The 115343-nt window shown below is 71.0% G+C and carries 102 protein-coding genes and 4 pseudogenes (2 of these 106 running past the window's edge); 43 read left to right on the top strand and 63 right to left on the bottom strand.

Annotation, left to right across the window (positions count from 1 at the left end; translation table 11 throughout):
- The 6 genes from CLT74_RS01555 to CLT74_RS01530 form a co-directional block, all read left to right on the top strand.
- Window positions 1–211, top strand: partial view of a DUF1707 and DUF2154 domain-containing protein gene (locus CLT74_RS01555; protein WP_158240164.1) — the 3' portion only. It extends 368 nt beyond the left edge of the window; the window shows 211 of its 579 coding nt (coding positions 369–579); its start codon lies off the left edge, out of view; its stop codon occupies window positions 209–211.
- Between the two features lie 233 nt (window positions 212–444).
- Window positions 445–1254, top strand: a complete 810-nt coding sequence (locus tag CLT74_RS01550; protein WP_099844948.1) for a metal-dependent hydrolase — start codon at window positions 445–447, stop codon at window positions 1252–1254.
- A gap of 20 nt (window positions 1255–1274) precedes the next feature.
- Complete coding sequence (locus CLT74_RS01545; RefSeq protein WP_099851096.1) at window positions 1275–2168, top strand: amidohydrolase family protein; 894 nt, start codon at window positions 1275–1277, stop codon at window positions 2166–2168.
- A gap of 129 nt (window positions 2169–2297) precedes the next feature.
- Entirely contained in the window at window positions 2298–3332 is a 1035-nt protein-coding gene (locus CLT74_RS01540) for a LacI family DNA-binding transcriptional regulator (RefSeq protein ID WP_099844947.1), read from the top strand.
- Window positions 3329–5560 (top strand): alpha-xylosidase, encoded by a 2232-nt coding sequence (yicI, locus tag CLT74_RS01535; protein ID WP_099844946.1) that lies wholly within the window; start codon window positions 3329–3331, stop codon window positions 5558–5560. Before CLT74_RS01540 ends, yicI begins: the two co-directional genes overlap by 4 nt.
- Window positions 5557–6954: a GH1 family beta-glucosidase gene (locus tag CLT74_RS01530; RefSeq protein WP_099844945.1), complete on the top strand. Its 1398-nt coding sequence runs from the start codon at window positions 5557–5559 to the stop codon at window positions 6952–6954. Before yicI ends, CLT74_RS01530 begins: the two co-directional genes overlap by 4 nt.
- Before the next feature lie 24 nt (window positions 6955–6978).
- On the opposite strand, the gene CLT74_RS01525 is transcribed toward CLT74_RS01530, so the two are convergent.
- The 4 genes from CLT74_RS01525 to CLT74_RS01510 all read right to left on the bottom strand — a co-directional run bounded on the left by CLT74_RS01525 (window position 6979) and on the right by CLT74_RS01510 (window position 12055).
- Window positions 6979–7572, bottom strand: a complete 594-nt coding sequence (locus CLT74_RS01525; RefSeq protein ID WP_099844944.1) for a nucleotidyltransferase family protein — start codon at window positions 7570–7572, stop codon at window positions 6979–6981.
- A gap of 177 nt (window positions 7573–7749) precedes the next feature.
- Entirely contained in the window at window positions 7750–8709 is a 960-nt protein-coding gene (locus CLT74_RS01520) for an XdhC/CoxI family protein (RefSeq protein ID WP_158240163.1), read from the bottom strand.
- A 305-nt stretch (window positions 8710–9014) separates the two neighbouring features.
- The gene (locus CLT74_RS01515) at window positions 9015–10121 is read right to left on the bottom strand and encodes a hypothetical protein (RefSeq protein WP_099851094.1); all 1107 of its coding nucleotides are present in this window, start codon (window positions 10119–10121) and stop codon (window positions 9015–9017) included.
- 224 nt (window positions 10122–10345) lie between these two features.
- Window positions 10346–12055 (bottom strand): bifunctional 3'-5' exonuclease/DNA polymerase, encoded by a 1710-nt coding sequence (locus tag CLT74_RS01510; protein ID WP_099851093.1) that lies wholly within the window; start codon window positions 12053–12055, stop codon window positions 10346–10348.
- A 47-nt stretch (window positions 12056–12102) separates the two neighbouring features.
- Between CLT74_RS01510 and CLT74_RS01505 the strand changes: the two genes are divergently transcribed.
- The 5 genes from CLT74_RS01505 to CLT74_RS01485 all read left to right on the top strand — a co-directional run bounded on the left by CLT74_RS01505 (window position 12103) and on the right by CLT74_RS01485 (window position 15758).
- Entirely contained in the window at window positions 12103–12726 is a 624-nt protein-coding gene (locus CLT74_RS01505) for an alpha/beta hydrolase (RefSeq protein ID WP_486581890.1), read from the top strand.
- Window positions 12727–12814: 88 nt separating this feature from the next.
- Window positions 12815–13696 carry a fructosamine kinase family protein gene (locus CLT74_RS01500; protein WP_099844942.1) on the top strand — a complete coding sequence of 294 codons (882 nt, stop codon included), beginning with the start codon at window positions 12815–12817 and terminating at the stop codon, window positions 13694–13696.
- A gap of 66 nt (window positions 13697–13762) precedes the next feature.
- The gene (locus CLT74_RS01495; RefSeq protein WP_099844941.1) at window positions 13763–14137 is read left to right on the top strand and encodes a VOC family protein; all 375 of its coding nucleotides are present in this window, start codon (window positions 13763–13765) and stop codon (window positions 14135–14137) included.
- Window positions 14121–14768, top strand: a complete 648-nt coding sequence (locus CLT74_RS01490) for a GyrI-like domain-containing protein (RefSeq protein WP_099844940.1) — start codon at window positions 14121–14123, stop codon at window positions 14766–14768. The genes CLT74_RS01495 and CLT74_RS01490 overlap by 17 nt, the downstream gene beginning before the upstream one ends.
- A 33-nt stretch (window positions 14769–14801) precedes the next feature.
- The gene (locus CLT74_RS01485; protein ID WP_099844939.1) at window positions 14802–15758 is read left to right on the top strand and encodes a GNAT family N-acetyltransferase; all 957 of its coding nucleotides are present in this window, start codon (window positions 14802–14804) and stop codon (window positions 15756–15758) included.
- Here the strand turns inward: CLT74_RS01485 and CLT74_RS01480 are convergent.
- Window positions 15752–16549, bottom strand: a complete 798-nt coding sequence (locus CLT74_RS01480; protein ID WP_099844938.1) for a MerR family transcriptional regulator — start codon at window positions 16547–16549, stop codon at window positions 15752–15754. The two genes, CLT74_RS01485 and CLT74_RS01480, sit on opposite strands and share 7 nt — an antisense overlap.
- A 54-nt stretch (window positions 16550–16603) precedes the next feature.
- On the opposite strand from CLT74_RS01480, the gene CLT74_RS01475 reads away from it, so the two are divergent.
- On the top strand, window positions 16604–18178 hold the full coding sequence (locus CLT74_RS01475; RefSeq protein ID WP_099844937.1) for an erythromycin esterase family protein: 1575 nt from the start codon (window positions 16604–16606) through the stop codon (window positions 18176–18178).
- 18 nt (window positions 18179–18196) lie between these two features.
- Here the strand turns inward: CLT74_RS01475 and CLT74_RS01470 are convergent, their stop codons facing one another.
- Both CLT74_RS01470 and CLT74_RS31010 read right to left on the bottom strand, forming a co-directional pair.
- Window positions 18197–19090, bottom strand: a complete 894-nt coding sequence (locus CLT74_RS01470) for a virginiamycin B lyase family protein (RefSeq protein ID WP_099844936.1) — start codon at window positions 19088–19090, stop codon at window positions 18197–18199.
- Complete coding sequence (locus tag CLT74_RS31010; RefSeq protein ID WP_486581889.1) at window positions 19087–19755, bottom strand: CatB-related O-acetyltransferase; 669 nt, start codon at window positions 19753–19755, stop codon at window positions 19087–19089. Before CLT74_RS31010 ends, CLT74_RS01470 begins: the two co-directional genes overlap by 4 nt.
- Window positions 19756–19887: 132 nt before the next feature.
- Between CLT74_RS31010 and CLT74_RS01460 the strand changes: the two genes are divergently transcribed.
- Window positions 19888–20424, top strand: coding sequence for a TetR/AcrR family transcriptional regulator (locus tag CLT74_RS01460; protein WP_199172298.1), 537 nt, complete (start codon window positions 19888–19890; stop codon window positions 20422–20424).
- 162 nt (window positions 20425–20586) lie between these two features.
- Here the strand turns inward: CLT74_RS01460 and CLT74_RS30335 are convergent, their stop codons facing one another.
- A complete protein-coding gene (locus tag CLT74_RS30335) occupies window positions 20587–20751 on the bottom strand; it encodes a hypothetical protein (protein ID WP_158240162.1) in 165 nt (54 codons plus the stop codon).
- A gap of 91 nt (window positions 20752–20842) precedes the next feature.
- On the opposite strand from CLT74_RS30335, the gene CLT74_RS01455 reads away from it, so the two are divergent.
- The gene (locus CLT74_RS01455) at window positions 20843–21451 is read left to right on the top strand and encodes a class I SAM-dependent DNA methyltransferase (RefSeq protein ID WP_486581888.1); all 609 of its coding nucleotides are present in this window, start codon (window positions 20843–20845) and stop codon (window positions 21449–21451) included.
- Window positions 21452–21496: 45 nt separating this feature from the next.
- On the opposite strand, the gene CLT74_RS01450 is transcribed toward CLT74_RS01455, so the two are convergent.
- Together CLT74_RS01450 and CLT74_RS01445 are read right to left on the bottom strand one after the other, a co-directional pair.
- Window positions 21497–21874 carry a nuclear transport factor 2 family protein gene (locus CLT74_RS01450; RefSeq protein ID WP_099851091.1) on the bottom strand — a complete coding sequence of 126 codons (378 nt, stop codon included), beginning with the start codon at window positions 21872–21874 and terminating at the stop codon, window positions 21497–21499.
- 89 nt (window positions 21875–21963) lie between these two features.
- Window positions 21964–22866: a CPBP family intramembrane glutamic endopeptidase gene (locus tag CLT74_RS01445; RefSeq protein ID WP_099844932.1), complete on the bottom strand. Its 903-nt coding sequence runs from the start codon at window positions 22864–22866 to the stop codon at window positions 21964–21966.
- Window positions 22867–23143: 277 nt separating this feature from the next.
- Between CLT74_RS01445 and CLT74_RS01440 the strand changes: the two genes are divergently transcribed.
- From CLT74_RS01440 to CLT74_RS01425, 4 genes are all read left to right on the top strand, one after another.
- A complete protein-coding gene (locus CLT74_RS01440) occupies window positions 23144–23920 on the top strand; it encodes an arsenate reductase/protein-tyrosine-phosphatase family protein (RefSeq protein ID WP_099844931.1) in 777 nt (258 codons plus the stop codon).
- Window positions 23917–24327, top strand: coding sequence for a VOC family protein (locus CLT74_RS01435; RefSeq protein ID WP_099844930.1), 411 nt, complete (start codon window positions 23917–23919; stop codon window positions 24325–24327). Before CLT74_RS01440 ends, CLT74_RS01435 begins: the two co-directional genes overlap by 4 nt.
- 81 nt (window positions 24328–24408) lie before the next feature.
- Window positions 24409–24957, top strand: a complete 549-nt coding sequence (locus CLT74_RS01430; RefSeq protein ID WP_099844929.1) for a TetR/AcrR family transcriptional regulator — start codon at window positions 24409–24411, stop codon at window positions 24955–24957.
- Entirely contained in the window at window positions 24954–25721 is a 768-nt protein-coding gene (locus tag CLT74_RS01425) for a methyltransferase domain-containing protein (protein WP_099844928.1), read from the top strand. The genes CLT74_RS01430 and CLT74_RS01425 overlap by 4 nt, the downstream gene beginning before the upstream one ends.
- Before the next feature lie 36 nt (window positions 25722–25757).
- On the opposite strand, the gene CLT74_RS01420 is transcribed toward CLT74_RS01425, so the two are convergent.
- Both CLT74_RS01420 and CLT74_RS01415 read right to left on the bottom strand, forming a co-directional pair.
- A complete protein-coding gene (locus tag CLT74_RS01420) occupies window positions 25758–26513 on the bottom strand; it encodes an isocitrate lyase/PEP mutase family protein (protein ID WP_099844927.1) in 756 nt (251 codons plus the stop codon).
- Entirely contained in the window at window positions 26510–27172 is a 663-nt protein-coding gene (locus CLT74_RS01415; RefSeq protein WP_099844926.1) for a hypothetical protein, read from the bottom strand. The genes CLT74_RS01420 and CLT74_RS01415 overlap by 4 nt, the downstream gene beginning before the upstream one ends.
- A 64-nt stretch (window positions 27173–27236) precedes the next feature.
- On the opposite strand from CLT74_RS01415, the gene CLT74_RS01410 reads away from it, so the two are divergent.
- Window positions 27237–27932: a winged helix-turn-helix domain-containing protein gene (locus CLT74_RS01410; protein ID WP_486581887.1), complete on the top strand. Its 696-nt coding sequence runs from the start codon at window positions 27237–27239 to the stop codon at window positions 27930–27932.
- A gap of 90 nt (window positions 27933–28022) precedes the next feature.
- On the opposite strand, the gene CLT74_RS01405 is transcribed toward CLT74_RS01410, so the two are convergent.
- The 6 genes from CLT74_RS01405 to CLT74_RS30075 form a co-directional block, all read right to left on the bottom strand.
- A complete protein-coding gene (locus CLT74_RS01405) occupies window positions 28023–28985 on the bottom strand; it encodes a carbohydrate ABC transporter permease (protein WP_099844924.1) in 963 nt (320 codons plus the stop codon).
- Between the two features lie 13 nt (window positions 28986–28998).
- On the bottom strand, window positions 28999–29940 hold the full coding sequence (locus CLT74_RS01400; RefSeq protein WP_093407322.1) for a carbohydrate ABC transporter permease: 942 nt from the start codon (window positions 29938–29940) through the stop codon (window positions 28999–29001).
- Between the two features lie 23 nt (window positions 29941–29963).
- Window positions 29964–31367, bottom strand: coding sequence for an N-acetylglucosamine/diacetylchitobiose ABC transporter substrate-binding protein (gene ngcE / locus CLT74_RS01395; RefSeq protein WP_099844923.1), 1404 nt, complete (start codon window positions 31365–31367; stop codon window positions 29964–29966).
- Between the two features lie 26 nt (window positions 31368–31393).
- Window positions 31394–32143, bottom strand: coding sequence for a sugar isomerase domain-containing protein (locus CLT74_RS01390; RefSeq protein WP_099844922.1), 750 nt, complete (start codon window positions 32141–32143; stop codon window positions 31394–31396).
- A complete protein-coding gene (locus tag CLT74_RS01385; RefSeq protein WP_099844921.1) occupies window positions 32140–33102 on the bottom strand; it encodes a MurR/RpiR family transcriptional regulator in 963 nt (320 codons plus the stop codon). Before CLT74_RS01385 ends, CLT74_RS01390 begins: the two co-directional genes overlap by 4 nt.
- A 574-nt stretch (window positions 33103–33676) precedes the next feature.
- Window positions 33677–34093, bottom strand: coding sequence for a hypothetical protein (locus CLT74_RS30075; protein ID WP_143697008.1), 417 nt, complete (start codon window positions 34091–34093; stop codon window positions 33677–33679).
- On the opposite strand from CLT74_RS30075, the gene CLT74_RS30600 reads away from it, so the two are divergent.
- The 4 genes from CLT74_RS30600 to CLT74_RS01360 are packed head-to-tail and all read left to right on the top strand — an operon-like array spanning window position 34086 to window position 39911.
- Window positions 34086–34952 carry a pentapeptide repeat-containing protein gene (locus CLT74_RS30600; RefSeq protein WP_199172039.1) on the top strand — a complete coding sequence of 289 codons (867 nt, stop codon included), beginning with the start codon at window positions 34086–34088 and terminating at the stop codon, window positions 34950–34952. The genes CLT74_RS30075 and CLT74_RS30600 overlap by 8 nt on opposite strands.
- Window positions 34953–34987: 35 nt before the next feature.
- On the top strand, window positions 34988–36367 hold the full coding sequence (locus tag CLT74_RS01370; protein WP_143697007.1) for a trypsin-like peptidase domain-containing protein: 1380 nt from the start codon (window positions 34988–34990) through the stop codon (window positions 36365–36367).
- 23 nt (window positions 36368–36390) lie between these two features.
- The gene (locus tag CLT74_RS01365; RefSeq protein ID WP_143697006.1) at window positions 36391–38508 is read left to right on the top strand and encodes a hypothetical protein; all 2118 of its coding nucleotides are present in this window, start codon (window positions 36391–36393) and stop codon (window positions 38506–38508) included.
- Between the two features lie 38 nt (window positions 38509–38546).
- Entirely contained in the window at window positions 38547–39911 is a 1365-nt protein-coding gene (locus CLT74_RS01360; RefSeq protein WP_099844917.1) for an acyltransferase family protein, read from the top strand.
- On the opposite strand, the gene CLT74_RS01355 is transcribed toward CLT74_RS01360, so the two are convergent.
- The 5 genes and pseudogenes from CLT74_RS01355 to murD all read right to left on the bottom strand — a co-directional run.
- A complete protein-coding gene (locus CLT74_RS01355) occupies window positions 39883–41373 on the bottom strand; it encodes a CoA-acylating methylmalonate-semialdehyde dehydrogenase (RefSeq protein ID WP_099844916.1) in 1491 nt (496 codons plus the stop codon). The genes CLT74_RS01360 and CLT74_RS01355 overlap by 29 nt on opposite strands.
- Window positions 41373–42674, bottom strand: a complete 1302-nt coding sequence (locus CLT74_RS01350) for an aspartate aminotransferase family protein (protein WP_099844915.1) — start codon at window positions 42672–42674, stop codon at window positions 41373–41375. The genes CLT74_RS01355 and CLT74_RS01350 overlap by 1 nt, the downstream gene beginning before the upstream one ends.
- Before the next feature lie 99 nt (window positions 42675–42773).
- Window positions 42774–43547 carry a hypothetical protein gene (locus CLT74_RS01345; RefSeq protein ID WP_099844914.1) on the bottom strand — a complete coding sequence of 258 codons (774 nt, stop codon included), beginning with the start codon at window positions 43545–43547 and terminating at the stop codon, window positions 42774–42776.
- Window positions 43548–43554: 7 nt separating this feature from the next.
- On the bottom strand, window positions 43555–44412 hold the full coding sequence (locus CLT74_RS01340) for a hypothetical protein (protein ID WP_143697005.1): 858 nt from the start codon (window positions 44410–44412) through the stop codon (window positions 43555–43557).
- A gap of 173 nt (window positions 44413–44585) precedes the next feature.
- Window positions 44586–45926 (bottom strand): annotated as a pseudogene (gene murD / locus CLT74_RS01335) (UDP-N-acetylmuramoyl-L-alanine--D-glutamate ligase); the annotation flags it as partial.
- Window positions 45927–46033: 107 nt separating this feature from the next.
- On the opposite strand from murD, the pseudogene CLT74_RS01330 reads away from it, so the two are divergent.
- Window positions 46034–47364: pseudogene (locus tag CLT74_RS01330) on the top strand (MurL-like N-terminal domain-containing).
- A 129-nt stretch (window positions 47365–47493) separates the two neighbouring features.
- Here CLT74_RS01330 and CLT74_RS01325 read toward each other — a convergent pair.
- Genes CLT74_RS01325 through CLT74_RS01300 form a run of 6 tightly spaced genes read right to left on the bottom strand, consistent with a single transcriptional unit; the run spans window position 47494 to window position 52455 of the window.
- Window positions 47494–49377: a PucR family transcriptional regulator gene (locus tag CLT74_RS01325; protein WP_486581886.1), complete on the bottom strand. Its 1884-nt coding sequence runs from the start codon at window positions 49375–49377 to the stop codon at window positions 47494–47496.
- Window positions 49378–49424: 47 nt separating this feature from the next.
- Window positions 49425–50306 carry a TrmH family RNA methyltransferase gene (locus tag CLT74_RS01320; protein ID WP_486581885.1) on the bottom strand — a complete coding sequence of 294 codons (882 nt, stop codon included), beginning with the start codon at window positions 50304–50306 and terminating at the stop codon, window positions 49425–49427.
- A 33-nt stretch (window positions 50307–50339) separates the two neighbouring features.
- Entirely contained in the window at window positions 50340–50726 is a 387-nt protein-coding gene (locus CLT74_RS01315) for a VOC family protein (protein ID WP_199172297.1), read from the bottom strand.
- A complete protein-coding gene (locus tag CLT74_RS01310) occupies window positions 50726–51022 on the bottom strand; it encodes a metalloregulator ArsR/SmtB family transcription factor (RefSeq protein WP_099844910.1) in 297 nt (98 codons plus the stop codon). The genes CLT74_RS01315 and CLT74_RS01310 overlap by 1 nt, the downstream gene beginning before the upstream one ends.
- A gap of 33 nt (window positions 51023–51055) precedes the next feature.
- Entirely contained in the window at window positions 51056–51595 is a 540-nt protein-coding gene (locus tag CLT74_RS01305) for an RNA 2'-phosphotransferase (protein ID WP_099844909.1), read from the bottom strand.
- The gene (locus tag CLT74_RS01300) at window positions 51592–52455 is read right to left on the bottom strand and encodes a LysR family transcriptional regulator (RefSeq protein WP_099844908.1); all 864 of its coding nucleotides are present in this window, start codon (window positions 52453–52455) and stop codon (window positions 51592–51594) included. Before CLT74_RS01300 ends, CLT74_RS01305 begins: the two co-directional genes overlap by 4 nt.
- A 70-nt stretch (window positions 52456–52525) precedes the next feature.
- On the opposite strand from CLT74_RS01300, the gene CLT74_RS01295 reads away from it, so the two are divergent.
- Entirely contained in the window at window positions 52526–53050 is a 525-nt protein-coding gene (locus tag CLT74_RS01295; protein WP_099844907.1) for a hypothetical protein, read from the top strand.
- A gap of 15 nt (window positions 53051–53065) precedes the next feature.
- Here the strand turns inward: CLT74_RS01295 and CLT74_RS31005 are convergent, their stop codons facing one another.
- From CLT74_RS31005 to CLT74_RS01260, 8 genes are all read right to left on the bottom strand, one after another.
- Complete coding sequence (locus tag CLT74_RS31005) at window positions 53066–53272, bottom strand: hypothetical protein (protein WP_099844906.1); 207 nt, start codon at window positions 53270–53272, stop codon at window positions 53066–53068.
- 25 nt (window positions 53273–53297) lie between these two features.
- On the bottom strand, window positions 53298–55520 hold the full coding sequence (locus CLT74_RS01285; RefSeq protein WP_486581884.1) for an ATP-binding protein: 2223 nt from the start codon (window positions 55518–55520) through the stop codon (window positions 53298–53300).
- 168 nt (window positions 55521–55688) lie between these two features.
- Window positions 55689–57140, bottom strand: a complete 1452-nt coding sequence (locus CLT74_RS01280; RefSeq protein ID WP_099844904.1) for a hypothetical protein — start codon at window positions 57138–57140, stop codon at window positions 55689–55691.
- Entirely contained in the window at window positions 57137–58501 is a 1365-nt protein-coding gene (locus CLT74_RS01275; protein ID WP_099844903.1) for an MFS transporter, read from the bottom strand. The genes CLT74_RS01280 and CLT74_RS01275 overlap by 4 nt, the downstream gene beginning before the upstream one ends.
- On the bottom strand, window positions 58456–59196 hold the full coding sequence (locus CLT74_RS01270; protein ID WP_099844902.1) for a hypothetical protein: 741 nt from the start codon (window positions 59194–59196) through the stop codon (window positions 58456–58458). The genes CLT74_RS01275 and CLT74_RS01270 overlap by 46 nt, the downstream gene beginning before the upstream one ends.
- A 4-nt stretch (window positions 59197–59200) precedes the next feature.
- The gene (locus tag CLT74_RS01265) at window positions 59201–59677 is read right to left on the bottom strand and encodes a glycine-rich domain-containing protein (RefSeq protein ID WP_143697003.1); all 477 of its coding nucleotides are present in this window, start codon (window positions 59675–59677) and stop codon (window positions 59201–59203) included.
- Window positions 59678–59759: 82 nt separating this feature from the next.
- Window positions 59760–59891 (bottom strand): hypothetical protein, encoded by a 132-nt coding sequence (locus CLT74_RS31000; protein WP_486581883.1) that lies wholly within the window; start codon window positions 59889–59891, stop codon window positions 59760–59762.
- Between the two features lie 183 nt (window positions 59892–60074).
- Window positions 60075–61166, bottom strand: coding sequence for a DNA glycosylase AlkZ-like family protein (locus tag CLT74_RS01260; RefSeq protein WP_099844900.1), 1092 nt, complete (start codon window positions 61164–61166; stop codon window positions 60075–60077).
- Window positions 61167–61337: 171 nt separating this feature from the next.
- Here CLT74_RS01260 and CLT74_RS01255 point away from each other — a divergent pair, with 171 nt between their 5' ends.
- Window positions 61338–61940 (top strand): DUF998 domain-containing protein, encoded by a 603-nt coding sequence (locus tag CLT74_RS01255; protein ID WP_099844899.1) that lies wholly within the window; start codon window positions 61338–61340, stop codon window positions 61938–61940.
- A gap of 91 nt (window positions 61941–62031) precedes the next feature.
- The gene (locus CLT74_RS01250) at window positions 62032–63882 is read left to right on the top strand and encodes a thiamine pyrophosphate-requiring protein (RefSeq protein WP_099844898.1); all 1851 of its coding nucleotides are present in this window, start codon (window positions 62032–62034) and stop codon (window positions 63880–63882) included.
- A 112-nt stretch (window positions 63883–63994) separates the two neighbouring features.
- On the opposite strand, the gene CLT74_RS01245 is transcribed toward CLT74_RS01250, so the two are convergent.
- The 4 genes from CLT74_RS01245 to CLT74_RS01230 all read right to left on the bottom strand — a co-directional run bounded on the left by CLT74_RS01245 (window position 63995) and on the right by CLT74_RS01230 (window position 69263).
- A complete protein-coding gene (locus CLT74_RS01245) occupies window positions 63995–66184 on the bottom strand; it encodes a transglycosylase domain-containing protein (protein ID WP_099844897.1) in 2190 nt (729 codons plus the stop codon).
- A 290-nt stretch (window positions 66185–66474) separates the two neighbouring features.
- Window positions 66475–67281: a hypothetical protein gene (locus tag CLT74_RS01240; protein ID WP_099844896.1), complete on the bottom strand. Its 807-nt coding sequence runs from the start codon at window positions 67279–67281 to the stop codon at window positions 66475–66477.
- A gap of 397 nt (window positions 67282–67678) precedes the next feature.
- Window positions 67679–68788 carry an SPFH domain-containing protein gene (locus CLT74_RS01235; RefSeq protein WP_099844895.1) on the bottom strand — a complete coding sequence of 370 codons (1110 nt, stop codon included), beginning with the start codon at window positions 68786–68788 and terminating at the stop codon, window positions 67679–67681.
- A 4-nt stretch (window positions 68789–68792) separates the two neighbouring features.
- On the bottom strand, window positions 68793–69263 hold the full coding sequence (locus tag CLT74_RS01230) for an NfeD family protein (RefSeq protein ID WP_099844894.1): 471 nt from the start codon (window positions 69261–69263) through the stop codon (window positions 68793–68795).
- A gap of 83 nt (window positions 69264–69346) precedes the next feature.
- Between CLT74_RS01230 and CLT74_RS01225 the strand changes: the two genes are divergently transcribed.
- Window positions 69347–70666: a serine hydrolase domain-containing protein gene (locus CLT74_RS01225; protein ID WP_099844893.1), complete on the top strand. Its 1320-nt coding sequence runs from the start codon at window positions 69347–69349 to the stop codon at window positions 70664–70666.
- 39 nt (window positions 70667–70705) lie between these two features.
- Here the strand turns inward: CLT74_RS01225 and CLT74_RS01220 are convergent, their stop codons facing one another.
- Window positions 70706–72034, bottom strand: coding sequence for an AI-2E family transporter (locus CLT74_RS01220; protein WP_199172036.1), 1329 nt, complete (start codon window positions 72032–72034; stop codon window positions 70706–70708).
- A gap of 75 nt (window positions 72035–72109) precedes the next feature.
- Window positions 72110–72922 (bottom strand): DUF3097 domain-containing protein, encoded by an 813-nt coding sequence (locus CLT74_RS01215; RefSeq protein WP_099844892.1) that lies wholly within the window; start codon window positions 72920–72922, stop codon window positions 72110–72112.
- Between the two features lie 204 nt (window positions 72923–73126).
- Here CLT74_RS01215 and CLT74_RS01210 point away from each other — a divergent pair.
- A pseudogene (locus tag CLT74_RS01210) lies at window positions 73127–73918 on the top strand (hypothetical protein); the annotation flags it as partial.
- 203 nt (window positions 73919–74121) lie between these two features.
- Here CLT74_RS01210 and CLT74_RS01205 read toward each other — a convergent pair.
- On the bottom strand, window positions 74122–74727 hold the full coding sequence (locus CLT74_RS01205) for a TetR/AcrR family transcriptional regulator (RefSeq protein ID WP_099844891.1): 606 nt from the start codon (window positions 74725–74727) through the stop codon (window positions 74122–74124).
- A 28-nt stretch (window positions 74728–74755) separates the two neighbouring features.
- On the opposite strand from CLT74_RS01205, the gene CLT74_RS01200 reads away from it, so the two are divergent.
- The gene (locus tag CLT74_RS01200; protein WP_099844890.1) at window positions 74756–75529 is read left to right on the top strand and encodes an alpha/beta hydrolase; all 774 of its coding nucleotides are present in this window, start codon (window positions 74756–74758) and stop codon (window positions 75527–75529) included.
- 12 nt (window positions 75530–75541) lie between these two features.
- Here the strand turns inward: CLT74_RS01200 and CLT74_RS01195 are convergent, their stop codons facing one another.
- The 4 genes from CLT74_RS01195 to fabG form a co-directional block, all read right to left on the bottom strand.
- Window positions 75542–76399, bottom strand: a complete 858-nt coding sequence (locus CLT74_RS01195) for an HAD-IIA family hydrolase (protein ID WP_199172034.1) — start codon at window positions 76397–76399, stop codon at window positions 75542–75544.
- Entirely contained in the window at window positions 76348–77379 is a 1032-nt protein-coding gene (locus CLT74_RS01190; protein WP_099844889.1) for a ferrochelatase, read from the bottom strand. Before CLT74_RS01190 ends, CLT74_RS01195 begins: the two co-directional genes overlap by 52 nt.
- An 82-nt stretch (window positions 77380–77461) precedes the next feature.
- The gene (gene fabI, locus CLT74_RS01185) at window positions 77462–78229 is read right to left on the bottom strand and encodes an enoyl-ACP reductase FabI (protein WP_099844888.1); all 768 of its coding nucleotides are present in this window, start codon (window positions 78227–78229) and stop codon (window positions 77462–77464) included.
- A 27-nt stretch (window positions 78230–78256) separates the two neighbouring features.
- A complete protein-coding gene (gene fabG, locus CLT74_RS01180) occupies window positions 78257–78961 on the bottom strand; it encodes a 3-oxoacyl-ACP reductase FabG (protein ID WP_099844887.1) in 705 nt (234 codons plus the stop codon).
- A gap of 152 nt (window positions 78962–79113) precedes the next feature.
- Between fabG and CLT74_RS30995 the strand changes: the two genes are divergently transcribed.
- Window positions 79114–79236, top strand: coding sequence for a hypothetical protein (locus tag CLT74_RS30995; RefSeq protein ID WP_486581882.1), 123 nt, complete (start codon window positions 79114–79116; stop codon window positions 79234–79236).
- Window positions 79236–79922, top strand: coding sequence for a hypothetical protein (locus CLT74_RS01175; RefSeq protein ID WP_099844886.1), 687 nt, complete (start codon window positions 79236–79238; stop codon window positions 79920–79922). Before CLT74_RS30995 ends, CLT74_RS01175 begins: the two co-directional genes overlap by 1 nt.
- 479 nt (window positions 79923–80401) lie before the next feature.
- Here CLT74_RS01175 and CLT74_RS01165 read toward each other — a convergent pair whose 3' ends face one another.
- From CLT74_RS01165 to CLT74_RS01155, 3 genes are read right to left on the bottom strand one after another with little or no spacing between them, the layout of a single operon-like run.
- On the bottom strand, window positions 80402–81352 hold the full coding sequence (locus tag CLT74_RS01165) for a VWA domain-containing protein (protein ID WP_099844884.1): 951 nt from the start codon (window positions 81350–81352) through the stop codon (window positions 80402–80404).
- On the bottom strand, window positions 81349–82365 hold the full coding sequence (locus CLT74_RS01160; RefSeq protein ID WP_099844883.1) for a DUF58 domain-containing protein: 1017 nt from the start codon (window positions 82363–82365) through the stop codon (window positions 81349–81351). Before CLT74_RS01160 ends, CLT74_RS01165 begins: the two co-directional genes overlap by 4 nt.
- Window positions 82344–83450: an AAA family ATPase gene (locus CLT74_RS01155; protein WP_099844882.1), complete on the bottom strand. Its 1107-nt coding sequence runs from the start codon at window positions 83448–83450 to the stop codon at window positions 82344–82346. The genes CLT74_RS01160 and CLT74_RS01155 overlap by 22 nt, the downstream gene beginning before the upstream one ends.
- Before the next feature lie 492 nt (window positions 83451–83942).
- On the opposite strand from CLT74_RS01155, the gene CLT74_RS01145 reads away from it, so the two are divergent.
- Window positions 83943–84473 (top strand): PH domain-containing protein, encoded by a 531-nt coding sequence (locus CLT74_RS01145; protein WP_099844880.1) that lies wholly within the window; start codon window positions 83943–83945, stop codon window positions 84471–84473.
- Window positions 84474–84634: 161 nt separating this feature from the next.
- A complete protein-coding gene (locus CLT74_RS01140) occupies window positions 84635–86140 on the top strand; it encodes a PH domain-containing protein (RefSeq protein ID WP_486582683.1) in 1506 nt (501 codons plus the stop codon).
- A 264-nt stretch (window positions 86141–86404) separates the two neighbouring features.
- Here the strand turns inward: CLT74_RS01140 and CLT74_RS01135 are convergent.
- A pseudogene (locus CLT74_RS01135) lies at window positions 86405–87368 on the bottom strand (phosphatase PAP2 family protein); the annotation flags it as partial.
- Between the two features lie 157 nt (window positions 87369–87525).
- Between CLT74_RS01135 and CLT74_RS01130 the strand changes: the two are divergent.
- Together CLT74_RS01130 and CLT74_RS01125 are read left to right on the top strand one after the other, a co-directional pair.
- Entirely contained in the window at window positions 87526–87930 is a 405-nt protein-coding gene (locus tag CLT74_RS01130) for a thioesterase, FlK family (protein WP_099851079.1), read from the top strand.
- 49 nt (window positions 87931–87979) lie between these two features.
- Window positions 87980–88816: an MBL fold metallo-hydrolase gene (locus tag CLT74_RS01125; RefSeq protein WP_099844879.1), complete on the top strand. Its 837-nt coding sequence runs from the start codon at window positions 87980–87982 to the stop codon at window positions 88814–88816.
- A gap of 72 nt (window positions 88817–88888) precedes the next feature.
- Here the strand turns inward: CLT74_RS01125 and CLT74_RS01120 are convergent, their stop codons facing one another.
- Entirely contained in the window at window positions 88889–89824 is a 936-nt protein-coding gene (locus CLT74_RS01120) for a PfkB family carbohydrate kinase (protein ID WP_099844878.1), read from the bottom strand.
- Between the two features lie 400 nt (window positions 89825–90224).
- Here CLT74_RS01120 and CLT74_RS01115 point away from each other — a divergent pair, with 400 nt between their 5' ends.
- Window positions 90225–91340 carry a lytic polysaccharide monooxygenase gene (locus CLT74_RS01115; protein ID WP_099844877.1) on the top strand — a complete coding sequence of 372 codons (1116 nt, stop codon included), beginning with the start codon at window positions 90225–90227 and terminating at the stop codon, window positions 91338–91340.
- A gap of 59 nt (window positions 91341–91399) precedes the next feature.
- Here the strand turns inward: CLT74_RS01115 and asnB are convergent, their stop codons facing one another.
- Window positions 91400–93361 carry an asparagine synthase (glutamine-hydrolyzing) gene (gene asnB, locus CLT74_RS01110; RefSeq protein WP_099844876.1) on the bottom strand — a complete coding sequence of 654 codons (1962 nt, stop codon included), beginning with the start codon at window positions 93359–93361 and terminating at the stop codon, window positions 91400–91402.
- 133 nt (window positions 93362–93494) lie between these two features.
- Between asnB and CLT74_RS01105 the strand changes: the two genes are divergently transcribed.
- The 3 genes from CLT74_RS01105 to CLT74_RS01095 all read left to right on the top strand — a co-directional run bounded on the left by CLT74_RS01105 (window position 93495) and on the right by CLT74_RS01095 (window position 99128).
- Entirely contained in the window at window positions 93495–94982 is a 1488-nt protein-coding gene (locus tag CLT74_RS01105; RefSeq protein ID WP_099844875.1) for an aminopeptidase P family protein, read from the top strand.
- Window positions 94983–95341: 359 nt separating this feature from the next.
- Window positions 95342–97108 (top strand): hypothetical protein, encoded by a 1767-nt coding sequence (locus CLT74_RS01100; RefSeq protein WP_099844874.1) that lies wholly within the window; start codon window positions 95342–95344, stop codon window positions 97106–97108.
- Between the two features lie 349 nt (window positions 97109–97457).
- Entirely contained in the window at window positions 97458–99128 is a 1671-nt protein-coding gene (locus CLT74_RS01095) for a hypothetical protein (RefSeq protein WP_099844873.1), read from the top strand.
- Between the two features lie 118 nt (window positions 99129–99246).
- On the opposite strand, the gene pulA is transcribed toward CLT74_RS01095, so the two are convergent.
- From pulA to CLT74_RS01070, 5 genes are all read right to left on the bottom strand, one after another.
- Entirely contained in the window at window positions 99247–104739 is a 5493-nt protein-coding gene (gene pulA / locus CLT74_RS01090; protein WP_099844872.1) for a pullulanase-type alpha-1,6-glucosidase, read from the bottom strand.
- Window positions 104740–104852: 113 nt separating this feature from the next.
- Window positions 104853–105542 (bottom strand): cellulose binding domain-containing protein, encoded by a 690-nt coding sequence (locus CLT74_RS01085; RefSeq protein WP_486581881.1) that lies wholly within the window; start codon window positions 105540–105542, stop codon window positions 104853–104855.
- Window positions 105543–105633: 91 nt separating this feature from the next.
- Entirely contained in the window at window positions 105634–106506 is an 873-nt protein-coding gene (locus CLT74_RS01080) for a hypothetical protein (RefSeq protein ID WP_143697001.1), read from the bottom strand.
- A 155-nt stretch (window positions 106507–106661) separates the two neighbouring features.
- Window positions 106662–107051 carry a hypothetical protein gene (locus CLT74_RS01075; RefSeq protein WP_099844870.1) on the bottom strand — a complete coding sequence of 130 codons (390 nt, stop codon included), beginning with the start codon at window positions 107049–107051 and terminating at the stop codon, window positions 106662–106664.
- Window positions 107052–107088: 37 nt separating this feature from the next.
- Window positions 107089–107748 carry a hypothetical protein gene (locus tag CLT74_RS01070; protein ID WP_099844869.1) on the bottom strand — a complete coding sequence of 220 codons (660 nt, stop codon included), beginning with the start codon at window positions 107746–107748 and terminating at the stop codon, window positions 107089–107091.
- 19 nt (window positions 107749–107767) lie between these two features.
- Here CLT74_RS01070 and CLT74_RS01065 point away from each other — a divergent pair, with 19 nt between their 5' ends.
- On the top strand, window positions 107768–107956 hold the full coding sequence (locus CLT74_RS01065) for a hypothetical protein (RefSeq protein WP_199172444.1): 189 nt from the start codon (window positions 107768–107770) through the stop codon (window positions 107954–107956).
- Window positions 107957–107964: 8 nt separating this feature from the next.
- Here the strand turns inward: CLT74_RS01065 and CLT74_RS01060 are convergent, their stop codons facing one another.
- Window positions 107965–109752 (bottom strand): right-handed parallel beta-helix repeat-containing protein, encoded by a 1788-nt coding sequence (locus CLT74_RS01060; RefSeq protein ID WP_099844867.1) that lies wholly within the window; start codon window positions 109750–109752, stop codon window positions 107965–107967.
- A 349-nt stretch (window positions 109753–110101) separates the two neighbouring features.
- Between CLT74_RS01060 and CLT74_RS01055 the strand changes: the two genes are divergently transcribed.
- Window positions 110102–110755, top strand: coding sequence for a C39 family peptidase (locus CLT74_RS01055; RefSeq protein ID WP_099844866.1), 654 nt, complete (start codon window positions 110102–110104; stop codon window positions 110753–110755).
- A gap of 97 nt (window positions 110756–110852) precedes the next feature.
- On the opposite strand, the gene CLT74_RS01050 is transcribed toward CLT74_RS01055, so the two are convergent.
- A complete protein-coding gene (locus tag CLT74_RS01050; RefSeq protein WP_099844865.1) occupies window positions 110853–111212 on the bottom strand; it encodes a VOC family protein in 360 nt (119 codons plus the stop codon).
- A 158-nt stretch (window positions 111213–111370) separates the two neighbouring features.
- Between CLT74_RS01050 and CLT74_RS01045 the strand changes: the two genes are divergently transcribed.
- Window positions 111371–114226: an aconitate hydratase gene (locus CLT74_RS01045; RefSeq protein WP_099844864.1), complete on the top strand. Its 2856-nt coding sequence runs from the start codon at window positions 111371–111373 to the stop codon at window positions 114224–114226.
- A gap of 65 nt (window positions 114227–114291) precedes the next feature.
- Here the strand turns inward: CLT74_RS01045 and CLT74_RS01040 are convergent, their stop codons facing one another.
- Complete coding sequence (locus CLT74_RS01040) at window positions 114292–114888, bottom strand: ATP/GTP-binding protein (RefSeq protein ID WP_099844863.1); 597 nt, start codon at window positions 114886–114888, stop codon at window positions 114292–114294.
- A 53-nt stretch (window positions 114889–114941) separates the two neighbouring features.
- Window positions 114942–115343: the 3' portion of a roadblock/LC7 domain-containing protein gene (locus tag CLT74_RS01035; protein ID WP_099844862.1), read on the bottom strand. It continues 30 nt past the right edge of the window; the window shows 402 of its 432 coding nt (coding positions 31–432); its start codon lies beyond the right edge, outside the window; it ends in the stop codon at window positions 114942–114944.

Raw genomic sequence — 115343 nt, 5'->3', positions numbered from 1 at the left:
GACCCGGATCGACGCGGAGGCGATCCTCGGCAACGTCACGATCGTCGTGGCGGAGGGCACCGATGTCCGGCTCACCGGCAGCGCGGTCTTCGGTAACAAGAAGTCCAAGCTGAGCGGGCCGGTCGCGGCGGGCGCACCGGTGGTGGAGGTGCACTGCCGGGCGATCTTCGGCGACGTGACAGTCCGCGCGCCCCGCAAACGCTTGTGGTGACCCCGGTTCCGCCGACAGCCACGCGCACCCCGGGCGGCACCGCCGTCCCATGGCCGACAGATCGGGCCGGTCGACCCTCACGCGCTGCCATACTCCCTGGTGGTCGGGCCGGTCCACCGACCGGCTCCGATCGCTGTCCGAAGTGGACACTGTGGGTGGTCCCCCTGCGGCGTCGGCACGAACTACAGTGGCGTAGTTTTGGCGCTCAAGATCCCTGGGGAGGGCGAGCCGAGATGATGGGACCGTCGCACGCGCTGTCTGGCGCGGCGGTATGGCTGAGCGGGTCCTGGGCGCTACAGCACTTCTACGACTACGAGCAGTCGCCGTTGGCGTTGGCCGTCGGCACCGCCGTCTGTGCCGGAGGGGCGCTGCTGCCCGATCTCGATTTGTCCGGCAAGGTCACCCGCAATCAGGGTGGCGCGACAGTGGCCCGTACGTTCGGCGTCTTCTCGCTGTTCGTCGCCGAGGTGGTGGAGAAGGTCTCGCTGGGCGTCTACTACGCCACGAAGCTCAGCCGCGATCCCAAGCGCAGCAACGGTCACCGCACGCTCACCCACACCATTCCGTTCACCGTGCTTGTGGGTTGGGGCACCACCACCCTCTGCGCCCGGTACGGCAAGTGGGCCGTCATCGGCATCCTGTTCTTCATGATCGGCCTCGCCCTGCGCGGCCTGTTCGACGAGTGGGCCGAACGGGCCGGCTGGCTCATCGTCACCCTGGTCTCCGCCGGTGCCGCCGTGTTCACCGCCGCGAACCTTCCCGGCGACCGGGGTTATCCGATGATCGGGTTGGCCGTCGGCGTGGGCTGTTTCGTGCACATCATCGGTGACATGATCACCCGGGCCGGGGTACCGATTCTCTGGCCGATCCCGATCAAACGCCGGATGTGGACACCGATCAGCCTGCCCGACAAGATCGCGCTGCGAGCCGGCGGCAAGACCGAGATCGTCGTGGTCCGCACCGCGCTGACCATCGTGTCGGTGCTGGCCACGCTCGGACTTGTCGCTCCCTCGGTGCTGCAGAAGTTCAACCTCGACCTGTGAGCGTCGAGGCCGTCGACCCGGTGATCGTGGCCGCCGACGCGGCCGTGCCACGGTTCTGGCAGCAGCTCGGCCTGCCCGGCCTGGCCGACGTGCACGTGCACTTCCTGCCACCGAGACTGCGCCGTCGGGTGTGGGACTACTTCGACTCGGCCGGCCCGCTTGTGGGGTTGGAGTGGCCGATCCGGTACCGGTGGAGCGACGCGGAACGCGTCGATCATCTCCGCCGGCTGGGGGTACGGGCGTTCAGCGCGCTCGCGTACGCCCACCGGCCCGGCATGGCCGAGGAGCTGAACCGGTGGACGCTCGACTTCGCGCGCGACACCCCCGGATGCCTGCCCTCGGCCACCTTCTTCCCGGAGCCGGCGGCGGCACGCTACGTCGCCGAGGCGATCGACGCCGGTGCCCGGGTGTTCAAGGTGCACCTCCAGGTGGGTGGTTTCGCGCCCACCGACCCGGCGTTGGAGCCGGCGTGGGGCCTGCTCACCGAGGCCGGTGTGCCGGTGGTCGTGCATGCCGGGCACGCTCCGGTGGGCACCGCCCACACCGGGCCGGAGCCGTTCACCGCACTGCTCGCCCGGCACCCCCGACTGCCGGCGATCGTCGCCCACCTGGGCGCACCGGACTACTCCGCCTTCCTGGATCTCGCCGAGCGTCACGAGCGGGTACGGCTGGACACCACAATGGCGTTCACCCCGTTTCTCGACCAGTTCGTGCCCTTTCCCGGCGACGAGCTGTCGCGGCTGCATGAGCTGGGGCTGGCCGGCAAGGTGCTGCTGGGCAGCGACTTTCCGAACATCCCCTACCCGTACGCCGACCAGTTGACCGGTCTGGCCCGGCTCGACCTGGGCGACGACTGGCTGCGGATGGTCTGCTGGCGGGCCGCCGCCGACCTGTTCGGCCTGCCCGCCCGCTGACCGAGCGGGCTCCGACGTCTGTTCGTCATTGCCTGTTGACGTGGTCGTGACACCTGACCTACGTTCTGTCGAACCGCTTAGTCGAAGCGCTTCGACGACGCCGCGGGGCGTACCGCGAGGAGGTGCCGGATGGCCACCATGCAGGACGTCGCGCGGCGCGCCCAGGTCTCGGTCAGCACCGTGTCGTACGTGCTCACCGGTGCCCGTCCGATCTCCCAGGCGACCCGGGACAAGGTTCTCGCCGCCATGACCGAGCTGGACTACCAACCCAACGCCCTGGCACGGGGACTGGCCAGCCGGCGCAGCCGGATCCTCGGGCTGCTGCTGCCGATGGACGAACGTGGCATCGGCGCCACCGAGACCGCCTTCGTCACCGGCGCGACCGCCGCCGCCGTGGCCGCCGGCTACCACCTGGTGCTGTCCCCGATCGGCGTCGGCGACCTCGACGAGCTGCGCCGGCTGGCCAGCCAGCGGATCCTCGACGGCGCCCTGCTGATGGAGGTCCAGCTGCACGACCCCCGGGTGGACGTGCTGCGCGAGGCGGGCGTGCCGACGGTACTCATCGGACGCACCGAGGACCCGACCGGCCTGTCGTACGTCGACATCGACTTCGACCGGACCGTCCGCGACGCCGTCGAGCATCTGGTCGGCCTGGGCCACCGTCGCATCGTCTACGTCAACCACTCGGCCGCCACCATCGCCGAGGGTTACGGCCCGGCGCTGCGAACCCGTGACTCGTTCGCCGCCGCGATGACCGAGCACCGCCTGACACCGCTGATGATCCCCGCCGAGGCCAGCGCCGCCAGTGGTCGAGCCGCGCTGGCCACCGCACTACGGCAGACCCCCGATCTCACCGCTGTGCTGGCGATGAACGAGAGCGCCGTCTTCGGGCTGCTCGGCGAGCTGTCCGCCCGAGGACTGACGGTGCCCGGCGACGTCTCCGTCGTCTCGATGGTCACCTCACCCCAGGTCGCCGAGCTGACCACCCCCGCACTGACCGCGATGACCTCGCCCGGTTCGGCGCTGGGCCGGATCGCGGTGCGGACGCTGCTGCGGCACGTCGAGACCGGCGACGGTGAGATCCACCAGGAACTGCTGCCGTGCGTGCTGGAGGTCCGCGGTTCCAGTGGCCCACCGCGTACGGCGGCAGGAGCCGACAAGTGAAGTTCACCGACGGGTACTGGCACCTGCGTCCCGGGGTCAGCGTGCTGCGCCCCGGCACCGTGGAGTCGGTGGAGCCGGACGAGCGCTCCTTCACCGTCTTCGCACCCATCGGACGGATCACCGGGCGCGGGGACACCCTCAACCGGCCGGTGATCACCGTACGGTTCTTCTCCCTCGCGCCCGGCGTGGTCGGGGTGACCATCGGCCACCACACCGGCGGGCTGCCCAAGCAGCCCCGGTTCACCCTCACCGAGGACACCACACACCCGGTGCAGGTGGAGGTCACCGGGCTCAGCGCGCGGCTGACCACCGGCGAGCTGACCGTCCGGGTCGCGCTGACCGGGCCGTGGCGGGTGGACTTCCTGCGCGGCGACCGGCTGGTCACCTCCTCCACCGAGCGCAGCATCGGGGCGGTCACCGACGTCGACGGCCACAAGTACGTGCACGAACGGTTGACCCTCGGCGTCGGCGAGACCATCTACGGGCTGGGCGAACGCTTCGGCGCGTACGTCAAGAACGGCCAGACCGTCGACATCTGGAACGCCGACGGCGGCACCGCCAGCGAGCAGGCGTACAAGAACGTGCCGTTCTATCTCAGCAGCGCCGGCTACGGGGTCTTCGTGGACCACCCGGAGCACGTGTCGTTCGAGGTCGGCTCCGAGGTGGTGTCGCAGACCCAGTTCAGCGTGCCCGGGCAGTCGCTGACGTACCACCTGATCGACGGACCCACCCCGAAGGACGTGCTGCGGCGGTACACCGCGCTCACCGGCCGGCCGGCGCGGGTGCCGGCCTGGTCGTACGGGCTGTGGCTGTCCACCTCGTTCACCACCGCCTACGACGAGAAGACGGTCACCGAGTTCATCGACGGGATGGCCGAACGGGACCTGCCGCTGTCGGTGTTCCACTTCGACTGCTTCTGGATGCGGCAGTTCCACTGGGTCGACTTCATCTGGGACCCGGCGACCTTCCCGGACCCGGAGGGGATGCTGCGCCGGCTGCACGAGCGTGGCCTGAAGGTGTGCGTCTGGATCAACCCGTACATCGCCCAGCGGTCGTACCTGTTCGAGGAGGGCCGGCAGGCCGGCTACCTGGTCCGCAATCCGGACGGCTCGGTCTGGCAGTGGGACAAGTGGCAGGCCGGCATGGCCCTCGTCGACTTCACCAACCCGGACGCGGTCGACTGGTTCGCCGGCAAACTCAAGGTGCTGCTGGACATGGGCGTCGACTGCTTCAAGACCGACTTCGGCGAGCGCATCCCCACCGACGTGCTCTGGCACGACGGCTCGGACCCGCAGCGGATGCACAACTACTACGCCTACCTCTACAACAAGACCGTCTTCGAGCTGCTGGCGGCCGAACGCGGGGAAGGCGAGGCTGTCGTCTTCGCCCGTTCGGCAACCGCCGGCGGGCAGCAGTTCCCGGTGCACTGGGGTGGCGACTGCGAGTCGACGTTCGTGGCGATGGCCGAGTCGCTGCGCGGCGGGCTGTCGCTGGCCGCCTCCGGGTTCGGCTACTGGAGCCACGACATCGGCGGTTTCGAGGGCACCCCCGACCCGGCGGTGTTCAAACGCTGGATCGCCTTCGGCCTGCTCTCCTCGCACTCGCGGCTGCACGGCTCCGGCTCGTACCGGGTGCCGTGGGCGTACGACGACGAGGCCGTGGACGTGCTGCGCCACTTCACCCGGCTCAAACTCAGTCTGATGCCGTACCTGGCGGCGGCGGCCGAGGAGGCCCACCGCGAGGGTGTACCGGTGATGCGGCCGATGATCCTGGAGTTCCCGGACGATCCGACCGCCGCCCACCTCGACCGGCAGTACATGCTCGGTCCGGACCTGCTCGTCGCACCGGTGATGAGCGCCGACGGTCAGGTGACCTACTACCTGCCCGCCGGCACCTGGACCCACCTGCTCAGCGGTGCCCAGGTCACCGGACCCGGCTGGATGACCGAGAAGCACGACTTCGACAGCGTTCCGGTGCTCGCCCGGCCCGGGTCGGTCATCCCGTTCGGCTCGGTCACCGACCGACCCGACTACGCCTGGGCCGACGGAGTCCGGCTGCGCCTGTTCGCCCCGGTGGCGGGGCAGCGGACCCGGGTCCGGGTGCCGGCACCCGATGGTGGGCCGGCTACCGAGTTCGAGGTGTGCTACCAGGACGGAACGGCCAGCGCCGAGCTGGTGGCGGGCGCGTCGTCCGGGTACGCGTGCGAGGTGACGGAGGTGGCGAGATGAGCGACGTCGTGTTTCCTGAGGGATTCGTCTGGGGTTCGGCGACGGCGGCGTACCAGATCGAGGGCGCGGCGAAGGAGGACGGACGGGGGCCGTCGATCTGGGACACCTACAGTCACACCCCGGGCCGCACCCTGAACGGGGACACCGGCGACGTGGCCGCCGACCACTACCACCGCTGGGCCGACGACCTCGACCAGCTCGCCGCGCTCGGGCTCGGGGCGTACCGGTTCTCCATCGCCTGGCCCCGGGTGCAGCCCGGCGGCTCGGGCGCGCTCAACCAGGCCGGGGTGGACTTCTACTCCCGCCTGGTGGACCGGCTGCTCGACCTGGGCATCCGCCCGGTGGCGACGCTGTACCACTGGGACCTGCCGCAGGAACTGGAGGACGCCGGCGGCTGGCCGGCCCGGGACACCGCCGCCCGCTTCGCCGACTACGCCACGAAGATCGTCGGTGCGCTCGGCGACCGGGTGCACACCTGGACCACCTTCAACGAGCCGTGGTGCTCGGCCTATCTCGGGTACGCCTCCGGAGTGCACGCGCCGGGGCGGACGGAACCGGCCTCGGCGCTGGCCGCCGTACACCATCTGAACCTGGCGCACGGCCTGGCCGGCCGGGTGATCCGCGACCTGGCACCGGCGGCGCAGCTGTCGGTCACACTGAACCTGCACGTCATCCGACCGGCCTCGGACTCGGCCGCCGACGCCGACGCGGCACGTCGGATCGACGCCCTGGCCAACCGGGCGTTCCTCGGCCCGATGCTCGACGGGGCGTACCCGGCGGACCTGCTCGCCGACACCGCCGCCGTGACCGACTGGTCGTTCGTCCGCGACGGCGACGAGCGCATCGCCGCGGTCCCGTTGGACGTGCTCGGGGTCAACTACTACTCGACCACGCTGGTCCGTGCCTGGGACGGTGTGTCGCCCAAGTCGGACTCCGACGGGCACGGTCGCTCGGCGCACTCGGCCTGGGTCGGCTCCGAGTCTGTCGAGTTCCTGCCGCAGCCCGGCCCGTACACCGCGATGGGCTGGAACATCGAGCCGGCCGGTCTGACCGAGCTGCTGCTGCGCCTGCACCGCGAGTATCCCGAGCTGCCGCTGATGATCACCGAGAACGGCGCCGCCTTCGACGACGCCGTGTCGCCGGACGGCGCGATCCACGACGACCGCCGGATCGACTACCTCCACCGGCACATCGCCGCCACACACGAGGCGATGGCCGCCGGCGCCGACGTACGCGGCTACTTCGTCTGGTCCCTGCTGGACAACTTCGAGTGGGCGTACGGCTACGACCGCCGCTTCGGCATCATCCACGTCGACTACGGCACCCAACAGCGCACCTGGAAGGACTCCGCCCACTGGTACCGCCACCTGACCACCACCAACCGCCTCCCCTAACCCGCTCCCCACCCCCGCAAGGAGTCAGACGCCCACGCGTTGTTCCGGGACGGAGAGGCCGTAGAGGGCCATGAGTTCGGGGGTGTCGACCCGGCTGCCGTCGGCCACCGCGTCACAGGCGATGTCGACGATCTGGTCCTTGTGCGCCAGCAGGTACGGGCGGGCACCGACGTCGGCACTGGCCAGGGTCGCGATACCGGGCCAGTGCCGGCGGCCGAAGAGCATCGGGTACCCGCGCAGGCCGTTGTAGGTGGCACAGACAAGCACGTCGGGAAAGGGCAGCGCGGTGACCCGGCGGACCGCCGCGGCGGTGAGCCCCGGCATGTCCACCGGCACCACCACCGCCGCCTCGACCCGGTCGTCGTCGATGCCGGCGAGGCCGGCCCGGATGGACGAGCCGACGCCGGTACCCCAGGCGCGGTTGACCACCACCGTGGCGCGACTCAGGTCGGCGGTCTCGCGGACCTGGTCGGCCGCGGCACCCAGGACGACCACGATCTGCCCGCAGCCCGCCTCCGTCAGCGTGTCGATCATCTGGTCGACAAGTGGCTTGCCGCCCTGGTGCAGCAGGGCTTCCGGCCCGCCGATGCGGCGGCCACCCCCCGCAGCGATGATCATTCCTGCGATCCGGTTCAGAGCTGCGCTCCCTCCAGCGTGGGAGCGGTCGGGGCCGCGTGACCCCGACCCTCCCGTCCTACGCACACCGTTTGCAACGACGGCGGTCGGACGAGAGTGGCGGGGCATTTGGTGTAAATTGGGTATCTATAGGTCAACAGGAGACCCTCGGGTGTCCGCTCACCCGCCGACGGGCGCCTCGCCCAGCACCAGTTCGCCGGCCGTCATCCGGTCTACCGACCGGATCGCGCCCTGCGCGTCACGCAGCCGGCCGCCGCCGCGTCGGTGCCCGACCGCGATGACCTCGGCGAGCATCGACAGCGCGGTCTCGGTGAGGGAAACCCCGCCGAGGTCCAGCCCCGCCGGGCCGGCAAGCCGGCTGAGACCCGGCGTACCGGCCAGCCGGGCCAGCCGCCGGGCGTGCGTGGCCCGGCTGCCCAGAGCACCGACGTAGCCGGCCGGTCCGGCCAGTGCGGCGCGCAGCGCCCGGTCGTCGATGCGTGGGTCGTGGGCCAGTACCAGCACCGCGTCGCGCGGGCCGAGGCGACCCGCTGCCAACCACTCGTCCGGCCAGACGCAGATCACGTCGTCGGCTGCCGGCACCCGGTCCCGTTGGGCGTACGCCGGTCGCGGATCGACCACGACGACCCGGCGTCCCGTCGGGACCGCCAGGGCGGCCAGCGCGGCGGCCAGGTCGGTGGCGCCGACCAGCAGCAACAGTGGACCGGGAACCAGTTCTTCGACGAACCGGTCGTCGCCGTCGGGCAGCCCGTACCGGTTCGCCGCGGTCGACCAGCGAAACGGTTCCCGAAGCTCGACGCTGAGCGCGAGCGGGCGGCGGGTGGCCAGCGCCGCGCCGATGGCCGCGTACACCGGGCCGGTCGGCACGGGACAGAGCAGCACGCCCAGCTCGCCGCAGCAGGCCGGGGTGGGTTCCCACGGCATCAGGTCGGCACCGATGCTGACCGAGGTGAGCCGGGCGCCGGCACCGTCGAGGACCGCACGGGCCTCGTCGAGCAGGGTCGCCTCCACACAGCCGCCGGAGACCGAACCGGTCCAACCGCCGTCCGAGGCGACGGCCATGGTGGCGCCCAGCGGACGCGAGCCGGGGCCGGAACGTCGCACCAGTCGGGCCAGCACCACCCCCTAGCCGACGCCGTGGCGCTGCTGGACGAACGGCCACACCTCCGCCAACACGTCGACGCCCTTCAGCCGGCAACCATTGCGTCCCTTTTTATCGCTTTTACCGGCCCCATGGTGGGAAAGATCCCTTTAATAAGTTGGCGTCGCCGACACGCCACGACCACGTGCGGCTCCTGCACTCCCGGCAGATCGTCTCCGCCGTCGCACGCTGGCGCGGCCACGGCCCCGGACGGGCGGCCCCGGGGCTGGCCTGCGAACGGCCGGCACCGCCCCCAGTGGACGTGACGACGGTGCCGGCCGGGCTACGGCTCGCGTCGGGTGGCCAGGCGTAACCGGCGTTTGACGCCGCCGGCCGCCCGGGTCCTCAGCCGGGAGAGGACGTTCACGTTGTCGTGGTCGCCGGGAGGCGGATGGCTGAGCGCATCGGCGTGCGCCAGCATGCCGACGATCGTCTCGACAGCTACCTGGAGCAGCTGCTCCTCGCCCAGGTCGTCGGGGCTGATGCTCTGCCGCATCACGGTCGGCCGCAACTCGTCGAGGTCACCGACGATCCGGCACGGGTAGTCCTGAAGTTCCTTGATCTGCTGCTCCGCCAGCTCGCGCACCCAGTCGGCCCGGTCCAGGCCGACGCCGAAGGTCACCCCCTCGCGGCGTTTGAGCACCGCGTCGACAAGGTGCCGGTGTACCACCTTCTGGTACGGCGTACGCAGCGGGTACCTGTCGCCCAACGCCAGGTTCACCCGGCGCAGCAGCTCGATCTCGGCTGCGCCGAGCGACGGGTTCGAGGTGGGTTCCGCCAGCTCGCACAGCCCGTCCGGGATCCCGAGGATCCCGGCGAACCGGTGCCACAGCAGGTCCCGTGGGGCGCCGGGCGCAGGAACCGTCACCAGGTACCGGTGTTCCGCGGGGACCAGGTCACCCCACCGACGCAGCATGCGCGGCGCGGTGTGGTTGTTCCAGAAAGCCTCCGCCCGGCCCTCCTCCACCGCACGCATGAAGGCACCGAACCGCCAACCACTGCGGGCCCGGACGCTCTGCTGCCAGAACGACGGGAAGGTACGCCACAGGTCACGACCGGCCGCGATGACGTGCACCTCGGCACCATCCAGGCTCTCCACAGCCCGGGCGGCCTGCGCACCGGTCGCCGCGCCCAGCCCCTCGTTGCTGATGATCACATCGCCGGCCCAGCCACGGGCCTTCTCGGCCAACCGGTCCCAGGTCCAGTAGACGTCGGTGTCCCGCCAGGGTGCCGCGCGCAGGTCGGCCATCGCCTGGTCGTGCGCCACCGGACTACCCGGCAACAGAATGCCCGCCTCCTGCAAGGCGGCGCAATTGTTCCAGAGCACGTTCTGCACATAGGTGCTTCCCGTTTTCGGCGCACCGATATGCAGATACACGCGTCTGGCCATGCCGCCTCCCGGTACCGACACCATGTCGATCGAAGTGGTCACGTTTGCGGAGCCAGGGTGACATACGGCAGGGGTACGCGGGAACAGCGGGCGACCCGGCCTCAGGCGGACGAATTCCCCGCTTTCTCGGCATGTATCTGCCGAGAAATTCGGGTGAACATTTGTCCGCCGGTTCAGGTGGTCAGCAGTTTGTCCAAGGTGATCGGAAGTTCGTCTACCCGCACTCAGAGGGCGTCGGCGTAGCACTCCACGACGGACAGATCCAACGGGAAGCGGACCGGAGTGTCCCCGAACAGCAGCGCGGTCGCTCGCCGGCCGGCCTGCTCCACCACCTCGGCGACCTGCTCGGCCTGCCCCGCCGGGCAGTGCACGATCACCTCGTCGTGTTGAAAGAAGACCAGCTCCGCCCGGGTGTCGGCCAGCTCACCGCGGAGCACCGCGAGCAGGGTGGACGCCCATTCGGCCGCGGTGGCCTGGATGACGAAGTTACGGGTGAACCGGCCCCGGGAGCGGGCCGCCCGGGCCCGGGGCGACTGCACCTCACCGGTCACCTCCGGGTCTGCCGGGCCGTCGTCGTCGGCGCCGAATCCCGCCGTACCGGGCGGGCAGGTCCGCCCCAACCAGGACCGCACCAACCCACCCGTCTCACCGGTCCGCGCCGCGGCCTCGACATGCCCGAACGCTGTCGGATAGCTGCGCCGCAGCACCGCCAGGGCGGGCACCGCCGATCCACCGGTCTGCCCGTACATCGCGCCGAGCAGCGCCAGCTTGGCGCGACCACGGTCACCGCCGAACGCGTCCCGGGCCAGCGCGGCGTACAGGTCACCCGTCGCCCCGGCGGCGGCGAGCCGGGCGTCACCGGAGACGGCCGCCAGCACCCGTGGCTCCAGCTGCCCGGCGTCGGCCACCACGAACCGCCATCCCGGGTCGGCCACCGCCGCCCGGCGGATCACCTTGGGGATCTGCAACGCGCCGCCGCCCCGGGTGGCCCAACGCCCCGACACCACCCCGCCGGGCACGTACTCCGGCCGGAACCGGCCGTCGCGCACCCAGGCGTCCCGCCAGGCCCGGCCGTGCGCCGTCCAGATCCGGTAGAGCTCCTTGTACTCCAGGACCAGCGGCACCGCGGGATGATCAACCCCGCGCAGCACCCAGGCCCGGGTGTTCGGCAGCTCCACGCCGGCTCGCGCGAACGCCTTCAGCAGCTCGGCCGGGCTGTCCGCGTGCACCTGCCGCACCCCGAACGCCTCGGCGATCCGCCCGGCCAGCTCCGCCAGCCGGCGCGGCGGCCCGCCCACCGGAGACGGCTCACCCAGCAGCTCGGCCAGGACCGCGTCGTGCACGTCGGCCCGCCAGGGCAGCCCGGCCGCCCCCATCTCGGCCGCGATCAGCGCACCTGCCGACTCGGCCGCCACCAGCAGGCGGAACCGCCAGGGGTCGTCGGTCGCCGCGACCCGGTCGAGCTGGTCTGTGTACACCCGGGTCAACGCGGTGATGCCCGGACCCGGCGGCCCGGGCACGGCGTCGAAGAGCGCGGCCTGACCGGCACCGGGCGGCGTGGCGACCCGAGGCGGCGGATCAGCCGGAACTGGCGCGCCGGTCAGCCGTGCCCACGCCGCCGCCAGCGCACGCGGCTCACCCCACCGGCCGGCGTACCCGAGCAGCAGCGCCTCGGTCAGCTCCACGTCGTGACACCGCCGCACCGTCACCCCGGCGCGCAGCAGCGCCGGGTAGAGCGCCGCACCGGACGCCCAGACCCAGCGCGGCTGGTCGGTGCGCTCCCGCGCGGCCACTGCGGCGGGCAGGTCGACGACCGCCTCGGGCCCGGACAGCGGCGCGCCCGCCGGGTCGAGGGGTTGCAGCACTCCCCCGCCCCGCTCGTCAGACACCACCGCCACCAGCACGAACGCGATTCTGCCCGGACCCTGCGACACACCCACGCCGGCCCTTGCCGTCGTACCCGCGTGGCAGGCTCCGGGACATGGCGACTTTCGTTTTGATCCACGGCGGCGGCGGCAGCGCCTGGGACTGGCATCGGCTGGTCCCGGAGCTGACCGGCCGTGGCCACGACGTGGTGGTGCCGGAGCTGCCGATCGAGGACCGTTCGGCGGGGTTCGCCGAGTTCCGCGACACGGTGGTCGACGCGATCGGCGAGCGAAGCGATCTGGTGGTCGTCGGCCAGTCTTACGGGGCGTTCACCGCACCGCTGCTTGCCGACAAGCTGCCGGTGCGGCTGATCGTGCTGCTCACGCCGATGATCCCGCGCCCGGGCGAACCGCCCGAGGACTGGTGGGACAACACCGGTTACCGCGGCACCGAAAGTCTCACCGAGGAGCAGCAGTTCTACGACGGCGTGCCGGCCGAGGTCGTCGCGGAGGCTGGGGCACACGTACGGGAGCAGGCCAGCACCGAGTGGCACGAGCCGTGGCCGCTGGAGGCCTGGCCGGACGTGCCGACGAAGGTGCTCATCGCGCGCGATGACCGGTTCTTCCCGGTGGACTTCCAACGCGGGTGGCCGCCGACCGACTCGGTGTCGTCCCGGACGAGATCGACGGCTGCCACGCCGTGGCACTCAGCCATCCCAGGCAACTCGCCGACCGACTGACGGCATACCTGGAGCGCTGACGTCACCGGCAGCCCGCCGCAATACGATCTGTCGGCCAGAGCGTCTCGCCCGGGAGGAGTCCGTCGCGATGTCCCTGACGACCTTCCTGCTGGACCAGCTGCGCCGGGCCGGGATTCGGGACGTCGTCACGGTGCAGCCGACGACAGGTGGAGTCGCCGCGCTCGCGGGCATCGCCACCCGTCGAGACGCGCCACCGGTGTTCGTCAAGGCCCTCGCCGACGCGCCGGCCGACGACGTCTTCGTCGCGGAGGCCGAAGGGCTCGTCGCCCTGCGCGACCTCGGCGGTGTGGCCACCCCCGAGGTGATCCTGGCGGGCCGGGAGCTGCTCGTGCTGTCGGTGCTGCGGCCGAGGCCACCCAGCCGGAGCTTCTGGGAGCGGTTCGCGCACACCCTCGCCCGCCTGCACCTGGGCACCACCCACCCGCGCTTCGGGTGGCACCGTGACAACTGGCTGGGCCGCTGCCGGCAGGTCAACACCTGGGCGGACGACGGCTTCACGTTCTTCGCGCAGCACCGGCTGCTGCGCTGGCTCGGGGAGCCCCGCGTCGACGCGGCACTCGACCCCACGGACCGGGCGGCACTGGAGCGGCTGTGTCACAGGTTGCCCGACCTGCTGCCGGACCGGCCGGCCTGCCTGACACACGGCGACCTGTGGGCCCACAACGTGCTGGCCACCCCGGACGGGCAGCCCGCGCTCATCGACCCGGCCGTGTCCTACATGTGGGCCGAGGTCGACCTCGCCCACGTGTGGTCCACCTCGCCCCCACCCGAGGCACAACGGTTCTTCGACGTCTACGCGGAGCTGACCTCCCTCGACGACGATTGGCGGGATCGCATGCCGATCGTCCAACTACGACAGCACCTCGCCGTGCTGGCCCAGTTCGACGACGTCTGGGGCGCGGGCGACCAGATCCGTGCCACCCTGGCCCCCTTCCGGGCCCGGTCCTGATGCCACCGGCGAGGCCGGCGGCGTCGGTTCTTCGGGTGTGTCGGTAGGGCGGGTTAGCGTGACCGCGTGACTGTAGACCTCTTCGCCGGGATCCCCGTGAGCGACTATCAACGTGCCCTCACCTGGTACGAGCGGCTGCTGGGCTCCGCACCCACATTCGTGCCGAATGACACGGAGGCGGTGTGGGAGCTTGCCGAGCACCGTTACCTCTACATCGAGGAACTGCCCGAGCGGGCCGGCCACGCCCTGCAGACCGTGTTCGTCGACGACCTCGACAGGCGGGTGGCAGACATGGCCGCCCGGGGAATCCAACCTGCCTCGCGAGAGACGTACGAGAACGGCGTGCGCAAGGTGATCTACCGCGACCCCGACGGCAACGAGGTCGGCTTCGGCGGTGCCCCGCTCGACCCGGTCCAGGAAACCGATGACAGCCAAGATTGACTTCAAGAAGACAGTCGACGCCTACCAGGCGCCACGGGGACGGTTCCGGATCGTGGACGTACCCGACATGCGCTACCTCATGATCGACGGTCAGGGCGACCCCAACACCTCACCGACCTTCACCACCGCTGTCGAAGCGCTCTACCCGGTGGCGTACAAACTCAAGTTCGCCAGCAAACGCGACCTCGGGCGTGACTACGTCGTCCCACCCCTGGAGGGCCTGTGGTGGGCCGACGACATGGCCGCCTTCACCACGTCACGGGACAAGTCACTGTGGAGCTGGACCCTGCTGCTCATGGTCCCCGACTGGATCGACACGGCATTTGTCGACACCGCCGCCGAGCAGGCCGGGGCCAAGAACAAGCCCGCACGCCTCGATGACATCCGGCTGGAGACCCTGTCCGAAGGGCGGTGCTTGCAGACCCTGCACGTCGGCTCCTTCGATGACGAGGCAGCCGTGCTCGCCCACCTGCACGACGAGTTCATCCCCGCCCAGGGGCTACGGATGACCGGTAAGCACCACGAGATCTATCTCAGTGACTTCCGACGGGTAGCACCCGAAAAACAGCGCACCATCCTGCGGCAGCCGGTTCTCGCCGAGGCCCCGCCCGCACCGCCGAAACCAGGATGACCTCGACGCCGGTGGCCCCGTAGGGTGCCGGCCATGTCCCCGACCGAGTTACGGCCGTTCACGGCTGTCGACCTGGCTGCCTGCGCCCCGTTGCTCGCCGACCGGCACCGCCGGCACCGCGGCGCACAGCCACTGCTGTCCGCCCGGTTCGAGGACGCCACCGCGACCCTGGCGGAGCTGACCGCCGCGTACGAGACGCCTGACGCGTCGGGAGCTGTCGCGTACCGCGCCGGTGTCCCGGTGGGCTTCGTTCTCGGCGCCCCGAAGCCGTCACCGCTGTGGGGGCCGAACATCTGGGTGGAGGCCGCCGGGCTGGCGGTCAACGACCCCGAGCTGATGCGCGACCTGTACGCGGCAGCCGCCGCCCGCTGGGTCGACGAGGGCCGCACGGCGCACTACGTGGTCGTGCCGGCGCACGACGCGGAACTGGTGCGGGCCTGGTTCCGGCTGGGCTTCGGCCAGCAGCACGCGCACGCCATCCGGCCGGCAACGGCCATGCCGACCGGGCCGTCGGTGCGCCGCGCGACCCGGGCCGACATCCCGGCACTCGCCCAGCTCGATCTTGAGTTGCCGCGGCACCAGGGACAGTCGCCGACCTTCTCCGCCGGCCCAATGGGCACGCTTGAGGAAGCCGTCGCCGAATGGACCGCCGACATCGACAACCCGGCGTACGCCACATTCGTGGCCGAAACCGACGGCCAGGTCATCGGTTCGGCGGTCGGCTGCGCCCTGGAACAGTCGAGCGCACACCTGAGCCTGGCCCGCCCGGAGCGCGCCGGGTTCCTCGGGTTCGCGGCGGTCCTCCCGCACGCCCGTGGCGTCGGCGCCGGCCGGGCCCTCGGCGCAGCCGTCATCGACTGGGCGGCGTCGGCCGGGTTCGACAGCGTGGTCACGGACTGGCGGGTGACAAATCTGCTCTCCTCGCGAGCATGGCCGAAGCTCGGCTTCACCGAGACGTTCCTCCGGCTGCACCGGTTGATCCGCTACTGACCGCCGTAGCCACCACGAAGACGCCAGGGCTCCACATCGAGCCGGCGTGGTTCAGCGCCGACGGCGGACCCGGTGTCGGCGTCGAGGTACTCGGCGAGCCGGGCGGCCCCGACGAGCATGGCTCGGCCACGGGTGGTGAGTTGCTCCCGCCACTGGCGCAGCGACGCGACGAGCGGTTCGGTGCCACCGGCTTCGCGCACCCGACGCAGCACACCGGCGATGTGGTCGAGCCGGTATCCGCCGCGGCGCAGCAGGTGAGCGAGTTCGGCGTCGCGGACGTCGTCCGGTGAGTAGCGGCGGTAGCCGGTCGCCGGCTCACGTGCCGGCTGCAGGATGCCAGCCCGTTCCCACTTGCGCAGGGTCGCCGGTCGTACGCCGAGGCGGTGGGCCAGCACGCTGATCGGCACGGCTCTCCGGCTCTGCGGTTGCCGCTGCGAACCGGTGAGGATGGCGACCGCCGCCTCGACCGCGTCCAGGGTCTCTCGGTCACGCTGAAGCAGGACGTGACTGCCGTCGATCGTGCGTAGCGCGGCGTCGATGTCGCCCCGGTTGACGGCACGCATGATCTCGCCGCTGGCCGGGTAGCCGTGGCCCGCGATCAGCGCGAGGTAGGCGCTCAGCGCCTTGGCGTGCACTTCGGTGAACCGGCGGTAGCCGGTGGGGCTGCGCTGGGCCGTCGGCAGGACGCCATCTCGTTCGTAGTTACGCACGGCCTGCGGGGAGAGGCCGTGCCGGCGCGCGAGGTCGACTGGTCGGCGTACCCCTGGGTTGGAGGGTTTGGTGGCCTTCACCGTGCTCCGTCGCTCTCAAGTCTCAACCGGAGGTTCAACGATACGGTTGATGAAATGACCTCCCTTCTCGACCTGTTTGCCGTACCGCCGACGCTGCTCGCACTCGGCGAGCCGACGCACGGTGAGTCCGCCTTCCTCCAGATCCGCAACGAGACCTTCATGTCCCTGGCCGAGCAGGGCTACCGGTCGATCGCATTGGAGAGCGACCGGGCGGCGGGGCTTGTCGCAGACGAGTTCGTCCAGGGCAGCACCGCCGTCACCCTCGACCGGGCGCTCGCCGAAGGGTTCAGCCACGGGCTCGGCGCCGCCCCGGCCAACCGTGACCTGCTGCTGCGCATGCGCGAGTGGAACGTCGGGCGGTCGGCCGCCGAGCGCCTGACGTTCCACGGCTTCGACGCCCCGCTGGAGATCGAGGGCGCCCCGAGCCCTCGGCGCTACCTCATTCGGGTCTGCGACTTCCTCGGCCTCGACCGATCAGCGGAGATCGACGGCCTGGTCGGGGATGAGGCTCGGTGGAGCGACACGGCAGCGGTCTGGGAGCCCGGTAGGTCGGTCGGGCGCTCGGCCGACGCCCAGCGCCTGCGGGTGATCGCCGACGACCTGCTGACCGAGCTGTACCTGAACGCACCCCGACTGGCCGAGGGCTGGCAGACAGCGTTCGTGCACGCCACGTCCGCTGTCGCGGTGCTGCGCTACCACGCAGCGGCTGCCGCGCCGCTGGAGCAGGACGAACGCTTCGCCCGCCTGGCCGGGGTCCGGGACGCGCTGATGGCCGAGAACCTGCTCGCGATCCGCTCGGCCGAGGCACACCGCGGGCCCACACTGGTGTTCGCGCACAACACTCACCTCCAGCGTCAATCGAGCACGATGACCATGGCCGGAACGGACGTCTCGTGGGCCGGTGCGGGCGCCATCGTCGCCTCGTTGCTCACCGACCGGTACGCGGTGATCGTCGGCAGCCTCGGCGCCTCCCCCGCGCTCGGCATCGAGGCCCCCGCCCGGTCAACCTACGAAGGCAGACTCCAGCAGGACACCACGCTCCCGCGGTACGTCCGGGCAGCCGAGATAGCAGCGGCCGAACGGAGAACGCACGACTACCGCTACTTCCCGCTGGATCAGGCCACCATCGACCACGCCGACGCGGTGCTGCACATCCCGACCGGTGTCGATGCGGCAGTGCTCGCCGAGCGGATTCTCACACTGCCCGGCGTCGAGCAGGTCGTGGCGAGCGAGGAGAACGGGTCGCCCGAGGGAGCCTGGGGCGACCGGTTCTTCTACGTCGGCCCCGACCGCCGCCAGCCGTTCGCCACTCTCGTCGAGCACGACGTGCCCGGTTTCGACGACGCCTCCCAACTCGACCGTCCCGGCGTCTTCCGCCTCAACCTGGACCTGGGCCGAACCGAGTTCGAGAGCCTGTTCGGCTTTTCACCGAAGGCTTTCGAGGACCACCGGCACGAATTCGACTTCGCCCGGTTGGACACGCCCGTACCGCACCCGGGCTACGCGCGGTACGGCTTCGGCAGCATCGTCATGCCCGGCCCGCACATGCTGCCCGAGGTCGACCGACTCCTCGCCATCGCCCACGCCCGAGCAGTCGACCGCCACGAACGCGCCGCGCGGTTGCCGTGAGGGCAGGAGGGTGGGTGCTCAGCTTCCAGCGGTGACGATGCGGGCCAGGGCACCGGTTTCCAGCGCCGCCCACAGGGCGCCGTCTGGTCCGATGGTGATGCCGTGCGGCTCGGAGCGCGGGGTCGGCAGGTCATGAACCTCGACCTTCCCGTCCGCGGTGATGGAGCCGATCCGGTTGCCTCCCCATTCGGTGAACCACAGGTCGCCGCTGTCAGCGCTGGTGATGGCGTGGGGCCGGCCGGCGCGGTCCGGTAGCGGAAACTCGTCGATAGTGCCGTCGGGGGTGATCCGTCCGATCTGGCCGGCAGCGATCTCGACGAACCAGACGGCACCGTCCGGGCCGGCGGTGATGCCTACCGGGGCGGCGGCCTTCGTCGGCAGCGGGTACGTGGTGATGGTGCCGTCCGTGTCGATCCGGCCGATCGCGTTCGCCTGGTTCATCGTGAACCACATTGCGCCGTCAGCGCCGGCGGTGATGGCCGACGGGTACGCGCCGGTGACCGGCAACGGGAAATCGGTGAATCTGCCGCCGGTGGTGATCCGGCCGATGCGATCGGCGTTCATCTCGGTGAACCACAGTGCGCCGTCGGGCCCGGGGGCGATGCCGTACGGCCCGCCGTCGCGGCTGGGTACGGGGAATCGGGTGGTCACACCGTCGGTGGTGATTCTGCCGATGCGGTGGGCCCGAGACTCGCTGAACCACAGCGCGCCGTCGGGGCCGGTGACGATGATCGTGGGCTGCCCGGCAGGGTCGAGTTGGTACGTGGTGGGCGCCTCGCCGGGGACCATGCGTCCGATCTGGCCGCTGTGGGCGAGCGTGAACCACAGGGCGCCGTCGGGTCCGGTGGTGACGGCGTACAGGCCACGGCCGGTGTCGGTCACTGCGTGTTCCTCGATGACTACGGATGTCACAGGGCTCGCTCCAGTCCGTTCTCGATGGCGACGCGTTCGATCTCGGCGGGTGTGCCGGTCATCAGGGTGCGGCAGTGCTGGTTGACCAGATCGGCAGGCCAGTCCCACCACGCGGCCCGCCGCAGCCGGTGGATGTCCTGGTCGCTGAAGCGGCGCCGGACCGGTCGCGCCGGATTCCCGCCGACGATCGTGTAGGCCGGGACGTCGGAGGTGACCACCGCGCCGGCCGCGATGATCGCACCGTCGCCGATGCGTACGCCCGGCATGACGGTGGCCCGGTAGCCGAACCACACATCGTTGCCGACGATGGTGTCACCTCGGCTGGGCATGGCGCGCACGACGTCGAGGGTCCGCTCGGCCCATTCGCCGCCGAAGAGGGTGAAGGGGAAGGTGGACGGGCCCAGGACCGGGTGGTCGCCGCCGGCCATCAGGAACCGGGTTCCTGCCGCTATCGCGCAGAACCTGCCGATGATCAGCTTTTCCGGTCCGTAGCCGTAGAGCACGTTGTGCCGCTCGAAGCCGGTCGCGTCATCGGGATCGTCGTAGTACGTGTAGTCCCCGACGACGATCTTGGGGGACGCGACCAACGCCTTGAGGAACACCACGCGTGGATGCGTCGCCACCGGGTGAAGGGCCGTCGGGTCAGGTGCCAAGAGAATCCTCACTCGTTAAAACTACGGTTGTCGCGATAACATCGTGGCATGGCATCGCCGCGACCGACAAGCGAAGTTCCCGACGTGTCCGTGACCCGCCGCGCGCGCCGGCCCGGTGGGCGCAGCGCGGCGGTCCGTCACCGCGTGCTCGACGCCACGCTCGCCCAGTTGGTGCAGCACGGCTACGACTCCCTGAGCATCGACACGGTGGCCGAGCGCTCGGGGGTGCACCGCACGACGGTGTACCGGCGCTGGCGGGATGTCGGTGGCCTGCTGGCGGACGTCCTGCACGAGGCGAGCGTCGACGCGTGGCGCCCGCCCGACACCGGTTCCCTCGAAGGCGACCTGGTCGCGGTCAACCACGAGGTTCACGCAGCGCTGACCGCCGACCCGGTGACCGTCGCTCTCATCGCCGCCTCGTTCCGGTCCGCGCAGGCCGCCGAGGCCCTGCGCGACTTCTGGACCGACCGGTACGACCGCTGCGCCGACATCGCGCGGCGCGCCGTCGAACGCGGTGAGATACCGGCGGGCACCGATGCGCGCCGGCTGCTCATCGCCGCGACCGCTCCGCTGTATCACGAGCTGGTGCTTCTGCGAACGGCGGCCGACGCACACCTTCCCGAACTTGTCGCCCGCAGCACGGCCACCGCCGCCCGCGCAGGCGCGTTCACCGACCAGTAGAACAACGCCACTCCCCTGGGCTCGGCGGCGCATGGCGATGCCGGGTCCGCCGGGCGCGAGCAGAGTCGGTCCTGGTTGACCGCAATGCATGCATTTGCCTGCGCATTCGCGCCAATCGGGCTCTGCACTCATCGGCTGGATGCTTGAGCAGAGGCCGGCGGATCAACGCGACCGGCGCTCGCGGTTCTGCTCCTCGCGTACGCCCTCGGGGACATCGTCGTGCGCGGGCCGCGCGCCGGCGGCGAGGACGGCCTGCTGCATCCGCCTGGCGAGGCCGTGCAGGTCTGACGTCCGGACGAGGCGCTCAAGTTCGATGGTCGGGGTCATGGGTGCCAACATATGAACCGGCCGCCGCGCTCCGCCTGAGCCGCCGTACTCAGCCGCGCCTGAGCACCTCGCGACGGGCTACCGTGTCGCGGTGAGCGACCAGCCGGTACGGGATGCCTACTCGTCAATGTCAGCGCAGTACATCGCACTGTTCGACGGTGACTGGCAGGCCCACGTCGACGACCTCGCCCTCATCCGGGGCCACCTCGCCGGGCTGGACGGACCGGTGCTCGATCTCGGTTGCGGCCCCGGTCACTGGAGCGGCTACCTGCATTCACTCGGTGCCGACGTGACCGGCGTCGACCTGGTCGGTGAGTTCATCGATCATGCCCGGGCGAACTTTCCCGGGCCGGTCTTCCGGCTCGGTTCGATGACCGACCTGGACGTCCCCGACCACTCGGTGGCCGGCATCCTCTCCTGGTACTCGACAATTCACCTGCCGCCAGCGGAACTGGACCTCGCGCTCGCCGAGTTCCGCCGGCTGCTGGCGCCTGCCGGGAGGCTGGTGATCGGCTTCTTCGACAGCGACGACGAGGTGGCCGAGTTCGACCACAAGGTCCGCACCGCGTACCGCTGGCCCGCCGACGAGTTCTCCGCCCGCCTGGCCCGCGCCGGTTTCACCGAACGTCAGCGCCTGCAACAGCAGTTTCCGGAACGCCCGGACCGCAGGTACGCGGCCATCGCCGCGAGCGCCACCTGAGTCCGTCCAGCATCTGGCTGAGGCCGGTGGTCCGGCCGCTCCTGATCAGGTGGCCGGCTGCTGTCCCGGCCAGAACGGCCACTCCTCGAACGACCGGCAACGTCCGTCGTCGGCGAATCGCATGACCCAGAGGTCGCGGTACTCCTGGTCGACCGGGTCGCCGTAGCGGACCTCCTGGCGCGCCACAGCGGTGTCACCGTCGACGGCGACGATCTCACCGGTCATCTGGAACACCTCGTCGGGGCCCTTACGCTGCTGTTCCCACATCTGGGCGATGGCCGGCAGGCCGACAACCGGGGTCCAGTACGGCCCCTGCTGGTAGCTCGCGTCCTCGGTGAAGAGCGTGCCGAGCGCCTCCGTGCCCGGCGTCCGCCACACCCGCTCATAGCCGGCGATCCAGTCGGCGACCTGCTTCCTGTCCATGGACACCACCTTGCCATTCCGAGGCAGGGCCTGGCTGCGGGTCGGTCCACACAAAACGGCTCACCCGATGTTGCGCGAAGCGACGGGGGTCAACTCCGGGCCCGGATGCGCCGCTCGCGCAGCCAGACGAGCACCACCATGGCGAGGTTGACGACGGCGAGGATCAGCAGGGACGCGTCGCCGGTGTCGGTGGACCTGTCGATCGCGAAGCCCTCGCCGCCCGCCATCACCGTGTTGACGGCCGTGAACAGGACGTTGTTGGCGATGTGGAACGCGACAGGTGCCTCGATACCCCGGCTGATGATGGCCATGAGTCCGGTGGCGAAGCCGAACACGGTGTAGTAACCGAACAGCCAGGGATCGGTTGAGCCGTGGACCACGGCGAAGCCGAGGCCGGAGATCACGAGCCCGACGACCAGGGCCGGCTTCACCGCACGCACCCAGGACGCGGCGGCGGGCAGCACCGCGCTTCGGAACATCAACTCCTCGCCGGTGGCCTGGACCGGCGTGCTCAGCACGATGATCACCAGCATGGCGACAGTCGTGCCGGTGACCCCGAAGGTGGTCCAGCCGGGCGCTTCGGGTGCGACAAGCGCCACCACCCCGATCCCGGCACCGACCAGCAGCGCCGCGCCGACCAGGTACCGCGCCAGGCGGTGGGCGTCGAATGCTCGCGGTGAGCTGATCAGACTGCGCCACGGCACCTTCGCGAGCCAGGCGAGGAGCAGAAGCGCCAGTACGCCGGCCAGGCCCACGCTGACGTTGACGGCTAGGAACTTCAGCGGCGTGAAGGTGGCTGCCATCGGGTCGTCGCTGCCCTCGACGACGCCGACCGCCAGGTAGAACAGCACCTGCAAGATCAGCATGGCCAGCGGCGGCACGATGATGACCACGAGCGGCTTCCACCAGCTCATCCGCAGGTGGGCACCGAAGGGTCGGGATCTGTCGACCGCCGGTCGATGACGCGCCTGAGGCAACGGTGTGGTGGACATGTCATCAATCTCAGCCCGTACCGGGTCCTGCTGAAAGGGCCGCCACGTCACCACCGCACCATGACATCCGGCAGGCACACACATGACGCGATGTCACTGGTGGCCCGCCACCGGCGCCGCCATGGAACAACACGGATGGCACGGCCCCACCGGACCAGGCGAGGCCATCAGCCGAGTGGATCAACGTTGCTGGAACGCGGCCCGGTAGGCGAGCGGGGTGGTGGCGTAGGCCGGGATAGGTACGACTCATCAAGCTGATTTGATGTAATGTCAGGTCGTGGCGTCATCGAGCCGTACCACTCCGTCGTTCCTGCGCCTGGCCGCCCATCCGCTGCGCTGGCGGCTGTTGACCGAGCTGACGACCGGCGATCTCCGGGTCCGGGAGTTGGTGGCGATGGTCGGCGAGCCGCAGAACCTGGTCTCCTACCACCTTCGGCTGCTGCGTGACGGCGGGCTCGTCAACGCCTCACGCAGCAGCTTCGACGGCCGTGACAGCTACTACCACCTGGATCTGGACGCCTGCGCGCGGGCGCTGGCCGACACCGGCCGGGCCCTGCACCCCGCGTTGCTCGCCGCGACAGCACCTCCCCCGGCGGATCGGCGGCGCTCGCGGAAGCTCGACGTGCTCTTCGTGTGCACCGGCAACAGCGCCCGCTCACCGATCGCCGAGGCGCTGCTGCACCGCTACGCCGACGACCGGGTCAGGGTTGTCAGTGCCGGCACCCGACCCAGGCCGAGCCTGCATCCGCAGGCCGTACGCGTACTGCACGACAGCTTCGGCGTCGACGTCGCCGGGCAGCGGCCCCGGCACCTCGACACGGTCACCCGTCACCGGTACGACTACGTCATCACCCTGTGCGACAAGGCCCGGGAGGTCTGCCCCGACTTCGCCCACGAGCCCCGTCGGGTCCACTGGAGCGTCCCCGATCCCACCACGACGGCCGACGCCGACTATCCCGCCTTCCAACGCGCCGCCGACGACATCGACACCCGGGTCAGACATCTGCTGCCCGTGCTCACCGCCGCCCCACCCACGAAGGAGATCCGGCCATGACAGCACCCACCCAGTACGCGAGCGTCCGCTACCTGGTCGACGACGTCAGCACCGCAGTCGACTTCTACACCGCTTATCTCGGCTTCACCCTGCACACAAGTGCCGCCCCCGCCTTCGCCGACGTGGTGCGCGGCCCACTACGGCTGCTGCTGTCCGGGCCGACCAGCTCCGGCGCCCGCGCCACCCCCACCGACACCGCCGCCGCTGGGCGCAACCGCATCCACCTCGTCGTCGACGACCTGGATGCCGAGATCGCTCGACTGCGCCGCAGTGGAGTGTCGTTCCGCAGCGAGCTGGTCACCGGCCCGGGTGGACGGCAGATCCTGCTCACCGACCCCGCCGGCAACCTGATCGAACTGTTCCAACCCGCGCCGCGACCCACCACCGGCGCAACGACCACGTCCTGAGCGGAACCACTGTCACGGACGGGCCGGCCGGCGGATGCCACGGTCTTGTTTGTAAGTGCTTACTAGTGACAGGCTCCGGGTGTGGTGGAACAACGCAGCACGGCCCGACAGCGACGTGCGGACGCGATCGACATCGGCATGCGGGTCTTCGCCGACCACGGGCTGACGACGGCGTCGATACAGCAGGTGGCCGACCGGATGGGCGTGTCACAGCCGTACGTCTTCCGGCTTTTCGGCAGTAAGCGCAACCTCTTCCTGGCCTGCCTGGACGAGCTGGAGGCCCGGATCGGGCAGGTGCTCGACCAGACGGCCGCCCAGCACCCGGACGACCCGCTGCCGGCGATGCGTGCCGGCTTCCGGACGCTGATCGCCGACGGCGTCGTCACCGGCCTGTGGTTGCAGGCGTGCGCGGCGGCCCGCTCCGACGACGTGGTCGCGGCACACTGCCGGGCCGTGATCGGCCGGACCCTGAACCATGCCGGGCGGCTGTCCAGCGCCGGACCGCAGGAGTTGCGGGGCACCCTCGCGCTCGGCGCGTTGGTGGTGATGCTTCAGGCGTTGGGCATGGACCTGAGCGAGGGCAGCCAGGCCGCGATCGATTCCCTACCCGACGCGAATGCGACGCGGTGACCGAAAGGAGTGCGGTGGTGGACGTCTTCGGCTCGACAGCCGACCTGTACCAGAGCGTCCGGCCGGGCTATCCGCCCGAGATCGCCGACCGACTCGTCGCCTACCACGGCGGCACGCCGGCTTCGGTGGTCGAGATCGGTGCCGGCACCGGCAAGGGCACCGAGGTACTCGCCCGGATCGGCGCGCCCCTGATCTGCCTCGAACCCGATCCGCGAATGGCGGCACTGCTGGCCACGCGGTTTCCCCACGCTCGTGTCCACGGCGACACCTTCGAACAATGGGTGCCGCCCGCCGATGGGGTCGACGTGCTGGCCTGCGCCATGGCCTGGCACTGGCTGGATCCCGCCACCCGCAACCCGCGCGCCCGGCAGGCACTCACGCCGGGTGGCACCTTGGCGATCTTCGGGCATCGTTACGACTACGCCGATCCCGAGCAGCGAGCGGCGATCCGAGCCGCGCTGCGCGCGATCGATCCGACGGTACGGGAACGGCCCGCGGACTGGTTCCATCAGGACGTCGTCGAACACGGGCAGTTCCTCGACGTCCACAAGGAGGTCTTCCGTCGCGAACTGCCACTGGACAGGCAGCGCTACCTCGACCTGGTACGGACCTTCGGGCCGTTCCTGACCCGGCCACCGGAGCAGCAGCAACGCGGCCTGGCCGCGCTCGGCCGACTTGTCGACGACCTCGGCGGCACCGTGACACTCGACCTGCGCACCACGCTGGTGCTGGGCCGGGCCGGCCGGCGGACCGATGCTCGCTGACCGGTGGGGAGTGACCGAGCACGACGTCCGGCGCGCCTACCCGGGCGCCCGGGCGACGCGCTCACCGGACCCGACGTTGACCCGGGCGTACGCCGGGAGGTCGGGGCGTACGGTGCCCCCGTCGCGTACCGCTGTCGCGGTGTCCACGACGGCGGCCAAGGCCGCCCGGAACAGCAGAGAGCCGGTGCTGATCCGCCGCACACCCAGCTCGGCCAGGGCGGCCACGGTGTGCCGGTCCGGCAGGAACAGGACGTTCACCGGTACGTCTACGGCGGCGACGACCGCCGCGATGTCGGCGGGCTCGGCCAGACCGGGGACGAAGACGCCGTCCGCACCGGCGTCCGCGTAGCGTCGGATCCGACTCACCGCCTCCGTCAGGTCACCGTTTCGCTGCCAGTGCGTGTCGGTCCGGGCGTTGACGAACAGCCCCGGCGCTTCCCGCTTCACCGACCGGATCAGTGCCGCGTGCTCGGGTGCCGGGCCCATCGCGTCCTCCACGTTGACGCCCACCGCGCCGGCCTCGGCCACCGCGACCGCCGTGGCGACCGATCCGGTCTCGATGTCGACAGTGAGGTGTACCGGCAGTACCGCCAGCCGGCGCACGAGCGTCAGGGTCTCGGCCCCGGTGGCACCCGCGCCGTCGGGCAGGCCATTGGTGGCCGCGACGCCGAGGCTTGTGGTGCCGAGTGCGGCGAATCCGGCCTCGACCAGGAACCGGGCCGACGCGACGTCCCAGACGTTCGGTAGAACCAGCGGCTCACCGGTGCGGTGCAGCGCCGCGAAACCGCTCATTCGTGTGCTCCAGCCACCAGCGCCAGGGCGTGGGCGCGGCCGGGGCAGCGCCGAGGTCCCGCGCCGAACGCCAGGTCACCGGCCAGGGGTACCCGCACGACCGCGCCGGCCTCGACGGTCATGCCGGCCACGGTGACGGTGACCGTCGCCTGCCGCCTGGTCGCCGGCACCGGCGGATCGTCGCGCAGCACATCGTCGACGCGACGGTACCGGGTCCGGTCGATCAGGGCGGCCGTCGCTTCGCACGCCTGGACGAGCACGCCGATGCGGGCCGCGGTCGGCTCGTCGAACCTGCCGCCGAACAGCGCTACCAGCCGGTGCACGGCGGTGTCGGCTCGCGATTCGTCGCCGGTGCCGGGCTGGTACGCCTGCGCCACGTCGCGGATCAACTCCACCACGGGATGGGTCACTCCCAGCCGGTGAGCCAGGACCGCCACCGGGTGGGAGTCACCGGCATGGCGTAGCGAGTCCGGCGGGATCGCGTCCAGGATCGCGACGGACAACCCGCGCCGCCGCTCGTACCCGCTGCCCGAACTGAACCGGCTCACCGTGGCGCGCAGCCAGGCGACGCCGGTGGACGCGGGTGGGACGGGCGGCACGACGAACGTCGGGTCGGTAAGCACCGCGAGGGCCGCCGCGCGGCCGTGGATCTCCTGCATGCGGCGAAGGCTACGGCCACGATCCTTCGGCCAACGCCGAACCGTCGTACCCGACAATGGGCCGGTGACCTCCGCTGCTGACCTCGCCGCGCTCGCGGCGTTGCTGGCCGACGAGACCCGCGCGGGGATCTGCCTCGCCCTGCTCGACGGCCGGGCGTGGACCGCGAGCGAACTCGCCGCACACGCGGGTGTCGCGCCCTCCACCGCCACCGCGCACCTGCACCGGCTCGTCGAGGGCGGCCTGCTCGTCGAGCGGCGCCAGGGCCGGCACCGGTACGTGCAGCTCGCCGACCCGTCGGTGGCGCAACTGCTGGAGGACCTGTCGGCCCGGTTCGAACCGCGTCCCGTCCGGACCGGTGGGTTGCGGGCGGCCACCGCCAGCGCGGCCCTGCGCCGGGGCCGTACCTGCTACGACCACCTGGCCGGACGGCTCGGCGTGACGGTGACCGAGGCGATGATCGGGCGGGGGCTGCTGGACTGCGGCGGCGGCTTCGCGCTCACCCCGGCCGGCCGGTCCTGGCTGATCGACCTGATCGGCTGGGATCCGGCGCAGTCCCGGCCGGGCCGCCGGCCGCTGGTCCGGGGTTGCCTCGACTGGACGGAACGCCGGGAGCACCTCGGCGGGTTGGTCGGCGCGAAGCTGTGCGAGCTGTTTCTCGGCAACGGGTGGGTGGTACGCATCGGGTCCGGCCGCGCCGTACGCCTCACCGCCGCCGGGCGTGCGGCCCTGCGCGACCAGTTGGGGATCACCCTCGACTGATGTGTCGCGCGCTCGGTCCGGGACCTGTCGGACTCACGGGGAGGCCGTTGGTTCCCGGACCGAGCGCGCCCTGCACGGCGGTGTGCGGGGCTACTTGCTGACGCCTGCGGTGAGGCCGGACTGCACCTGACGCTGGAAGACGATGTAGACGATGAGCACCGGCAGCATCGCCATGGTGACCCCGGCGAACAGGCCGGACCAGTCGGAGCGGTAGCCCTGGTTGACCGACAGCTCGATCAGGCCCTGGGAGATGACCTGGTTCTTCGGTTCGCCGGCCACCGACTGCATGAGCAGGGTCGGCAGGTACCACTGGTTCCACTGGCCGAGGACGTTGAAGATGCCGATGCTGATCAGGCCCGGTTTGGCCATCGGCAGCATCACGCTGAAGAACAACCGGCTGTGCGACGCGCCGTCGACCATGCCCGCCTCGGCGATCGCGGTCGGCAGGGTACGGAAGAACGAGTGCATGAAGAAGACGGTGAACGACAGCGACCAGGCCACGTAGACCAGGATCAGCATGAGGTGGCTGTTCGGGCCGAGGAACGGCAGCACCACGCCGGTGTTGTAGACGCCCTTGAACAGCGGCACCGCGGCGAGGTAGATCGGCAGCGTCAGTCCGGACAGGAACATGTAGTAGATCAGCCGGTTGCCGCGGAACTCGTAGCGGGCGAGCACGTAGGCGGCCATCGAGCCGAGCAGCATGGTGAGGAAGACGCTGCCGGTCAGCACCAGGATGGTGTTGAGGAAGAACGACCCGATGTGCCCCTCGGTCCAGGCCCGGGCGAAGTTGTCCCACTGCAACCGCTCGGGGATCAGCGACAGCGGCTTGCGGATGACCTCCGAGTCGGTCTTGAGCGCCGACATCACCACCCACAGCAGCGGGTAGACCACCATGATCGCCCAGACGGCGAGGAACAGGTGCGAGAAGCCGTTGAAGAATCGCGCCCCGGCCCGGCCGCCACCGACGGCGGCGCGCTGCGGCGGCGTACGGGCCGGTGGTGGAGTCTGGTCGGGGCCGGCCAGGCCACCCGGGGTGTGGGTCACCGTGCTCATCGTCCAGGTCTCCTCAGTACTCGATCCGCTCACGACGGGTGATCCTCAGCTGGAGGGCGGCCAGCAGGATCGTGAAGATGGCCAGTGCCACGCCCATCGCGCAGGCGTAGCCGAACTGGCCCTTCTGGAAGGCGGTGAAGTTCAGCACCGACGCGAAGATCTCACTTGCGTGGTTGGGGCCGCCCTGGCTGGGCGTCATGACGAACACCAGGGCGTACATGTCCAGGGCGATGAAGCCCAGGTAGACCCAGGCCACCGAGACGGTGTCCCGCAGCAGCGGCAGGGTGATCCGGAAGAACGTGTGGAACCGGCCGGCGCCGTCGAGGATGGCCGCCTCGTAGACGTCCTTCGGGATGGACTGCATGGCCGCGGAGAACAGCACCATGTAGAAGCCGGCCCCGCTCCAGACCGCGATCAGCAGCAGCCACCACAGCACCGCCGGTACGCCGAGGAACGGCTCCGGGTCGTACATGAAGGTGATCGGGTCGTCCTCGCTGACCAGTCCGATCTTCATCAACATGCCGTTGATCAGGCCCTGGCCGTCAGCGCGGTAGATCTGCTGCCACATCACCGCGATGACGACCAGGGACAACACCTGCGGGAAGAAGAAGATCACCTTGTACAGGCCGGAGCCGAACACTCCCCGGATGCCGGCCTTGTCCTCGCGTCCGCCCACATTGAGCAGGAACGCGAGGAACAGGGCCAGTGCGATGGTGAACAGCGGCACGGTGATCAGGAAGAAGACGTTGTGCCAGAACGCCTTCCTGATCAGCTCGTCGGAGAAGAGCCGGAGGTAGTTGTCCAGCCCGACGAACTGCTGCCTGTCGGAGTAACCTCCCCAGTCGGTCAGCGAGTACCCGGCGGCCTGGAGGAAGGGCCACACCACGTAGAAGAGGTACAGCCCGACCGGCAGGGCCAGGAAACCCGTGACGAAACGCGCAACACCGTGCCGCATGGGACTCACTCTTTCCGTTCGGATCAGGCGTCGCGGGTCTGCTTGGTGATCGACGAGTCCTTGGCGACCTTGTCGGCGGCGGCCTGCATCTTGTCGACGAACTGCGCGGCGGTCAACCGGCCGGCCATCAACTCGGCGGACAGGTTCTGGCTCTCCTTGTCCAGGTCGGCGTAGAAGTTCCAGAGCTTGATCGAGATCAGGTCCGAGCTGGCGTTCTTCATCAGCTCGTTGGCGCTGGCGAGGGCGGCGTCCTGGACGTTGTCGCCGGAGCCCTTGGTGGACGCCAGGGACTTGGTCAGCTCGGCGAACTTCGCCGAGCCGGCCTTGGACAGCACCGCGCGCAGGAACTCCTTGGCGGCGGCCTTGTTCGGCGCCTTGGCCGGGACGACGATGCCCTCGCCGGCACCGGCGTAGACGTCGTTGGGTGCCTTGTCGGTGGCACCCAGGCCCCAGTAGTCGGAGATCTTCATCTCGAAGCCCGGCGGGATGGTCTCCGCCATCTCGTTCTTCAGCCAGGTGCCGACCTGGATGAAGGCCGCCTTGCCGTCGAGCCACGCCTGCTGCGACTGGGTGTGGTCGAGCTTGCCGGGCAGCAGCAGCTTGTCCTTGACCAGCTTCTCCCACGCCTCCAGCGCCGGCAGGACGCCCTCGGCCCGCCAGGCGTTCTCCTTCAGGTTGTCGATGTCGATGACGGCCTGCTTGCCGGCGGACTTCCAGACCGTCGCCATCAGCGCCCAGCGCGGGTAGTAGCCGTGCACGGCGTCGTACACGTACGGGGCCATGCCCTTGGCCTTGATCTTCGGGGCGAGGGCGAAGAAGTCGTCGAAGGTCTTCGGCGGGGTCCAGCCCTCCTTGTCGAACAGCACCGAGTTGTACCAGTTGCCCCAGACCGTGTAGGCCACGTTCACCACGAAGAACTTGCCCTGGTAGGTGCCGTCGCCGACGGTGCCCGGCAACAGGCTGTCGGCGACGGTGCCGCCACCCTCCCAGGCCGGGGCGGCGAGCAGGTCGTCAAGCGGCTCGATGGCACCCTCGTTGACCAGGGTGCTGATGTCCATCATGTCGGCGCCGGAGTTCATCACGACGTCGCTGGGCTGCGTCGCCATCTTCGGCTGCTCTTCGGTCTTGATCTTCTGGGTGGAACTCATGTTGACGGTGACGTTCGGGTACTTGGCGTTGAAGATCGCCTGGTCCTCCTTGGCCCAGGCGTCACCGAGCCCACCGTTGAAGATGACCACCTTCACGGCGCTGCCGTCCTGCACGCCGAAGGGGTTGTCGTTGCTCTTCTCCCCGGCGCTGTCGTTGTTCTGGTCGGGTGTGCTGCCGGCGCAGGCGCTGAGCAGACCGGCGGCCGGGGTCACCAGGAGGCCCGCGGCCGCCGCGCGGCGCAGCAGGGTCCGGCGGTCGAGATCGGGGGTAACGGACATCGTGTGACTCTCCTTGTGATGTCGGGTCAGGCGGTGCGCCGGAGACGCCCGGCGTACCGCGACTCGAGGGCGAGGTTGTGCTCGTCCCCACCGGGGACGTTGGCGGAGAGGTAGATAGGGGGTACCTCTCCGGCCTGGTGGAACCGTCGTACGACCTCCGCGGTCAGCAGCTGCGCCAGCAGCGCCGAGGTGACCGAGGAGACCGCACAGACCGCGCCGCCGCCCTCGAGCGGCAGCAGTGCGTCGCCGTACGGCGCGCCGTTGTCCAGCACGACGTCGGCGAGATCGACGAGCCGGTGGCCGGAAGGATGCCGCGGCGCCACCCGTCCGGTGTGCTCGACCGAGGTGACCGCGATCAACGGGTGACCGCGCCCGGTGACCAGCAGGGCCAGTTCGACCACCGAGCCGTTGATGCCCGACTGGGACGCCACCACGAAAACGTCGTGCGGCTGGGGTGCGGCGATCGCGTAGAGCTGGTGGGCGATGGCCGGGTCGCGTTCCAGCTTCGGATCGGCGAGCACGTCACGCGGAGCGTCGCCGTGCAGCACCAGGTCGTGCAGGGAGATCCGGTTGGTGGGCACCAGCCCGCCGGCCCGGGCAACGAGTTCGGCGGCGAACGCCTCCGAGTGCCCGGCACCGAACGCCTGGAGCACCCCGCCGTCGCGCAGGCTGCCGGCGATCAGGTCGGCGGCGCGGTGCAGCGACTCCGATCCCCGCTCGACAAGCCGGTCGAGGACCGGCCGGACGGCGTCCGCGTACCCCTGGGCGCTGATCATGCGCTGGCCTCCCTCGCGGCCTTGTGCCCGTCGACGGCCTGGGCGGTACGCCGGAAGGCCGCGTGGGCGCGGTCGTGGGTGCGCTGGGCGACGGCGATGTAGAGCAGGTCGAGGACGACAAGTTGGGGGTGTCGGGCCGACAGCGCGTCCGGCCGGAACGTGGTGGCCTGGCTGGCGGTGAGCAGCACGATGTCGGCCAGCTCGGCGAGCGGCGACCGGCGGAATCCGGTGAGCGCGATGGTGGTGGCGCCCCGACTGCCGCCCTCGGCGAGCATCTCGATGGCCTCGCGGGTCTGCCCGCTGTGCGAGATGCCCAACGCGACGTCGCCGGGACGCAGCAGCGCGGCGGAGGCCAACCCGGAGTGCACGTCGTTCCAGGCCCACGCGGCCACGCCGATGCGGTGCAGGCTGAACTGCATCTCCTCGCCGACGAGCGCGCTGCCGCTGGCACCGAAGATGTTCACCCGTTCGGCCCCGGCGATCGCCACCGCCGCCCGTTCCACCTCGGCCAGGTCGAGCAGGGCGGCGGTGTCGTGCATGGCCCGGGTGTCGGCGGCCATGATCTGCTCCAGCACGCGTTCCAGCGGGTCGCTGGGCTGGATCTCGCGTCCGATGTCGACGGTCCAGCCGGCCGAGCGCGCCCGGCCGGTCTCGGCGGCGATGCCCAGCCGCAGGTCGGCGTAGCCGTCGAAGCCCATCGCCCGGCAGAACCGGGTGACCGTGGCCGGCGAGGTGCCGCTGCGTTCGGCCAGTTCCACGATTGTCGCGCGGGCCGCCGCCTCCGGGTCGCTGAGCACGTGCTCGGCGACCCGGCGCAGCGCGCCGGTCAGTTCGGCGGCACCGGTGCGGACCCGGGCCAGCGTCCCGTCGGAGGCGACGCCGAGGGCACCCCGCCGGTCGACCCCGTCGACGTCGGCCACCGCGGTGCCCGCGGAGGTGTCCGCCTCGTGATCAACCATGGGACGCCTTTCGGAAAAGACTGTTAACTGTTAGTGGTAAAAGTTCTTACTGAAGGCCCCTCCGTGTCAAGACCGTGGGCGAAGTTTTCAAACTGTTACCTGGGACACCGGTGCTGCCGAGACCGCGAACGCGGCTCCCGGAAGCCGCCGCGACCAGCATGAACACACCTCGGCCAAGAAGCTGGGGGCGGCGTCCGACACCCCGCCGGGGGCGGCGTCCGACACCCCGCTGGCGGCTCCGGACATGCGAAGACCCGCCGATGGTGGTCGGCGGCACCACCCTTCCGACCGGCGGCACCGCCAGCGCGGCGCGGCCTCCCGCCCGCGACCTGCCCGTGCCGCCGGCCCGGCCGGCGCGCATGCCCGCTGGGTCGCACTGGCGCATCGGGTGATCGCCATTAATCGATACTTGCTCGTCGATTGGGTCGTCAATGGCTAGCAGAATCCGCCTGATCCGTCTCAGGGGAGTCGCATTCCCGACTCACCGATTCGTTCCCTTCATAAGGTCACCGCCGATACCCCTACCGGTGGATTCGTTGCCCTGGCCGGTCCGTTAACGTGCAGTCGTAGGTAGCTACCGGTCGAAGTCCATGTTGGAGGCGTAGTGCCGGATATCCCACTGACCGACGCACTGGCCGCGCTCATTCGGGACCTGCAACGATCGACAGCCGGTGCCGCCAACGACGGTGTCGAGGTGGAACTGAACCTGGCCATCCGAGAAAATGACAGCGAAGTAGCGTGGCATCTCGCGCCCGTCCAGGACTCCCACGCACATCGCATCCGATTGACCGTCTATCCATGGCGGCAGCCACGGCACCCTTCCCTTCCCCAGCACCGGCAGCCCAGCGACCTCGCGCCCGGAACCACCGACCGGATAACGCGTGGCGTGGACGAGACCGAGGTGGGCCTCGATCCGAGTCGGATCGGCAGCGCCCAACTGCCGCCGATCGTCCGCCCGAAGCCCGGCGTGGACATCGAACGCGATGATCACTGACGCGGAAGCCACCGGCAGCACCGACGCCCTCGAGAGGGGCAACGACCGCATCCGTGACGCGGCCAAGTGGCTGGTCGCCAGCGCCGCCGCGGTGGGTGCGGCAATGCTGGCCGGCAGCCAACTATCAAGCATCGGCGAACTTCCGCTCGGCGTACCCGACTCCGTCGACAACGCCCGGTTGTGGGTCGCGGTGACGGGCGCGGTCGCCGGTCTATCCACTGTGGTGTACGCCATCTGGACCGCCGTGCAGATTCTGCTCCCGAAACTGGTGCTGGTCAGCGACCTGAACGAGGCGTGGACGCAGCGAAGGTCCGAGTTGACGACGGTCGTGGAGCACTTCCGGCGCAACCCCAAGTACCTCCAGGGCTTCGTCACGCCGGCCGACATCATCGCCGCCCGCGAGGACCTTGTCGCTGCGCAGCGCGAGCCGGCGACCGGTGACGAGGTACGGACGCGACTGGCGGCCGGGATCGCCGACCTCGACGAACGAATCACCGCGATCGAGGACACCGCCACCCACGAGGCGCTCAAGAGCCAGTTCCGGCACGCCCTGCGCAAACTGATGCTGGCCACCGCCGTCGCCGCCGTCGGCATCGTCGCCTTCGCCTGGGCCGCCAACCCGCCGGCCGCCCAGTCCACCGCCGATCTGCGCAACGCCCGTTTCGTCGATGCGTACCTGCGGGACGCCGATCTGCGCCACGCCAAGCTCGACAACGCCGACTTCAGCAACGCGGACCTGACCGGCGCGGACCTGACCGGCGCGTCGATCGGCGGGGTCGTCTGGCGGAACACGATCTGCCCCGACGGCACCAACAGCGACGACAACCGTCACACCTGCGCCGGCCACCTCTCGTGACGGGACTGGAGCCGCACGTCCAACAGGTGGTGAAGGTGCGCGGCAGGCTGCTCGGCTCCGGGTACGCCGTCGGGGAGGACCTGGTGCTCACCGCCGGTCACGTCGTGGGTGCACGCGGGGAGGCGACCTGGGTGTCCCGCAGCGACAGCCCCAGTGAGCCGGAGCACCGGGCGACCGTGATCTGGCGCGGCGACGACCTCGACGCCGACGCGGCCCTGATCCGGATGGATGTATCACTGTGGTCCCGCGAGCAGACTCGCGTCCGCTACGGCGAGCTGCGCGGACATCGGCCGGTGCCCTGTCTCACCGTCGGTTATCCCTGGGTCCAGGTCGGGCACGACGGCCGCCACCTCGACGAGCTGCCCGGGCAGGTCATGCCCAGCCTCGGCTTCGAGGACCACCGGTATGCCCTGGACTCCACCCGGATCGCGCCGCAGCCGCCGCAGCCGCAGCGCGACGACACCGGCGCGGTGGTACGGGACGACTCCGGCACGCCGGTGTTGGAGCCGCATCCGCACAGCGGTTACTCGGGTGCCCCGTTGCTGACCGCGGGCGATCGGCAACTCCTGCTGGGTGTCATGGTGACGGTGCCGTCCCGGTACGGTGCTGGCCGGCTGGACGCGGTACGTATCACCCGGCTGCTCGCCGACCCCGCCTTCGCCGGCCTGGTCGGTGCTTCACTCGACCAGGTCGAACGGGAACCACCGCAGCTGCTGCCGACCGGGATCGTCGAACACGCGGAGGCGTTGACCGAACTGGCCGACAACCTGCGCGACGACCGGTTGCCCTACGTGTCGCCCACCGACAGCGACGCCGCCGCCCATCCCGTACGGCTGCTGAGGCGCCTCCACGAGCAGGCCGGCCAGTCCGGGCTGCTGCTGGTCGGTCAGGCCGGAATCGGCAAGACCCGCACCTGTCTGGAGGTCGCCGGCCGTGCGGTCGACGAGGGTTGGCGGGTGCTGCACGTACGCCCGGGTGAACCGTTGGTCACCACCGAGCAGCTGATCGAGGTGGTGACCGGTTGCGCCGACGAACGCCTGCTGATCATCATCGATTACCTGAACCTCAGCGCCCTGGACTATCCGGCGATCCGGTACCGACTGCTGCCTGCCGCGCGAGCCCGTGGCATCCGGCTGGCCCTGCTCGGATCGGCCCGGCCCGGCTGGTTTCACCACAAGGACAACACTCCACTCACCGAGGTGTTCAAACCCGTCGAGTTGCGACCCGACGACGAGCACCTCGACCGGATCCGGCACCAGGTCGTCACCGCACTGGCCCCCAGGGCGCAAACGATCCTCGGTGCGGAACGGTTGTTGCGGTTGTGCGGCCGACGACCGATCATCGCCACTCTGATCGCCGCCGCAGCCGAGGCACAGGCGGATCGGGGCGGCTGTCGTCGGCGATCGGCGACCTGAGGCCGGAAAACCTCCTCGACTGGTTGGTCCGCCGGCTCAACGAAGACGACCTGCTGCATCACGCCGAACGGCTGGACGACGAGCGCGACCCCGACCTGCGACTTCAGGTCTACGCCGCGATGGCCGCCGCCACCCCTCAGCCACGTCAGGCCCTGGTCGCCTGCGGCGGCCGGGTCGAGCACAGCGACGAGTCCCGCGCCGAGCATCTGCTCGACGTCCTGCTCGCGATGGGCTGGCTGGTCCACACGCCGGATGGCCTGGCACCGGTGCACGACATCGTGGTCGACCAGTTGCTGGAGCACACCACCGTGCGGGCTGGCCTCGACACGGTCCGCACGAAGGTCGCCGACCGGATCCTCGACGCGTGCCTGACCAGTGCCCGCACCATCGGCCGGTACGCCATGAACCTGGACCGGCTGCTGCGCGACATGGCCCTCCAGCACCGCGACGGGCCACTCGCCGGGCATTGCACGGCCTGGTTGGCCGCCAACGCGAACGCGGCCGGCGTGCTGCTGGCCAGCCAGCGTGACGTGGGCGCCTACGCCCTGGGCTCGGTGCTGGACAACTCCGCGTGGGCGCCGGCACTGTTCCAGCACTGGCCACAGCTCGGGGAGCCCTGGCTGACCGAGCACGGAAAATCACTGCCGGCGCGCCACATCCTTTACAAAGGGCTGCGCACCGTCGCCACCCCGCAGGCCGCCCTCCTGATCGACGTGGCGGCCGACTGGCTGGCGCTGCATCGAACGGCGCTGGAAGCCAGCTTCGTCATCGCAACCTTGCTGAGCCGTACCGACCTGCGACCGGAGGATGCTCATCACGGTATCGAAGACGCCCTGCGCTGGCTCGACCAACACGGCACCCTCACCGAAGCCCAGTTCGTCCTACATCCATTGCTCAGCCGCAACGACTTGACACCCCACAACGCACCACACGCCATCCAACACGCCCTGCACTTCCTCGACCAACACGGCACCCTCACCCAAGCCCAGTTCGTCCTACAACCGCTGCTCAGCCGCAACGACCTACCAGCGGACGTGGTGCCTCGTGCTGTGGACGCCGCCTTGGCCTGGCTCCAGCACAACGACGACACGGTCGATGCCGGATTCGTCCTACCGCCGCTGCTCAGCCGCAACGACCTACCAGCGGACGTGGTGCCTCGTGCTGTGGACACCGCCTTGGCCTGGCTCGACCAACACGGCACCCTCACCCAAGCCCAGTTCGTCCTACATCCGCTGCTCAGCCGCAACGACCTACCAGCGGACGTGGTGTCTCGTGCTGTGGACACCGCCTTGGCCTGGCTCCAGCACAACGGCGACACGGTCGATGCCGGATTCGTCCTACCGCCGCTGCTCAACCGCAACGACCTACCAGCGGACGTGACAACTCACGCGGTAGACGCCGCCTTGGCCTGGCTCCAGCACAACGACGACACGGTCGATGCCGGATTCGTCCTACCGCCGCTGCTAGCAATGAGGAAGCTGACCGACCTGCCGCAGTGGCTGTCGCCGCTCATCGACCGTTGGGCGGACAAATACCGGTCGACGCCGGACGTCGTCTTCGTCAGCAAGCAGCTCACCCGCCAAAAAGCCCTGACAGAGACCACTGCGGACGTGGTGTTGCAGTGGGCCGCCACGCACCCGGAGGATGTCGACATCCCATGGCGCATGCAAGGCATCGCCACAGGTCTCGACCGCTATCCGGGCTTGGCCGGTCGGCTACTGCGGTCTGTCGAGGCCTACCTGGACGCCGTCGAGCACGCAACGGTGAGGGTGAACGGGCACGGCGAACTGGACAGCCTGATCCAGTCGCTCTGCCGGTGTCATGCGCTGCGCTGCGGGCTCGCCGGAGCCCGCCTCGATGACATCATTCTCCGCTGGCTGGCCCATCCGGCCGGGCTGAACCCGAACTGCCCGAACAGTTTCCATTTCAGCGAGGCGGCGCGTCGCGTCCAGTCGCTGGTCTGGGCCGGACGATTCACCCACCAGGGCGCGGTCGACGTGCTGACCCGACTCCGAATCTGGATTCCCCGGTGGCGTGTCACTGAGCCGCACATCCATCTGCGCGACGCCGCGTTACGGGAGACGGCGGCGCTGCTCGCCGCGCTGACAGCCCCGGCAGCGGCGGAGCAGTTGGTGGAATAGTCCCGACGGTGCGGCGTTCGTCGGCATACTTTCGGACTATGCGCCGCCTGGCCCGTCTCGCCGCCCGCACGCCGCCGGACCGGGAGCGCTACCTCGACCTGCTCCGGGCGCTGGCCATCATCCTGGTGGTCCTCGGGCACTGGGCCATCGCGGCGGTCGAGTACGACGAGAGCGGTCGACCCGACGGGCACTCGGCCCTCACCGCCCTGCCCTGGGCGTACCCGCTGACCTGGGCGGTCCAGGTCATGCCGGTCTTCTTCCTGGTCGGTGGGTACGCCAACGCCGCCTCGCTGGCCGCCCACCGCGGCCGTGGCGGCGACGCGATCGGCTGGCTGCTCGGTCGAAGCGCCCGCCTGCTGCGCCCGACCAGTGCCCTGGTGCTGGTGCTCGCCGGTGGCGCGCTGGTGGCCCGGCTGGGCGGTGCCCAACCGGACGAGGTTCGCCCGGTCGTCTGGTTCGCCACCATCCCACTGTGGTTTCTCGCCGCCTACCTGGCCGTGGTGCCGCTGACCCCGGTCATGTACGCGCTGCACCGGCGCCTCGGGCTGCTGGTGCCGTTGGCGCTGGTGCTGCTGATCGCCGCCGGTGACCTTGGCCGCGCGCTCGGGCCAGCCGACCTGGCCCTGCCCGGTTACCTGCTGGGCTGGCTCGCCGTCCACCAGCTCGGCTTCGCCTGGTACGACGCCCGCCAGGGGCACTGCCACCGGACCGGCCCGCGCACCCGGTGCCTGCCGATGTCCCGCCGGGCCGCGAGCGCGATGCTGCTCGGCGGCCTCGCCGTGGCGATCCTGCTCACCGGCCCCGGCCCGTACCCGGTCAGCATGATCAATCTGCCCGGGCAGCGGCTGGCGAACGCCGCCCCACCCAGCGTGGCCCTGCTCGCGGTCGCCACCGCCCAGCTCGGTCTGATCCTGCTGCTGCGGGATCGGGCGGAACGGTGGCTGCACCGCGACCGCCCCTGGCAGGCGGTGATCGCCGTCAACTCGGTCGTGCTGACGGTCTTCCTGTGGCACCTGAGCGCGGCCGTGCTGCTGGTCGGCGCGTTGCACGGGCTCGGCCTGCTGCCCACGCCGGAGGCCGGTACGGCGGCCTGGCTGGCCTGGCGGCTGCCGTGGGTGCTGATGCTGGCGGTGGTGCTGGCCGTCCTGGTCGCCATCTTCGGCCCGGTCGAGGCCTCCACAGGTCGCCCCCGGCACCTGCGTGCGTCGATCAGGTGGGCGGGCACCCGGGCGGCGCTCACCGTCACCGGATACGCCGCCGTCGTCTACGCCCTGGCGGCCAACGGCGCGGCGGCCAAGACCGCGCCGGAGCCGCTCGGCTGGCCGGTGGCGGCGCTGGTGGCCTACCTGGCCGGCGCGGGCACCCTGCGCCTGCTCAGGTCTGGGTGGGGAAGCCGAGGTTGACCCCGCCGTGGCGCGGGTCCAGCCAGCGGCTGGTGACCACCTTGCCCCGGGTGAAGAAGGCGACGCCGTCGGCGCCGTGGGCGTGCAGGTCGCCGAAGAGGGACGACTTCCAGCCACCGAACGAGTAGTACGCCATCGGCACCGGGATGGGCACGTTGACGCCGACCATGCCGACCTCCACCTCGTGCTGGTAGCGCCGCGCGGCACCACCGTCGTTCGTGAAGATCGCCGTGCCGTTGCCGTACGGGTTGGCGTTGACGAGCGCCACCGCCTCGTCGTACGAGTCGACCCGCAACACCGACAGGACCGGCCCGAAGATCTCGTCGGTGTAGATCGACATCTCCGGGGTGACCCGGTCGAACAGGGTCGGTCCGAGCCAGAAGCCGTTCGGGTCACCGTCGACTGTCACGTCCCGCCCGTCGACCACCGGCACCGCCCCGGCGGCCACACCCGCCTCGACGTAGGCCCGCACCCGGGCCGCGTGTGCGGCCGTGACCAGGGGTCCCATGTCGCAGCCGCGCCGACCGTCCCCGGTCCGCAGCCCGCTCATCCGGCCGGCGATCCGGGCCACCAGCTCGTCGGCCACCGGCTCGACCGCGACCAGCGCGGAGATCGCCATGCACCGCTCCCCCGCCGAGCCGAACCCGGCGTTGACAGCCGCGTCGGCGGCCAGGTCCAGATCGGCGTCGGGCAGCACCACCATGTGGTTCTTCGCCCCGCCGAGCGCCTGCACCCGCTTGCCGTTCGCCGTGCCACGCTGGTACACGTGCCGGGCGACCGGGGTGGAGCCGACGAAGGACACCGCCCGGACCGCCGGGTGGTCCAGCAGCGCGTCGACCGCCTCGGCGTCGCCGTTCACCACGTTGAACACCCCGTCGGGCAGGCCGGCCTCGGCGAACAATTCGGCCAGCAGCAGCGCCGCGCTCGGGTCCTTCTCGCTCGGCTTGAGCACCACGGCGTTGCCGGCGGCCACCGCCACCGGAACGAACCACAGGGGAACCATCACCGGGAAGTTGAACGGGCTGACCACCGCTACCACCCCGAGCGGCTGCCGCAGGCTGTACGAGTCGACCTCGGTGGAGACGTTCTCGCTGAAACCGCCGCGCAGCGCCGAGGGGATGCCGCAGGCGTACTCGATGACCTCCAGGCCGCGCTGCACCTCCCCGGCGGCGTCCGCGAGCACCTTGCCGTGCTCGGCGGTGATCAGCTCGGCCAACTCGTCCCGACGGGCGTTGACCAGCTCGCGGACGGCGAACAGCACAGCCGTCCGCTTCGCCAGCGACGCGTCGCGCCAGGCACGGGCCGCGCGCTCGGCCACCTCGACCGCTGCCGCGACGTCCGCGGCACCGGCCAGCTCCACCTCTGCGGTACGCCGGCCGGTGGCCGGGTCGAACACGTCGCCACGCCGGGTCGAGGTGCCGCCGGTGCGCTTGCCGTCAACGAAATGCCCGATGAGGTTCATCAGCTCACCGCCGCCACGCCGGAGCGGATCGCGTCGACCAGGATGCCCAGGCCCTCCCGGGCCTCCTCCTCGGTGAGGGTCAACGGCGGCCCCATCCGCAGCACGTTGCCGTACAGCCCGCCCTTGCCGGTGAGCAGCCCGCCCTCGCGGCACGCCTCGAAGATCCGCGTGGTCAGCGCCGCGTCGGGTTCACCGGTGCCCGGGTGGACGAACTCGACGCCGAGCATCAGGCCCTTGCCGCGTACCTCTCCGACCCGGTCCAGGTCGGCGACGGCCGCGCGCAGGCCGTCGCCGAGCATCCGGCCGACCCGCGCGGCGTTGGCCTGGAGGTCGTGCGCCAGCAGGTAGTCCAGCACGGCGTTACCGGCGGCGGTGGAGATCGGGTTGCCGCCGAAGGTGGAGAAGCTGATCCCGGACACCGAGTCCAGCACCTCCGCCCGACCGACCACCCCGGCCAACGCGAATCCGTTGCCGATGCCCTTGGCGAAGGTGAGCAGGTCCGGGGTGACGCCGTGGGCCTGGTAGCCCCAGAAGTGCTCGCCGGTCCGCCCCCAGCCGGTCTGCACCTCGTCGGAGATGAGCAGGATGCCGTGCTCGTCGAGGATCTTCTTCCAGGCGGCGAGGAGACCGTCCGGGCCGTGCACGAAGCCACCCACGCCCTGGATCGGCTCGGCGATGAGGCAGGCCACGTCCCCGCTGGTCTGGGTGGCGAGCACCTCGCGCAGGTCCTCCACCGCCGCGTCGACCCGGTCCGCCTCCGGCAGCCGGGCCAGCAGACCACGCAGCCGGTCACCGGAGTGCAACCAGGCCACCTGGAGCGGGTTGAGCGAGGTGGGCGACCAGGTGCGGTTGCCTGTCGCGCCCATCGTCGCGTACGTGCGGCCGTGGTAGCTGTTGCGCACCGCGAGGATCTGGTGCGACCGTCGATGGTTCGTGGCGACAAGCAGCGCCGCCTCGTTGGCCTCGCTGCCGGAGTTGGTGAAGAAGACCCGCGCGTCGGGGATGCCGGACAGTCGCGCCACCTTCTCGGCCAGCTCGACCTGCTGGCGGATCAGGTAGAGCGTCGAGGTGTGCACGATTCCGGTGGCCAGTTGCCGCTGCACCGCCTCGCGCACCTCGGCGATGTCGTAGCCGAGCGAGTTGGTCAGCACGCCGCCGAAGAAGTCCAGGTAGGTGCGGCCCCGCGCGTCGGTGACCCGGCGGCCTGCGCCACTGACGAGTTCGATCGGCTCGGCGTAGTAGAGCGTCATCCAGGACGGGAGCACGGCCCGGTGCCGGGCCAGCAGGTCGTCGGCGGTCATCGTCGCCCCTTCGGTCGCGTTCCCGCACGCTTTCACCACCGTCGCTGCCGGGACAAGTGCCAGACTGTCCGGCGGTGACCCGGGATCGTTGACAACACGTCAACGCTTTCCGTCGCCGTCCCGCCTCTCGGCCGCGTTTCCAGTGGCCGAATGGGCTGCCGGGTGGCGTTTTCCGCGCCAGTACGCGGGAAGGTGCAGCGCCGCCGCGACCAGCGCGAACCCCGCCCATCCGGCGACCAGCGCCACCGTGACCGAGACGTCCTGGCCCAGGCGGACCCCGACCAGGAACCCGAGCAGCGCCAGGCTGTTGCGGGCGAAGTGCCGACAGAAGGCCGGCAGGTCCCGCCGCACCTCGACCGCCACCAGCACCCCGGCGTACGGGAACGTCACCACCAGCCCTCGCAGCACCTGGCCCAGCAGCCCGGTCAGCACCGCACCGCCGAGGATCAGCAGCAACCGCGCCACCGCCGGCACCCGCGTACCCTCTCCCGCCGGTGGGCCGGGTGTGGGGATGCGGCGCAACACCAGCATGGCGAGCAGCCAGAGTGCCACCGTGGCGGCAAGCGTCGGCCCGAACGGCAGCGCGAACGGACGCAGCGCCGCCGCGACCGCCAGGTAGCCGGCGACACCCGCCAGGTCGGCAAGCAGAATCGGCAACCGGAACCGGTGGTACGCCAGTGCCACCACGCCGAAGAACAGGTTGAGCCCGGCCACCCCGACGAGTTGCGCGCCGTCGACGGGGAGGCCGGTGGCCAGCAGCGCGGCGGTCATCGGCAGTGGCAGCGCGGCCACGAAGGCCCGCCACCGGACCGGACGGATCAGGCTCACCGCCCAGACCACAGCGGTCACCAGCAGTACGCCCTGGACGGTCATCCCGTCGTCAGGTGTCGAAGGTGGCCCGGCTCAGGCACGCCTCGAACGTCTCGCCCGTCCGGGCGACGTCGGCGGCGTTCACCGAGAACCGGTTCTCGTTGATCTCGCCGTGCGCGCTCATGCCCGCCGTCCAGCAGGCTGCGCCGTCCCAGCGGATCAGGTTGACGTGCAGGTCGGCCGGGACCGCGACCGTCGACAGCAGACCGACCCGTACGCCCGCCCGGCGCTGCGTCGCCACCAGTTCCGCCAGCTCGTCGGAGAACTCGGTGTAGGTGAAGATCCGGGTGATCTCAACCCCACGGGCCAGCGCGGCGAGGTTCTCCGACCAGTACCGCCGGCCGATGTCGCTGCTCCACCAGGCCAGCCGGGGCAGCACGTTCGTCAGCGCCTCCAACTGCCGTACGCAGTCCCGGGTGGCGGCGAGCATGTCCTGGTAGTCGCTGCCCGGCCGGATGATGCGTCCCTGCCGAAGCTGCCCGAGGTCGGCGTGGAACCGCTCGAACCGGCGCTGGGTCTCCTCGGCGACCCGGGTGCCCGGATGACGGTCCACCGCCTCGGTCGCGGCGGTGGCGAGTTCCGGGACCGCCCGCACCAGCCAGTGCGGGCCGGCCAGCAGCGCCCGCAGGTGGAACCGACGCTCGGCCCGGGCGATGGAGTCCACCAGCAGCGAGATGGTGATGCCCATCAGGCCGGCCAGCAACGACTCCACGCCGGTGGCGGCGCCGGTCAGGTCCAGCGTCACCGAGAGCGAGACCGACAGGGCGATGCCGACAAGTGCGACCGGGTCGGTGTGCGCCATCAGCCGCGCGACGCCCACCGCACGCGCACGGGACCCCGTACGCGGACGCCGCAACAGTTCCCTCACCAACCACCTCCCCCACCAACACCCGCAGCGTAAAACCCCCCAACCACACCCCCACCCCCCGCCTGTCCCCGTCGATCATGAAGTTATTGCCCGAAAATCGGACAAAAGGTGGCAACAACTTCATGATCGACGGGGACAGGCGGGGGGTGAGCAGAGGGGACAGGGTCAGGCGGGGCGGTGGTGTGGATGGCTTCGGCGAAGACCTCGGAGCGGTGTTCGAAGTTGCGGAAGCGGCCGTAGCTGGGCGCGGCGGGCGAGAGCAGCACGACGCCGCCGGCCGGGGTGACCTGGCGCGCCAACTGCACCGCGTCGGCGAGGTCGTCGACGAGTTCGGTACGTACCTTCGGCAGCCCGTCGAGCGCCTCGATGATCCGTGGGCCGCTGTCCGGGATACCGATGACGGTCAGCTCCCGCTCGGCCAGGTGCTCCCGCAGCGGCGTGTAGTCGACGCCCCGGTCGTTGCCGCCGACGATCACCGTCAACGGCCGCCCGTCGTACGCGTCGATGGCGTGGATGGCCGCGTACGGGCTGGTCGCCAAGGTGTCGTCGACGAAGGTCAGGCCGGACGGGTCGGCGATCTCGGTCAGCCGGTGGGCCAGCCCCTGGAACTCCGCGACCGCCACGGCCAGGGCGTCCTTACGCTCGACCAGGTCGATGCCCAACGCGTCGAGCACGGCCAGGGCCACGCAGAGATTGCCCTCGTTGTGCCGCCCGACCAGCGGCAGCACCGCCCGGGGGAAGAGCGGCTGGTCGACCCGGTGGAACCAGGGCGTACCGTCCGGGCCGGCGGCGACGTTCACCGAGTCGGCGGTGCCGGCGCGGACCGCCGCGCGGTCGCCCAGCTCGAACGCCAGCCGTGGGTCCGCGCCGTTGACCACCACCGTGCGCGGCCCGTACGCGAGCAGGTTGAGCTTGTCCCGGTAGTACTCCCGTTCGCCACCGTGCGCGTCGAGATGCTCGGGAAACAGCGCGGTGACCACCGCCACCCGGGGCGAGTCGGTCAGGTCGCTGCACTGGTAGCTGGACAGTTCCAGGACGTAGAGGTCCGCCTCCGGCAGGTCCAGCGTCGGTACGCCGATGTTGCCGCCGAAGACGTTCGGCCGATCCACGGCGGCCAACAGGTGATGAATCAGGCTGGACGTGGTGCTCTTGCCCTTGCTGCCGGTCACCCCGATGGTGCGGTCGCCGTGGTCGGCCATCCAGAGCGAGGTGCCCTGGGTGACGGTCGCGCCCTGGCGGCGCAGCTCCATCAGCCAGGGATGCGTCTGCGGCACACCCGGCGAGCGGACCACCACGTCGGCGGCGGCCAGCCGGGCGAAGCCCTCCTCGCCGGTGACCAGCGGGGCGGCCTCCGCCAGTGGCCCGTCCCAGGGCAGCGAGAGGAAGTTCGCACTGTCGTCGACGGCCACCAGGTCGGCCGGTCCGTGGGCGGCGATGGCCGTCACCGCGGCCCGCCCCTCCCGACCGGCCCCCCAGACGGCGACTTTACGTCCGCGCAGGTCAGACAGGCGCACAGGCTCTCCTCGGGTACGACGGCGGCAGGGCGTGGTCCGCACGAGCCGGGCACGGCCGGACGAACCAGGGCCTAGTATGGCGTGTGCTCAACACGCATCTGGCGCGGATGGACGCGTTCACCTTCCCGTCCTACTCGATCGACCTGTCCACCGGCGAGGCGCTGTTCGACTACGCCCTGACCGGGCCCGACGGCGAGCAGCGGTTCACCGAGGTGATCACGTTGCCGGTGCCGGAGGAGTCTCCGTCGGACGCCGCCGTGGCGGCGCTGGGCCGGGTGCTGGAGCTGTTGCACGTGGTGGCCGGGGTCAGCTACTACAAGACGGCCGCGCCGGGGCAGCTGGTGCTGCCGGCACCGCTCGGCCCGGCCGCCGTCGAGTTCGTCACGGCCGTCTACACCAAGGGCCTCGCCGAGTACGCGTACCGCAACCAACTGCCGCACGTGCTGGAGCTGACCCCGCGCGTGCCCGACGGACGGGTCAAGCCGGCCGCCGAGTACGACAACTCCGACCGACGCCCGCTGTCGGCTGTCGGCGGCGGCAAGGACTCGATCGTCAGCCTGGAGGCGCTGCGCCGGGCCGGCCTCGACCCGGTGCCCTTCTCGGTCAACCCGAACCACGTGATCAAGGCGGTGAACGCGGCCTCGGGGCTGCCCGCTCTCGCGGCCCGGCGACGCATCGACCCGGTGCTGTTCGAGCTGAACGCGGCCGGCGCCCGCAACGGACACATCCCAGTCACCGCGATCAACTCGCTGATCGCGGTCGCCACCGCCGTACTGCACGGGCTGGGCCCGGTGGTGATGTCCAACGAACGCTCGGCGTCGGACCCGAACCTGATCTGGAACGGTCACGAGATCAACCACCAGTGGTCCAAGGGCGTCGAGGCGGAAGGGCTGCTGCGGGCCGCGCTCGCCGAACACGCCGGGCTGGCCGAGCCGTACTTCTCGCTGCTGCGCCCGCTGTCGGAGCTGCACATCGCCCGGCTGTTCGCCACCATCGACCGCTACGACGACGTGGTCACCAGTTGCAACGCCGCGTTCAAGCTCCGCGACGCCAGCGAACGGTGGTGCCGCGACTGCCCCAAGTGCCGGTTCGTCTTCCTGGCCCTGGCTCCGTTCATGCCCCGCGAGCGGATCACCCACATCTTCGGTGGCGACCTGCTCGCCGATGAGGCGCAGATCCCGGGTTACCGCGAACTGCTCGGCATCGACGGCCACAAGCCCTTCGAGTGCGTCGGCGAGGTGGAAGAGTCAGTGGTCGCCCTGAGCCTGCTCGCCCAGCAGCCCGAATGGCGCGACGCCCCGGTGGTGACCGCCCTGGTCGCCGCCCTCCCCGACGAGGCATGGTCCACCGCCGCCACCTCCGACACCTTCACCCCCGCCTCCGCCAACCACCACATCCCCCCACCTACCAGAAAACCCTCCAAACCCTCACCCCTTAACCCCAACCCCACCCACCGCGCACCGTCCCTCGGCGTTGATCAAGAAGTTCTGGTCTTCAGGAAGATCGAAAATGACGCAAGCTTCTTGATCAACAGGGGCCGGAGAGGGCGGGCGGTGGGATGGGGTGGTCAGGGGGTGCGGATGGCGTCCAGGGCCAGGAGGGCTACGTGGAGGGAGAGGCAGGCGTCGACCGAGTCGAGGTCGACATCGAGGATCCGGCCGATCCGGGCCAGCCGCTCGTAGAACGCCGGGCGGGACAGGTGGGCGGCGGACGCCGCCGCCGACTTGTTGCGGCCCTGCTCCAGGTAGGCCCGCAGGGTGCCGAACAACTGCTCCCGGGGATGCTGCGCGTCGTACGCCAGCAGCGCGCCGAGTTGCCGTTCGACGAATGTCTGCACCCGGGGCTCGTCGCGCAGCAGGTGCAGCAGCCCGGCCAACCCGACGTGTGGTAGCCGGAAGATCGGCAGGTCACGGCGGTCCCGGCGGGCCGCGTCGGCGACCTGACGGGCCTCGATCAGTGACCGGCGTGCCTCCCGCAGGCTGCCCACGCCGGATCCGGCGGCGACCAGCAGCCCGGGGACAGAACGTCGACCACCACTTGTCGCGCACGCGTCGGAGCGGGCCCGGCGCAGCGCGGCGGCGAAGGCGGCAAGCGCCCGTTCCTCCGCTGCCGGGTCCGGCAGGGCGAGCAGGACACCGACCGTCTGGTCGTCCAGGGCACTCGTGAGCCCGGTCAGGCCGGCCTCGCGCAGCGCCTGTCCGACGGCCTCGGCAAGGTCACGCAGCCGGGCCGGCCCGGCGTCCGGGACGTTGTCGAGCGCCTCGCCGGGGTGTCCCGGCTCGGTGAGCGGACCGCTCCCCGCCGGTTGACGGTGGCGCGGAGTGTCCTCGCCGCCGTCGTCGGCCCGGTGGCGGACCACCACGCCGACGAGATGACGGCGCTCCAGCACCACCCCGAGCGCTCGGGCCCGCAGGGCCACCTCGTCCACCGGCCAGGAGTGGTCGAGCAGGGCGGTGAGCAGGGTCCGGTGGAGCTGACGTTCCAGTCCTTCGGCGTCCCGTCGGATCAGCCGGCCGAGGGCCAGCGTGGAAGCCGCCCGCTCGACGAGGATGGTCAGCCTGGTCGGCGGCACCGGGGACGAGCCGCCAGGACCAGCCGGCGACGAGCCGCCAGGCCCAGCCGGGGACGAGCCGCCGGGCCCAGTCGGGGGCGCCTCGGCCCGCCCGGGAGTCGGCACCGGAACGGGCCGCCCGCCGGCCGGCGGCGACTGCCCATCGGCCAGGTCACCGCCGGGCGGCCAGCGCAGCAGCAGCCGACCCCAGTCCTGTCCCCGGGCACCCACAATGGTGACCAGCCAACCCTGGTCCGGGTCGTACGCCGTGCGCCCCTCGGGCCGGATCCGCCGCGAGTGCTGCTCCCACCCGTCCAGCAGCAGCTCGGCGCTCTCCCCCGCCGGGTCGTACGCGAGCACCTGGCGGGACAGGTTCTCCAGCACCACCGGGCAGCCGGACAGCTCGGCCGCCTGCCGGACCACCTCACCGGGCTCCGCGCCCTCCACCGACAGTTCGGTGAACCGCTGGTGGATCTCCTCCGTGGCCCGTAGCTCGGTGAGCTGAGCGTCCACGATCAGCGCGTGCACCGCCTCGGTGATCCGTACGAACGGAGTGGCCCGGCGCAGCTCCACCAACGGCAGACCGTGACGTTCGGCGGCGGCCACCATCACCCGGGGTACGCCGTCGAGGTATCGGCGGCCCAACTCGACCACCAGCCCGGAGACGCCGACACCGGCCAGGTCGCCGATGAACGCCCGCAGCCCGACGTCGTCGCCCGGCAGCCCGATACCCGTGGTGAGCACCAGCTCACCGCCGCCGAGCAGGGTGGCGATGTCCGGTACCTCGGCGACGTGCACCCAGCGCACCCGACGGTCCAGCCCGACCTCTCCCGCGACCAGGCGCGGCGCGCCGTGGCGGACCGGGTCCAGGGCCAGGACCTCACGCACGGTAGGGAACACCCGCGACACGCTACCGTCCGTGACCTGAAGGGCTGCTTGGCGGTGCCTCAGAGCGGGTCGTCGCGGCCCAGCTCCCAGCAGGCCACGGCGGTGGCGGCGGCGACGTTCAGCGAGTCCACGCCGCGTCGCATCGGGATCACCACCCGGACGTCGCTGGCCGCCATCGCCGCGCCGGTCAGCCCGGCGCCCTCGGCACCGAGCAGCAGCGCGGCCCGGGACCGCTGGGCCGGAGCCAGCCGCTGGATGGGCACCGCGTCGGGAGCCGGCGTCATCGCCAGCACGGTGAACCCGGCGGCCCGCACGTCGGCCAGCGCCGTCGGCCACGGTTCCAGCTTGGCGTACGGCACGGCGAACACCTCACCCATGCTGACCCGTACGCTGCGCCGGTAGAGCGGATCGGCGCAGGTCGGCGAGAGCAGCACGGCGTCCACACCCAGCCCGGCCACCGCCCGGAAGATCGCTCCCAGGTTCGTGTGGTTGTTGACGTCTTCGAGGATCACCACGCGGTCGGCGGTGGCGAGCACCTGCGCGGCGGTCGGCAGCGGCTTGCGTCGGAACGAGGCGAGCACGCCCCGGTGTACGTGGAACCCGGTGGCCTCGCGCAGCACGTCGGGAGTGGCGGCGTACACCGGGGCGTCGCCGGTGTCGAGGTCGGCCAGTTGGTCGACCCGCTTGGCGTCGACGAGGAAGGACCGGGCCGGGTAGCCGGCGCGCAGCGCCCGCCGCAGCACCAGCTCTCCCTCGGCGATGAACAGGCCGTGCGGCGGCTCCCAGCGGGTACGCAGCTCGACATCGGTGAGCGCCCGGTAGTCGGCGATCCGCTCGTCGTCGGGCTCGGTGATCAGGTGGACGGGCACCCGCCGATTCTGCCGGACCCCGCGACGCTGGAGCTGGCAGGCCCGCGCCCGACCGGCACGACGGCCACGCACGGCCGCGCCCACCGGTCGAGGACGCGGGTACGGCTACTTCATGGTGGCGATCTGGATCAGGTTGCCGCAGGTGTCGTCGAGCACGGCGGTGACCACCGGGCCCAGGTCGGTCGCCTCCTGGGTGAACTCGACGCCCAGTCCCTTGAGTCGCTCGACCTCGGCGTGCACGTCATCGACGGCGAACGAGGTGAACGGGATGCCGTCGGCGACCAGGGCCTGCTGGAACGGCCCCACCGCCGGGTGGCCGGCCGGTTCCAGCAGCAGCTCGACACCGTCGGGGTCGGCCGGCGAGACGACGGTGAGCCAGCGGGCCTCACCGGCGGGTACGTCGGTCTTCTTGATGAACCCCAGCTTCTCGGTGTAGAAGGCGAGCGCCTTGGCCTGGTCGTCGACGAGCACGCTCGTGACGTGGATACGGATCACGGATCTGGTGCCTCTCGGTCGATGGGCCACCGCTCGACGATCGAGCGCAACGGGCTCGTGTCGATGTGGTGGAACTTGTACCGGCCCTGTCGCCGGGTGCGGACCAGGCCGGCCTGTTCGAGCACCGCGAGGTGCTGGGAGATCGCCTGGCGCGAGGAGGTCAGGTTGTGCTTGATGGACAGTCGGCCGCAGATCTCGAAGAGCGTCTGACCGTCCCGGTCGATCAGCTCGTCCAGGATCGTGCGTCGCGTCGCGTCACCGAGGGCCTTGAACAGGTCCGGTTCAGCGTCCACAGGCACAGTTATAGGCAAGTGAGCACTTGCCTGTCAAGCCGGCTCGCCGATCCAGCCGGGTGGGACGTGGTCGGTGAGCCAGACACCGCTGACGGCGCGGTAGAAGACGAACCCGTGTCGGTGCAGACCGGCCGCGTCCACGGTCAACACGACGGGGTCACCGCGTCGGGCACCGACGGTGGTGGCGGTCTCCCGGTCCGCCGACAGGTGGACGTGGGTACGACCGCGTGGTCGCAGCCCGTCGGCACGGATGCCGGGCAGGTGGCGGGCCACCGTGCCGTGGTAGAGCAGCGGCGGCGGCACCACGGCTTCGAGGCGCAGGTCGACGGCGATCGAGTGGCCCTGCGCGGCCCGGATCCGTCCGGCGCGTAGCTCGAAACGCTGCTTGTCGGTGCCGGCGACCAGTTCGGCAAGCACCTGCCGGGCGACCGGACGACCGTGTTCGGCGAGCGCGGCGAGCAGCGCCTCCACCTCGACCCAGCCGCCCTCGTCGAGGGCGATGCCGACGGCGTCCGGACGGTGCCGGAGCACGTACGCGAGGAACCTGCTGGCGGAGGTGAGCCGATCGGTCACCGGCCGACCCCGAACTGGTCCAGCAGGTCCTGCACCACGGCCCGTCGCGGTGGCCGCCAGGCGGCCCAGTACCGGATCTCCGGCAGGCCGTGGATCGGGACCGCGCGCAGTCCGTTGGGCAGCCCGACACAGCCGTTCACCACTGTGGCGCCGACCCCCAGCGCGGCCAGATGGACCAACAGGTCCCACCCGTCGACCTCGGCGGCGACCTGCCAGCGCACGCCCGCGTCGAGCAGGGCCCGCTCCAGCGCCCTGCGGTGCGGACGCCCGGCCGGGGGTACGACGAGATCCAGTCCGTCGAGGTCGTCGAGCCGGACCTGCCGGCGCGCGGCGAGCGGGTGCCCGTCCCCGAGTACGAGCACCTGTCGATAGGCGGCGATCTGCGTCGCCTCGACCTGCCGACCGGGTGGGTCGTGGGCGACGACGGCCAGGTCGGCCCGCCCACTTGTGACAGCGCTGAGGGCGGCATCCCGGTCAGCGGTGATCACGTGGACCCGGCGCCCCTGGCCGCCGACCCGCTGGATCGGTTCGCCGATCACCCACCGCAGCGCGCCCCGCCCGGCCGCGATGGTGAGCGTCGGCGCGGACTCGTCGTACAGCTCCCGCAGGAACTCCTCGGCCCGTCGGCGGGAGTCCAGCGCGTACGCGGCGAGGCGCTCGCCGGCTGCCGTCAGCGTCAGCCGGCGACCGTCGCGTTCGTACAGCTCGACGCCGAGCGCGGCGGCCAGCTTCTGGATCTTCACGTGCAGGGAGGGCTGGCTGATGTGCAGCTCCTGCGCGGCGGTGGTGAAGTTGCGGTGCTCGGCGAAGACCGCGAACGAACGTAACGCGTCGGCTTCCAGCAGGTCCCGCCCCTTCATAGCCTCAGACTATAGATGCGGTGCAGAACAATAGTTCCGCTCCCGGGTAGGCGCGCCGGATCCTGAGCGCATGACGGAACCGCTCCCCCGACTCGGCATCGACATCGGCCGGGTCATCATCGACGGCCCCGCCCATCCGGGCGGCGGTGACACCGCCTTCTTCAGCGGCGACGAGGCGACAATGCTGGCCACCCCCGAGGTGCCCGGTGCCGTCGAGACCATCGCCCGACTCGTCACCCTCTTCGACGGCCGGGTGTGGCTGGTCTCCAAGTGCGGCCCGCGCGTCCAGGCCCGTACCCTGCGCTGGCTCGCCGCCCACGACTTCCACAGCCGCAGTGGCGTCGCCCGCGACCACGTCCGGTTCTGCCGGGCGCGGGCAGACAAGCGGGTCCACTGCCGCGACCTCGCCCTCACCCACTTCGTCGACGACCATCCCGAGGTGCACGCCGCCATCCGGGGCAGCGCCGCCCACCAGTACTTCTTCGGACCGCAGCGCCGTCCGGTGCCCGGCTACGGCCGACCCACTCCCACCTGGGCCGATGTCGAACGCCACATCGCCGGTTCGCTGCCTACCGCGAGCCCTGGCCACCTCTGAGACACCCGGCGCGCGTCAGGCCGACGGTTGACGGCGTGCCCAGGCGAGAAACCTGCCGAACAGCGCCGTCGGCTCGGGACCGTCGTGGGCGTCGAGGTGGTACAGGTCGCGCATGGCCTCGTACATCAGGCCGGCGAGATGGACGCACAGCCCGGTCCGGTGCTCGCCTTCGACCCCGCCGCCTGGCGCTCCTTCCTGGGCTTCACCAGGCAGCGCTGACACCCGTTCACCCCGGGCAGCGGCGCGGTCAGGGTGGCGAGAGCCGGGACAGCTCGCGGTGGGCGTGCTCGGCTGCCGGGTCGCCGAGGTCGTCGAGGATCTGCGCCGCCCGTCGCCATGCCTCGACGGACCGGGTGATGTCGTCCATCGCCTCGCGGGCCTCGCCGAGCCGCTGAAGGGTCTCGGCCTCGTGGTAGCGGTCGGCGGACTCCCGGAACAGCGCGATCGCCTCTTCGTAACAGTCGGCCGCCCGATCGTGCTCGCCCAGCCGGGCGTGGGCGAAGCCGAGGCTGTCCAACGTCGCGGCCTGGCCGTTGTGGTCGCCGCTGGCGCGCTGCTGGGCGAGCGCCTCCGTGCAGCTCTCGATCGCCCGTGGATAGTCGCCGGTGGCGGCGTAGAGCCAGCCGACCGCGTTCAGGGCCCGCGCCTCGCCGGCACGGTTGCCGACCGAACGGTACAAGCGCAGCGCCTCCTGTCCACGGCGGAGCCCTTCCTCGGGGCGCCCCCGCATGTAGCAGACTTCGGCGTGGTTGTGCAGGGTCAACGCCTGGCCGGTCGGGTCGTCGAGTTGCCGGTGCAGGTCCAGGGCGCGCAGCAGCCGCTTCTCCGCCGCGTCGAGGTCACCGAGGCGGGTCTCCGCGCGGGACAGCAACCGGTTCGCGACGGCCTGGCCGGTGAGGTCGTCGACGCGTTCGGCCGCGGCGAGCGCGATCTGTTGGGCGGCGCGCTGATCCCGCCAGAGACCGCGCGGGGCGAAGAACGTGGTGAGCGCCCAGGCCAACTGCCAGGCGTACGTCTCGAAGCCGGTCTCGGCGGCCTGACGCACCGCCCGCAGCAGCACCTGATGTTCGGACGCGAACCAGCCGAGCGCCGCGTCGTGGTTCTCCGCCGGGGATCTGACGTTCGACGGCACCGGGGTGATCGGGTCGATCGCCGGCCACTGCGGCTGGATCAGCACCGCCGCCGGGTAGGAACTGTGCAGGTAGTAGTCGTACAGCCGGTGGCGGGCCTGCCGCGACTCGTCGGCCTCCCCTGCGGTCCGGGTCAGTTCGGCCGCGTACGCCCGCAGCAGGTCGTGGAAGGCGTAGCGGCCGGGCAGGTGTTCGGTCAGCAGGTGCAGCCGGGTCAGCTCGCGTAGCGGCGGCGCGACGGTCGCCGGGGTCTCCCCGGCGAGCGCCGCCGCGGCCTCGGCGGTCAGGTCCGGTCCGGGGTGTAGCCCCAGCAGGCGGAACAGGCGGGCGGCCGGTCGGCTCAGCGCCAGGTAGGACCAGGAGAAGACCGCGCGTACGTCGCCGTCGGCCAACGCGTCGAGCATCGCCTCGTCGGGTCGCAGGCTGGCGGCGAAGGCGTCGAGCGGAAAGCCGGGATGCAGCGCCACCCGCGCCGCCACGATCGACAACGCGAGCGGCAGCCGGCCGGTCGAGTCGATGATGTCCGCCGCCGCGGCCGGCTCGGCGGCCAGTCGGCGGGTGCCGAGCCGGCTGGCGAGCAGACTCATCGACTCGGTGCTGGTGAGCACGTTCAGCCGGATCGGGTGCGCGCCTTCCGCCGCGATCAGCCCGGACAGCTCGTCCCGGCTGGTCACCACGACCACGCAGCCACCCGCGCCCGGCAACAGGGGGCGCACCTGCGCCGTGTCGCGCGCGTTGTCGAGCACCAGCAGCATCCGACGGTCGGCCAGCAGGCTGCGGTGCAGGCCGACGCGGTCCTCCAGGCTGGCCGGTATCCCGGTGGCCGGTACGCCGAGCGCTTCGAGGAAGCCGCGCAGGGCGTCGCTCGGATCGACCACATCGGCCTCGTCGTAGCCGCGCAGATTGACGTAGAGCTGACCTTCGGCGAACCGGCTGGCGGCCCGGTGCGCCCAGTGCAGGGCGAGCGCGGTCTTGCCGACCCCGGCCATCCCGGAGATCGTGAAGATGGCCACCGCCGGCTGTTCTCCCGGCTCCGCGTGGCGACCGGAGTCGAGGGTTTCCAGTTCGCCGCAGCGGCCGACGAAGCCCGGTACGGCCAGCGGAAGTTGCTGCGGTCGCTCTCCCGCCGGCTCGGCCAGGTCGGGGTCGGCGGCGTGGATGAAGTCGGCCCGGTCGGCGGCGGACAGCTGGAACGCTTCGGCGAGCAACCGGACCGTCGACGCGCGGGGCCGGGCCACCCGCCCACTCTCCACGTCCCGGATGCTGCGTACCGCCAGGCCGGTGGCGGCCGCGACATCTTCCTGGGTCAGTCCGAGCCGCCGCCGGTGGGCCGTCACCATCTGACTAAACCGGGCCATGCCCACCCACTCATGGCCTACCGGGTCCGAAGTGGACCCGTCAGCCGCTCGACGGGGAAATGGATGTCCGGTGATGGTTTCTACTTGATGGCGTAAGCCTTGTCGAGTCGTGGCCCGATGGCCGGGATGGTGGGCAGGCCACCGGGGTGGTCAGGTGTTGATCATGTTGTCGGCCAGGTTCTCCGCCACCGCCTCCAGGCTCACCGGTGGCGCGGCCCACCTGTCGATCGCCTCGGTCGCGGTGTGGGAGACGCCCACCCGCCAGTGCTCACGCAGCCACCGCCCGGCCCGTGGGTCACCTGGCCAGTCCGGACCGATCTCGTGGGCGAGCAGGTGGGCGATGGACGTGCCGAACTCCCAGGAGCGCAGCCGGGTGGCGCTGACGAAATCGCCGCAGAGCACGTCCAGGTACTCGATCGGCCCGGGCCGGGCACCGAGGTGCTCGGCCATCAGCTGGTCGTACCGGGACCGCAGTTCCGCCGGGGCGGCCGGGCGGCGGGCGGCGTCGACCGCGAAGAGCAGCCGGACGCACTGCGCCCGCGTGACGATCAACAGCCGCTGCGCGGTGTCGTGGCCCAGCGCCGTCGCGGTGCGCCCGGGGAACGACCGGTCGAGCCAGCCCCGGTGCAGGAAGATGTTCTCGGTGACCACGCCCCAGCCCTCGACCAGGCCCTCGTCGCCCATCCGGCGGCAGTCGACAGGCAGGTCCGAGCCCGTGTACGCGAAGTGCAGCGCATGCCCCACCTCGTGGAACAACGGTCGACAGTCACCCACGCCGCCGCCGGCCGAGACGGCGACGACGATGTCGTCGGGCACCCGCACCGGCAGGCAGTACGCGCCGGGCACCTTGCCGGGACGGGATTCGAGGTCGAGCCGGATCCGTGGGGCGAACTCCAGGCCCAGCTCACCGACCAGGAGGCGGAGCAGCGGCAGGCAGGTCGCCAGGTCCACCGGGTCGGCGAAGGTGGTGCGTGCCGCGCCGATGAGTTGGGCCACGGTGAACGAGCCGGCGGCGAACAGGGGACGCCGGATCGACTCGTACCGCGCCCGGGTCGAGTCGAGGAATCCCCGCGCCTCGCGCTCCAGCCGGCCGAGGTCGTGCCGCTGTACCCGGTCGGCGTAGTCGATCAGGTCCCGGTAGCCGACTGCGGTGACCACGGCCAGTCGCCGCTGCTGCGCCTCCAGCCACAGTGGAGCCACCTCTCGGTCGTACAGCTCGTGCAGGTGGTGCTGCGGGGCCGTCGCGTCACGTGCCGCGAGACGTCGGGCACGGGCGAGATCCATCCGTGCGCCGCTGGCGTCGGTGACGGTCACCGCCTTCTCCCGCTCGGCGATGCGGGTGTGCAGCGGCGCCGTTTCCGCCTCGATCAGCGCCTGGAGCACCAGGCCGACGAAGGGGCGCCCCGCCCCGTCGGCGATGCCGGCGGTCCGCAGCGCGGCGACCGTGTCCGGCCGGAAGACGTCCGGCCACGCCGCGTGGATCTTCGCCGGCTCGAACGTGGTGGCCTCGCCCAGGCAGTACCGTGCCTCGGCGGTGGCGAGCGTGTCCAGAATGGTGGCCACCGGGGGCCGCAGGGAGTCGATCAGAGGGTGGGTGCTCATCGGGATGCCCCTTCTGCTTGCGCCCGCCGCGACAGCATCGCGATCGCCACCGCGACCGGGACACCGGCCAGCATCAGCAGCTTGTAGGCGTCGACGTGGATCGGGCCGTAGGAGGCGGCGCCGAGGGTGGCGGTGGCGGCCAGCACCGCGCCGCCGGCCGCCGAGTAGAGCTGAAGCTTTGACGACGCGAACACGTCGCGCAGCGTGAACATCGCCCGGGAATGGCGGTCGGGCACGGCGTCGTACCAGGTGGTCAGGTTGGCGTTGCCGTAAGCGGCGGCGCAGACCGCGGAGACGACGACGATGGCGGCGAAGCAGGCGACGCTCGCCCCGCTCGCCCCGCCCTCGGTCGTCGGCACGAACACCCACAGCAGCCGGGTGAGTACCGTCCCGGCCATCGTGTAGACGATGAGGCGGTACGTGCCGATCCGGTGGGCGACCCGACTCCAGGCCAGCAGGCTGATCGGCGCAGCCAGTCCGCGTACCGCGAGGATCACCGCCACGGTGCCGGCGGGGATGCCGAGGTGCAGCACGGCGTAGATCGCCAACAGTGGCGTCACCAGCACCGTGTCGAGAAGGAAGATGACGCTGAGTCGGCGGAGGGGGCCGTCGGCGACCAGGTTCGTGGCGGCGGCGCGCAGTTCGCCCAGGGCCTGGGGGTGCGTGCCGTCCGGCACCGGTGTGTGCGGCATGCGGCCCAGCGTCGTGATCGAGACGACGAGCAGCACCGCCAGCACCGCGAGGAGGATGCGGTACTCGGTCCGGTCGACCACGGCACCCGCCAGCAGGCCGAAGCCGAGCAGCAGCACCACGTTCAGGAGCTGGGTGGCGAACTGCATCCGGGCGACGAACCGTGGCCGCCGGCCGGGAGACACGAGTGCCCGCATCCACGGGTGCCACGCCACGCCCCAGCTGACCGAGATCGCCACCTCGATGGCGAGCAGCACCGCCACGAACGCCGCGAACACGGCCGGCCTGCCCCACCGGTCCAGGTCCGGCACCGCGGCGAGCAGCACCAGCAGGAGCAGCACGCCCGCGTATCCGAACCGCATCGTCCGCCGGAACCCGAGACGCCGGGGCAGCCGCACCGCGAGCAGTTGCGCGGGCACGCTCAGCACCAGCAACCCCAGGGCCGCGCCCACCTGCGCCGGCGTGAGGCCGAGCGTCTGCACGCCGTACAGCTGGACGAGGTCCGCGCTGAGCCGCCCGGTGGCGAAGCAGAGCGGGACGATCACCATGTTCGCCACGATGGCGAGGCGTTCGACCCGTGGCTCGCCCGACGGCGCGGCGGTGGCCGGGGCGGACGTGCCGCCGGTCAGGTCCGTCCGAGTACCGACGGCAGGTAGCTTCGCGTCAACCATTGATAGAGTTCCATATCCCGGGTGTTCGCGGCACGGAAGGTGTCGATGGCCTCGGGTGGCAGCAGTCGCTGATCGTCGCGATCGCCAGTGTTCAGGTGGAACGTGGCCGGCCGTTTCCAGGACAACATCTCGCCGAGCCGGGCCTGGCACTCGGCGAACCGCTCGACAGTGCCGACGAAGGCGAAGTGTTCCTCGACGGCCTTCTTCGCCAGCGCCAGGTCGTCGTCGGTGGTCTCGACGTTCGTCGTGCCGGACAGGAAGCGCACCTGGTCGTCGCGGAACTGAAGCGGCAGGCCGGCCACGCCGTCGGGCAGCCCGGCCTGGAGCGCGGCCCAGAGATTGCCGGTGTCGCGCTTGCGGTAGGCCCAGTACCAGTAGGAGACGCAGCGGTCGACCGGCTCGCGCAGCATGGTGACGTACCGGACCGGTCGACCGATCCTGCGGTGGACGCCGACCGGCAGGTTGAGTGCTATCGCGTCGTGGCGGTGCTGATCCTCGACGATCTCCGAGACGATCTGCCGTACGTCCTCGTCCGGACTGTCGATGGTTTTGGCCCCCGGCCCCCCGTTGCTTCTCCGGCCGGACACGAGGTACTGCCGAAACCGGCCGGGGTAGTTGTTCAGCAACGCCTCGATGATGCTGTTACCGGCATTCTTGTTGATGTGGACGTAGCACAGCAGCGGGTCCGACGTCACCGTTCTACTCCACGAAGTCGTAGATGTACTCGCCGAACTCGGCGTGGTATCTGTCCTGGGTCTGCTGCCAGGCGTTCGAAAGGTTCGTACGGTCGGCCGGTCCGCGCGTGCCGAAGTAGGGAAAGTGGTGGAAGTAGTAACCGAAGATCCGGTCACAGTGGGCGAAGTACGCGTGCGTGTCGAGGATGTGACCGTGCCAGAACTCGTCGATGTCGATGTGTGGCGGCAGCAGTTCACCCTCGTACCGACGACGCAGGTACAACCAGTTCTTGTAGAGCCGCTCGTAGTAGTCCGCGCGGGCCGGGCTCCATTCACTGCCCAGCACGTCGCGTCCCTGGGTGAGCCGGTGCTTGAGCGGCCCGAAGTCGATGGCGTCGATGTACCGCCGCACCTCGGCGAGGTCGGCGATCCGATTGGTGGAGGTGTCGTGGGGAACCTCCCAGCGGAGTTCCTCGGCGGGCTTGACGACGATTTCGGTCATTTCGCAGCCAATCTCGGTCGGTCGAGCGGAGTCAGCGGTGGTGGTCCGGGCCGGCATCGCCGACCCGGACCACCGGTTCGCGTCAGACGGCCTGGTCGCAGCACATCACGCGGGTCGACGGCTGACGGACGTCGGCGGCCTCGGCCGAGTCCTCGACCTCGGGGGTGGCCTGCTCGGTGATTTCGGTCTCGACGACCTCAGTGATCTCCGACATTGTGCTCTCCCTTCCTGATGCCCGCGCCGCGGTCGCTGACCGGTCGGCACGAACAGGTGTTGGATGGCCCGCTGTGGAAGGTCCCGTTGACGAAAACGTCACCCGCAGCGGTTATTAGGAACGCTATTTCCACGCCCGTGGGGCAGCCAGGAGATTGACCGGCAGTTGACCGGCAGGTGGCGGCTACGGCAGCTGGGATCGGCTGGTCTTCAGGCCCAGCCAGGTGGCGAGAGCGTCGATCTCGGCGTCGACCTCGGCGGTCATCGCCCGGGTGAAGGGGACGTCCTGGTGCAGGGCGTTGACCACCAGGACACCCGCCCGGCGGTCCGCGGTGGCGTCCAGCTTGCCGACGAGCCGGTCGTGATGGAGTACGGGCAGGGCGAAGTAGCCCCACCGACGCTTGTCCCGAGGCTTGTACATCTCCAGGAGGTACTCGTAGCCGAACAGCTGCTCGGTGCGTACCCGGTCGTGGATCAGTCGGTCGAACGGCGACAGCAGCGCGGTGCGCCCTTCGAAGGGCAGCCCGAGGTACGTCGGGTCGACCCGCCAGGTCCCGGGTACGCCCTCGACCACGGCCTCCTCCCCCGCGACGCCGACGAACGGTGACTCACCCGGGGTCAGCGTGCCACCGGAGCGGGCGATGCCCAACGCGGCGAGCCGGCGCTCGTCCCGCAGCCGGGCCGCCTCGTCCGGATCGAGGTCGGGCAGGTCGACCGGGTACACCCGCTCGGGCAGATCCCAGTAACGCTGCCGCCCCTTCCGGCCGGAGATCGCCACCTGGCCCTGCCGGGCCATCAGTTCGAGCATCTTCGTGACGTTGCGGTTGTTGGTCCAACCGCTCGACGGCCACGGCACCACACTGGTGTCCGGGACGTCCCGGGACAGCAGCGGACCCCTTGCCGCCAGGAGCGCCAGGATGTCCCGACGGAAGGACTCGTTCTGCTCGATCCAGGCTCGGGCGGACGGGTGGGTCGCGGCGCGGGCCTCGGCGATCACGGCGGGCAGATCGCCCGGCGTCCGGATGTACGCCACCGTCTCGACCAGGCTGCGCTCGACCTCGATCGCCCTGGTCAGATGCGCCGGATCGTAGGCCGGACCGAGCCGGCTCCACAGCACGAGATCGGCGCTGGGCGCGATGGCCGCGGTGGGGTCGAGTTGCAGGATCGTGAGGCGCTCGACCACCTTCACCAGGTCGCTCGGGCGCGGCTCGGCGAGCAGTTGGGCGTGGATCGCGATCCGGCGGGCTTCGTCCCGCGTCAGGCGGTGGGCGACCATGCCGCCGACCCTATCCACCTGACCTTCGTCGAATGCGACGCGGCCGCCAGGCGCGACGGCCACGGCAGCCGAGCACGCCGGGCGGCATGACCATCGGCACTGGCCCGCCGCCGGCTCGACGGGTGTACTGGGCCGACGCAGATTCCGGCCCGATTCAGGAAGAAGGCTCGGGTGACCTTGTGGGTGGGTGCCGCCGGTGCGGCGCTGTTCGTGCTGGTGTTCCTCGTCGACGGCGGGAGTCGGCCGGACTACTCACCGGTGCGTCATCCGGTGAGTGCCCTGGCGCTGGGTCGGCGCGGCTGGGTCCAGACGGCCAACTTCATCGTCTCCGGCACCGCGATCACCGTGGCCTCGCTCGGACTGGTCGTCGCGGGCCCGAGCGTCCTGATCGGTGTCGTTCTCACCGTGTTCGGGCTCGGCCTCGTCGCGTCCGGGGTGTTCCGGATGGATCCGATGCTCGGCTACCCGCCGGGCGCTCCGGCCGGGATACCGGAGCAACACAGCATCGCGCATCGGCGCCACGATCTCGCCGGGGCCGTCGTCTTCCTGTCCCTGCCGGTCGCCGCGGCAGCCGGTGCGTTCACCCTGCCCGGGATGGCCTGGAGAGTCGTCTCGGGTGGTGTCGCCCTCGCCCTGTTCCTCGGGCTCGGCTGGTTCGGCTGGGCGTGGGAGCAGACCTCGCCGCGCCTCGGCCTCATCCAGCGCGCCGTCATCGTCACCGGGTGGGGCTGGCTCGTCGCACTCTTCGTCTGGCTGGCCCTGCGGCCAGGCTGACCGGAACATGTCCCGATCGGGTGGTTTCGTTCATGTCGGGCCGGGGATGCCGGGCCACTCCGTTCGCAGCCCGACCCGGAAAGGCGCACCGATGAGCGCAGACCACGTCGGCACGCTCGTGCCGGCCGACCCGTGGCCGCTGCCCCGCGAGGCCACCGTCGCGGACCACATCGTGCAGCGGCTCGCCTGCTGGGGCGTACGCCGCTACTTCGGCTTCCCGGGCGACGGCATCAACGGGATGACCTCGGCCCTGCAACGAACGACCGAGCACACGCAGTTCGTCCAGGTACGGCACGAGGAGACCGCCGGTTTCGCCGCCTCGGCGCACGTCAAGTACGGCGGCGGACCGATCGGCGCGGTGCTGGTCACCAGCGGCCCCGGCGCCATCCACGCGCTCAACGGGCTCTACGACGCGAAACTGGATCACCAGCCGGTGGTGGCCCTGGTCGGGCACACCGCGCTCACCGCCGAGGGCGGCGGCTACTACCAGGAGGTGGACCTGCTCGCCCTCTACAAGGATGTGGCGGCGGCGTTCCTGGCCCAGCTCGACCACCCGTCCCAGGTACGCCACCTGGTGGACCGGGCCTGCCGGACGGCGCTGGCCCGGCGTACGGTCACCGCTCTGGTGCTGCCGCTCGACGTGCAGGACCTGCCCGCGGTGCCCAACCCGCCGCACGCGCACGGCTTCTACCACACCAGCAGCGTGCCGAGCAGCGGCCCGACGGTGCCGCCGGAGGCGGACATCCGGCACGCCGCCGAGGTGCTCGGCAGCGGCGAACGGGTGGCCATGCTCGTCGGCCAGGGCGCGCTCGGCGCCGAGAACGAGGTACGCGAGATCGCCCACCGCCTCGGCGCGGGAGTCGCGACGGCGCTGCTCGGGTTCACCGCGGTGGACCACCGCGAGCCGTGGGCGACCGGCGCGATCGGGCTGCTCGGCACCCGACCGAGCTGGCAGTTGATGAACCAGTGCGACCGGCTGCTCATCGTCGGCAGCAACATGCCGTACTCGGAGTTCTACCCGCCGCCGGGGCAGGCGCGGGCGGTGCAGATCGACCACGACGGCACCCAGCTCGGTCTGCGCTACCCGACCGAGGTGAACCTGACAGGTGACGCCGCACCGACGCTGCGGGCCCTGCTGGCCGCGCTCGGCCCGGGCCCGGGACCGACCCGGTGGCGACAGACCATCGCCGGGGCCACCGCCGCCTGGCGGCAGTCCCAACGGGAACTGGCCGAGCAGAACGCCAACCCGGTGAACCCCCAGTTGCTCTTCGCCACCCTCAGCGACCGCCTGCCCGACGACGTGATGCTCGCCGTCGACTGCGGCACCACCACCGCCTGGTACGCCCGGCACATCCGGGTCCGCCCCGGGATGCTGGCCAGCCTGTCGGGCACGCTGCTGTCCATGGGTGGCGCCATGCCGTACGCCCTGGCGGCCAAGTTCGCTCACCCGGACCGCCCGCTGGTGGCCCTGATCGGTGACGGCGCGATGCAGATGAACGGGGTCAACGAGCTGATCACCGTGGCGAAGTACTGGCAGGGCTGGGCCGATCCACGGTTCGTGGTGCTGGTGCTCAACAACCGGGATCTGGCCTTCGTCAGCTGGGAGCAGCGGTCCACCGAGGGCACCCCGATGTTCCCGGACAGCCAGCAGTTGCCCGACATCGCGTACCACCGCTGGGGTGAGGTGCTGGGGCTGCGCGGCGAGTTGGTCGACCACCCGGAGCAGGTGGCCGACGTGTGGGACCGGGCGCTGCGTGCCGACCGCCCCACGGTGATCAACGCGCTGGTCGACCCCGCCGAGCTGATGATGCCGCCCCACTTCACCGCCGAACAGGCCCGCAACACCGCCGCCGCCATGCTGCGCGGCGACACCGACTGGGCCGGCATCATCCGCCGCGGCATCCCCAGCGTCCTAACCACCTACCGCCCCCGCCGCCCCTAACCCACCCCCCACTCCCGCGATCTTGCAGTTCTGGTCGCCGTTATGGGCTCATCGCCGCAAATGCGGGGACAGAAAGTGCAAGATCGCGGACGTGGGAGGGGTGGGGGGTGGGTTAGCCGCGGTTTTGGAGCCAGCGGCGGAGGTCGGACAGGGGGTTGTCGGGGGTGCGGCGGGGGTCGGGGAGCGGGTCGCGTTCGACCGGGCGGCGGGGGGTGCCGACGAGTTCGCGGCTGGGCGGGGTGAAGGACTGTGCCGGCTGGTTTTCGACTGCGGTGCCGATGATTCGGGCTACCGCGTCGATGACCCGGGCCTGCACGGCGGCACCTACCGAGTCGGTCGGGTCGTCCGGGTTGGCGGCGATACCGGCGACCGCGACCTGCGGGGTGTACCCGACGAAGCTCTCCGTGGCTGCCTGGTCGGAGCTGCCGGTCTTGCCGGCCACCGGCCGCCCGTCGAGGATCCGGTTCACGGCGGTGGCGGTGCCGCCGTTGCACTGCCCGAAGGCGGACTGCTGACCCACCGGGCAGCGCGCGGCGTCGGTGGCGGCGCGGGCCACGTCGGCGTCGAGCACCCGCCGGCAGGACGGGTCACCGACCGCCAGCCGCTGCCCGTCCGGCGCGGTCACCGACACCACCGGAAGCGGCGCGCAGTACGTCCCCTCGGCCGCCACCGTGGCGTACGCGTTGGCCAGGTCGAGTGGCGTGGTGGCGGCCACGCCGAGGGTGAACGCGCCCCAGTCGGCGGCGTTGTCGGCGGCGAAGTCAGCGTCGGACTCGGCGCGGAAGGTGATGCCCAGGCGCTGCGCCATCTCGACCACCTTCTCCGGCCCGACCTGCTCGGCCAGCCAGACGAAGTAGGTGTTCACCGAGCGGCCGAAGCCGTCCCACATCATCCGGTAGCCGTCCATCCACTCCGGGTTCGAGTTGGCCGGGCACCAGCGACCGTCACAGCTGCCCTCCCCCTCGGCGGCGTACCGGGTGGGCAACCGGCTGGGCGCGTCGAACCCGGTGGACAGCGTCCGCCCGGACTCCAGCGCGGCGAGCATGGTGAACAGCTTGAACGTGGAGCCGGCCTGGTAGCCGGCGACACCGGCACCACCGGAGATCAACGGGTTGACGGTGTTCGGGTAGTTGACCTGCCCGTCGGGGTTGTCGTCGAGGCTGTAGTGGCGGTTGACGGCCATCGCCAGGACGCGACCGGTGCCGGGCTCGACGGCGGCGATCGGTACGGCACGCGGGTTGTCGTACCCGTAGATGCCGGTGGCCTGGCGCTGCGCGGTGGCCTGGATCTGCGGGTCCAGCGTCGTCACCACACGGTAGCCACCGCGCCGTAGCGCCTGCTCCCGTTCCTGCACGGTGTCGCCGAACTCCGGCTGGGCGACCCACCAGCGGCGCAGGTAGTCGCAGAAGAAGCCCCAGCCGTCACGCCCGCTGGTGGTGGCGGCGCAGCCGTTGGCCTGCTCGCTCGGGTCCAGCGTCAACGTCTCGACCCGAGCCTCGGCGGCCTGCGCGGCGGTGATCGCGCCGGTCTCGACCATGGAGTCCAGCACGTACCCCCGGCGCTCCAACGCCGCGTCGGCGTCGCCGTCGATCGGGCTGTACGCCTCCGGCGACTGCACCAGGCCGGCGAGCAGCGCCGCCTCGGCGAGGGTCAGGTCAGCCGGTGCCTTGGAGAAGTAACGCTGGCTCGCCGCCGCCACCCCGTACGCCCCGGAGCCGAAGTACGCGATGTTGAGGTAGCGGTTGAGGATCTCGTCCTTGCCGAGGCGCTGTTCCAACGCGTTGGCGTACCGGATCTCCTGAAGCTTGCGTCCGATGGTCGGCTCGGTGGCCGCGGCCCGCTCCTCCGCGGTGCGGCTCGGGTCGGTCTTGAGCACGTTGCGGACGTACTGCATGGTCAGCGTCGAGCCACCCTGCCCGCTGCCCTCGGTGACGTTGCTGACCACCGCCCGGAGCATGCCGCGCAGGTCGACGCCGCCGTGGTCGTAGAAACGCCGGTCCTCGGCGGCCACGATCGCCTGGCGCATCACCGGCGCGATCTCCGCCAGCGCCACGTCGGTGCGGTTGACGTCGTAGAACGTGGTGATCAACGTCTTGCCGTCGTTGGCGTAGAGGTAGGAGCGCTGCGGGGTGGCCGGGGTCCGCAACGCGTCCGGCAGCGCGGCGTAGTTCCCGAGCGCCGCCTTCGCGGCGAAACCGAGCAACAGGTTGCCCGGCAGCGCGGCGACCGCCAGGACCAGGCCAGCGAGTACGCCGGCCAGCACGACGGTGAACAGCCGCGACAGCGGCGTAGGGGTGGCCATGGTCCCCAGGATTGCCGCGAAAGCCACAGTCCGGCCACCGCAATTAGCTAGTTGTCAGGCAATTCACCGCCATTTGCCAGCCACCGCCATGCTGGTCAGCCGACTGATTCGTAGGATCCAGCCACACTCCCGGACATCCGGAACAGCCGGTCGCAGGACGGACAACCGGGCATCCGACGGTCACCACCGTCCCGCCGTCGCGGCATGTCGACAACCCGGAACGACGGCCGTCGCGGTACGCCGACAACCCGGGAACGACGACCGTCGCCGCCAGTGGATCGGCAGTTACCTCAGGCCGTTCCCAGCGGACCCGCGCCCGGTCCCATCGGCCCGACCGGGCCGGCCGTGGCGACGCTGGCGCTTGTCGCGTCGCGGAGGATCTCCCGGGGCATCAGGCGACCGGAGCGGTAGCAGATGCCGATGCCGGCGATCAGCACGAAGATCGCCCCGAAGGTCTGCAACGAGCCGATCAACGCGCCGCCGAGGCCGAGCAGCGGGCTGGCGATCATCAGCATCGTCCCGTCCCCGATGCTGAACATCCCCGAGCGGGCCACCGCCCACCCGGTGAGCAACCAACCGGCGCTGTAACAGGTGGCGCCGACCAGCACCAGCGACCGGGCGGTGGTGCCGAAGACCGGGGTCTGCTCGGCGAACCCCGCGAAGGGCAGCATGAGCACCGTACCGGCGATGCTGACCAGCAGACCGGCCACCGCCGCGTGCCGGCTGCGGGTGGCGGCGAGCAACCCGGTCAGCCCGAGCAGGGCCAGCAGGCCGAGCCAGACCGCGGCCACCCAACCGATCAGGTACAACGCCCGCCCGTCGGCTGGGTACGGGTCGTTGCCCACCCCGCCGTCGCTGGCCATCGCCACCGTGCCGTAGAGGATCGCGTACGCGGGCAGCAGCCAGACCGCGGCCCGGGCCAGCCGCCGCAACGACCAGGCCCAACTGGCGTTGGTGGCGGGTCCGGGCGGTGCCGGCTCGTCAACGAAAGGGAGTACGCCGAATCCCCCACCGGTACGCCGGGTGCCGATCGGCCCCTTCGGGTCGTGGGCTCCGGGCACCTCCGGCGTGGACCACAGCCGCCGCACCGGCTCCATGCGTCACCTCGCTCATCCACGAGCGGTGCCGGGACACGCCGAGGCGCCCCGATGCCTGGTCACCACCCGCACTACGACCGATGGTGGCAGCCGCCGGGACACCCCATGAGCATTTCTCGCATTTGCCGTCGCATCCGAGCCTGGCCCCTGGTAATCCGCCCCTCCACTGCGCGGACCCACCGGTCGCACGCCCCGCCGACGCCTGCCCGAGTTACGGCATCCCGGCCCCAACAACGACCCGGAGACCACGAGTCACGGCATCCCGGGCCTACCAGCCAGGCGGAGACCACGAGTTACGGCATCCTGGGTCATCTCACGGCGGCGGTGGCCACGAACCGGGCCAAGACGACGAACCGGCCCGAACCGCCGAAGCGGATCGGGCCGGCAGCGGATCGGATCAGCCGCGCTCGCGCTGGTCCGAGGTGTCGTTCAGCAGGCTCGCCGGGGAGACCGGCTCGGGCGCCGGCAACCCCTGCGGGCTGTTGCCGCCGGTGGCCTGCGCCTCGGCCACGCGTACCTCGTTGTGGATCTCCTCGGCCGCCAGCGCGGCGGCCTGCGCGGCCTCGGCCGCCTCCCGCTCCACCGCGCTGGCGTCCTCGGACGCCTCCTGGCTCGGCACGTCGCCGACCATCTGGCTCAGCCCACCGAGCGCGCCGCCCATGCCCTCCAGGGCCTTGGTCAGCTCGGCCGGCACGATCCACACCTTGTTGGCGGTGCCGTTGGCGATCTGCGGCAGGGCCTGGAGGTACTGGTAGGCGAGCACCTTCTGGCTCGGGTTGGCCTGGTGGATGGCGTCGAACACCTTACGGATCGCCTTCGACTGTCCCTCGGCCTGCAGGATCCGGGCCTGCCGGTCACCGTCGGCGCGCAGCACCGCCGCCTGCTTCTCACCCTCGGCGGAGAGGATCTGCGACTGCTTGTGCCCCTCGGCGGTCAGGATCGCCGCCCGGCGGTCCCGCTCGGCGCGCATCTGCTTTTCCATCGAGTCGCGGATGCTCGGCGGCGGCTCGATCGCCTTGATCTCGACCCGGGTGACCTTGATGCCCCACCGGCCGGTGGTCTCGTCCAGCACGCCGGAGAGGTGCCGGTTGATCTCCTCACGGCTGGTGAGAGCGCGCTCCAGGTCCAGCGAACCGATCACGTTACGCAGGGTGGTGACGGTGAGCTGCTCGATCGCCTGGAGGAAGTTGGAAATCTCGTAGGTGGCCCGGACGGCGTCCACCACCTTGAAGTAGAGGACGGTGTCGATCGACACGACCAGGTTGTCCGAGGTGATCACCGGCTGCGGCGGGAAGCTGACCACCTGCTCACGCATGTCGACCTTGGTACGTACCGCGTCGACGAACGGAACGAGGATGTTCAGCCCAGGGTTCAGCGTGCGCTTGTACCGGCCGAGCCGCTCGACGACGTCCTGGCGCTGCTGCGGCACGATCCGCACCGACTTGGCCAGGGTGACCACCGCGATCAGTGCGACTGCTATCAATAGGGCGGGAACTACGAACTCCATCCGTTCACCTTTCCGTTTCGGGTAGCTCACCGGGAGTAGTGACGTCCCGCCAGACCAGGGCTACCGCTCCCTTGACCTGGATAACCTGCACCCGCTCCCCGGGTGCGAAAACCTGAGTGGCGTCGTAGGCGCGAGCAGTCCACACCTCGCCGTCGATCTTCACCATGCCCCGGTCGGCGTCCACGGCCTCCAGCACCAGAGCGGTCGAGCCCTCGATCGCCTCGATCCCGAAGGTCGCGTCGCTGCTGTCGGAGCTGGTCTGTTTGTGTCGTTGGATGACCGGTCGCGCGGCGAAGACGGTGAGCGCGGAGACCACCGCGAAGACCACCGCCTGCACGGCCACCGGCGCGCCGAGCGCGGCGGCACCGGCGGCAGCGAACGCGCCGACCGCAAACATGATCAAGAACAGGGTCGCCGTGAAGACCTCAGCGACCGCCAGCACCACACCCAGCACGATCCACAGCACGGCATCCACGTAACGATCGTGACATGTCAGTGCACGTGTCATCGAACTGTCATGATCTCAGGGCCGCGACCGCTCACTCCGAGGGAGAATTCGTGCCCCTGCGTCCCGAAACCACCCAACAGATCGACACTCTGGTGGCCGACACGCAGTCCGCCGGCCACGTCCCGTCGCTGATCATCGGCGTGGTCCGCGACGGGACACTGGCACACCTGGCCGCAGCCGGCACGCAGCCATGCCCCGACGCCGACCTCCAGTACCGCATCGGCTCGATCACCAAGACGATGACCGCCGTGCTGATCATGCAGGAACGTGACGCCGGCCGACTGGCGCTCGACGATCCGCTGCGGCGGCACCTGCCCGACGCCGCCGCGGCCGGCGCGGTCACCCTGCGGCAGTTGCTCGGGCACGCCGGCGGCCTGCAACGCGAACCCGACGGGCCTTGGTGGGAGCGCAGCGAGGGCGTCGACCTGACCACCCTGCTGACCGGATTCAGCGCGACGAAGATCGCGTACCCGCCGCACCGTTTCTGGCACTACTCCAACCTGGCGTACGGGCTGCTCGGCGGGGCACTGGAGCGGCTCACCGGGACGCCCTGGGCGCAGTTGGTGCGGGACCGGATCCTGGAGCCGCTCGGCCTGCGCCGCACCACCTACGCGGCCACCGAGCCGTTCGCCCGGGGCTACGTGGTGCACCCCTGGCACGACACGCTGCGGGAGGAGCCGCGTACCGACAGCCGGTCGATGGCACCAGCCGGTCAACTGTGGTCCACCGTCACGGATCTGGCCCGCTGGGCGGCCTTCCTCGCCGAGCCGGACCCGGCGGTGCTCAGCCCCGCCACGCTCGACGAGATGTGCGCGCCGGTGATCCTCAGCGATCCGGACTCCTGGCGCGGCGGGTACGGCCTCGGGCTCCAACTCACCCGCGACGGCGACCGGGTCCACGTCGGGCACGGCGGTTCGATGCCCGGGTACGTCGCCGCGCTCGCCGTGCACCGTCCCAGCCGCACCGGCGTCGTCGGCTTCGCCAACTCCTACGGCTTCCGCACCGGTGGAATCGGTGCGCTCGGCCACCAGATCCTCACCCTGGTGCTCGACGCCGAACCGGCGCCGGACCGGCCGTGGTCGCCGGCCGAGGCACCGCCACCGGCCGAGCTGGCCCCGCTTACCGGCCGCTGGTGGTGGATGGGTACCGCGCTCGACGTCAGCTGGGACCGGGCCACCGGAGAACTTGTCGGCACCCTGCGCGGCGACCGGACCAGCCGTTACGCCCCGGACGGCCCCGACCGCTGGCGCGGCGTCAGTGGCGTCGAGAACGGCGAGGTGCTGGCGGTGCTGCGCGACGAGGGAGGCCGTCCGGTCGCCCTCGACATCGCCACCTTCGTCTTCACCCGCACCCCCGACGACGAGCCCTGACCAGAGCCGGGGACCGGTGACCGGCCCCGCCGGCACCCGTCACGGCGCGGTGGATCGGACCACCACCGCGTCGGGCACCTGTGGCGTCGGCGGCACGGCTGTCGGTGGCGTCGGTGACGGGGGCACGGTTGTCGATGGCGTCGGCGCCGGTGGCGTCGGCCGCTGTCGGGACAGGCGGCGCACCGCGGTGTTCAGCACCGCGATGAGCGGTACGGCGACGAGCGCGCCGACGATGCCCTCCAGCACCACCCCGGCGGTCACCGCCAGCACCACGGGCAGCGGATGCAGCGCCACCGCCCGGCCCATGATCCACGGTTGCAGGACGTTGCCCTCCACCTGCTGCACCACGACGACCGCACCGAGAATGATCAACGCGGTGACCCAGCCGCCGTCGACGAGGGCCACCAGGACCGCGACCGCACCGGAGAGCGTCGCGCCGACGATCGGAATGAACGCGCTGAGGAACACCAGCGCCGTCAGGGGGAAGGCGAACGGCACGTCGAACAGCACGAGTGCGATGCCGATGCCCACCGCGTCGATGAACGCCACGAGCACCGTGGCGCGTACGTAGGCGACCAGGGTCAGCCAGGAGGCACGCCCGGCGTCGTTGACCCGCCAGCGGGCGGCGACCGGGAACATCCCGACCAGGAACCGCCAGATCCGGTCCCCGTCCCGCAGGAAGAAGAAGGTGGCGAAGAGCACCAGCAGCGCGCCGGTGAACACCTCGACCACGGTGCCGGCGGTCGCCAGCGCGTTGCTGGTCAACGCCTGCGAGTTCTCGTTGATCCAGTTCTGCCCGGACTCGATGTACTGGTCCAGCTGCCCGTCGGAGAGTTTCAGCGGGCCGTCGCGCAGCCAGTCCTGGATCTGCCCGATGCCGGCCGAGGCGCTGGAACTCAGCTCGGGCAGGCCCCTGATGAACTCGTTGACCACAAGCGTCAACGTGCCGACCACCGCGGCCAGCCCGCCGATGAGCACCACGGCGGTGGCCAGCGTACGCGGGAACCGGGCGCGCAGCAGCCAGCCGACCGCCGGGGCCAGCAGGGCGGCGAGCAGCAACGCCACCAGCAGCGGGACGATGACGACGCGGATGGCCCCGAAGACCCGCAGCAACGCCCAACCGACGAGGCCGATGACGATGAGCCGCCACGACCAGGCGGCGGCGATCCGCAGTCCCCTCGGCACGTCCGCGTCGTCGCGGCTCGTGGTGGACACGGCCCCGTCCTCCGTCGACGTCACCGGTTCCGGAATCAGCCGGTCCCGCTCGGCACGCCGCGCGTCTTCCCGCTCACGTGCCGTACGCACCGACTCACGACCCGTCGCGTACGCCTGATGCAACCGCTGCCGCAGCTGCCCGAACCGGCTCACGTGCTACCCCCGGGGGTGGTAGGGATCAGGTCGTTCACGGTAGCTGTCGACGGCCCCGCCGGTGTGGTCGGCGGGTCAGTCCGGCTCGGTCACGAAATCGATGAGCCGTTCCATCGCGTTGATCAGCGGCGTCTCCACGTCGGCGAAGTTGTTCACCCGGGACAGGATGTGCCGCCACATGTCGGCCGGTTCGGCGACGCCGAGCGCGGCACAGACGCCCTCCTTCCACGGCCGCCCGGGTGGCACCACCGGCCACGCCGCGATGCCCACCGCTGCCGGCTTCACCGCCTGCCACACGTCGACGTAGGGATGACCGGTGACCAGGACGTGCGGCGAGTTGACCCGGGCCACGATGCGGCTCTCCTTGGAGCCGGGGACGAGATGGTCGACGAGCACGCCGAGCCGGCGGTTCGGGCCGGGGCCGAAGTCGCGTACCTCGGCGTCGAGGGCGTCGATGCCGGACAGCGGTTCCACCACCACACCCTCGATGCGCAGGTCGTCGCCCCAGATCCGCTCGACCAGGGCGGCGTCGTGCACGCCCTCGACCCAGATCCGGCTGGCCCGGGCAACCCGGGCGCGTACCCCGTCCACCGCGACCGAGCCCGACGCGGTGCGCCGCCGGGCCGCCGGCACCGGTGGCCGGGTGGGACGACGCAGGGTGACCGGCCGTCCGTCGAGCAGGAACGCCGCCGGCAGCAGCGGGAAGTTGCGCCGCCGGCCGTGCCGGTCCTCCAGCACGACCGCGCCGGCCTCGAAGCCGACGACCGCCCCGCAGAAGCCGGAATCGGCATCCTCGACCACGAGATCCGGGTCGGCGTCGACCTCCGGGGTCACCTTCCGCCGCCGCCAGTCCCCCGCCAACACGTCCTCGCCGTACCGCCGCCCCATGCCGCCACGCTAATCCCGCGCCCCACCCACCCCAACCCCGACACACCCCGCCCCTCCCCCACGATCGCGATCATGCAGGTGTGGCACGTCATAAAAGCCGCGAACACTGGCCTACCGCCCACCACAACTGCATGATCGGCGCGACGGGGAGGTGGGGGCGCGGCAGTCGAGACACGGACGGGCGTCACCACGTACTCTTTCGGCATGTCCACCCCCGCTGCGGGTGCGGCCATCCTCGCGCCGCGCCGGTCGAGCCGGTTCGTTGCCTGGGTGCGCGCCTGGCGCGCCGGGCTGGTGCCCTTCGACGAGGTCGCCGACGCGGTCGCCGGCACCGAGGAGCACCTGGTCGCCGACGCGCCCGGCACCTGGACTGACGTGTCGCTGCGGGAAGCGTTGCCCACCCTGGCCAAGCTCTCGCCGGACGAGATCCGCCTGGTGCTGCCCGCCCCGGGTGACCCGCGCGGGTTGCCCGGTCCGGGTGATTTCGCCGGTGCCGCGCTGCTGGCCGGCGAAGCCGTGATCGCCGGCGCGCTGGGGCTGATCCCCGAGGTACGCGTGCACACCTCCGGCTCCGGCGACACCTTCGAGACGGTGCTCTGGCGGTTCCACCCGCTGCCAGCGAACGCGCCCGCCGCCTGCCTCACCCTGCCCGGCGCCGCCGAGGCGGAGGCGGAGCTGGCCGCCGCGCTGGCCGACACCACCGCCGCGCTCACCCGACTCGACGTGGCACAGTGGCGCCCGGAACTGGCCGGTGCCCTGGAGGCGCTACGCCGCCCCGACGGCACCACCGACCTGCCACCCGGTTTCGATCCCCGGTCCCGGCGACTGTTCGCCCGCGCCGCCGTACTGGACCGGGTGCTCGCCCTGGCCGGGCACGCGGCCCCCGGCGGCGCGGTCAACAACTACGAGGCCCAGCAGCGTGACGCCGCCCTGCGCCCGCTCACCGCCGCCTGCCGCCAGGCCCTCGTAGCCGCCTGCAACGCCCCCCTCCGCCCTAACCCCACCCCGCACCCCTCACCCACGCCCACGCCCACGCTCACGCGATCTTGCACTTTCGGTCGCCGTATTGCGGCTTTTGTCAGCTTCTGCCCCGACCAAAAGTGCAAGATCCACGGAGGCAAGGTCCGCAAAGGCAGGATTCACGGAGGGCGGGAGCCACGGAGGCAAGGTCCACGGGGGCGGGGTTCGTAAGGGGCCGTTCAGGGGGTGTGGGCGGCTAGGAAGATGCGGATTGCTTCGTCGGCCCAGCGGTGCAGGTCGGCCTCGGAGAACGACTCGCGGACGGCGAACATCGCCTCGTTGAGCGGGATCGACAGGATCAGATAGTTCAGGTGCTGCGCGGCGAGCAGCGGGTCCGACACGCGCAGCAGGCCCCGCTCGGCGAGACGGGTGATGGCCCGGGCAAGGGTGGCGTGGCCACGTTCCGGCGCGGCGCGGTGCCACGCCCGGGCCAGCTCAGGGAAGCGCCCTGCCTCGCCGATCAGCATCCGACGTAGCTGGAGCAGGTGCGGCGCGGTGACCGTGGCGATGTGCTCGCGGGCGAAGGCCCGCAGGTCGCGCGGGAGGTCGTCGGAGTCGGCAAGGGCGTCGACGTACGCCGAGCCGGCCCGTTCGGCGTCGGCTATCGCGCCGGTGAACACCGCCTCGAAGAGGCCGCGCTTGTCGGTGAAGTGCGCGTACACGGTCACCTTGGAGACACCGGCCCGGGCGGCGATCCGGTCCATCCCGGCGGCCAGGTAACCATGTTCGAGGAACTCGACAAGGGCGGCGTCGAGGATTCCGCGCCGGTTGACGTCCTTTCGCACACCTTAACTGTACTGTACGGTTCAGTTCATGCCGATGGTCACCTCACGGGACGGCACCCAGATCGCCTACCAGCGCGAGGGTGCCGGCCCGGCGCTCATCCTCATCGACGCCGCCGGGCACTTTCGCGCCAACAGCCCACTCGATGAACTCGCCGGCCTCCTCACGCCCCACTTCACGGTCTACCGCTACGACCGCCGTGGGCGCGGGGAGAGCGGCGACACACCGCCCTACGCCCCCGAGCGCGAGGTCGAGGATCTCGCCGCGCTGATCGCCCAGGCCGACGCGCCCACCGCGCTGTACGGGTACTCCTCGGGCTGCCTGCTCGCGGTGCACGCGGCCGCCGCCGGCCTCGACGTACGCCGGCTGGTGCTGCTGGAGCCACCGTTGGACACCGACGACGAGGCCGGCCAACGGGACTTCACCGTGATACTGAGCCGACTGACCGGCGCCGAGGCGGTGACGTTCTTCCTGACCTCGATCGGCGTACCCGAGCAGATGCTGGCCGGGATGCGCGGCACCGCGCACTGGCACGCCATGGTCTCGGTGGCGCACACCCTGGCGTACGACAGCCTGCTCAGCGAAGCCACCGGCCCGACGGTGCTCGCCCGGGTGACCACACCGACGCTCGTCCTGCACAGCGCCGGCAGCACCGACGAGCTGACCGGGATGGCCGCCACCACGGCCGGGCTGCTGCCCGCCGCCGAGCAGCGCCGCCTGCCCGGCGAGTGGCACGGCGTGCCGGCGAGCACCCTCGCCCCGGTGCTCACCGACTTCCTGCGCCGCGACGCGGCACGACAGTGACCGGGCTCGGGCTCAGATCTCGTCGATCAGGTCGGCGACCGAGTTGACGATCCGGGAGGGGCGGTACGGGTAGCGCTCCGCCTCCACCCGGGAACTGATCCCGGTCAGCACGAGGATGGTCTCCAGCCCGGCTTCCAGGCCGCAGAGAATGTCGGTGTCCATTCGGTCACCGATCATCGCGGTGCTCTCCGAGTGCGCGTTTATCGTGTTCAGGGCCGACCGCATCATCATCGGGTTGGGCTTGCCGACGAAGTACGGCTCCACGCCGGTGGCCTTGGAGATCATCGCGGCCACCGATCCGGCGGCCGGCAGCGCGCCCTCCACCGAGGGCCCGGTGGCGTCGGGGTTGGTGCAGATGAACCGGGCCCCGTCGTTGATCAGCCGGACCGCCTTGGTGATCGCCTCGAAGCTGTAGGTGCGGGTCTCCCCCAGCACCACGTAGTCGGGGGCGAAGTCGCTGAGCACGTAGCCCACCGCGTGCAGGGCGGTGGTCAGCCCGGCCTCCCCGATGACGTACGCCGTGCCGCCCGGCCGCTGGTCGGCCAGGAACTGGGCGGTGGCCAGGGCGGACGACCAGATCGCCTGCTCCGGCACGTCCAGCCCCATCCGGGCCAACCGGGCCTGGAGGTCGCGTGGCGTGTAGATGGAGTTGTTGGTCAGCACCAGGAAGGGCTTGCCGGAGGTGCGCAGCCGCTTGACGAACTCCGGCGCGCCCGGCACCGGCTGGCCCTCGTGTACCAGCACCCCGTCCATGTCGGTGAGCCAGCTCTCGACGGGCTTACGGTCCTGCATGATCATCCCCAGGGGTGTCGCAGCGGTCAGGACGGACGGCGGGGTGGGACGCAACAGACCGTGGGACAGGTGTCCCACATCGGCAGCTGGCCCAGGCGACGGCGCGACTGCGCCCCGTCCGGATCGATGCGTTCCCGCACCAGTTCCCGCACCATGGTCACGTAGCGGGGGTCGGTGCCGGGGGTACCGGCACGGACGAAGTCCACCCCGAGCCGCTTGGCCGTGTCCAACGCCTCGGTGTCCAGGTCCCACACCACCTCGAGGTGGTCTGAGACGAAGCCGATCGGGCTGACCACCACGCCGGTCACGCCCTGCTCGGCGAGGGTTTCCAGGTGGTCGTTGATGTCCGGCTCCAGCCACGGCACGTGGGGCGGGCCGGATCGGCTCTGCCAGACCAGGTCGTACGGCAGGTCCGGGGCCGCCGCCGCGTGCACCAGCCGGGCCGTCTCGGCGAGCTGGGCGGTGTACCGGCCACCGTGCGGGCCGGCGCTGTCGGCCGCCGAGATCGGCACCGAGTGCGCGGTGAAGACGAGCCGGGTGCTGTCCCGCCGCGCCGGGTCGAGCTGGGCCAGCGCGGAGCGCACCGCGTCCACGTGCGGCTCGACGAAACCGGGGTGGTCCCAGAACTGGCGCAGCTTCTCGATCACCGGCGCGTCCGGGCCGACCGCCGCCCGCGCGGCGGTGATGTCCTCCTGGTACTGCCGGCACGAGGAGTAGCCGCCGAAGGCGCTCGTGACGAACGCCAACGCCCGACGTACGCCGTCGTCACGCATCTGGGCCACTGTGTCGGCGAGCATCGGGTCCCAGTTCCGGTTGCCCCAGTACACCGGCAGGTCGAGCCCGTTGGCGGCGAAGTCGGCACGGACCGCCGACAACAGTTCCCGGCACTGCTCGTTGATCGGGGAGACCCCGCCGAAGTGGTGGTAGTGCTCGGCCACCTCGGCCAGCCGCTCCGGCGGAACGCCCCGCCCCCGGGTCACGTTCTGCAGGAACGGCAGCACGTCGTCGGGCCCCTCCGGGCCACCGAAGGACACCAGCACCACCGCGTCGTACGCCATGGGCCCATTGTTGCCGGTGGCCTGCGGCGTCCCGGCAACGCCCCCGGGTCCCGGTCGTAAACAGACAGCGGGAAGGTCGGCGTCAGGCGCCGACCGCGTGGTAGCCGCCGTCCACGTGCACGATCTCGCCGGTGGTCGCCGGGAACCAGTCGGACAGCAGGGCGAGACAGGCCCGCGCGGCCGGTTCCTGGTCGGTGAGGTCCCAACCCAGCGGGGCGCGCCCCGCCCAGGCGTCCTCGAACTGCTCGAAGCCCGGGATGGACTTCGCGGCCATGGTGCGCAGCGGACCGGCGGCCACCAGGTTGCTGCGGATGCCCTGCTTGCCCAGGTGCAGCGCGAGGTAGCGGGAGGCCGACTCCAGCCCCGCCTTGGCCACGCCCATCCAGTCGTACACCGGCCAGGCCTGGGTGGCGTCGAAGGTCAGACCGACCACCGAGCCGCCCGGCGACATCAGCGGCAGCGCCGCGACGGCCAGGGACTTGTAGGAGTACGTCGAGACGTGCAGCGCGGTGGCCACGTCTTCCCAGGAGGCGTCGAGGAACCCGCCACCGAGGCAGCTCTGCGGGGCGAACCCGATCGAGTGGACCACCCCGTCGAGCCCGTCGACGTGCTCGCGGACCTTATCGGCCAGCCCGGCGAGCTGCTCGGGGTCGGTCACGTCCAACTCGATCACGGGTGCCGGCTCGGGCAGCCGCTTGGCGATCCGCTCCACGAGCGACAGCCGACCGTAGCCGGTGAGCACGACCTGGGCGCCGTTCTCCTGAGCGAGCTTGGCCACTGAGAAGGCGATCGAGGCGTCGGTGATGACGCCGGTGACGAGCAGCCGCTTACCGGCCAGCAGTCCGGACATTTACCCTCATTCCTCCGTGCTCAGGATTCAGTGGCCCATGCCCAGGCCACCGTCGACCGGGATGACCGCACCGGAGACGTACCCGGCGCCGTCGCAGGCCAGCCAGGTGACCACCGCCGCCACCTCGTCCGGGCTGGCCATCCGCCCCGCCGGGATCGACTTGAGGATCTCGGCCTTGCGCTGGTCGGTCAGCCCGGCGGTCATGTCGGTCTCGATGAAGCCCGGCGCGACCACGTTGGCGGTGATGTTCCGACCGCCCAGCTCCCGGGTGATCGAGCGGGCCACCCCGACCAGGCCGGCCTTGCTAGCCGCGTAGTTGACCTGGCCGGCGCCACCGGACAGACCGACCACCGAGGAGACGAAGATCATACGCCCCCACCTGGCCCGCAGCATCTTCCCGGAGGCCCGCTTGGCGCAGCGGTACGCGCCGGTCAGGTTGGTGTCCAGCACCCGGGTGAACTGCTCCTCCGACATGCGCAGCAGCAGCGTGTCGTCGGTGATGCCCGCGTTGGCGACGAGCACCTCCACCGGGCCGAGTTCCGCCTCGACCGCCGCAAAGGCCGCGTCGACGGACTCGCCGTCGGTGATGTCGCACTGCACGCCGAACAGTCCGTCGGGGGCTCCGCTGCCCCGGTGGGTGATCGCCACCCGGTCGCCCTGCTTGGCGAAAGCCTGGGCGATGGCCAGACCGATACCCCGGTTGCCCCCGGTAACCAGCACAGTTCGCGACACGGTGCGTCCCCTCCCAAAGATCGCTGCGGCTTGGAGACTAGGCGTTACCGCACGGTAATCACTAACCGCCGCACGTCATACCGCGGTACCACTGGATGGATCACTCCCTGGTCGCACGACGGAGCCGGCCGCTCGAACTACCCTGCCGGGATATGGACCGCAGTACCGTCCGTGTCGCCCTGGCGGGGCTGCGCCGCGCCGTGGTGGGACCGGACTATCCCGTGCGGCGTCGACCACTGGACTGTGGTTCCTGGCACCTCTGCTGGCCCTGGTGATGCTCACCGGCCCGCTGCGCGCCGCCGTACGCCGCTGGGGGATCCCGCGCAGCGCGGTCGCCGCGGCGGCCGTGGTGGCCGGCAGCGACCTGGCCGTGCGGCTGCTCCCGGCCGGCACCTGGCTGCCACCGGTGACCGTGCTGTCGGCCTGGGCGGTGCCGTATGTGCTGGGGGTGGCCCACGCCGACGGCCGGCTGTGCCGACTGCGGGACGCCGGATGGCTGGCTGTCACCGGGGTGATCGGGCTGGCCGCCGTGCTCGCCCCGGGCTACCCGGCCAGCGCGGTCGGGGTGCCCGGCGATGCCCGGTCCAATCTTGCTCCTCCGTCACTGTTCGTGGTGGCGCTCGCGGTCGCCCAGGTCGGTCTCGGCCTGCTCGCCCGGCCTTCGCTGGTCCGGTTGCTGGGCCGGCCGCTGCCCCACCGGCTGGTTGGCGAGATCAACCGGCACGCGGTGCGCGTCTACCTCTGGCACCAACCGGTGCTGGTCGCGGTGGTGGTGCTGGCCGCACATGGCGGGGCCGCGCTGCCGGGGCTGCACACCGCCCCGGACGACCCGATCTGGCTGCTGGCCCGGATCGGTTGGCTGCCGGTACTCGCCACCGTGCTGGTGCTCCTCGTCCGGCGACGCGATCCCGGGCTGACGACAGCACCTGTCAGCGCCGGCCGGCCAGCCGTCGACCGATGAACGGCCACGGCGCACCAGCCGGTCGACCGAGTGAGCCGGGTCCACAACCCGGGTGTACGATGATCGACGTTTGCGGGTCGCTCGGCGGCCCGCGTCGCCCCGGAACCCGACCCGAGGAGGTGATCGCTGTGCCAGATAGCGATCCTCCCAGTCGTGGCCGGGCCGACCGCCAGCCACGCTGAGCCCCGCTCCGCCTGAGCTGGCCCGCTCCCCGCGCACCCGTTCCACCGCCCGGCATCGCTGTCGTGGCGGCCGACCGGACGGGTGTCGTCGGAAAGCAGCCCGGTCACGACTTCGCGTGCGCGTCCCGATCCACCCCTTCCGCGGTCCGCCTGCCCGGGCCGCCAAGCCGCCACGTCGGAGCTGTCATGAGCCGCTACGTCGCCCCCCTGGGCTTCACCCTCGCCGCCGTCTGGGTAGCCGTCCTCTTCGTCCTAGCCAGCGCCAACCACTGACCCCACCCCATCCCCCAGTGGGGGTCAGATCATGCGGGAGGACCAGATGAGGCTGAATGCTCCGGCGCAGAGGGCCAGCAGCAGGGCTATGCCGGCGTACCACTGGGTGATCTCGCGGGGTTCGGTGCGGAAGCCGATCGAGCTGCCCATGTCCTGGTACACCTGCTTCAGCTCGCTGACGGTGGCCGCCTCGTAGAAGAATCCCTCGGTGGTCTCGGCCAGGTCGGCCAGGGCCAGCCGGTCCACCGGCACCCGTTGCAGCTGCCCCCCGATGTCGACGTGGCCGGAGTCGGTGCCGAAGGCGATCGTGGAGACCGGCACGTTCGCCGCCTGTGCCGCCGCGGCCGCCTCCTCCACCGACCTTCCGGCCGTACGGAAGCCGTCGGAGAGCAGCACGATCCGGGCCGGCGGGATGCCCGCCGCCCCGTCGGCCGGCACCGACCGGATCGCCTCCAGGCAGGTGAACACCGCCTCGCCGGTGGCCGTCGCCTCGGCCAGCACCAGACCCTCGATGGCACTCGTCACCGCCGGGCGGTCCTTTGTCGGCGGCACCAGCACGTTCGCCGACTTGGCGAACGAGACCAACCCCAAGTTGTACGTCTCCGGCAGCTCCGCCACGAACTGCTTGGCCGCCTCCTGGGCCGCCTCCAGCCGGTTCGGTGGCACGTCGTCGGCCTGCATCGACAGCGACACGTCGATGGCCAGCATGATGGTGGCGCGTTCCAGCGGCTCCCGGGTGTCGACCGCGGGCCGGGCCAGCGCGCCGGCCAGCACCAGCAGGGCCAGCAGGAACGCGGTGGCCGGCAGGTGCCGACGCCAGCCGAGGCCCTTCGGTGCCACGGTACGCAGCAGGTCCACGTTCGTGAACCGCAGCGCGTAGTCGCGCCGGCGTAGCTGCCGCCAGACGTACAACGCGGCGAGGGCGAGCACCGGCAGCACGGCCAGCAGCCACCACGGTTGGAGCAATCTGATCATCTCGTCGTCCCCCGGGTGCGGGCGTGCCGCTGGGCGGCCACGAAGCGCACCATGTCCAGCAGCCAGTCTCGGTCCGTACGCAGTCGCAGGTGGGCGGCGCCGGCGGCGCGCAACGCGGCGGAGATCTCCGCCCGCTGGGCGGCGGCGGCCGCCGCGTAACGGTGCCGCAGGCTCGGGTCGGCGGTCTGCACCTCGTGCAGTTCGCCGGTCTCCGGGTCGACCACCGGGAGCACCCCGACGTCGGGCAGTTCCAGCTCCCGCGGATCGACCACCTCGATCGCCAGCAGGTCCTGTCGTACCCGCAGCTTCCGCAGTGGACGCGCCCACTGGGCCGGCGGGGCGAGGAAGTCGGAGATGACGACGGCGACACCGCGCCGCCGGGGTGGGCGGTTGAGCATGTCGATGAGGGCCCCGAGGTCACCGCGGCCCGGCCGGATCTCGGTGCCGGCGATGGCCCGCAGCATGCCCTGGGCCTCCTTGCGTCCGGACCGGGCCGGCAACCGGACCAGTCGCCCCGGCCCCGCCGGCACGGCTGCGGCGCGTCGGCCCCGTCGAGCCGTCGGAAGATCTGCGCCGCTGCCCACGACCGCGCCGATGCGGTTGCCGCCCCGCACGGTCAGGTGGGTGATCGCGGCAGCCGCCGCGATCACCACATCCCGCTTGAGCCAGCGACCGGTGCCGAAGTCGAGGCTCGCCGACAGGTCCACCGCCAGCCACGTCTCCAGCTCACGATCGGCAACGGTACGCCGCACGTGCGGGGTGGTGGTCCGGGCGGTCACCGGCCAGTCCATTCGGCGCACGTCGTCGCCGGGGCGGTACTCGCGCGACTCGCCGGCCTCGCTGCCCGGGCCGGGTAGCAGGCCCGCGTAGTCACCCTGAAGGAGTCCGTCGAGTTTGCGGGTCACCAGCAGTTGCAGCCGGGACAGCACGGCTCCGGAACGGTCGGTGGCCGCCAGGCGGTCCGGCTCACCGGGTCGAGGGGTGGTCGAGGTCACGGCCGCTGCCCGGGCCACCCCGAGGTAGGTGCCACAGCTGCGGCGGGCGGGGTGGCCTGCTGCCGAGGTGCCACCGACGGCAGCGGGATCGTCGACATCACCCGGTGCACCACGTGGTCGGCCGGTACGTCGTCGGCGAGCGCGTCGTAACTGAGCACCAGCCGGTGCCGCAGGATGTCCGGCGCGATGTCCTGCACGTCCTGCGGCAGGGCGTAGTCGCGTCCGCGGAGCAGGGCCAACGCCCGGGTGGCCCGGACCAGCCCGAGCGAGGCCCGGGGGCTGGCACCGTACTGGATCAGTTGCGCGACGTCGGGCATGCCGTGTTCCGCAGGCGTACGGGTGGCCAGCACCAGCCGGACCGCGTAGTCGACAAGGGCGTTGTGGACGAAAACCTGGTCGGCCTTGCGTTGCAGGGCGATCAGGTCGTCGGTGTCGAACACCGCTGTGGGCTCGGGCGGTGCGACACCCATCCGGTAGACGATCTCCCGTTCCTCGGCGTCGGTCGGATACCCCACGATGATCTTCATGAGGAACCGGTCCCGTTGCGCCTCCGGCAGGGGATACACCCCCTCCTGCTCGATCGGGTTCTGCGTCGCCATCACCAGGAAGGGGTTGGGCACCCGGTGGCTCTCGCCGCCGATCGACACCTGCCGCTCGCTCATCACCTCCAGCAGCGCGGACTGCACCTTCGCCGGCGCCCGGTTGATCTCGTCGGCGAGCAGGAAGTTGACGAAGACCGGGCCCAGTTCGACGTCGAACTTCTCACTGGACTGCCGGTAGATCCTGGTGCCCATGATGTCGGCCGGCACCAGGTCCGGGGTGAACTGCACCCGGGCGAACGAGCCACCGACCACCTTGGCGAGGGTTTCCACAGCCAGGGTCTTGGCCACCCCCGGTACGCCCTCCAGCAGACAGTGCCCGCGGGCGAGCAGCGCGACGAACATCCGCTCGACCATCCGGTCCTGCCCGACGATCACGCGCTTGATCTCGAACAGGGCCCGCTCCAACAGGGTGGCGTCCTGCGCCGGGGTGGTCGGCGGCGCGGGCGTCTCCGGTTGCGCCCCGTTCGGCGGCGGGGCGTCGGGCGTGGTCGGCTGGGCCACTGGTCCTCCACAGCGTGATCGGTCGTCGCGGCGTGTGCGGTAACAAGCCTCGCATGCCCGGCTGAGTACCGACGGAGGGAGCGACCGATTTCCGCCACGCCGTTCCGGGACGGAGGAATCGCCGATCGCCAGTGGACAAAAGCCACCCCGGCGTGTGTACCATTCATCCGTCGCCGGGCGGCTTCCCCCGTGGCCGCCCGGCGCTCATTCTCCCCCGCCGTTCTAGACTGAGCGGGATGACCCACCCCGATATCGCCGCCGACGCTCTCGTCTGTTCGGCCCGTGGGTGTCGTGCCCCGGCCCGTTGGGCACTGCGCTGGAACAATCCCCGCCTGCACACACCCGAGCGGCGCAAGACCTGGCTCGCCTGTGCGACGCACCGGTCCTCGCTCGGAGATTTTCTCGACGCGCGGGGCTTTCTGCGGGAGGTCGCCCCGCTGGCGGGATCGCCTACGCTCGAAGAGTGGACGCGTACAACGGAAAGTCAGCCCGGTGAGCGATGACGCACCTGAGGTTCCGCCGCCGACCGCACCGACCAGCCCGCTCGAACCGTGGCCGGACACCGTCCGCTGGCAGTCGATCTCGACCGACCTGATCTGGGTGGAGTTGCTGCGCCTGGCGGCCGGAGTGGCCTTCGTCTCGGCCGTGCTCGGGGTCGGTTGGGCGTTCACCGGTTCCTGGCCGTTCGGTGTGGCGCTCGGCGCCGTCGGGGTGTTCGCTCTCTGGCGGGCGGTGACGATCGTCCGGGCGGTACGCGCCTGGGGCTACGCCGAACGCGAGGACGACCTGCTGGTCCGGCACGGTCTGCTGGTCCGCCGACTGTCCATCGTCCCGTATTCACGCATGCAGTTCGTCGACGTCAGCGCCGGCCCGCTGGAGCGGGCGTTCGACCTGGCCACCGTGCAGTTGCACACCGCGGCTGCGGCAAGCGATGCCCGGGTGCCGGGGTTACGTCCCGCGGAGGCGTCCCGGCTGCGGGACCGCCTGACCGCGCTCGGCGAGGACCGGGCGGAAGGACTGTGAGCGGGTCCGCCGGTCCAGGTCCGGACCGGAACCCATCCGCCGCGCACGAGCGGGATCAGGTCGAGGGCGGGTTCGGCGTCCATGGCCCCGGCCAGCCGTCCGAGCACGGCGGGCCGGCTGTGCCCACCGCGGCACCACCGCCCGATCATGCCGCGCCGGCAGTGCCCGCCGAGGCAGCAGCGCCGGGCGAGGGCCCGCAGCGCGGCCCGTACCAGGTGGCCGGGCCGTCATCGCCCTCCGGTTCGCCGCAGCCGCCCGCCGGATGGACCGGCCCGCACCCGCCGCCCGCCGGATGGGCCGGCTCGCAGCCGCCGCAGCCTCCCGGAGGGTGGGCCGGTTCGCCGTCGCAGGGTCCGCCGGCTCGGCAACGGCTGCATCCGTTGAGTCCCGCGCTGCATGGCGCCAAGTCGCTGGTTGTGGTCATCGCCGGGTTGTCCTGGTCGACCCTGTCCCGGGTCGGGTTCGGCTGGTTCGTCGCGATGGTGATCGTGCTCGCGCTCGGCGCGAGCGTGCTTGCCGTGATCAGCTGGTACAACACCGGCTACCAGGTGGTCGGCCGGGAACTGCGCATCCACGAGGGGCTGCTCTGGCGGCGTACCCGGGCGATTCCGCTGGAACGGCTCCAGGCCGTCGAGGTGGTCCGGCCGTTGCTCGCCCAACTCACCGGGCTGGCTGAGCTGCGGCTGGAGGTGGTCGGCGGCGGCAAGACCGAAGCACCGCTGGCGTACCTCAGTGCCGGCGAAGCCGGGGCGTTGCGGCAGCGTCTGCTGGCCCTGGCCGGTCACCCCTCCGGCGCGGTGCCGGTTGCCCCGTCGCCGGCGGTGGCGGACGGCGCCGAGCCACCGCCGACGTCCGGCCGGCCGCTGCACGCGGTGAGCAACCGGGACCTGCTGATCAGTCAGCTACTGACCCCGCAGGCGTTCCTGCTGCCCTTCGGGGTGGCCTTCGTGGCCGTGCAGTTCCTGTCCGAGGATTCCTGGTCCTTCATAGCGGTGGCGAGCACGCTCACCGCGATGGCTGGTGTCCTGCTGCAACCGGTCCGCCGGGTGCTCGACGACTGGCGGTTCCAGCTGGCCCGCGACGAGGATCGGCTGCGGATCCGCAACGGCCTGTTGGAGACCAGATCACAGACGGTCCCGTTGCACCGGGTGCAGACCGTGCGGGTGACCTGGCCGCTGCTCTGGCGGATGAAGGGTTGGCTCCGGCTGCGCCTGGAGGTGGCCGGTTACGCGGCTGGCGAGGCTGATGAGCGCAACCGGCCCGACCGGCTACTGCCCGTCGGTGACCAGCCGACGGGCGAGATGATCGTGGCCGAGGTGCTACCGGGCGTGGCGCTGTCGTCGTTGCCGCTGCGCCCACCGCCGACCCGGGCCCGCTGGGTCAACCCGCTGAGCCGCCAGATCCTCGGTGCCGGCCTGGCCGAGCAGGTCTTCGCGGTCCGCTCCGGCCTGCTCACCCGCCAGCTGACGATCGTGCCGTACGCCCGGTTGCAGAGCGTACGGGTGGTGCAGGGGCCGGTGCAGCGGCTGCTCGGTCTGGCCACCGTGCACGCCGACACCGCTGGTGGGGCCGGCGCGGCGGCGGTGGACCGGGACCTCGCCGACGCCTGGGCCCTGGCGGCCGAGCTGACCGCCCGCGGCCAAGCCGCCCGCAACCCCACCCCCTAACACCCCACCCCACCCCCACCCCACTCCCCACTCCCGCGATCTTGCACTTTTCGTCTCGACAATGCCGACAAAAGGTGCGTATCGGCGACCGAAACCGCAAGATCGGCGAGGCGATCCGGACGGGGGTGGGGTGGGTGGGGTGGGTGGGGTCAGCGGGGGGATGGGATGGAGGGTGCCTTGGTGGGGGTGCTGGTGGGGTGGCCTGGTCGGGCTCGGTGGTGGGGGTCGGGTCGGTGGTGGGGGTCGGGTCGGTGGTGGGGGCGGGTGGGGTGTGGCGGGCCTTTCGGCGGGCCCACATGCGTTCGGCCCAACCGACGGCCAGGAAGGTCATCCCGACGTATGCCCAGCCGACCAGCACGTCGATGACGTAGTGCTCGCCGCTGTAGACCAGGGTGAAGGTCATCGCCAGCGGGTAGGCCAGCAGCAGCGGCCACCAGCGGCGCCGGACGTTACGCAGGAAGAAGAGCACCACGAACAGGGCGAAGGCGGTGTGCAGCGACGGCATCGCGGCCACCGGGTTCGAGGCCAACTGCCCGGCGTTGAGCAGGTTGCCCGCCCCGTGCATGCCGAACGCCTTCCAGCCCCGGGTGGAGATCCGGGCCACCTCCTCGATCAGCCCGTTCTGCGCGGCCCACCAGGGCGGCGCGGCCGGGTAGAGGAAGTAGGTGATCAGACCGGTGGCGCAGAGGAAGAACCAGCGGCGCATGAACGCCGCCCACCGGCTGCGCTCGACCATCCAGAGCACCGCCGCGGCGGCCAGCGCCGCCACGAAGTGGGAGAAGTACACCCAGCTGACCAGGACGTCCCACCAACGCACCTCCGGCTGGTACAGATGTTGCTGCAACCAGACCGTCGGCACCTGGCCGTCCATGGCCCAGCCGAACATCAGCCGGTCCGCCAGGATCAGCTCGTAGGCGTGCGGCACGGTCCCGTCGTGGTAGGCGAACCCACGGGAGAGGTTGTAGGCCACCAGCAGCAGTACCACCGGCACCCAGTCCCGGGCGAAGCGCAGGTGGCTGCGCCACGGGCGGGCGGAGTACCAGGCGATGGTGCCGGCCCAGATCCAGAAGAACGCGTACACCGGATCGGTGGGCAGGCCGATGACGAGCCAGCCCGCCACGAAGGCGACACCCCAGACCGACATCGCGATCACGCGGCGGCGCCCGCCGTCGCGCGGGGTGGGCGGCTCGGTCGGGGCGGGGGGCTGGGGGTCGGTCACGGCAGACATCGCGGACAAGGTTAGCGGCGACCTGGGCCCGACCGGACGCAGGAGCACCTGCGCCGTCGTGGCGGGCAGGCGCAGGAGCAGCTGCCCCGTCGTGGCGAGCATGACGCATCTGCCCGGCCGCGTGATCCCGGTCTCGCCGAGCACCTACGCTGTGGCCATGCGGGAGTCATCGGATCAAGCCCTGGCCCCGGGTCTGACCGCCCGGGTCGAGTTGACAGTCACCGACGCCGACACCGCTCAGGCGGTCGGTTCCGGTGACGTCCCGGTGCTCGGCACGCCACGGGTGCTGGCCCTGGCCGAGGCGGCCACGGTGGCCGCGACCGCCCGCCACCTGCCCAGCGGCTCCACCACCGTGGGCACCCGGGTGGAGCTGGAGCATCGGGCCGCGACGCCGGTGGGCCGTACGGTCGCGGCGCAGGCCCGGCTGACCGAGGTCGACAGGCGTCGGCTGGTGTTCGAGGTCGACGTCACCGAGGGCGGGCAGACCGTCGCCGAGGGACGGGTGGAGCGGGTCGTGGTCGACCGGCTCCGGTTCATGCAACGCGCCGGTGGGGCGGCATGACCAACACCGGCCGGTTCATCGAGATCACCCAACACGCCGGTGGGACGGCATGACCACCACCGGCCGGTTCGTGGAGGTCGCCGAGCGGGTGCTCGTGCTCCGTGAGCCGGTGCTTGCGGTGAACGTCACGCTGGTGCTGGGCGACGGCGCGGCGCTGCTCGTCGACACCCTCTCCACCGCCGGGCAGGCGGCCGAGCTGGCCGCCGCGGTGCGCGTGGTCACCACCGACCCGCTGACGCTTGTGAACACCCACCACCATTTCGACCACTGCTTCGGCAACGCCACGCTCGCCGGTGATCCGCCCCGGCCGGTATGGGCCCACGATGTGGCCGCCGCGGCGATCCGCGACGAGCCGGACCGGCTGCGCCGGGAGGCGTACGCGGAGCTGCACGCCGGGCATCCGGAACTCGCCGCCGAGCTGGCCGACACCGCGCTGCTGGCGCCCACCCACATCGTGCGTACCGAGGCGGTCCTCGACGTCGGTGGCCGACGGGTGGTGCTGCGCCACCCCGGGCGGGGCCACACCGACGCCGACCTGGTCGTGCAGGTGCCCGACGCCGACCTGCTGGTCGCCGGTGACCTGGTCGAGCAGGCCGGTCCGCCGGCGTTCGAGGACTCGTACCCGTTGCAGTGGCCCGACGCGCTGGCCGAGCTGTCCCGGTCGATCTCGTCTTCGACGGTGGTCGTACCCGGGCACGGCGAGCCGGTCGACGCGGAGTTCGTCCGGGCCCAGCACGCTCAGCTCGTGGAGTTGGCCTGGCTGATCCGGGCCGGGCACACCGGCGGCGCACCGCCGGAGCGGGTCGCCGCCGACGCCCCGTTCCCGGCCCGCCACGCGTTGACCGCCGCCCGGCGTGGGTACGCCGAACTCGACGGCACCGCCTGACCTCGTCACCGTGGCTGCGGCGAACTCCTGTCGAGTTCGAGGCCCGGGTACCCCTCGGGCCGGGTTGGCCCGTCAGTCGCCGAAGCGCTGGCGCACCTCGGCGCGGGTGGGCATGGCGACCGCGCCGCCGGGCCGCTCGCAGACCAGACCGGCGACCCGCAGCGCGTAGCCGACCCGCTCGTGCCAGCCGGCGGCCTCGACCGGCTCCCCGCCGGTCAGCAGGTCGGCGACGAGGGCGGCCATCACCGAGTCACCCCCGCCGGTGGCGTCCACGGCGTCGACGGTCGGGGCGGGTACGCGTACCGGATCGGCAGTTGCGGCGGCGACCACCGCGCCGGCGGCCCCGAGGGTGACCACCACTGTGGCCGCGCCCAGTTCGCGCAGATACACCGCCACCGACTCGACCGGCTCGCCCGGATAGAGCAGTTCCGCGTCAGCGGCGCTGAGCTTGACCAGGTGCGCCCCGGCGGCGAACTCGGCGACGACCTCGCGCAGCCCGGCCAGCGCCTGCGGGCCGGACAGCAGCCGGGGACGGACGTTCGGATCGAACACTCGCAGCCCCGGGGCCGCCGCCCAGGCCCGGCGGGCGGCGGCCAGCGTCGTCGGGGCCAGCAACACGATCGAGCCGCAGTAGAGCACGTCGGCGCCCTCGACCAGCGCGACGTCGAGGTCGTCGGGACCGAGCAGCGCGTACGAGGGCGGCTCGCCGTAGAAGCGGAAGTCCGGCTCGGCACCGGAGAAGGTGGCCACCGCCAGCGTGGTCGGTACCGCGGCGGTGACCGCGCCGGCAAGTCCCACCTGTTCGGTGGTGAGGAAGACACGGATCCGGTCGGCGAGCACATCGTCGCCGAGCGACCCGACGAACTGCACCGCGCCACCGAGCCGGGCGACCCCGACGGCGACGTTCAGCGGTCCGCCGCCGATCGCCTGCCGGTAGACCGGCGCACCGTCGCACTCGGTGTCCAGCAGGTCGACGAGCGCCTCGCCGAGCACCACCGCGTATCCCATCGTCAGGTCCTTCCGTCTGCCGTACGTGATGCCCAGGCTGGCACAGCGGGTGTGTGCCGGGGCGTGGAAGCCACGGTATTGGCGGGGGCTGCGCGCTGCGCACCGGGCCCGATTCACACATCGAGCGGTGGCTATTGCATCCCGCGACCCGGCGTGGTGGGATGATGATGCCGGGTGGCGCGGGGGCTGCGCGTCCACCGGCGCCGGGCTTCACATCGCGCGAGGGCATTCACGCGTCGACACTCCGCTGGCGACAGCGTGCCGGTTGGGCCATCCGTCCCCATCCGCACGGTCGCCGCGTAGTCGCATCCGCCCCAGCAGCGGGGGCGGCACCAATCCGCCATCCCGCGCGTTCGGCGGGGCGCACCCACGCAATGCGCCCCGCGAGTCAGGAGAACCCGTGCAACGTCCACGTTTGGCCGCGCTCGTCACTGCGGCTTTCACTCTTCTCGCGGGGGCGGTCATCGTGATCGCCACCCCCAACCCGGCTGCCGCGCACGGCGCGGCGATGACGCCGGGTGCCCGTACCTTCCTCTGCTGGCGCGACGGCCTCACCCAGACCGGTGAGATCAGGCCGAACAACCCGGCCTGCGCCGCCGCCGTGGCCCAGAGCGGGACCAACTCGCTGTACAACTGGTTCAGCGTGCTGCGTTCGGACGCCAACGGTCGGACCACCGGTTTCATCCCGGACGGCCAGCTGTGCAGCGGCGGGGCCACCGGCTTCCGTGGCTACGACCTGGCCCGCAACGACTGGCCGCTGACGCACCTGACCGCCGGCCGGTCGATCGAGTTCAAGTACAGCAACTGGGCCCACCACCCGGGCACGTTCTACTTCTACGTGACCCGCGACAGCTGGAGCCCGACCCGGGCGCTGGCCTGGAGCGACCTGGAGGCCCAGCCGTTCCTGACGGTGACCAACCCGCCGCAGCGCGGCGCGGTCGGCACCAACGACGGCCACTACTACTTCACCGGCAATCTGCCGTCGAACAAGAGCGGCCGGCACATCATCTACTCCCGGTGGGTCCGCTCGGACAGCCAGGAGAACTTCTTCGGCTGCTCCGACGTCGTCTTCGACGGTGGCAACGGTGAGGTGACCGGCATCGGCGGCAACCAGACCACGCCGCCGCCGAACCCCACCACCCCGCCGCCGAACCCGACCACCCCGCCGCCGAACCCGACCACGCCCCCGCCGAACCCGACCACGCCGCCGCCGGGTCCCGGTGGCTGCACGGCCACCGTCAAGGTGACCAGCAGCTGGTCCGGTGGGTTCCAGGGTGAGGTCGAGATCAGGAACACCGGCAGCTCGGCGTTGAACGGCTGGACCGCGAACTGGAGCTGGCCCAGTGGCCAGCAGATCAGCCAGGTGTGGAACGCCAGCCAGACCACGTCCGGATCATCGGTGACGGCCCGCAACGTGTCGTACAACGGCTCCGTCGCGGCCAACGGCAGTACGACGTTCGGCTTCCTCGCCAGCGGCAGCGGCGCGACGCCCACGGCGACCTGCTCCAGCAGCTAACCACCAGCACCACGAAGGGGGCCCCTCGCGGGGCCCCCTTCCGCTTGTCCGCGTGTCGGTCAGCGCACCATGGAGCCGACGACGGGCTTGGTCAGCAGGGCCGACTGGTTGCGTTGGATGCCCGGGTCGAGGGTCTTCGCCACGAAGATCGCGTGCCAGATGCAGAAGATCAGCACCGTCCACACCTTGCGCGAGTGGTCGAACTCCTCCCGCTTGTGCTCCTCCAGCAGGCGCAACGCGTACGACAGGTCGAGCAGGTCGCCGGCACCGGAGGTGGACAGCACGTGTCGGGCCCACTCGTACATCTCACCGCGCAGCCAGACCCGGGTCGGGGTCGGGAAGCCCAGCTTCTTGCGGTTGACGATGGCCGGCGGCACCACGCCCTGCAACGCCTGGCGCATGGCGTACTTGGTGGCGTCGGAGCGCGGCGGCAGCTTCAGCTCCACCGGGATCTTCGCCGCCACCTCGAACACCGCCCGGTCGAGGAACGGCACCCGCACCTCAAGCGAGTGCGCCATGGAGATCCGGTCCGCCTTGACCAGGATGTCGCCGCGCAGCCAGGTGTAGAGGTCGACGTACTGCATCTTGGTGACGTCGTCCAGCTCGGTGCACTCGGCGTAGATCGGCGCGGTCACGTCGGTGTAGCGCACCGACGGGTCGTAGCGGCGCAGCAGGTGCTGCTTCTCCTCCTCGGTGAACATCCGGGCGTTGCCGTAGTAGCGCTCCTCGATCGGCGTGGTGCCGCGCTCCAGGAAGCTCTTGCCCTTGACCCCCTGGGGGATCGCCTTGGAGACCGCCCGCAGGCCCTTCTGCACCCCGCCGGGCAACCCGTTGACGCCGCTCAGCGAGAGCGGCTCCCGGTAGATCGTGTACCCGCCGAAGAACTCGTCGGCGCCCTCGCCGGAGAGGACCACCGTGACGTGTTCGGCGGCCTTCTTCGCGACGAAGTAGAGCGGCACCAGGGCCGGGTCGGCGACCGGGTCGTCCAGGTGCCAGACGATCTTCGGCAACGCCTCGATCATGTCCTGCGGCCCGATCTTGGTCGGGATGGTGGTCACGTCGAGGTGGCGGGCCGATTCCTGGGCGACGTCGATCTCGGAATATCCCGGCACGTCGTAGCCGACGGTGAAGGTGAGGATGTTCGGGTTGAACTCCCGGGCCAGGGCGACCACAGCTGTCGAGTCGATCCCGCTGGACAGGAACGAGCCGACCGGCACGTCCGAGCGCATGTGCATGCGTACGCTCTCGCGCAGCGTCTCCCGGATCTCGTGGTAGAGCTTCTGCTCGTCGGAGACCGGGGCGGGCCGGAACACCGGCCGGTACCAGCGCCGCACGTCGATCCGCCCGCCCGGCGTCCAGGTCAGGTACTCCCCCGAGCCGATCCGGCTGATCCCCCGGTGCAGGGTGCCGGGCTCCGGCACGTACTGGAGGGTCAGGTAGTGGCTGAGGTTGGCCGTGTCGACCCCGGCGTCCCCGGCGTACGCCGACTGGGCGAAGGGCAGCAGGGCCTTCTTCTCCGAGGCCAGGTAGAGCCCGTCGGCGGTCTCCAGGTAGTGCAGCGGCTTGATGCCGTAGTAGTCGCGGGCACCGAACGCGCGCCGCTCCTGCCGGTCCCAGATGACGAAGGCGAACATGCCCCGCAGCCGGGTGAGCACCTGCTCGCCCCAGTAGTGGTAACCGGCGACGATGACCTCCCCGTCGCCGTTTGTGGCGAACCGGGCACCGTAGTCGCGGATCAGCTCCTCGCGCAGCTCGATGTAGTTGTAGATCTCGCCGTTGAAGGTCAGCAGGTAACGCCCGTCGGCGTAGGGCAACGGCTCATGGCTGAGCGCGACGTCGATGATCGCCAACCGCTTGTGGGCGAAGACCCCGTCCGCGTACCGGCCGGAGGCGTCGCCGACCACCTCGACCCCGGTCTCGTCCGGGCCGCGGTGGTGCAGGCATTCCAACGCCCCGGCGATGTTGTCGCGGTGGGCGGCGGCATCGCCGCGCGCACTGAAGAAAGCCAGGAGTCCGCACATGTCCGTCATCTTTCCACGCGTGCTGATCGGTCGTCGCGGCACTGCCGGGCTCACCGCGACGGCCACCGGCGGCTCGGCCCGCGACCGCGTTCGCGGTACCGTCGGACCAGCAATGAGGCGAAGGGAGCGGGGCATGACCGAGGAACAGGAACGCACCGACGGCGAGCCGACCGACGGCACCGAGTCACACGACCCGGATTTCCCCCAGGCGTTCCTGTCGTTCATGCGGCAGGGCTGGCGGGACACCACCCTGCCGGTCGGCCCACGGCCGGAGGTACCGAACTACGCCAAGCGCCGGGCCGCCCTCTCGGCGGCCTTCCCGGGCGAGACGCTCGTGATCCCCACCGGCGGCGAGAAGGTACGCGCCAACGACACCGAGTACCGGTTCCGGCCGGGTAGCGACTTCGCGTACCTGACCGGCGACCACGACCCGGACGGCGTGCTGGTGCTGCGGCCGAACGGCTCCGGCCACGACGCCACGCTGTACATGCGTCCCCGCTCGTCCCGGGAGAACGACGAGTTCTTCCGCAGCCGTCACGGCGAGCTGTGGGTGGGCCGGCGGCACACCCTGACCGAGAAGTCGACCGAGCTGGGCCTGCCCACCGCCGACCTGACCGAGCTGGACACGGCGCTGGCGGAGCTGGCACCCGCGCGTACCCGGGTGCTGCGCGGCTTCGACACCCGGGTGGACACCGCGGTGCGGCCCTGGGACGGCCCGCGCGAGGAGGGGCAGCCGGCCCGCGACCGCGAGCTGGCCATCGCCATCTCTGAGCAGAAGCTGGTCAAGGACGAATGGGAGATCGCCCAGCTCCAGGAGGCGGTCGACGCCACGGTACGCGGCTTCGAGGACGTGGCCCGGGCACTGCCGGCCGACCGGGGTGTCGCCGAGCGGCTGCTGGAGGGCATCTTCGCGCTGCGGGCCCGGCACGACGGCAACGACGTCGGCTACGGCTCCATCGTCGGTGCCGGTGAGCACGCCACGATCCTGCACTGGGTGCACAACCACGGCGTCACCCGCCCGGGTGAGCTGCTGCTGATGGACATGGGCGTGGAGGGACGCAACCTCTACACGGCGGACGTGACGCGGGTGCTGCCGGTCAACGGCCGGTTCACCCCGTTGCAGCGCCAGGTCTACGACATCGTGTACGCCTCGCAGCAGGCCGGCATCGACGTCATCAAGCCGGGCGTGACCTTCAAGGACGTCCACCTGACCTGTATGCGGGTGCTCGCCGAGGGACTTGCCGACCTGGGGCTGCTGCCGGTGAGAGTGGACGAGGCGATGGACGAGAATTCCATGGTGTACCGCCGTTGGACGCTGCACGGCTTCGGGCACATGCTCGGCATCGACGTGCACGACTGCTCGAACGCCCGCAAGGAGATGTACCGCGACGGCACCCTGGGCGAGGGGTACGTGCTCACCGTCGAGCCGGGGCTGTACTTCCAGCCGGAGGACGAGCTGGTGCCGGAGGAACTGCGCGGCATCGGCATCCGGATCGAGGACGACGTCCTGGTCACCACCGGCGGCGCGGTGAATTTGTCGGCGGGCCTGCCCCGCCAGGCCGACGAGGTGGAGACCTGGCTGGCCGAGCAGCGCGAAGCCGGGCCGCGACTGCCTGGCTGACCGGGCCGCTCGACTGACCGCACTGCCCGACTGACCGCACTGCCCGACTGATCGGGCGACCCGCACTGCCCGACTGATCGGGCGACGCTGACGAGGGCGGGCCCCGTCGGGAGCTACGAGACTGTTGCTCCCGACCGGGGCCCGCCCTCGTCTGCCCTGCTCAGCCGCTTTCACCCCGATCCCGCGAGATGACGCAGTGATGCCCGATCAGGTGCTAATGCGGGGTTATTTCGGGTTCATCCTTCTCGCGAGGAACATTCTCATACGGTGGTCATCAGAGGCTGCAACCCATTTGTGGCTGCTCGCACCCATTCGCTCGGTGCGGGCCACTCTGTAGCAGGAAAGGGCGGAAGGCTCTGATGTCTGATGACGTGACCACTTCCTACGGTGGGCCGCCCCCGGCTCCGCCACCCCCGGCTCCGCCGGGACTTCGACGGCGAAAACTCTGGCTGACAGCGGGCGTCGCCGGTCTGACCGGCGTGGTCGGTCTGGCCGCCCTGGGTGGGGTGGCCGCCCGCGACGACCGACCCGGAAGCTCGGGCCGCACGGACGCGCAGTCCAACGCCCGGCAGAACGTCAGCGACGCCGGGAAGGCCGAAGCGACCGAGAGCGGCGATGCCAAGGAGTCGGCCGGCGAGCATGCCGGCCGGAAGGACGCCGGCCGCAAGGACGGCGTCGATGGGGACAAGCACCGGGCGCACGAGGTGCCCTGTGACACCGACAAGCTGATCCAGGCGATCGTGCACGCCAACCAGAACCACGGCGCCGTACTCAGCCTGGCCCGACACTGCACGTACGAACTGACCCGCAGCGACAACGGCAACGGGCTTCCGGTGATCACCAAACCGATCACGTTGAAGGGTGACGACAGCAAGCTCGTCCGCGCCGCGAACGTCGAACGGTTCCGCATCCTCAACGTCGGCCGTGGTGGTCACCTGACGCTCAAGGGCGTGACGGTCAAGGGTGGTCAGACCGCTCCGGGCATGACGCCTGCGGCACCGGCCACGGCCCGGGGACTCGGTGCCGTGGAACCGGCCCGGGTCGGGACCGCCAGGATCGACGCGGCCAGGGCCGCCGGGACCACGGCGGCCGAAACCGCAAAGGCCACCGAGCCCAAGGCCAAGGCCACCGGAGCGAAGGCCGCAACCGACGGAGCCAAGACGGCCAAGGCGGCCAACGCGGCCAAGGCGGCCAAGGCGGCCAAGGCCGGGACCGCCGAAGCGGATGCGGCGCCGCCGAGCATCGCCGCCGACGGTGTCGACGGCGGGGGCATCCTGGTGCAGCGGGGTGGTACCGCGGATCTGGAGCACACCCGGATCGTGCAGAACCAGGCGACCCGAAACGGCGGCGGGATCGCCAATTTCGGCACCACCACGATCCGCAGCAGCACGGTTGAGCAGAACAGCGCCGGCAGTTTCGGCGGTGGTGTGTTCAACGCGGGCACGCTGCGGGTCGAGGAGTCGAAGATCGTCTACAACACCTCGGGCACCGGGGGCGGCGGTATCGCCAACGGCTCCACGCCCAACGGCTTCGCCGGTACGGGCGGCACGGTCTGGATCTGGAAGAGCACGATCAGCCACAACCGGACCGGACTGCTCGGCGGCGGCGTCTTCGTCAACGGCGGCGACACCACTGCCGTCCAGAGCCACCTCACCGACAACACCAGCAGCCTCGACGGCGGCGGTCTGGTCGCGCTCGGGGACGGCCGGGTGAACCTGGAGCACGTGTTCGTCGTCCGGAACTTCGCGAGCGACGACGCCGGTGGCCTCGGGTTCGCCGAGGACTCCACGGCCGTCATCGCGCACAGCCTGCTCAAGGAGAACGTGGCCGCCAACGGCGCCGCCGGTGGCCTGTTCAACGACGGTGCCTCGGTGACCCTGCGGGACTCCGAGCTGTGGGCGAACCAGGCGACGGGTACGGGTGGTTTCGCGGGCGGCATCGTCAACCAGGACGGCGTCACCACGCTGATCCGGACCAAGGTCGCCGACAACGTGGCCACCAACCGACCCGGCGGTATCTACACCGACAACGACCAGGTGGAGATCGACCGGAAGTCCGCGGTGACCGGCAACCGACCGACCAACTGCATCGGCAGTCCGGTCATCCCTGACCGCTGCTTCGGCTGAGCCATCGCCGAGGCGAGCGACACGCAACAGGACAGCACCACCACATAGAGGGGCTCCTCCGTACCGCTGGGCGCTACGGAGGAGCCCCATCTTCGGCCCAGCCATCCCCACCAGGGCGTACCTGGCCGGTCAGCGCCGTCCGGGCGGTAGCCGCCCCGGCGTGCCGGTCAGCACGGGCCTGGGCGTCACCGACCACCGACGTACCCAATGTGGGGTTATTTCGGATAAGCCCTTCAGGCGAGGAACATTCTCATACGGTGGTTCTGGGAGCTACAACCGATTTGTAGCAGGGGACGCTCGCCTGTGCGTGACGACCCTGTCTGGTACGACGAGAGGGCAGAGAGCTCCGATGTCCAACTATGTAGCTAAGAACAACGCCAGCGAGCCGGAGGCGACGCCCAAGCGGCGTCGCAAGCTCTGGCTCGCCAGTGGCGTCGCCGGGCTCACCGGCGTGGTCAGCATTGCCGCCGTCGGCGTCGCCACCGGTGCCGGCGCGGTTGGTACCGATGGTCTGCGCTGGTCCACCGCCCAGCAGGTCAGCAGGGACGGCGACCAGAACGCGGTCGCCCCCGAGGGCCACAAGGGCAAGAAGGAGGACCGGGCCGACAACGCCGCCGACGAGCGCGCCCGGCACGACCAGAAGCGGGACGACGAGAAGAAGGACCACGGCAAGGATGTGCCCTGCAACAGCGACAAGCTGATCCAGGCGCTCGTCTTCGCCAACGAGAACCACGGCGGTGTCCTGAACCTCGCCAAGGGGTGCACCTACACCCTGACCCGGTCCGACGCGACCGACGGCACCGGCCCCAACGGTCTTCCGGTGATCACGGAGAACGTAGTGCTCAAGGGCCACGACACCAAGATCGTCCGGGATGCTACGGCCGAGGAGTTCCGGATCCTCAACGTGGGACGCGGCGGCAACCTGACCGTCAAGGGCCTGACCATCAAGAACGGCCAGACCTCGGCATTCGCGGTCAACGGTGACACCCCCGAAGCGGTCTGGTCGCGGTTCTCGAACTCCGTCGAGGCGACCAAGGCCGCCGAGGCGAAGAAGGAGTACCTGCCGCTGCTCCAGGCCGCGCCCAAGGGCATCGCGCTCAAGGCCAAGGCCAAGGCGGCTCCGTCGGTACTGGCCGATCCGGAATCCAACGACGGCGGTGGCGTGCTCGTGCAGCCCGGCGGCAGCGCCTCCTTCGAGGAGACGCACATCGTCGCCAACCAGGCCGGTGGCGTCGGCGGTGGTCTGGCCAACTTCGGCAAGGCCAGCCTGTACCACACCACGGTCGCCGACAACACCGCCTTCCTCTACGGTGGCGGCATCTTCAACGCCGGCGTCCTGCGGGTCGCCGCGTCGACGGTGAAGAACAACGATGCGATCATCGGCGGTGGCGGCATCGCCAACGGCGCGGCGTTCATCTTCCGGGAGGACATCGACGGCGGCACCGCGTGGATCGAGAAGACCGAGATCACCAGCAACGAGGTGCTCGGCTTCGGCGGCGGTCTGCTCGACATCGAGGGCAACACGACCGTCAAGTACTCGAAGGTCACCGGGAACACCGCGCTCCTGGCCGGTGCCGGGGTAACCGCGGCCGGCGACGACAGCACCCTCGAACTGGCACACGTCGAGGTCGCCAAGAACACCACGGCCGGCGTCGGCGGTGGTCTGGCTCTCGGCTTCGGCGCGATCGCCAACGTCGAGGAAACCAAGATCGTCGAGAACAAGGCGGGCTTCTTCGGCGGTGGCGTGTTCAACGGCACCGGTGAGGCGACCTTCCGGCACAGCGAGATCAGCGGCAACCGGGCCGTCGGTCCGCTGGGCGTCGGCGGCGGCATCTTCACCGTCGCCGGTGTGATCGACCTGGAGAAGACGAAGGTGGCGCACAACTTCGCCACTCTCACCGCTGGCGGCGTCTTCAGCTTCCTCGGTGAGGTGAACGTGGACGACAAGTCGGCCATCACGGCCAACAAGCCGACCAACTGCGCCGGCACCTTCACCCCGATCCCGAACTGCTTCGGCTGATCACCACCTGACCGGCTCCGCCGGACCAGGGTGACGGGACTTCGGCCCCGCCGGGACGATCCTGATGGATCGGACCGGCGGGGCCGGAGCATGTCCTGGCCTTCAGCGCCGCCAGGTACTACCGCTGGACGAAGACCGCCACGCTGCGCGCCGGTACGGTGAACGTGCCGCTGGACCCGTCGAAGGCGGCGGTACGCAGCACCGGGTCGGCCGAGGAGCGCAGCACCGGGTGCAGCGTCACGTCCGCCCCGCGCAGCCCGGTCACCCGCTGGGTGGCGGTCTCCGGGGTGGCGTTGAAGACCACTGTCACGGACTTCCACGCCCCACCGAGCCCACGGGCGTCGAGGGTCATGGTGAGCACCCCCGGTGTCTCGTCGGCACCGGACAGCGGGAAGGCGACCCGCTGCTGCACCTGCTTCGCGGTGGGCAGCCCGAAGACCGGCGACGAGGCCCGGATCCGGAGCAGTTCGGCGTAGCGGGCGTCGGTCAACTCGACAGCGGCGCAGTCCGGCACCAGCTTCGGATCGGCGAGCAGCGGCTTCGCGTACGGCCACTTGTCCCGGTTGTCCTCGGCCGGCGGCAGACCGATGCCGAAGCCGTTGCCCTGACCGCAGTCCCACCGGATCTGGTTGAACCAGTCCCCCGAGTTGTACGAGTTACGGTCCAGCGACTTGGACCGCAGCCGCTCGGTGCCGGTGGTGACGAACCCGGCCCCCTGGCCCATCACCACAGTGCTCAGGGCGAGCACCTGCATCCGGGCCCGATCCGTCGCCGAGGTCGCCTGCGGCAGTTTGTACGCCAGCGCGTCGTACAGGATCTCGTTGTCGTGCGCGTCGACGTAGGTGACCGCCTCGCCCGGCGCGGCGGTGTAGCCGGCCGGCGAGCCGTTGTAGTCCACGTCGGCCCCGGTGACCTGCCGACCCGCCGAGTCGACGAACCGGTAGCCGCGCAGGTTGCCGGTCAGCCCCACCTTGATCAGGTCGTGCTGGAGCAGCAACCGGGCCCGCTGCTCGGCGACCGAGCCGTTCACCGGATCGCCGTTCGGGTCGGTGAAGAGCCCGGAGGCGAAGCCCTGGCGGCGCGGGTTCTCGTCGAACGGGCCGCCGCCGCGTACCGCGTCACGCAGCCGGTCGTTGAAAGTGCCGATCCCGGTGCCAGCCATGTTGGCCTGCGTCGCCTGCACGAAGCGGGCGTCGTCGGCCACCTCGCCGAAGTTCCAACCCTCGCCGTAGAGCAGGATGTTCTTCCCGTCCACCCCGTCGCGGGCCACCGTCAGCCGGTCCAGCGCCTTGCGTACGGCCAGGATGTTCGCCTTCGGGTGGTGACCCATCAGGTCGAAGCGGAACCCGTCGACCTTGTACGCCCTCGCCCAGGTGACAAGCGAGTCCACCACCAGCTTGCCCATCATGGCGTGCTCGGGCGCGGTGTTCGCACAGCAGGTGGAGGTGGCCACCGTGCCGTCGTCGAGCAGCCGGTGGTAGTAGCCGGGGACGATCTGGTCCAGCACCGACTTCGGGTCGGTGCCGGCAGCCGAGGTGTGGTTGTAGACCACGTCCATGACCACCCGCAGGCCCGCGTCGTTGACCCCGGCCACCATCTGCCGGAACTCGGTGGTGCGCCGGGCACCGTTCGGGTCGACCGCGTACCCGCCCTCGGGAACCGTGTAGTGCAGCGGGTCGTACCCCCAGTTGTAGCCGTCGGTCTCCCGCACCGCCGCCACGCAGTCCTGCTGCCGCTCCGAGTCCGGCGGCAGCGCCGCCAGGTCACAGTCCGGCTGCCGCTGGTCGGCCCGGCGCTCGGGGATGGTGGCGAAGTCGAACGCCGGCAGCAGGTGCAGGTGGGTCACCCCGGCGTCGCTTATCGCCTTCAGGTGCCGCATGCCGGTGGTGGCCGGGTCGGTGAAGGCGAGGTAGGTGCCCCGCCGCTGCGCCGGCACGGTGTCGTCGGCGATGGAGAAGTCCCGCACCGACAGCTCGGAGATCTGCACCTTTGCCGAAGGCACAGCGGCCGGCTTGCGCAGCCGCGCCCAACCCGCCGGGGCGAGCGTCGGGTCGGTCAGGTCGACGATCTGGCTGTGCGTGGAGTCCGCCGCCAGCGCCACCGAGTACGGGTCGGTGACCGAGGCGGTGACCAGCTGCTGCGTCGCCGGCTGCCACGCCTGCACCCGGTAGCGGTAGTACGTGCCGCGCCAGGACCGCTGCCCGCGTACCGACCAGACGCCGGTGCGGTCGTCGCGGCGCATCGCCACCGACCGCGCGGTGGCCGTCGGCGTGTCGTACAGCTCCAGCGACACCGTCCGGGCGGTCGGCGCCCAGACCGACAGGGTCGGTACCCCACCGGTGAAGGTGGCGCCGAGTCGGGCCGAGGTGGCCGGCGCGTACACGTCGTCGAGCACGCCGGGGATCTGCACACCTGTGGCACCGAGCAGGGTGCCGTCGGCTGCCCGCTCGGTCACCAGCAGCTGCCCGCGCAGAGCCGCCGGCACCTTGGCCAGATCCCGCCGGTCCAGGGTGAAGGCCCGGTGGTCCCACAGGTGCGGGAAGGCCGCGCGCTGGGCCTCGGTGAGCCCGTTGCGCTGCGCGGTCAGCGGCAGTGAGGTGTACGTCCCGACCAGCTCACCGTCGACCACGCGCACCCCGCCGGCCGGCGCGGTCACCAGGGCGTACGCCCGACCGTCGGTGGGGCCGGCGCGCCAGGCCACTGTGGACCTGTCGATCCAGTGCGCCCGCTGCCTGGTGATGTCGGTGTCCGTAGCGGTGCCGGTGGCCGTGGCCGGCAGCAGCCGGCCCGGTGTCGCGGCGAGCAACCAGACCTCCCGGCCGGCGTCGGCGAAGTCGAGCCGCTGGTCCTGCGGCAGGTCCTTCTCGTCGCCGCGGTGGATGATGTAGCTGAGCCCGGTCGCGCCCTCGGCCAGCGGCACCCGGAACTCGGCGCCGAAGGAGTCGGTCCGCGTCGGCGGCATCGGCTTCGCCCAGTCGGTGGGCGTGGCCGCGCCGTCCCACAGGTGCAGGCCCCAGCCGTCGTAGTCGCCGTCGGGCCGGTGGTAGTGGATGACCGCGATGCCCTCCTCGACCGGCGGGGCGGGTCCGCCGGCGGCCTCCTCCCGGGTCTGGTACGTCGCCGGGTCGCCCTGCTTGACCCAGACCTCACCGGTCTGCGTCACGTCCACGGTCCGGTCGTTGTCGACGTCCTTGTTGCCGTTGGCGTCAACGACCAGGAAACCGACAGTCTTCGCCCCCGGCTTGAGCTTCACCCAGGCGAACCGACCGTACGCGTCGCTGCCCGCGAAGGGCTGTCCCTGCGGCCACTCGGTGGCGTACTCCGGATCGATGTCACCCCAGGCGTACAGCCCCCAGTCGGCGTAGTCACCGTCGGGGCGCTGGTGGTGGACCACCAGCCAGTCCCGCGACGAGCCAGGCTGCTCCGGGGTGCCGACGGTGGCGGTGGCGGTGGCGGACGCGGTGCGGCCCCGACCGTCACGGACCACCGCCTTGTACTCGATTGTCGTGCCGGCGGCCAGACCGGTCAGGTCGTGGTGCACCGTGTACGGCGCGTGGTGGGCGGAGCCGAGCAGCGTCCACTTCCCGCCGGCCACCCGGGCCGCCATCGTCACGCGCGCCAGCGGGTCGCCGGTGACCTGCGCGGTCACCTCGGCGCGGGTGGCCGGCGACCCCTCGGGAGCGGTGATGGTGATGTCCGGCCCGGCGTCGGGCAGTGCGACCGGCTTGTCCGCCCGGTGCACCACCGCCGACAGCGGCGGCACGGTCAGGGTCAGCTTGCCGTCGCCGGAGGCACCCGATCGGGTGGTGCTGCCGTAAAGACCGGTGAAGGTGGCGCCGGCCGACCAGGTGTCCACTGTGACAGTCTGCGCGGCGGCGGCGTTGTTGACCGCCACCAGGTACTCGGTGCGGTTGTCCGGATCGAATCGGGAGGCGGCGAAAACGCCGGGCCCGTCGGCGGCGTACCGGGTCACCTGCACACCGTCGCGCAGCGCCGGATGGGCCTGACGCAACCGGCCCAGGTCGGCGATGGTGCGGTAGAGCGGGTGGGCGCTGTCGAACTGGTCCTCGGCGTGGGTGCGGTCGGTGCCGAGCAGATCGTCGTCGAGGTAGTCGGCGGTGCGCGAGGCGAACATCGGCTGCCGGGCGTCCTTGTCGCCGCCGGCCCCGGTGAAGCCCTGCTCGTCGCCGGAGTAGATCACCGGCTGGCCCCGGGTGAGGAACATCAGCTCATGGGCGAGCTGGTCCCGCCGCAGATGGGTGGCCGGGTCGGTGGGACCGTTGGCGATGAACGAGCCGATCCGGCCCATGTCGTGGTTGCCGAGGAAGGTGGGCAACCGGCCGGCGTGGGTGTCCCGGGTGGCGTAGAGGTCGTCGCGGGCGTAGAGGTCGGCCAACGCCTTTGCTGATCCGTCGTTCGCGGTGTATCCGCGCGCCGCCTCCTGGAAGCCGAAGTCCAGCGTGGCGGGCAGGCCGCCCTGCCGCACGTAACTGGAGGCGATCTCCGGGTCAGCGCTGTACACCTCGCCGAACATGAAGAAGTCCTTCTTGCCGGCGCGGGCTGCGGCCTGCTGCACTCCCTGGCTGAACTGCGGCCAGAAGTCCATGTTGACGTGCTTGACCGTGTCCAGTCGGAAACCGTCGACCCCGGTGGACCGCACCCAGTCGGCGTAGATCTTCGTCATGCCCCGGACCACCTCGGGCCGCTCGGTCCACAGGTCGTCGAGGCCGAAGAAGTCGCCGTACTCGCTGTCCTCGCCGACGAATGTCGAGTCACCACGGTTGTGGTACATGCTCGGATCGTTCAGCCACGCCGGGACCTTGGCCTTCGCGTCGGCCCGGCTCTCGAAGACCGGGGTGTACGGGAAGGAGCCGCCGTCGACCTTCGGGAAGTCCCGGCTGCCGTCGGCGTAGTTGCGGTCCTCGAACGGCCGGCCCTGCGCGTCGCGGTAGGGCGCTGTCGCCTTGTCGACGTAGGTGTACGTGTCCTCCTCGTAGGCGATGACGTCGGCGGTGTGGTTGACGATGACGTCGAGGTAGACCTTGATGCCCCGCCGGTGGGCGAGCTGGACCAGCTTCTTCAGGTCGGCGGGGCTACCGAAGTGCGGGTCGACCTGGGTGAAGTCGGTGATCCAGTAGCCGTGGTAGCCGGCCGACACGTCGTCGTCCTCGCCCTGCACCGGCCGGTTCTTGAAGACCGGGGCGAGCCAGATGGCGGTGGTGCCCAGCCCTTCGATGTAGTCGAGCCGCTCGGTTAGTCCCTTGAGGTCGCCGCCCTGGTAGAACCCCTTGTCCGTGGGGTCGTACCCGGTGCGCAGCCGGTCGCCGGAGAGACCGCCCCGGTCGTTGCGCGGGTCGCCGTTGGCGAACCGGTCCGGTAGCACGAAGTAGAACTGCTCGGCCCGGCCCTGGCTGCGGCCGGCGTCGAGCAGGGTGGAGGTGGAGGGTTCGCGGTGCCAGGTGACGGCGCCGGTGGCGCTCGGTGGTCCGGTGACGGCGGACCGGCCGGCCGCGGCGGCGGGGGCCACCGCTACCGGCGTGCCGCCCAGGGTGACGGAGAGCAGGAAGACGAGGGCGAGCAGGATTTTTCGCGGTGTCGGCGGGGGTTTCATCGACGGCCTTCCTCTGGTCGCTGATTGGCCCGCACGCTAGCCCTTGCCGAAAGATTCTGCAATACCTTGCAAACAAGCCTGCAACACAGCAGACACTTGCGAAAGACGCGGGCCTAGAGGCCGCGGCAGGCCCGTCCCGAGACGCGGCAACTCGCTGGCCGCGGATCGGCCGACTCGATGTGGAAGCGCAGATACACCGATGATCCCGCCGCCAGATCCGGACCGCTGCGGTAGGTGAGCGTCCCGCCAGCGCCGCTGAACGTCCCCTGTGGAACACCCTCCAGCCAGGCGGTGACCACCCGCCCGCCCGGGTACTCCACCCGAGCCACCCACCCCTGATCACCTCGGGAGGTGTTGCGGATCAGCACCTCGGCGATGAAGCCGCCCTGAAACGTCTGCAAGACCTGGTAGCGCGCGTCGATCGGGGCAGGGGGCGGTGGGGCGGGCGTGGGCGCCGCCGCCGTACGGGACGGCTCGGCGGCCGGTGGTGCCGGCGTCGTAGGGGTGGGGCTCGGCGGGTCGGTCCGACGCGGGGAGAGCCCTGGTACCGCCAGCGACGGCGGCACCGACCCCTCCCGGCCCGCCGACGAGGCACGTTCGGGTATCGGCGCGGCGGCGACCGGCGGCTGCCCCGGTGGCACCGGCTGGAAGTCCGGCCCGGGGCCCCGGTACGCGCCGGCCGCGATGATCAGCAGCACCACCATGATGACGACCCCGATCGAGACCAGGATCCACGGCGAGGAAGCCACGGCGGTGGAGCCGGGCGGCGGAAACTGACGGGGCGCGCGACGCATACCGGACATGTCTCTCCTCTGCGGGCAGCCCGGCAAGCGTAACGATCTTCAGCGACGTCGAAAAGTGCCCGACGAATGACCGACTGTCCTGACAGTCGATTCAGCCGATCCCGCAGGACGTTCCGTTGACCGTGCACTGTGCCGGGTACTCCCCGCCCCCGATGCGCGTGAAACGCAGTTGCACCGACTGTTGCGCCCCGGCCGCGAGTGCGCCGGTTCCGCCGAGCACATACCAGCCGCTGCCCCTGATGGTCACCGAGACACCCGGGCCGCTGGAGGCCCGGATGCCGGTGACTCCGCTGGTAAAGCGCAACTCCACCTGCCAGTCACTGGACCGCCCGGTGCCGTTACGGACCACCAGTTGGGCCTCGAAGTAGTCCCCGTTGCCACTGTCCTTCACCCCGTAGCTGGCGGTGACCACCCCACCACCGTCGGCCGGTGCCGCCGGTGCGGACGCAGTCGCCGACCGACTGGCCTCCGGTCGCGCGGGCGCTCCACTACGGGACGGATCGACAGGTCGGGCCGGCGTCCCGACGGACTGCGTGGGTGAGCCGGTCGGGGTGGCCGAGGCCGTGGGACCGGCCGACCCGGCGGGGCCGGTCGAGGTGGTCGAACGTGCCGTCGGCGCCGACTCGGCGCTCTCCCCCGCAGCGCCCGGCAGGGTGATCGACGGACCTGGCGACCATGCCACCGGACGCTCGGGACCACGGAACGACAACAGCGCGACCACCAGCAGCACCGCCAGCACCGCGACACCGACCAGCACGACCACCCAGGGCGCGGACGAGATCATCCTGGACAGGGGATGCACACCGGCGGCGTCATCGCCGTTCCGGTCAGCGGTGACGGCGTCGCCGTTCCGGCCCCCGGCGGTGGCATCGCCGTTCCGGTCACCGGTGGCGGCACGGTTGCCGTCGCCGTACTGGTCACCGGTGGCATCGTCGTTGGCATCACCGGACGGCCGCACTGACATTGAGGTCCCCACTCGTCGTCGCCGACGCGCCAGCCTAGTCACGCGGGCCGGCGACGCGAAACGGGCAGGTGCCGAAGCCGTCCGACCCGCCCGGCGCACCGGACGTAACGACGTGCCGTACCTGACCTGTTGACGACCGCGGCCGTACCGGTGGCTCAGCCCGTCCGCACGACAGTGCAGATCGCGGGCCCCTCCGCGGTGCTGCGCAGCAGGTAGCGGTAGCGCTCACCGGGCACCTGCCGGCCCTGGCTGTCCAGGAACTCCCAGCGCACCGCCACCTCCACGAGCAGCGCGGAGACCTGCTGCACCTGCTCGATGTCGGCATGCGCCGCGACCAGCTCACGCTCGGTGTAGTCCGGCGCGGCGCCCACGAAGGACAGCGCGACGGCGGCCGGCGAGTTGAACGAGAAGCTGTAGGTGTCGGCCACCACCAGCCCGGGCAGGGCGTAACAACCGGCGATCGCCGGCAGGTCACCGGCGGTCAGCGCCACGCCGTACCTGTCGAAGAAGTCGGTGAGCGTGTCGAGATCGGTGGAAGCAGTCACAGCGCAAGCAATTGCCGGCGCGCACCTCGCCGAAACCTCAACGCGGTGGGATCCGCACCTCGATCTCGCTGCCCAGCCGCGCGCCGCCGTGCAGCCCCAGGTCGTCGCCGCTCCAGAACCGACCCGGGTCGTACCAGTTCGGTCGCCGGCCGGCCGGCAGCAGACCCATCGCCTCGTAGGTGACCGCGACGACCTCGGCGCAGTACGCGGTCTCCAGGTCCAGGTCCCGCGCCGCCGGGCTGCGGCGCCGGGACGCCGGCAGTGGCAGCCGGGGCGACGGAACCCGACCCCGCACCCACCGCCAGGCCAACTGGGCGGTGGACGGGAACGGCGTGCCGTCCAGCCGGGCGATGGTGCGCAGCACCGACCGCTCCATCTCCGCGTCGGCGGGCGGCTCCAGCTGGCGCAGCCAGCCACGCTGACCGTACCGGTTGGCCCAGACGCAGACCGCGTCCCGCAGGTCGTGCAGCTGCACCCCACGCTGGTGGGTGCCGGTCCACAGGTCCGGCAGCGACCGGCCCAGCTCGGCGTGCCACATCAGCGGTGGCATGTCGTCCAGCACCACCGCCATGCCCACATGGTTGACCGGGCTGTTGGTGGTCAACTGGATGGCCCGATCGGGCACGCTGCGGCCACGGAAGACCCACAGATCGCCGGTACGGGTCAGCTCCACCGCCTCGTCCAGGCTGATGCTCATAGCGGACTACCCTAAGCGGATGCGGCAACGGATGCGGTGGTGGAAGGTTCTCGGGTTGGCCGGTCTGGCCGGAGTCGCGGCCTCCGGCGTGGTGATCGCCCGGGCGGAACGACGGCGGCGCGCGTACACCCCCGAGGAGATCCGGGCCCGGCTGCGCGACCGGCACGCGGAGGCCAACTCGGTCGCCCCGGCCGACGAGGCCGGCTGAGGCGTCAGTCAGTCCACTTCGGCGTGGTTGCGGTCCCAACGGCCGCCGACCGGTTGGCGGTCCAGGCGCAGCGCCCCCTCGGCGTTGCCGGCGAGGTCGTTGTCCTCGATCCGGCACGAGACGCACACGCCCTGATCGCTGATCCACAGTCCGTAACTCTGTGTCCGGTCCGCACGGCTGTCCCAGATCCGGTTGCCGCGCACCGTCGCGGACTCGAAGTGGGCGTTCACCACGATCCCGGCCCGTACCGGTGCCGCCGCCGGCAACTCGTAGCTCGCGCCGGGTGGCGGCACGTCCTCGTTCCAGGCGATTGCCGCGTCCGGCCGCAGATCGGCCAGGTCCAGCTCCATCTCGGTGTTGCCGACCACGAGCGCCAGCCGGGACCCCACCCGGAGCAGCTTTCCGCGGTGCCCGTCGGGCTGCCACACCGCCGCTCGGTCGGACACGGCACGCCTGGCGTACCGCACCGATTCACCTGAACCGGTGGCCGCCGGGGCGCACTGCCGCCCGTTGCTGCGGATCCGGTTGTTCGTCACCGCCGCGTCGATCATCGGCCGGTCCACCCGGATCCCGTCCAGCCCGTTGTCCCAGAACTCGTTGCTGTCGATCACCACGTCCGACGCCGGGCCGTCGTAGCCGGTGCCCAGATCATGCTGGTGGTACCCGTACCACCCGTTGCCGCTGATCCGATTGCCCCGGATCGTGTACGGCCCGGGGGTGTTGCCCATGCTGATGCCGTCGCGGACGTTGCGGTCGATCACGCAGTCGGTCAGGATGCCGCCTCGACCGGCGATGCCCGCCGTACCGTTCGCGGAGACGTCGAAGCCGGCCTCCAGGTTCCCGGTGAGCGTGCAGGCGGAGACGATCAGGCCGTCGGCGCCCCAGTCGGAGATGCCGAACCGGTTGGCCTGGCTGTGACAGCCGATGATGCGGTAACCACGCGGCGGCGTCCAGTACGGCTTCTGCAACTCCAGGAAGATCCCGTTGGTGCCGTTGCCGAGGGTGGTGCAGTTGCTGATGGTGCAACGTTCCACCGCGCCCCAGCCGCCGACGCCGATGCCGATACCCGCGCCACCCCACTCCTCACCGTTGTCCAGTCGCCCGCAGCCGACCACCACCACGCCGTCGATCAGGCTGTCCTGGAGGAAGTCGCAGCCGAGTCCGGTGGCGCCGGTGTGGTGGATGTAGAGATTGCGGAAGACACCGCGCACGACGTACTGCAGGCCGAGCCCCTTGGCCAGATAGCTGTACTCCGCCATGGCCACGCCCGAGCCGTCGATCTCGAAGTCGGCGAAGGTGCAGTCGGCGATGTGGTGGTCCCGGTCGGCGCCGTGCTGCACCGTGGTCCAGTAGGCGAGCGGGGTCGGGTCGGCCCGGTTGCCCTCGTTGCTCAGGACGAACCGGGTCGCGCCCGGCCCCGCACCGACAAGTGACACCCCGCTGCGCCAGACCGTGCCCGCGTCCCGGATGGAGTAGATCCCCGGCGGGCAGTAGATGACGCGCGCCCGGCCGTCCGCGGCGTACCCCTCACCCAGTCGGTCGACGAGTGCGGCCAGCGCTGGCTGGTCGTTTGTCACGCCATCGCCCCGAAGTCCGAATTCAAGCGCGTCACACCACAGCGGCGCCCCGGCGACCGGAGACAGGCGCTCGCGGGTGGCGATGGACCGGCCCTGCAACCGCACGGACCTCTCCCCTCGGTGGTGGCCTCCTGCCCGCCCGGCTTTCCCCTTCACCCCACCCGAAAACGCCCCGCCCCGGGGCACCCGGGTGGTGCCGACGGCGGCCTGACACCGCATGTCCGTTATAACCTGGTATGAGGCGGCCGGGGTCACGCCTGCGGTGGAATCGCGGGCCCGGCCCGGTGGTTATACATGGCGTAACCGCGAGCGCCTCCCCGGCGCCGCCCCCGGCCCCGGTCGGAATGACCCCCCACCGCCGGGCGTTACACCCTCCGGTACACCGCCGAAGCCATCCGCCCTCCCCCACGCGAGGGCCCCCCGGAATGGCCCCGGCCCACCCGGCGTTACACCCGGACCCGGCACCGAACGCCGGACCAGCGCGTAGCACGTCTCCCCTTTCCGCACGGCCCACCCGCACCCCCGCGGGCCGCAGCCGCGCACACCCCCGACCGAAAGGTGCGACATCATGGCTACCACCATCCTGCGCAAGACCGCCCTGACCATCGCCGCAGCCGCCGCCACCGCCGGTGGCATCGCCGGCCCCGCCATCGCCGCCCAGGCCACCCCCGGCGTCCAGGTCAGCAGCGCGGTCGCCGACCGCAAGCCCGGCGGCGAACGCGAACTCGGCGTCCGCTACGAAGCCCAGCCCAACTTCTACTACTGCGGCCCCGCCGCCGCCCGCAACGCCCTGAGCGTGCAGGGCAAGAACATCGACGTCGACACCATGGCCAAGGAAATGCGCACCACCGAGGCCGGCACCAACTCCATCAACGACATCACCCCCGTCCTGAACAAGGAGACCGGCAAGGACGTCTACAAGTCGGTCGAGATCGCCGGCGCCAAGGCTGACGACAAGCAGACCGACAAGCTGCGCGACGACATCATCCGCACCATCGACGACGGCCGCGCCGTGGTCGCCAACATCGCCGGCACCGCCACCGACACCGACGGCACCCCCCACAGCTTCGAAGGCGGCCACTACATCAGCGTCGTCGGCTACCGCGACAACGGAGACACCGTCACCATCGCCGACTCCGCCAACCCCGCCCAGGCCTCCTACCGGATGAACATCGACACCCTCGCCGACTGGATCGCCACCCGCGGCTACGCCACCTCCTGACCCACCAAAACACCACCACGAAGGGCCGACCCCACCAGGGGTCGGCCCTTCGCCGTCCCCACCCCCGCACCCCGGCGCACCGCAGTGGCCGTGAAGGTCAGTGGGTGGTCGGGGTGAGGAACTCCAGGCGGTTGCCGTGGGGGTCGTGGGTGTGGAAGCGGCGCAGCCCGGGCAGTTCGTCGTCTCCCCAGGTGACCGGATAGCCCGCGGCGTCCAGCCGGGCGGCGAGGGTGTCGAGGTCGGGCCGCAGCAGGGCGGGGTGCGCCTTGCGGGCCGGGCGGAAGTCGTCCTCCACGCCGAGGTGCAGTTCGGCGCCGTACCCCCGGAACCAGCAACCACCGCGGGCCGCGAGGGCGGGCGGCTTGGTCAGCTCGGTGAGGCCGAGGATGTCGACGTAGAAGGCCCGGGACCGGTCCTCCGAGCCCCGGGGGCAGGCGAGCTGTACGTGGTGGATCATGGGTGCACCTCCCGTCCTCACGATGACACCGGGTTGCGTGAATAGCAAGACGGACGTACGGTTTTGTTGACGGCGAGAATCGGCGGTAAGTGTTGCCTAACCACGGCGGCACTCCGACCGGTGCGAAAGACTGCTCAGGACTACTCACGGTCGCTGGTGTGAAGGAGTACGACGTGGCGAGCCTCGACACCTTCGGTGCGAAGACCCAGCTACGCGTCGGAGACGCGAGCTACGAGATTTTCAAGATCAGCCAGGTGGAGGGCCAGGAACGGCTCCCCTACAGCCTGAAGATCCTGCTGGAGAACCTGCTGCGGACCGAGGACGGCGCGAACATCACCGCCGACCACATCCGCCAGCTCGGTGCGTGGGACCCGACCGCGGATCCGAACGTCGAGATCCAGTTCACCCCGGCCCGGGTGCTGATGCAGGACTTCACCGGCGTGCCCTGCGTGGTCGACCTGGCCACCATGCGTGAGGCCGTCCGCGAGCTCGGCGGCGACCCGACGAAGGTGAACCCGCTCGCCCCCGCCGAGCTGGTCATCGACCACTCCGTCATCGCCGACCTGTTCGGCCGCGAGGACGCCTTCGAGCGCAACGTCGAGCTGGAGTACGCCCGCAACAAGGAGCGGTACCAGTTCCTGCGCTGGGGCCAGAGCGCGTTCAACGAGTTCAAGGTGGTCCCGCCGGGCACCGGCATCGTGCACCAGGTCAACATCGAGTACCTGGCCCGTACGGTGATGGAGCGCGGCGGCCAGGCGTACCCGGACACGGTCGTCGGCACCGACTCGCACACCACCATGGTCAACGGCCTGGGCGTGCTCGGCTGGGGCGTCGGCGGCATCGAGGCCGAGGCCGCCATGCTGGGCCAGCCGGTCAGCATGCTGATCCCACGGGTCGTCGGCTTCAAGCTCTCCGGCGAGATGCCGGCCGGCACCACCGCCACCGACCTGGTCCTCACCATCACCGAGATGCTGCGCAAGCACGGCGTGGTCGGCAAGTTCGTCGAGTTCTACGGCCCCGGTGTGAGCGCGGTGCCGCTGGCCAACCGGGCCACCATCGGCAACATGTCCCCGGAGTACGGCTCCACCGTGGCGATCTTCCCGATCGACGCCGAGACCATCCGTTACCTGGAGCTGACCGGTCGCGACCCGCAGCAGGTCGCCCTGGTCGAGGCGTACGCCAAGGAGCAGGGGCTCTGGCACGACCCGGCCCACGAGCCGGCCTACTCCGAGCGCCTGGAACTCGACCTGGGCACGATCGAGCCCTCACTCGCCGGGCCGAAGCGCCCGCAGGACCGGGTGCCGCTCGGCAACGCCAAGACCCTGTTCCGTTCCGCGCTCGCCGACTACGTGTCCGCCGACGAGACCGGCGGCGACCCGGGTCGCACGCCGGGCGTCCCGCAGCAGGAGCAGCCGTACGGGGTGACCGGCCACGCCGACGAGGCCAGCGCCGAATCGTTCCCGGCCAGCGACTCCCCGGCCAACGGGATCGACGACCCGGCCGACGCGCCTCGCGACCTGGTCAACGCCGCCGTGGGCTCCGGCGGACGGGCCAGCAACCCGACCCGGGTCACCGGCGCCGACGGCACCGAGTTCGAGCTGGACCACGGCGCCGTGGTGATCGCCGCGATCACCTCCTGCACCAACACCTCAAACCCGCAGGTGATGATCGGTGCGGCGCTGCTCGCCCGCAACGCCGTGGACAAGGGCCTGAACCGCAAGCCGTGGGTGAAGACCACCCTCGCGCCCGGCTCCAAGGTCGTCATGGACTACTACGAGCGGGCCGGTCTCACGCCGTACCTGGAGAAGCTCGGCTTCCACCTGGTCGGCTACGGCTGCACCACCTGCATCGGCAACTCCGGCCCGCTGCCGGAGGAGGTCTCCGCCGCGGTGAACGAGGCCGACCTCGCGGTCGTCTCGGTACTCTCCGGCAACCGCAACTTCGAGGGCCGGATCAACCCGGACGTGAAGATGAACTACCTGGCGTCCCCGCCGCTGGTGGTGGCGTACGCCCTCGCCGGCACGATGGACATCGACCTGGCCAACGAGCCGCTCGGTGAGGACAGCGAGGGCAACCCCGTCTTCCTCCGCGACATCTGGCCGAGCACCACCGAGATCCAGGACGTGATCGCCTCCGCGATCGGCGCCACCGGCTTCAGCGCCGCGTACGCCGACGTCTTCGCCGGTGACGAGCGCTGGCAGTCGCTGCCGACCCCGACCGGGGACACCTTCGCCTGGGACGGCGACTCCACCTACGTCCGCAAGCCCCCGTACTTCGAGGGCATGCGGCAGCAGCCGGAGCCGGTGACCGACATCGCCGGTGCGCGGGTGCTGGCCAAGCTCGGCGACTCGGTGACCACCGACCACATCTCGCCGGCCGGTTCCATCAAGGCCGACTCCCCCGCCGGGACGTACCTCGCCGAGCACGGCGTGCCCCGCCACGAGTTCAACTCCTACGGCTCCCGCCGGGGCAACCACGAGGTCATGATCCGGGGCACCTTCGCCAACATCCGGCTGCGTAACCAGCTGGTCCCCGGGGTGGAGGGCGGCTTCACGGTCAACCACCTGACCGGGGAGCAGACCTCGATCTACGACGCCTCCATGGCCTACCAGGAGGCGGGGGTGCCGCTGGTCATCCTGGCCGGCAAGGAGTACGGTTCCGGCTCGTCGCGGGACTGGGCGGCCAAGGGCACCATGCTGCTCGGCGTGCAGGCGGTCATCGCCGAGTCGTACGAGCGGATCCACCGCTCCAACCTGATCGGCATGGGCGTGCTGCCGTTGCAGTTCCCCGCCGGCGAGACCGCCGAGTCGCTGGGGCTGACCGGCACCGAGACGTTCACCATCACCGGGGTGACAGCCCTCAACGACGGCGACACCCCGCGCACGGTGAAGGTCGCCACCGACGGCGGCGTGGAGTTCGACGCGGTGGTGCGGATCGACACCCCGGGTGAGGCGGACTACTACCGGCACGGCGGCATCCTGCAGTACGTGCTGCGGCGCATGATCGCCAACTGACCGGAACGCGGTGAGGGCTCCCACCCCGGCGGGGTGGGAGCCCTCAGTCGTGTGGTGCTGCCACCTCACCCGGCGCGACGGGCCTCCCGGATCTTCATGGCGTGCTCGACAAGCATGATGAGCGCCTGCTTGACCGACTCCCGCTGCCGGGCGTCGCAGAGCAGCACCGGCACCTCGGGGTCGAGGTTCAACGCCGCCTGCACCTCGTCGAGCCGGTACCGCCGGGCTCCCTCGAAGCAGTTGACCGCGACGACGAACGGTGTCCCCCGACCCTCGAAGTAGTCGATGGAGGGGAAACAGTCCGCCAGCCGGCGGGTGTCGGCCAGCACCACCGCGCCGATCGCGCCGAGTGCCAGCTCGTCCCAGACGAACCAGAACCGATCCTGACCCGGGGTGCCGAACAGGTACAGCACCAGGTCGTCGCTGATGGTGATCCGACCGAAGTCCATCGCGACGGTGGTGGTCCGCTTCGCCTCGATGCCGGCCAGGTCGTCGATGCCCACTCCCGACTCGGTGAGTACCTCCTCGGTCCGCAGCGGGCGGGTCTCACTCACCGCACCGACCATCGTGGTCTTACCCACCCCGAAGCCGCCGGCGATCAGAATCTTGATCGCTGTGGGCAGCGCGGCGCCCGGCAGCCGCTCAGAGTGCCCGTAGTCCATTGATAACCGCCTCGAAGATGCTGTGCTCGGTTCGACGGAATCTCCCGGCACCGTCATCCGGGTGATGTCTCCCCGTCGGTCTGCTCGGCCGACCGTGCCGGTGACGCGACGTACCTGCCGACCCGGGTGACAAGCATGGCCATCTCGTAGGCGATCAGGCCGACGTCGGCATCCTCGGTTGCCAGCACCGCCAGGCAGGCGTTGCGGCCGGCGGCTGTGACGAACAGGAACGACGATCGCATCTCGATGATCGTCTGCTGCACCTGCCCGCCACCGAACCGCTTGCCAGCGCCCCGAGCCAGGCTCTGGATGCCGGCCGCCATCGCCGCCAGGTGCTCGCCGTCGTCGCGGCTGAGCCCCTGCGACGACGCCATCAGCAGACCGTCGGCGGACAGCGCAACCGCGTGCTCGGCCTGCTTGACCCGGCCGACCAGATCATCCAGCAACCACGTCAG

The organism is Verrucosispora sp. CNZ293 (genome assembly GCF_002754655.1).
This window is presented reverse-complemented; position numbering and strand designations above follow the sequence as displayed.

What these genes read in the sequence shown, in the direction of transcription:
- CLT74_RS01125 (WP_099844879.1), top strand. Translation starts at nt 87,980, where the DNA reads ATGACCACCACCGGCCGGTTCGTGGAGGTCGCCGAGCGGGTGCTCGTG.
- CLT74_RS01080 (WP_143697001.1), bottom strand. Translation starts at nt 106,506, where the DNA reads ATGTCAGTGCGGCCGTCCGGTGATGCCAACGACGATGCCACCGGTGAC.
- CLT74_RS01450 (WP_099851091.1), bottom strand. Translation starts at nt 21,874, where the DNA reads ATGGACAGGAAGCAGGTCGCCGACTGGATCGCCGGCTATGAGCGGGTG.
- CLT74_RS01400 (WP_093407322.1), bottom strand. Translation starts at nt 29,940, where the DNA reads ATGCGGCACGGTGTTGCGCGTTTCGTCACGGGTTTCCTGGCCCTGCCG.
- CLT74_RS01250 (WP_099844898.1), top strand. Translation starts at nt 62,032, where the DNA reads ATGAGCGCAGACCACGTCGGCACGCTCGTGCCGGCCGACCCGTGGCCG.
- CLT74_RS01405 (WP_099844924.1), bottom strand. Translation starts at nt 28,985, where the DNA reads ATGAGCACGGTGACCCACACCCCGGGTGGCCTGGCCGGCCCCGACCAG.
- CLT74_RS01215 (WP_099844892.1), bottom strand. Translation starts at nt 72,922, where the DNA reads ATGGGGCGGCGGTACGGCGAGGACGTGTTGGCGGGGGACTGGCGGCGG.
- CLT74_RS01300 (WP_099844908.1), bottom strand. Translation starts at nt 52,455, where the DNA reads ATGAAGGGGCGGGACCTGCTGGAAGCCGACGCGTTACGTTCGTTCGCG.
- CLT74_RS30600 (WP_199172039.1), top strand. Translation starts at nt 34,086, where the DNA reads ATGATCACTGACGCGGAAGCCACCGGCAGCACCGACGCCCTCGAGAGG.
- CLT74_RS01190 (WP_099844889.1), bottom strand. Translation starts at nt 77,379, where the DNA reads ATGGCGTACGACGCGGTGGTGCTGGTGTCCTTCGGTGGCCCGGAGGGG.
- fabI (WP_099844888.1), bottom strand. Translation starts at nt 78,229, where the DNA reads ATGTCCGGACTGCTGGCCGGTAAGCGGCTGCTCGTCACCGGCGTCATC.
- CLT74_RS01095 (WP_099844873.1), top strand. Translation starts at nt 97,458, where the DNA reads ATGTCCAACTATGTAGCTAAGAACAACGCCAGCGAGCCGGAGGCGACG.
- CLT74_RS01275 (WP_099844903.1), bottom strand. Translation starts at nt 58,501, where the DNA reads ATGGTTGACGCGAAGCTACCTGCCGTCGGTACTCGGACGGACCTGACC.
- CLT74_RS01165 (WP_099844884.1), bottom strand. Translation starts at nt 81,352, where the DNA reads ATGATCAGATTGCTCCAACCGTGGTGGCTGCTGGCCGTGCTGCCGGTG.
- CLT74_RS31000 (WP_486581883.1), bottom strand. Translation starts at nt 59,891, where the DNA reads ATGTCGGAGATCACTGAGGTCGTCGAGACCGAAATCACCGAGCAGGCC.
- CLT74_RS01295 (WP_099844907.1), top strand. Translation starts at nt 52,526, where the DNA reads ATGACGGAACCGCTCCCCCGACTCGGCATCGACATCGGCCGGGTCATC.
- CLT74_RS01050 (WP_099844865.1), bottom strand. Translation starts at nt 111,212, where the DNA reads ATGATCCACCACGTACAGCTCGCCTGCCCCCGGGGCTCGGAGGACCGG.
- CLT74_RS01485 (WP_099844939.1), top strand. Translation starts at nt 14,802, where the DNA reads ATGTCCCCGACCGAGTTACGGCCGTTCACGGCTGTCGACCTGGCTGCC.
- CLT74_RS01360 (WP_099844917.1), top strand. Translation starts at nt 38,547, where the DNA reads ATGCGCCGCCTGGCCCGTCTCGCCGCCCGCACGCCGCCGGACCGGGAG.
- CLT74_RS01550 (WP_099844948.1), top strand. Translation starts at nt 445, where the DNA reads ATGATGGGACCGTCGCACGCGCTGTCTGGCGCGGCGGTATGGCTGAGC.
- CLT74_RS01055 (WP_099844866.1), top strand. Translation starts at nt 110,102, where the DNA reads ATGGCTACCACCATCCTGCGCAAGACCGCCCTGACCATCGCCGCAGCC.
- CLT74_RS01235 (WP_099844895.1), bottom strand. Translation starts at nt 68,788, where the DNA reads ATGGAGTTCGTAGTTCCCGCCCTATTGATAGCAGTCGCACTGATCGCG.
- CLT74_RS01040 (WP_099844863.1), bottom strand. Translation starts at nt 114,888, where the DNA reads ATGGACTACGGGCACTCTGAGCGGCTGCCGGGCGCCGCGCTGCCCACA.
- CLT74_RS01240 (WP_099844896.1), bottom strand. Translation starts at nt 67,281, where the DNA reads ATGGAGCCGGTGCGGCGGCTGTGGTCCACGCCGGAGGTGCCCGGAGCC.
- CLT74_RS01505 (WP_486581890.1), top strand. Translation starts at nt 12,103, where the DNA reads ATGGCGACTTTCGTTTTGATCCACGGCGGCGGCGGCAGCGCCTGGGAC.
- CLT74_RS01500 (WP_099844942.1), top strand. Translation starts at nt 12,815, where the DNA reads ATGTCCCTGACGACCTTCCTGCTGGACCAGCTGCGCCGGGCCGGGATT.
- CLT74_RS01065 (WP_199172444.1), top strand. Translation starts at nt 107,768, where the DNA reads ATGCGGCAACGGATGCGGTGGTGGAAGGTTCTCGGGTTGGCCGGTCTG.
- CLT74_RS01060 (WP_099844867.1), bottom strand. Translation starts at nt 109,752, where the DNA reads ATGCGGTGTCAGGCCGCCGTCGGCACCACCCGGGTGCCCCGGGGCGGG.
- CLT74_RS01130 (WP_099851079.1), top strand. Translation starts at nt 87,526, where the DNA reads ATGCGGGAGTCATCGGATCAAGCCCTGGCCCCGGGTCTGACCGCCCGG.
- CLT74_RS01445 (WP_099844932.1), bottom strand. Translation starts at nt 22,866, where the DNA reads ATGTCCACCACACCGTTGCCTCAGGCGCGTCATCGACCGGCGGTCGAC.
- CLT74_RS01175 (WP_099844886.1), top strand. Translation starts at nt 79,236, where the DNA reads ATGCTCACCGGCCCGCTGCGCGCCGCCGTACGCCGCTGGGGGATCCCG.
- CLT74_RS01070 (WP_099844869.1), bottom strand. Translation starts at nt 107,748, where the DNA reads ATGAGCATCAGCCTGGACGAGGCGGTGGAGCTGACCCGTACCGGCGAT.
- CLT74_RS01200 (WP_099844890.1), top strand. Translation starts at nt 74,756, where the DNA reads ATGCCGATGGTCACCTCACGGGACGGCACCCAGATCGCCTACCAGCGC.
- CLT74_RS01515 (WP_099851094.1), bottom strand. Translation starts at nt 10,121, where the DNA reads ATGGCCAGACGCGTGTATCTGCATATCGGTGCGCCGAAAACGGGAAGC.
- CLT74_RS01120 (WP_099844878.1), bottom strand. Translation starts at nt 89,824, where the DNA reads ATGGGATACGCGGTGGTGCTCGGCGAGGCGCTCGTCGACCTGCTGGAC.
- CLT74_RS01100 (WP_099844874.1), top strand. Translation starts at nt 95,342, where the DNA reads ATGTCTGATGACGTGACCACTTCCTACGGTGGGCCGCCCCCGGCTCCG.
- CLT74_RS01280 (WP_099844904.1), bottom strand. Translation starts at nt 57,140, where the DNA reads ATGAGCACCCACCCTCTGATCGACTCCCTGCGGCCCCCGGTGGCCACC.
- CLT74_RS30335 (WP_158240162.1), bottom strand. Translation starts at nt 20,751, where the DNA reads ATGACCCCGACCATCGAACTTGAGCGCCTCGTCCGGACGTCAGACCTG.
- CLT74_RS01390 (WP_099844922.1), bottom strand. Translation starts at nt 32,143, where the DNA reads ATGATCAGCGCCCAGGGGTACGCGGACGCCGTCCGGCCGGTCCTCGAC.
- CLT74_RS01540 (WP_099844947.1), top strand. Translation starts at nt 2,298, where the DNA reads ATGGCCACCATGCAGGACGTCGCGCGGCGCGCCCAGGTCTCGGTCAGC.
- CLT74_RS01260 (WP_099844900.1), bottom strand. Translation starts at nt 61,166, where the DNA reads ATGGTCGCCCACCGCCTGACGCGGGACGAAGCCCGCCGGATCGCGATC.
- CLT74_RS01385 (WP_099844921.1), bottom strand. Translation starts at nt 33,102, where the DNA reads ATGGTTGATCACGAGGCGGACACCTCCGCGGGCACCGCGGTGGCCGAC.
- CLT74_RS01105 (WP_099844875.1), top strand. Translation starts at nt 93,495, where the DNA reads ATGACCGAGGAACAGGAACGCACCGACGGCGAGCCGACCGACGGCACC.
- CLT74_RS01415 (WP_099844926.1), bottom strand. Translation starts at nt 27,172, where the DNA reads ATGCAGGAGATCCACGGCCGCGCGGCGGCCCTCGCGGTGCTTACCGAC.
- CLT74_RS01420 (WP_099844927.1), bottom strand. Translation starts at nt 26,513, where the DNA reads ATGAGCGGTTTCGCGGCGCTGCACCGCACCGGTGAGCCGCTGGTTCTA.
- asnB (WP_099844876.1), bottom strand. Translation starts at nt 93,361, where the DNA reads ATGTGCGGACTCCTGGCTTTCTTCAGTGCGCGCGGCGATGCCGCCGCC.
- CLT74_RS30995 (WP_486581882.1), top strand. Translation starts at nt 79,114, where the DNA reads ATGGACCGCAGTACCGTCCGTGTCGCCCTGGCGGGGCTGCGCCGCGCC.
- CLT74_RS01245 (WP_099844897.1), bottom strand. Translation starts at nt 66,184, where the DNA reads ATGGCCACCCCTACGCCGCTGTCGCGGCTGTTCACCGTCGTGCTGGCC.
- CLT74_RS01265 (WP_143697003.1), bottom strand. Translation starts at nt 59,677, where the DNA reads ATGACCGAAATCGTCGTCAAGCCCGCCGAGGAACTCCGCTGGGAGGTT.
- CLT74_RS01350 (WP_099844915.1), bottom strand. Translation starts at nt 42,674, where the DNA reads ATGACCGCCGACGACCTGCTGGCCCGGCACCGGGCCGTGCTCCCGTCC.
- ngcE (WP_099844923.1), bottom strand. Translation starts at nt 31,367, where the DNA reads ATGTCCGTTACCCCCGATCTCGACCGCCGGACCCTGCTGCGCCGCGCG.
- CLT74_RS01530 (WP_099844945.1), top strand. Translation starts at nt 5,557, where the DNA reads ATGAGCGACGTCGTGTTTCCTGAGGGATTCGTCTGGGGTTCGGCGACG.
- CLT74_RS01285 (WP_486581884.1), bottom strand. Translation starts at nt 55,520, where the DNA reads ATGGTGACGGCCCACCGGCGGCGGCTCGGACTGACCCAGGAAGATGTC.
- CLT74_RS01435 (WP_099844930.1), top strand. Translation starts at nt 23,917, where the DNA reads ATGACAGCACCCACCCAGTACGCGAGCGTCCGCTACCTGGTCGACGAC.
- pulA (WP_099844872.1), bottom strand. Translation starts at nt 104,739, where the DNA reads ATGAAACCCCCGCCGACACCGCGAAAAATCCTGCTCGCCCTCGTCTTC.
- CLT74_RS01355 (WP_099844916.1), bottom strand. Translation starts at nt 41,373, where the DNA reads ATGAACCTCATCGGGCATTTCGTTGACGGCAAGCGCACCGGCGGCACC.
- CLT74_RS01490 (WP_099844940.1), top strand. Translation starts at nt 14,121, where the DNA reads ATGACAGCCAAGATTGACTTCAAGAAGACAGTCGACGCCTACCAGGCG.
- CLT74_RS01085 (WP_486581881.1), bottom strand. Translation starts at nt 105,542, where the DNA reads ATGTCCGGTATGCGTCGCGCGCCCCGTCAGTTTCCGCCGCCCGGCTCC.
- CLT74_RS01345 (WP_099844914.1), bottom strand. Translation starts at nt 43,547, where the DNA reads ATGACCGTCCAGGGCGTACTGCTGGTGACCGCTGTGGTCTGGGCGGTG.
- CLT74_RS01475 (WP_099844937.1), top strand. Translation starts at nt 16,604, where the DNA reads ATGACCTCCCTTCTCGACCTGTTTGCCGTACCGCCGACGCTGCTCGCA.
- CLT74_RS01525 (WP_099844944.1), bottom strand. Translation starts at nt 7,572, where the DNA reads ATGATCATCGCTGCGGGGGGTGGCCGCCGCATCGGCGGGCCGGAAGCC.